This is a genomic window from Paenibacillus baekrokdamisoli (genome assembly GCF_003945345.1).
In the GTDB taxonomy this organism is placed as follows: domain Bacteria; phylum Bacillota; class Bacilli; order Paenibacillales; family Paenibacillaceae; genus Paenibacillus_Z; species Paenibacillus_Z baekrokdamisoli.
The window spans coordinates 2,133,843-2,249,185 of sequence record NZ_AP019308.1; the positions used below are offsets into that span (position 1 = coordinate 2,133,843).

Genomic DNA, 115,343 nt, shown 5'->3' on the forward strand with positions numbered 1-115,343 from the left:
TAATATTCAGGACTATCAGTCTTCATAAGAGCAGGATAACCAAAAATAATTAAAAGCGGCATTCCACTTGCTAAAAGTAATCTTTCGTACATAAGGTTGCCCCCTCACCAATATACTAATCTGCCCTTTAACGTAATGAAGCTGCCCTTCGTTTTTCGCCGTAGCGCAAGCATCTATGGAACTTTTACGGTTTCTCTTTCGTTTTGCAGCAACATATATCCCAAAAAGTATCGCTAAGGCGCACATTACGCCTATCTCTAGCCCATTTAAAAAATCCATAAAATCACCCATCAGAAGTCCCCTATTTATATCAATAATAGTACCACATATTGGAACTATCCTGCCCGTTAGCAATCGCTTCTTCTTTGGTCAAACCCCATTTTCTCCGATTGCCATCTGGGGCAAAGACTTCGAAGCGCTTTTCTGGACGGACGACAGGGATAGCTGCTGATTCTCTTATGATCCAACAATGATGGGTTTCGTTGTACAAGAATACTAATCGATGATGTTCTGAACTCAGTACAAAATCAGAAACGAATTCCTTTTCTTCATCCGTTAACTTAAAATTGCATGTTACAAGCCATTACTACTATTGAAGCTGAAACGGATAAAGACGCAGTTAACTTTTATCTTTCATGTGGGTTCATAGTGAAAGCTTTAGGTGAGCTATATCCAGGAACTGAGCTATTTTTATGCGTGAAGATTACTGATCATTATAAAACAGGGATTTAATCCAGTTGATATATTGGTAAGAGTCAAGCCTTGTCCACCTTCAAGCTTGTCTAAGTCCGTGAGAAGATGAGAGCAACCGAAACTTAGAGGAGGTTGCCTTATGTCATCCAAAGAACAACGCAGCCGATCGTTTGCCGCGTCTTTAAACAACAATAACTACAGTTAAACAGCCCTCATCATGACCGCATGGTGGGGCTGTTTGATGCATACACTGTAACCGAGAAATTACACTCAGGATTATGGTCAATGGCCGTATTCAGAATTGAACACGGCCATTCTCAAGAAGCTCGTCTGTCACCTAAAAGCGACGATCAACGCGCCCTTGGCAAGTACCTTTGAAAGATTGACAGTAGTCCAAAAATTCCACTAAAAAAAGAGTAGTAATTAATAAAAACAGTATTTGTATATTGGTTAATTACTCCAAAACGGTCGATTAAATTATTCAGTGTCTTATAAATATCAATAGCGTGAATATATTGGAGATAGAGACTTAACCCAAATAATAAAAGAAAAACGAATGGAAAAACAGCTTTTCCTTTAGCAAAATATTGTTCTTTTCTGATTAAAATGAATATCCCTGCAAGAAGCAACAAATAACAGGGAATTTCGAGAAACCACAGTATTATTGCTGGATTGCCATTACCTGATATTGCTCTTCCTGGTGTCATTTTAGTAGTAATTAGATCCACCAAAAATACTATGATAAGATTAAATAACAGGGTCGTAGTTATCGATATCAGTAAAGTTTTCTTTTTCACCTATTATCCTTTCATTATCGCAGTATTAGCAGGACCAAGTTAGGTGGATAGCAAAGTTGGGAGCTTGGGTCATCCAGTTCAACCAAACTGTAGAGGTATTTGTTGCACCGTTATCAGGGTCTTTGATTCCAAAATATTTTGAATCATCCGCCTTGACTTCGTAGCCAATTGCAGCAACAAAGTGATAATTTACATATGAGTCATCTGAAACATAGTAATCGTAACAAATAGCAGAAGGGGCCTATTATAATTAATATAGCTCTTGAACTAATGTTGTTCCTAATATTCCAGAATTCATCTCACCATAAATGTGGTTAACCAACCCGGCATTACTACCATAATATGTATTATTTCTTACATTATAACCTTGCGACTTATAATAGTTTACAATCATTGCACCAGTTGTTGGCCCACATGCGGATTTGGAATTGGTTATCCCTGTTGATTGTTGGTAATTACGTGTAACTGCCAATTCTTTTTTAGAAGTGGCTGTTGCTGCTAACGTCTGATTAGAGTTAACAGAAGATAAATAATAATTCCAGTTGCTTGTGTTGTCTCCGGTGCTTTTTGGAAGAGTTCTAGGAATAACGGTATTTGCATTTTTACTGGATACAGACGCATTTGCTTGCCTTATTGACTTTGTATCTGAGGTATCCAGCCAACAACTTTTCCCTGAATCTTATCCCGAGAAAATGGTTTCTCATAAAAGTCACTTCTCCACTTCCTGCCGAAAATTCTCGGCAACCTGAAGCTCTCCAGCGGTTCCAATACACCCGGCTTCCTCATCTCAAGCGGTGTTGCACTACTCTATATCGTGATCATGCTCGCCGTCCAAGACGCTTGGAAAAAAGCCTGGATCGGCAATGGCGGCAAAGCGATGATCGATCAGACCTCAATCAAGAGCACTGGCGCGTCCTAATGTGACTGAGTGAGGAATCATTATGGCAGCCGCATCGCTTATCGCTGCGGAACCCGATAAGAGACAAATTAAGTCCCACCCGGGTAATGCCGAGTAATGACGTTCATATGCGTTTCTTTGCAAATCACGGGCGCGGTCCGTTCGGCAAAGAAGCGAAGGCCACTCCCCTCCCTGTTCGCGCCGCCTGCGCCCGCAAATCAGCAAGATGCGGATACCCGCTTGGATTGGATCGACAGGGTGATTGAGCACACTCTGCAGCTGTTTGTCATCCTCTCTAGGAGCAGTCCACTACTACTGATGACCGGCCTCCTGAGGGTGTCGGTTTTTTATGCCTCTATCTTACTCTCTCTTGCCTTTGTCCTTGTCTTTCGGTTTTCCGTGCTTGCGGCCTTCCGAACGATCCTCGTCTTTCTTACTGTGGTCTTTATTGGACTTATTGTGGTCTTTATTGGACTTACCGTGGTCTTCATTGAACTTTTCGCGCCCTTTATCGGGCTTTGACTTTTTCTCCTCGTTCTTGCCGTCTTCTTCAGGTTTATTCTGTTTCTTCTCCGAAATGCCTGGAGCTTTAGGGAAAGCGATGACCGGCTCGCCTTTAAGCGCCTCACTCATTAGCTCCTGAAAGACGGCTGCCGCAGCCTTCGATGTCGTCGTTAAATAATGGTTCTCATCCGTATGGTCGTAACCAAGCCAAACAGCTCCGACAAGCTGAGGGGTGTATCCGACAAACCAGTTGTCTTTGGCCCCTTCTCCTCCGGTACCCGGCATTTCCGTTGTTCCCGTCTTACCGGCGACCGGGCGATCCTCAATCGCGGCTGCCTCTCCCGTCCCTTCCCGCACAACACCTTCGAGCATAGCCGTCATCGTATGCGCCACCGACGATTCCGTCGTTTTTTCCCCTGTATTCTCAGCAGCTTCTGCCAATATTTCGCCATCGGCGGATTCTATACGGATAATCGAATGCGCTGGCATCCGAGTCCCGTCATTGGCAAACACACCGAAAGCTTCGGCCATATCCAAAGGTGAAACACCTTCCTGCAGGCCGCCTAGTGCAAGGCCAAGTGTACGGTCTGCATCCGTGAGCTCGATCCCGAATCGATTAGCTGCATCCATGCCGGCATCGATGCCGATTTCGTCCAGTAATCGAACAGCCGGCACATTGTAGGAATGAACGATCGCATCGTAGATCGATACCTCTCCATGGTATGCCCCTCCGGCATTCTTCGGTTGATAGCCTCCGAAATCTACCGGCTCGTCCAAAAGCCTATCATCGGGGCTGTAGCCTTGCTCAAAGGCCGGCGTGTATACCGAGATCGGCTTCATCGTGGAACCGGGCTGACGCTTCAGCTGCACGGCGCGGTTAAACCCGCGAAACGGCTGATTGCCCCGCCCGCCAATCAGCGCTTTAATTCCGCCGTCGCGCGGATCGACCAGAACGGCGCCGCTTTGGATGAGTTGATCCGCTTTGCTTTCAGGAAACAATAGTTCCTGCGCATAAACACGTTCGGCAGCCTGCTGCATTTTCGTATCCAGCGTCGTATAGATTCGCAATCCACCATGCAGAACTTCATTCTCTGTCAAACCGTATAGGTTAGATGCTTCACGTATGATCTGATCCACATAATAAGGGTATTTGATGGCTTTACCGCGGATCGGCTTGAAGCTGCGCAGCTTAATCGGTTCAAGGATTGACGAATCGTACACATTCGCGCTTATTTTACCTTGTTCCTTCATGAGCTGAAGCACGACGTTGCGGCGATCCTTAGCCTGCTCCGGGTGTTTGAAAGGAGATAGTGCAGAAGGCGCCCTGATGATACCTGCTAGCATAGCCGACTCCGAGAGCGTTAGCTGATTGACCCTTTTGCCGAAGTAAGTCTCTGCCGCCGGCTTGATTCCCCAAGCCCCTTCTCCGAAGTAAATTTGATTGAGATACTTTTCCATAATTTGCTGCTTATCGTAATTTCCCTCGATTTTTTTGGCAAGCAGAACTTCGTTCCATTTCCGTGTCCACGTTCGCTCTTGGGATAAAAAGACGTTTTTAGCCAGCTGCTGCGTAATCGTACTCGCGCCCTGTACGGTTTTCCCATTCGTCAGGTTTGTAAAAAGAGCACGTCCTATTCCCCATATATCCATCCCGTCATGCTCGAAGAATCGTTTATCCTCCACAGCTACCACCGCATCAACCAGGTGCTTCGGCAATCTGTCATAGCTCACGGCCTCGAACGTGTTCAGCGAAATCCGGCTCGCTTCCTTCTCATTCTGATCATATATAATCGTTGCGGCAGGCAGCGGCTTCCCGAGCAGTGTAATATCTTGCCTTGCAACCATCACGCCAAATACAGCCCAACCTGCGGCGGCGAATAGGCCTCCCGCCAGAAGTGCGGCAATAATAGCTTTTTTCCACGAAAATCGTTTCTTTGGTTTCTCTTTGATGATCGGTTCCATACAGATGCCCCCAAGCTCTTCCTATTAACCTACTCTCGTCATAGTTAATATTTCGCAGAGAAAACCGATTTTCAGTGCGTTCGACCTAAATTACTCGTACTTTTTAACCAGGATTCCTACTAAAAGCATTAAGCCCGTCCCAATTCCCGTTAACGTTTTCTGTTAGCTCAACAATCGTTCAAATATGCAAAACCCTCTCATCCATTCCGTTAAAACCGATTGATTGATATAAATGATGTGCATTATGACAGGCAAGTAACCTTACCGTTCGAATTTCTTGTTCACCGACAAAGCCATATTTACAATCCTTATAGAAACAATAAGGCATGTCTTCTTTAATAAACGCACCTGCGCAAGCAACTATCTGCTTATTTTCTTCTACAATGAAAATGTCGCCGTCAAGAACATATTGACTTTTTGGAACTTTTATCTCTTTCGTGGTATTAAATCCATCCTTTGTGCCATCAATATAACCTGTTGGAATTTCAGGTCTTACACCATGAAACTGTTTGCCATAATTAAGCTAACTCCATTCAAAACTGCACGTTACTTCAATAGAAAAGAGGAGCTGCTGCATAGGCATCTCCTCTACAATATGTTCGTCAGCGTATGGAAGAGGGATGCCTGAACGCAGTGGTCATCTTCGATGAGATCAAAGACAAGGATACAACGGTAGTGTAACTACCCTTCGCTACTTCATCAGACCGCTGAAACCCATCGTCACTTCGAACGCCACGGAACGGTTTGCGACCGTACCTGGTGAGCAAGCACAAGTCGACTGGGGGCATTTACGAGTAGCTTGGAATCAATCCTAAAAGCGCTTGTATGCATTCATTATGGAGCTTGGTTATTCACGGACGTTGTATGTGGAATATACAGAAGATGAGAAAGTAGAGACGCTTATCGGGCTGTCATGAACAAGCCATGGCGTACTTTGGAGGAATTACCCGAACCTGCTTGTATGACAATATGAAGACGGTAGTCATCGGGCAATGAGCAACCCGTAGCACTTCATCGGCGCCAACTCACGTGAAGGACTAATGTCAAGTTTTCTTTCCTCGTTGACTGCTAAGTAATAGGAGCCTCTCTGCGTTCTCCAGGGACGCACTATTAACCGCATCCGAGTCGACGATGAATTGGTTTTCAAGGAAACAGGATATTTTCAACTGCTTGACCTTCATCTTGTTGGACGTAAATTTGATCTCTACATCCAGGACGAACATATCCTTCCCGAGCGCTTCCTGCACGCCGGTGTAAGACAGTGGGTCGACGATTTCCCATCGAAGTCCGATTCGAAGTGGCAGCTTCGAATCGAACTCATAAATAATATCCTCGTTCATCCCCAGTTCCACCAAAGCTTCCGCGCTGCCGAGGTGAAGTGGTTGCGCGTGGTCGTAGCTTACGACGGTTTCCCAAGACTAAGGGGTTTCCAAAGTAATTGAAAACACATGCATGTTTGGATTAAATGGAAGTTTCATATGACAAACCTCCATGCCGTTTGGAAAAGGAACAGAACAGCAGAAAATCGCCCTCGGCCCTTCACTTGTTGTCGTAACAAGTCCGGCCACTTTGCAAATCTTTGAGGGTCTGTCATATTCCCAGCTCTCGATTCCCTTCCAGAAGTTATAGAAAAAAACTTCCACCTGTTCCTCTAAGCCATTCGCATCTATCACACAAATCGTCTCGCTGAAGTCTGCACTTTCACAGAAACCAATCAAGTGCATCTTACTGTACCTTTTAACCGCTGTTTCCAAACTCTGGCCTTCACAGCATACATGATCATAACCTTCCTTCGAAATATCCGGAAAGATAAAAGGTATCCCATAACGTTCATATGTCTCATTTATGCCAGGCAAGCATTCAGGCTTAAAAAGTTCATCGAAATGTGCTACTCTATAGGTCTCCGGCGCTGTTTCCCCCACCTCAAAGTTTACATACTTATGATTAAGAAATAAATTAAGATCTTGCTTATGGAAATCAGTCACAAGTTTTCACCCTCCATTCCTCGAGAACTTGGAACAAACTTGTAAAATACCTTTCTTCTAATTCTGGCAAATTCTTTACCTTCTTGGTAATAGAATCAGAATAGGCTTTATTTAACTTTTCGGAATTGCCGCACTTCCCGAAAACTCCGGCGATATATCCCCAATGCTCCAACAGCTCATCTGCAAGCGCTGCTGCAGGATTGCCCTCTCCAAAGACTTTCAGAAGCCTGTATCTTTCCACTGACTTTGATACCCGGAAATGATTCAACTGCTGATTAATTTTCTCTACCATATTTTTGTCAGAGAATAAATTATTGTTTAATACCCTGTCCTCAAAATTATCAGCAAACGTCCTTAATGTTGCTATACCTTCAAAGATGTCTGTTTTCCTGGATGTTATTGTATCGATAAATGAAGCTATGTTGTTCTTTTCATCATCGGGAGTATATTCCCTGTCTTTAAACTCAGGATCAAGGCTGTATTCTATATATCCCGTGAAGTCCGTTCGGCTCAGATTCCGCAAATACCCCTCATAACAATTCTGGGCATCTTCGTAGCTGAATTTGAATTCATCGTAGGTAAACCCTGTCGCATACTTGTGTTCCAGAATGTCAAATGCCTGAATTTCATCATCATAGCCATAGACAAGTACAATATGTACCCAGTGGTGCTTGTTGTATGCATCAAAACGTATTTTTTCATAAAAGCAATCTATGAACAGCAGGACAGGACGATTCGCATCTATAGAGTTCTTTAATTCCTGAATGACGTTCGTCGTGCTTTTTACCTGGCTGTTTATCCCCATATCCTTTAAAATGTCATCCATTTCCTTTATCGATTGGTGTTCCATCGAAATAAACCCCTGTGTAGAGTCATCCCCTTCTTTGTAGGTATAAATATCATTTAGCAAGACAGGCGTTATACTTTTTTTAAATTGCAATATGACGGGAAAAAGAGCGCTGTAGTAGCAGTTTTTGAAATATAAGTCATTCCACGCCTTGATGTTTCGAATTATTCCTTTAGTAGTCATATGTAACCTCCCTCATTCAGATATTTTACGGGCATAAAGAACTTTTATGACATTAGATTTGTTTTAGCCACATAACACACACGGCAAGTCCTTAAAGTCCACCCATCCGCTTGAGCGATCCTATCTAATTGCATCGACATTTACTTCGCCCAAAACTGTAAAACTACACGAAATATCTATCACCCCATTTTGCTTCTCCTTCGCTTTTTTGGACGTTATTTCACAACCGTTTCGAATTCATCCTACTCCCTTGATCCGTCTTGTTCTTGGAGATAAATTCCTCAAGCCGTTCAACGAGGCGCTGATTGATTGTATCTTCTATTTATTAAACCACGCTGCCCCTTTACCTACTCCATTCCGTATTTTTTGTGCACTTTATAATAAATGCAGGAGGAATTAATGATGCCTTTTTATATGTATACCACACTGTAGGATCTCCCGAATTAATTTCCTCTTGGATGACAACATCTTCAACTACCTTTTCAATTTGAAATCCCGCTTGAATTAGCTCATTAATATATGTGCTGAGTTTCAGTTGATTCATTATTGCCGGCTTATCCCATGGCTCACACTGTTGAAGACCTTCCTCATGGTAAGACTTATCAACTACAAGCTGTTCACCTTTCTGTCTAATTCGATTATGAAGCGGATGCTCCCAGCTAAAGATAAATGTTCCACCTGGTTTCAGGTAGCTGTACAGATGTTGTAGTGTCCTTCGCAAGTCAACGGTCCAACCAATCGCATAGATCGAATAAACAATATCAAAATACTTAATTGGGATACCGGGGTTATTTTCCATCGCCCCTTGAAAAAGGTTCAATTTTGTTTTGAAGTCCGTAAGGAGATCCCGCGCGGTCTCGATTTGAGTATTGGATAAATCGATTCCCCAAAGCTCAGAGGCTCCGTGCGAGGCCATGTATTTTAGGGAGTGCCCACTACCACAACCAATTTCTAAAACCTTCTTATCCGATAAATCACCAAATAGGTTTAGTTCGTTTTCTGTGGGCAGAAATGGGCCGTATATAGGAAGTGCAGTCCTGCCAAAAAACCGTGGAGCTACTTCATCCCAACTTTTTTTATTGGATAATATATAATCTTCTTTTATGGATTCCAACATGTAATTCTACCTCCCATGCTAATCGTAATATCCAATCTATTCCACGTGCGTGTTGTGTTCTCCTGCCCGTCAGGTGAGCAAAAGGCTGCCATTCATGCCGGCAGCCTTGTTCTGGATGTTTATTCAGCTATCGTGTCCCGTAAATTATATGTTTTTAATAACCGCGATCAATTTAACTACAGGAAAATGCAGGAAATTAAGCAAGGACCATCGAATAAATGTGTAGAAAGTTTTCGGTATATGCACGCTGAGTAAACAATTTGTCCGGATGGTAATCGATCAGGGGTCATTATGTTATATTAGACTGAGCAGCAAAGCGATATTAAGAAGTTAAAGCGGCAAGTGGCATGCTAGCATAAGGGGGATTATTAACCTTGCAGTTCAATTACTTCGTTGTGTTTGGGCTAACGATCTTTGGGTTCGCAATTATGTATTTCGGCGGTGCATGGATCGGTATGCGGCTAGCTATAGTCGGTGAACCCATTGTCCGGCGACCGATCAAGCCGAGACAGATGAGGTCGGAGATTAAGCTTTCACTCATCTCCATCTTGATTTTTGGACTCCTCACTGTAGCTACGGCTTATCTGGTTAACCATGGGCTGCTGCATGTCTCTTGGACCGTTTCATGGCCGAAGTTGCTATTAGAAATTCTAGCGTTGTTTCTATGGAATGAGATTCACTTCTATATTAGCCACAGACTGCTGCACACGAGATGGTTATTCAAGCATGTCCATTATAAGCATCACCTATCAACAATACCGACAGCCTACTCAACGTTTAGTTTTCATTATGTGGAGGCGCTGCTTCTCGGAAGCGTGCTTACAACCGCACTGCTGTTCTATTCGTTCTCCGTTTTATCACTTCTGACTCTGCCGCTAATGAGCCTGATTCTAAACGTACTGGGTCATTGTAATCTCGATTTCTTCCCAGGCCGATCTGCGCAAAGCCTGCTAAGCTTTACACCAAGGCATAGTGATCACCATGTTAGAAACAATGGTAACTACGGTTTTTTCCTTCCTTACTTTGACCAGATGTTCGCAACAAGCATCAAAGAACAGAAATCCCATAAGCATTCTCGCCATCATCAAGGATAACAAAAAGGATAACGAACAAAAACAGGCTCCTATGTTCAGGAAGCCTGTTTTTGTTTCAATTCCACAAGCAGCGCATGCATTTGCTCCGTAGCGAGTCCATGAAGGACCAGGCGGAATCCAGCGCGAAGTGTTGTGAGAGGGACCATGGGATGTTTATTGTTAATGAGTGCCAGCCGATCGTTATTACCAATGATTTTGGATGCGAGAATACCGATGGTTTCATCCAGCTGAAGGGAGTTCGTCGCTCTCCAGAAGTCATTATCGGTTAGAAATAGCTGATAGACCGGTGTGAAGCATTCAATCGCCGTAGTAAGATCAACAAAATTTGTCCATCGGTTCGGCATTTGTTCAATAGGAATGGGAGTAGAAGTAATGGCACCGAAGTTAAGCGGGAATTGCTTGCTTACCTCAATGTTCTTGGCCCGGATCTCTCGGTTCAGATTAATGACGAAGTTGTACAGATTAAGGTCATGGATGAGGAATAGATCATCTTTGACGGGTTCGAGATTGGTTGGCTTCAAGGGATTCATCTCGACGTGAACACCAGGCACATTGTCGCGAATGAACTGCAGCACTTCGGAGCCTAGGAAGAAATGCCGCAGAATCATATAATTGGCGTCCGGACTAACGAACGTCCGCATGCCCCAGTATAAGATCCGATGCAGCAGTCTGGAGGAAGTGAGCCTCTTTGGGACAACGATTTTAAAAACCTGTAGAAGGATAATGAACATTCGAGCTATCGGCCTTAGCACAGGAAGTAGAAATTGTCTGGATTTGCTGGAACAATCCTTTAGATAAGCGGCCTTCGCCTCCTCATTAAAGGGGATGCTCTGGTCAAGGTAGATGGCTAGGAATGGATTGGGATCGTTCTTATCATGCGGCATTTGATTATAATAATCAGCGTGACTCATGTGTTGCCCAGCTCCTCTAATTGAAGTAAGTATAAGCGGGCCGTTGTTTTGGCTGTCTTCACGATGCGTTTCGCAATATCCATTGTGAGCAAAGGATGCTGGACGACGGCTTCAAGCCGCTCAAAATGCTTCTCGTCGGAATCACTGTGATACAGCAGGAAGGACACCTGTTCATCCGTTAGATGCAGCTGATCTCGGATCATCTCTCCCCAGTATCTGGCCATTCGGCAGCCAAGCCCTTCAATAATCCACATGGCACCGATGAGATCGATCGGGTTCTCACGGCTTGCGCGTTGGAAGAGATAGGCGGATAGAGCTTCGCTGCCAATATTCTTCTCGCCACCCTGAATATCCGATAGGCTGCCGCCAACATCGATGTAATTCTTCTCAAGGATTTGAAAATCACGATGCTCGTCGCGGGCATGAGAGATAAAGAGAGAGCGAAGATCAATATGCTCAATTGCGATATAAGAGGCTGCACGTGCAATCCATTGTGAGCCGTCGATAACCTGCTGCCGTATGTTCTCCATGAGACTCATATAATCTTCCATAGTAAAATTGCCGCGATACAGCTTATGAATAACCGGAACCTGAGCGAGCTTTTCTTCAAAATCGATCCAAATCTGAACGAGCTGGCGGACGAGCAGCTGCTGAATCTCATTGGATTCATCGTATTCAACATGAGGAGCTTCAGGCTCCCGCTCGGCTAAGATCAGAGCTTCACATGCATCCTCCTCATCCGATCCTACTACCGTTAGCATCATATAGGAGGTTTGGAATCTTCCGCTCTCTGGGACCATGCACAGCACCTGCTCGCCTGGCTTTAGATGACCTTCGTTCAATAGTTCTTCTAACATAATGTAGATGGAAGCCGCGCCTGTATTCCCTTTTGTGTAGAGATTAGTGAACCACTTCTGCTCAGGAATGCTTAGCCCCCCAAGCTGCAGGAGACGAAAAATCTCTTCACGGAAGAAGTGGGAGGAATAGTGGCATACCATCCAGTCAATCGCGCCTGGAATCACTTTGCCCTCGTCGACAAGCTCAAAGAAACGTTTTACACCGATCTTAGGCATGTCATTCACAAGCCTAATATCCTGCTTCAGATTAATAGCCCCGTTATCGGCAGCTTCATGAATAGAAGGATAGTCGAGCCAGCTGGCTGGCTCCTTATCGGTAGCCGCCTCCTTGTTCGTACCCGCGTACATACAGACATCATACATATTGGCGTAGGACTTGTTATCAATCCATTCGATCCGAAGGGATAAACCTTTGTGGCTTTGTTTGTTCTGCAGCACCGCTGCGCCGGCCCCATCAGAGAGCATGAAGCGGAGAAAGTCGGTTTCGAATGATATCGGGCGGTCTGCGAATCTTGCCTGTGCCTCAAAGCGAGTATGCTTAAAGACGCGGCTTGGAAACTCGCTAGCACAGGAGATAGCGGCTTTCTTCTCGCCGGATTGTACCTGCAGGTAGGCATTCTTGATTGCCTGCATCCCGCTGCCGCAAACACCATGATGTGTAGCGATTTCCATGACAGGAAGACCTGATTCTGCATGAACCATGCTGGCGAAGCCTGGAACTAACAGATCCCCTTGTGTCGTACCTACGGCAAGAAAGTCGACTTCCTGATATAAATCATCTTGGTTACGATCAAGTGCGTCCCGTATGGCAAGGTTGGCCATCTCAGCATTCGTGAATAGACTTTGTTGATTCGTATCAATCGCATAATGACGAGTGCAAATTTTATTTTGTTCAAGAATGCGGCGCATAGTCTTGGAGCTCTTGCCGCCAATTTTGCCAAGGAAGTTCTCGATCTCATCGTTAGGTACAGGTGATCCTGGAAGAAACTTGCCTATGCTCGTGATATAAACTGGATTCATGAGTAACCTCCGTAAGAAGAACTAGATTATGATTGCTGTATGTAATTATTAACCAAGATGGAAACAATTCAAAGTACTATATTTATTTGGTACTTCCCAAAGAAGAAGCAGTAGGATATGAGGCTGCCATGGATACTGACGCAAATTTATTCTTACCCCTCCAATAAAGAAGACAAGATACTTTAGTTTATTTTTTACTCTGTTTAAACGCTCTAATTGTTATGACAACAGAAGCTAAAATAATAATTCCACCAAATACCATCCCTTTTAAATTTTCAGGGATGTCTGGAAGTTTTATATATGAAAATAAATATTTCAATAAGGTAAGAGATATTAACACGATAATGAATTCCTTAAGGGAAGAAACAAGTGTTCTATTTTTAATCCAATTAGGTAATGCAAACAAAACACTCAACAGTACAATTTCTAACCAATTCATTAATTTTCTCCTTTTCATTGTTAATCCTAGGTAATTATATCATTTCATTTCTCAATTATCCTGCCCGTTCGTATTATAAGGTCACCAGATCTTTCTGGTCGACCTTATTTTTATGAGGTAGTAAGCTAGCGGTAGCTGGGGATCGAACGTTTCTGCCCGTGGGACTTGGATCCCGAGAGCTATTCCGTTTATTCCCCCTACTTGTTAAACCATGATTAGGCTGGTTGGGACAGAGATCCCGGATAACAAGCGATACTGTGGACGATCCGTTCCTTTCACACCAAGCAAAAAAGAGCCAATTACGCAAGGTGAAAACGGATGTTGCTGATGCGTACCAACTGGGGGAAATGTTCTACAAAGAAGAGCTGGAGCCTTACAAAAAGCGGGGTCAGTATCTGATGAATCTCCGTTACCTGACTCGGCAATATGAGTCTCTGACGGGTATGTATGTCCAAGCAAAGCTGCATGATACATTTTTGACATGATTTTATGGAAGCGTTTATCAAAAAAGGAGTATGGTGACGATTTGGGCAAATCATCTTAAAAAGTTATGGAGGAAATCAAATGAGCGAAACGACCAGTGTGACGGAACAAGTAAAAGAGAAAACCCTGACACCCCTTTTGAAAGCAGTTAATTGCATTTACATCCCGGTTGCCGATCCCCAAAAGGCAGCGGCTTGGTTTGAAAAATACTTGGGTTTAAACAGGGTAAGTCCTGGCGGCGATGTTATGTTGCTTGGCAACGGGATATGGTTATTCCTTTGCAAATGTGAGGGACAAACTTCACACTTCGTAGGACTGGATGGAAGCGAGGTATGCTCCTTTACTTTTGAAACGGAGGACATTTTTACCCTGCATCAATCTTTAACCAACAGCGGAGCATACGTTGAACCGATAGAGGATTATGGCGGCTGCGGGTTGAAGTTTTGGTTTAAAGATCCTGACGGCAACAGGTTTCATATTTGGCAAGATCCAAATACGGGCGCTCATCCTGCCCATTAGCGAAATGACATGGCAAGCTTTGGAGCATTTAAATAAAAACCGACCTCGCATTACGAAAGGTCGATTTTCAAATTGAGTTCAATTATTTTGTTTGAGAAATTCCGTTAACGATTTGAGTCAGTGCATCACTGATTGGCGTAACTTGACGACCGAGCAGCTTTTCGAAATCGTTGCTTTCGATCTCCAGTGTGCCTTCCCGAATACCTTGCTGGATACCTACGAGAATAGGGAGGACGAATTCGGGAACACCCGCGCCTTTCATGATGTTGGCATAAGTAGCGTCATCGACCTGTTGCACGTGTACTTCCTTGCTTAATACCGTGCCAAGAGCTGACGCTAGTTCTTCTTGAGTCATCGGTTTACCCGATAGCTCATAAATCGTATTCTCGTGTCCGTCCCCCGCTAATACTGTTGCAGCTGCCTCCGCGTAATCTTGTTGCAATGCCCAACCCACCTTGCCAGATCCAGCAGACGTCACCCACGGAGCTCCTGCCATCACGCCTTGAATGCTCCCAATCTCGTTCTCCAAGTACCAGTTATTTCGCAAGAAAGAATAAGGAATGCCCGTTTTGACGATCGCTTCTTCCGTGGCACGGTGTACTGGGGCAAGGATAATCATGCTTTCACTTGCATTGGCTAAGCTGGTATATGCAATAAATTTAACTCCAGCACGCTCTGCAGCAGCTACAGCATTTGTATGCTGCTGAATTCTTGTTTCGTTGTCTCCATCCGCAGAAATAATTAATAAGCGATCGATACCTGCAAAAGCAGAGTCCAATGTTTCTGGACGGTCAAAATCACCTTTGCGAACTTCTACTCCACGAGCTCGTAAGCCTTCCGCTTTCTCTGGATTGCGCACACTTACAGCCAGATGACTTGCTGGTACAGATTTCAATAGAGCCTCAACAACTTTCGTTCCCAATTTCCCTGTCGCGCCTGTGACTAACATTTTCATTTTCTTTTCCTCCAAATATGTTTTGTTGTAATTCCTTCTGTTATAACTATATTAGTTACAACAAGTTTATAAAATAAAAGCTCTCTTAAAGGAGCTCTCATTTATATGAACCTTGATGTGAGTTGGCTCAAAGTCGTTTGTGCCAATCTTTGTTCCATAGCAGATTGTGCCTCGCTCAACTCGGATTGGAGAACCGTCTCAATGTTCCGTCCGACTGGGCATCGCTCATTCGGATCTTCGTGAAAACGGAATAATTGATTTTCTTCAATTACATTTACAGCCCGATAAACATCAAAGAGTGTAATTTCCTCAGGTGCTTTAAGTAGAGAAGCGCCTCCCACCCCAGGACGTACTTCCACTAACCCTGCCTTTTTTAGCATTCCTATAATTCTTCTGATTACAACAGGATTTGTATTTACGCTACCCGCAATGAAGTCCCCAGTACATTCGTTCGGACTACATGCAATCAGGGAAAGAGTATGAACAGCGATAGAAAAGCGCGTGCTTATTTGTTTCAATTGCATCACCACCGTTGTAACCATTGTAGTTACTACTTGGCGTTATGTCAATATCAGTATCATGAGATGAGTTAAGTCCTTAGTTATTATACTGCCCGTTCGTAACGAAAGGCTCCCTAGCGACAACCCCTCAGTGTTGAACATTACAAAACCAAATGCATTAACATTGAGAGATATTATCGCAATGACTTTCTTGTATTTTCTCTATAATTTCTATAACACAATGTTCTATATCCTTATTTGAGCAATCAAGAGTTATATCACTATACTTAATGTATAGAGGGACTCTTTCCTCGTAAACGTCCTTAAGACTATTTCCTTTCTTTATTACAATGCCTCTGGTTGTTATGTTTATTAGTCTCCTTTTAATTTCTTCATATGGGGCATGTAAATAAATAATCTGTCCACCCTGTTTAAGGATATTCATAGCTTTTTCTGAATATATAACACTTCCGCCTGTAGATATAATGCAATTTTTTAGTTGCAATTCAGACACAATTTTTTCTTCGACTTCCATAAATTTTTCGATACCATCATCATCAATTATATCTTGTAACAACATACCTTCATGTTGTTGTATAACAATATCTGTATCCACGTAATCCATTCCTAAAGCTTTTGCAAGCAACACACCTAAAGTGCTTTTACCAGCTCCAGACATACCTATAAGAACTATATTCATATTCTTCCTCACTTTTGTTAATTGGTATTGGTTTCGTTAAACTATTCGGCATTTTCCATAAATATCCTTCACGGGATAACGTTTTACTGCCCGTTCTGAGGCTGCCGATATTATCGGCAGCCTGTTGTCATTGCACTATCGTGCCCGTTAGCGGAACGAATTGGAGCTTTTTTATGTAAGGTTCTCCGCGCTGTCTGTAAGGGTAGGTTTTTCAAAAAAATACCTACCCTCTCCAACATCTTGCTAAAACACATTTAATTGGGTATAATTTCCACAAGAAACTTGTGGGAGGAAATCCAATGCATCCAAAAAAGATCCCCCGTTAAGCCCGAGGCCCTCCATTCATGTGTTAGTGTCCACTCACCTAATTAAAACAAAGGGAGATGCACGTTGATGAACATGAATGGACCTGTAAAAGTATCTCGAAGTGAGAGACTTGAAACCTGCCACGAAATTGCTGAAAAGTTGCATGAGGTGTACGGAGATAAAATTCTAGCCATTGGGGTCTATGGTTCCGTTTCTAGAGGCACAGATGGGCCTTTCTCGGACATTGAGATGTTTTGTGTACTGCGTGAGTCGACTGAACCCGTAGAGTTTTGTTATGAATGGTCGGCTGGGTCCTGGAAAGCGGAGGTGGACGTTCGCAGTTCGAACGTGCTGCTTAAAAACGCCTCTTCTGTTGAAGGGAGATGGCCGCTGACGCATGGTCCTTACTTCACCCAACTTAGTTTATATGATCCTGAAGGCTTCTTTCAAAGCCTAAGAAATGCGGCCGGATCTGTAAAAAAGGAAGATTTCAGACAAGCAATCAACGAGGTTCTTGTAGGTGAAATGTATGAGTTTGTTGGCAAGCTCAGAAATGTTAATGTAAATGGTCCTCTCACCTACTTGCCATACCTAGCAGTTCAGTTTGCCCAATACGGTGCCATGTTGGTCGGATTGCACAATCAACGGCTTTTCTCAACCGGCGCAATGGTTCTACCTGAAGCATTGGAAATGCCGAGTCGTCCAAAAGGATTCGACAATATTGCGAGGCTGGTTATGTCTGGAGATTTAGCAGAACCCTCGAAGATAGTTTCTACCTGTGAGGAATTCTGGAAAGGCCTGGTGGATTGGGCAGCCGAACATGACTACGTAATTAGTTCAAAACGAATTCCATTTTGATCAAAAGAAACCGCATTGGCGAGACTTCAATAATATATCTTGTAGGCCAAAGACCCCTTCCAAGAGGGGTCTTTAATTTTCTTCAGCAAAGTATTATCTTATCTATGTACCCCATTACGTTATCGTGCCCGTCAGTGGAGTCCTACAACTTTTTCTTCAACAAGAGCTCATCATCCTGATGATAGTTGCATTGTTCATAGGTTTTAATCGCAGCATTGTTTCTTCTTCCTGTTAGTACTTTAACACTTTTCACTCCGCGTTTTTTTAGGTTTTTTTCCAAATAAAATATTAATGAAGTGGCAATGCCCTTTCTTCGAGCAGCTTCCGCAACATACAATTCGGTAATCTCTCCTTGAAGTCCGTTATAACAGAATGATCGAAAACTCTGAGCGCAACCAAAACCAACGACTTTGCCACCTATTTCAGCTACAGCAATCAATTCAGTGCTGTCATTAAGGCTCTCAATTATGTCCGCAGAAGGCCTTTTGTCACCTCCGTTAAACTCTTGATTAAGCCTTGAAAGTTCATTTGCATCACTTGGACTCGCCAGTCTTATCCTTGCATTCAATATCATTCACCCCACCTGACTAAATCATAGATTACTGGTGTGAAACTCATCAAAAATCAAATTGGTACCCCTACGTTTTATTAAATGCTTTATGCATCACATCTAGGTACGCCAACGGGATTCAATAAAAGGCAGTCCATTCATTGTTTACCTTCTACGAAGTAAATCAGATTCTAAATACTTTGCAAGGTAAATAGTATTTGCAGGATTTAAACTCGGAAGATCGTCCACATCAAAAAAACTTACCTCATGTGATTCGGTTGAATCGCTCACCAATTCTCCTTTGTAATCATTGCAAAAATACAGTGCTGTTACTGAATAAAGTTCATCTCCATTTTTTAGTTTTAGATAAAGTTCTGGACCAGAAAATAGCTCCAACAAGGTTAAACGCTTTAAGGTTAATCCAGTTTCCTCGTATACTTCCCTAGTTGCTGTTTCCTCCAACGACTCCCCTAGCTCCATAAGACCACCTGGTAATCCCCAATTACCATCTTTGCGGTGTTGTAAAAGAATTTGGTGGTTATCATTTTGAATGATAACCACTGCACCAACTAGAATTAAAGGTCTTGTTCCAACTAATGAACGTAATTCTAGAATATATTCGCTCATTCTGTCACCCCAATTGATTTCACATAAACATATAATAGTTTTTTAGCGTTTTGTTGAATTAATCTGCCCGTTAACGCACGATACAGGTAAATTTATTCACTACAATAACTTAAGAATATCATTTGCCATTATTTCTGTTGTTAACTCACGATTTTCTTCATTCAGATGATAAATTTTTACCCCAGATAGTTTCCTTATCTTGTCAACGTTCGGATGGCTATCTACACAAATTGTCCCTAAAATAATAGGTTCAGAACTCGAAATAACTTCATGGATCATTTTTTCAAAGGGAGCGGATAACATTTGCATGAAACCGATCTCGTCAACAACTGTAATCTTCTTTGTATCTAACGATAGCCTCACTGCCTTTAAGGCGATATTCTCAAAAGCATCGATATCAACCCCATATCTCCCTACTCTTACCGAACTTTCGCTATCAACACTTGCAATACGTATAGTCTCACCGTTAAGCGTCACGCAATTAAATCCAGTGCGATTTGTAAAGTTACGTATTTCTTCAGTGTAAAAACCACCAAAATATTCAGGACCAATTTGTTGAATAATTCGCTTTATTGCCGTTGATTTTCCTACACGAGGTTTCCCCGGTTAACAAAAAGCAAGTTTCCAAATCTTCACTCTCCGATATACAAATAAGATAAGGAAGTTATAAAATATAAACCACCAGTACAGCATTTATAGTTTTTCTAATGCCGTTACAAATGGCTTATTTAACAGTGTATTATCTTTGGATTTACTCCAGTAAACGATGAGAACATTTGCTTTCTCATATAGTAAAGGGAAAGTTGTAAATTTAGCATTATCCATAAGCTCATGGAACTCTTTAACACCCTTTATACGAGCCTTTTCCGTATTAAAGACGTAAAAATTTAGTAAATCATTTTCTACTGCTACTGGTTTTTCAATCGAATATATTTCAGGAATGATTTCATTTAATTTCATTGGATCTCCACCTACCAGGCCAGAAGATACTAACTTCACATCCTGAGATTCAATTGCTGCTACAATATCCTCCGACTTGATACCTTTATCTTTTGAGCATCCGCTTAAAGCAATTGCACATATCATGATGAATAAAATAGGGTTTATTTTCGACTTAACCATAATAAATCCCCCTAAGATAATAATTTGTTATTAGTTTCTTGGGCTGCCATGCGGCTAGTCGTGATTTAATCGTTATAAATAATCTTTCTTAGTTCATTCGTCTGATCTTTCGGTATTTCGTATCCTTGTCCACTATCTGCTGTATCTACGAGTAAAGCAGTTCGCCCTGCTTCGTCATCCACATTTAACACAAATTTCTTTTGAGTGCTATCTTCGAATGAAACGTACATCATAAACATAACATCATAGTCCAGTTCACCTTTCATTTTTACCGCTTTACTTATTGATCGCTCGAATATCTTTATCTCATCAATATCCGTAAGAATCTTTTGGTTAAATGGAGCATTAGGTGTTTTCTTACATAAGTCAGAACATTCAAGTTTAATGGCAACGATCTCTTTTCCATTCAGAACCTCAGATTTACAGCCAACGATTCCAATAACTAAAAATATTATTACCATGAGAATCCAGTTTCTTCGGATAGTACCCAACCCACCTCTATTTTTGGAATAATCTCCAGATAACATCTGGACGTAATAATCTCTGGTAAAGTTACATTACATTGCCCGTGAGCGTAAAGAAAGGCTGCCTAGCGACAGCCCCTCTCAGTGTTGAACTATAGTTTTCCGTTAGTTGAACGGAAAGTGTTTAATCAGTTAGAAATATACTTTTGCTCATCTTCACTTGTTCAATCATATGCCCTATATTTCCTTCACCTGCGAAAAGGGTCATGTCAAAAAAATCTTGATTCAAATCACTCCAGTATAGTTCATTTTCATCTCCTGAGATCATGACATCACGCTTCAATTTGCCGACATACACTTCAACATAGCAATGCTGCAAGTAGTATTTAAAATCCATTACATGATGCAAAGTAACTTCCTCTATTGAAATGCTGGTTTCTTCAATTAGTTCTCTGTATGCAGCGCCACCGCGGCAGCCTGTTGTTTATTGTTGAGCTATAGTTCCTGTTAGCTTAACAAACCGGCAAATTGCAACTGTGACTTACGTATTGGAATCTATTATACTTTCGCCCCCATAAGACTGTGAGAGCATGACATTAGCCTCAGCTACAGCATTACGAAACAATTCATCTGCCAAAATGATTCGTTCAGCTATATCTTGTACGGTTTTTACACCATATAGATTCTCCAGGGTTAACACTACTTTGGCAGGAAAATCCCGAGATGCATGAACCAGAAAGCAATCAGCTTGGAATGGAGTATAAATTATCCGAAGAACATCTACAAGCGGGTTCAAAACATACTTCTGATAGTAAATCAACGACTCTAAAAAAAGCCCGCGTTTTGTATATTTGACCGCCCGGCTCCTTTGACTGTATATACCTTGAGCTTGTACCAATTGTGTATGCAGTTGTGAACGCTGAGACACGTGATCAACGTTTTGATATTTTACAATTCCCGCCTTATCCACCAATATAACTGGTATGACGGTTTTGTCTTCGTTAATGAATGAAACAGGAAGACTTTCACTTTGAATAGTCACGTCAACTAAGAGATTATCTGATGTCCCCTGTAGGTGGTATACCTTATAGCGGTTATTGGTGGGTCGACCAGGTTGTTCATAGGCAATATCAACTTTTCCTAAACGACCAAAGCAATCATCCAGTCGCGTGAATGCATCATCTATGCGGCCTTCTTTGGTGTAGCATACCAGATCGATGTCAGAGTACTCGTCCAAACTTTTTGTGCCATCCGAGCCCTCCAGCCAGATGGCTAAGATATAATCCTCACTTCCAAGACCTGAAACAATTCCTTTTAGAATTCTCTCACGGGTAATCGTCATTGTTAAACCTCCCATATTCTTGATAATAATTTTGCCACCCATTCACTCCTGACATTATGGAAAGTTTCTGTATTATTGAAACTATCTTGTCCGTTAGCTCAATAGTCTGCCGAATTGCCGGCAGCCTGTTGATTGTCGTTGTGCTATAGTTTCCGTTCAATGAAGAAGTTAAAAATACTCCAATAATTTTTTATCAATCTCGTCAATATATCCGATATCTTTTTAGTATCCCAAAAAAATAAATTGTTCAGCTTCATCGTTTTCATTAAATGGTGATATTGTTTCAATCTGACCACTAAATAACGCCCCATATTCAACTCTATCATATTTTCTCTTCGAGGATATGTTCAGCCCTTGAAGATCGCCAAGGCTATCGTCATCTCACACCAACCACTAACGTAAAAGTCGAAGCATTTCCACAATCGGTCGGTTATCTCCAGGCAGCCATAATTCCTTGGCTTGCAGCTGTGATGAGCCATCTCCATCAAGGAAGATTCCATCGACGAGTTGACCTTCACCTACGGTCTCCAGGATAGCAGCACGAAAGTCGGATAAAGTACCCTTTGTACTGCTGACAATGAGGTAGATGTTACCTGCTTGATCATAAACCAAAGCAGAACGAAGCCGCTTATCATCAGCGAAAGGTGCATGCTCAATATTGGCTTGTGATTCCCAAAGATCATCATGACCGATGGACATGCTAATTCCGCCTTGCGCCCAATAATGCGCAGGATCCGTTACCTTTAGCTCTGACGCTTGAGAAACAATCTGAACACTTAATTGATTCGTCACCCCATCCCAAAGGAGTGTTCCTCGGGGATATTTCACATTCTCATGCCCTGCACCATATTGGCCCATGTCACCGCCCGCTGGTTTTCCATTAACCATTGCAATGCTAAGTAATCGATCCCCAAAGAAGAAGCCACCATTGATTCCATAGTAGTCGGATAAGGTCACATTCTTATTCACAACCTCTAACGTAATATTAGAGGGATCACTCTTTAATAGGTGCATTTCAAATCCGTTCGAAGCTTTCTCTTCGCTGTATGTATATGCTTTGGCAGGATGGGCGACAATTCGACGCTCCGGACTCGAATGAAGGCTTTTCACTATACCTAAAAATATTAAGGCAAAAAAGAAGATCAATACACTGATTACAATTATGCTCAGTCTCTTTCTTTCATTAGACGATTGCAGCAGCTCTATTTGTTTTTGATCTTTATTCAGGCTCACTTCAAGTCCATACTCCTTTGCAGTTTCTTCCACATTACTTAGAAATTCGCTAATGAAACCCATTTACCTCCTAGTTGAAAACTGACATTTGCTCAAAAAGTAACTAAACAGTTGTAAGAATAATGACCCTGGAATGAATGCGTTGTTTTCTCCTTCGTAATAAAAAAAAGCATCACCAGCTATCTGCTGGAAATGCTCTAACTTGCCACTGCTAATGATGTTTCAAATGTTCCAGTGTCTGAACAAATATTTGTTCCACATGGTCGTCATCCAGTGAGTAAAAAACGGTCTTCCCCACTTTGCGACGCTTCACAATTCTCATGTTGCGTAAGAAACGCAGCTGATGAGATATAGCTGATTGTCCCATATCCAATACCTGAGTTAAGTCATGGACACATAACTCACTTTGCGATAAAGCATGTATGATTCTCACACGCGTCGGATCCCCTAGTGTTTTGAATAAATCTGCAATCTCATTTGCCCCGGAATCATCGACAAGCTTCGATTTCACTTGATTGACATCCACTTCTGTTCCAAGGCATGTCTCATCACAAGCTTCCTGAATGATCTTATCCATCAAGTTTACCACCAACCACGTCTGTATTTTGTTACTCATTATAACATTGCATAAGAATGGGTGTACATCTTTTCAAAGGGCGTGTACCTGCATACGATATTTGAATGGCAGCGATACCAGGCGTTAAGTCCGGTTACTTGGCAATCAACAAAAAAAACTACCGCGCTCAAGCCATTAAATAGCTAGAACATGGTAATTTTTTGTAAAAGGAATGGGTGGATTGCGAGCTGTACACTCTCTGAGGCTAGACCCAGTATATCTGCCACTTTAATACTTTCCTTGATATTTCTTAATAAGCAGCAAGGAGACTTGCCATCACGAAGTACCTAGCGAAGCGGGCGGAATCGTTCTGTAGAAGCGATAGCGTTCGCCTTTGTCTCCGTATTTCTACCCCCAGGGATAGAATCAAGAAATAGGGAGACAACAGCGATCGTAAGAATGATCCGGCAGCAAAGCGGCCTTCTACGCACCATGTTTCGAATTTATTAAGCACTTATATTAATGTTGATCCATCATAGATATAGCATAATCTTCGCAATAGCTCCTGGCCCTGAAATTAATTTCTCGAAGCATGCGCTTCCCTGCTCCAGAGGTTGATGAACTGTCCATGGCAGCAAGTTCACTTTGCCTTCAGCAATGAAGCGCAGCGCGGTTTCGAAATCATTCTGCGCGTATGCAAACGCACCAAACAGCTTTAATTCCTCGCGAATGATCGTGTTGACTGGCAGCGTGCTGTCCGCTTCATGAAGACCGGTGAAGCCTACGCGGCCTCCTCTGCGAACCGATTCCACACATTGCTGGCGAGTAACTTGCATGCCGACCGCATCAATAGCCGCATGGAAACCGTCAGCGGGTTTCCATGCCGCAAGCTCCTCTTGGCTATGGGCCGGAATGCCCCCTAGTTCAGTAACGATTTTCAGCCGATCCGGGTTAAGATCCGAAACGATAATATGGCTCAAACCGAGTGTCCGAGCTGCGGTTAGCGCGAACAGACCAATCGGACCAGCTCCCATAATGAGCAGGCTATCATCCCGCTTCATGCTAATCAATCTGCAAAGATGAACAGCGCAAGCAAACGGCTCCGTTAGAGCCGCTTCCTCGAAGGATAGGGAATCCGGAATTGGGTACACATTGGGCTCAGCGACGACTACATATTCTGCGAACGCTCCCGGCAAATGCGCGCCGAGCAGCTTGCGCTGCTGGCACAGCTGATGATTGTCATGAAGGCAATCCGAACATTGTCCGCAGGTTTGAAGCGGATTCACGGTAACCCTGGCCCCTACTCCAAGCTTGTTCGCCCCAGTTCCCGTTTTTACAATGACTCCGGAAAACTCGTGACCCATGATCAACGGCGGTTTACGCAGTGAATTGTGACCTAAGTATCCACCCAATTCAGAACCGCATATTCCCACGCGCTCTACCCGAATGAGTACCTCCTGCTCACCTGGTTCAGGGATAGGGACGGTCCGCATATTCATCGTTCGCGGACCTTCGTATACTAAAGCTCTCATCATGTTTGTTTCCACATTTTCTGCCATGATACGCAGCACTCCCTTCTAATCAACCAACTCTGTAGCGTTTGAGTACCTCTTCGTCTATTTCGATGCCAAGTCCTGGACGATCAGTTGGAACAGTGACATAACCATCCTTGAACTCGATTTCCCGGCTGACCAAATCCCGCGATAGTGGAGAATTTGAAGTCGTGTATTCAATCATAAAACCATTCGGAATCGCTGCCGCGAAATGTGTGCTGGCCGCAACCAATACACCAGTCTTAAAGGCATGCGGGACGACCTTCTTATGCCTGTCGTAGGCTAGATAAGCGATTTTCTTCCCCTCCGTTAACCCGCCAACGCGAGCAAGATCCGGTTGGATAATATCCAGGTGTCCTTCATCCAGTAGTCGCTGGAACGCCATCCGGCCGCTCTCCTGCTCTCCACCGGCAATATTAATTCGGGTACGGTCCGAGAGCTCGCGGTAACCGGCAATATCATTGGAATGTACCGGCTCTTCCAACCAATAAACACCGTATTTTTCATAGACGTCCGCCATACGCAGCGCACCTTTCAAATCCCAAGCCAGTCCGGCATCTATCATCACGTCGATATCATTGCCTACCGCTTCGCGAATCGCCTTGATTTGGGCTTCGTCGAACTTGGCATCCTTACCGATCGGACCCCATCCGAACTTCATTGCCTTGTACCCGAGCTTCGCATTTTCTTCTGCCATTCGGGCTGCTTCCACAATCGTATCCGGCATTAATGCACTGGCATAGGCTTTCAGTTTCGGATTAAAGACGCCTCCCATCATTTCGCATACGGGACGGTTCATCGTTTTTCCTAAAATATCCCATAGTGCAATATCGACGCCGCTTATCGCATGCAGCGCTGGTCCGGTACGTCCAAAGTAAATCGTCCCCCGGTACATTTTGTCCCATAGCCTTTCGATTTCAATCGGGTTTTCACCGATTAGCAGATTGCGCAGACCGCTCGCAATGGAATGTGAAGCTGGTGCGTCCACTACAGCCTTCGCAACCAACGGCGACGAATCGACTTCGCCTACCCCAACGATTCCTTCATCTGTATGGATACGGATAATAAGTGTATCTTGAGTGCCGTCGCATTGCGTGGCGTCAATATTCGGTATGCTCAAATGGATGGCTTCAACTTCTGTGATTTTCATAATTTATTCACTCTCCATGTTCTTGATATAAGATGTTGTCGCTAACAAATCATCGCGCAATGGCGTAAACGTCTCCAGCAGAAGCGTATCTTCGAGCGCTAGCACGGAATGCGGCACATTGCCGGGAACCACTATCTGTTCCCCCGCTTCCACCACAATTTCCTCTCCGCCCACTATCATTTTAATTTTCCCCTCAATTACATAGCCAAGCTGCTCATGGGGATGAGCGTGCTCTGGTCCGAATCCATCCTTCTTAAATGCAATCAGCATGCTCATGATGTGTTGTCCTGGCGGAAATATTTTACGACGTACGAGGGGATTAATTTGTTGCCATTGATCTTGCGACATAAAACTGTCTCCTTAAAATGTAGTAGACAAACCCCCGTCAACGGGAAGGATAGTCCCTTGAATGTAAGAAGCCGCATCGGAAGCTAGAAAAGCGATGACGCTCGCAACCTCTTCAGGCAAACCGGGACGTGCCAATGGAATTTTGCGCATGCCTACGTAATAGTCCTTGAACCAATCGGTTTCCAGTTCATTGATGCCGCCAATAACGGATAGCCCTGTATCAATAAAGCCTGGAGCGACTCCATTAATACGAATTCCGTGAGGGGACAACTCCGCTGCCGTACAACGGGTCAACTGATCCAATGCGCCCTTGGCCGCATTATAGTGGCTGGATAAATTCAAAGCACGATATCCATTAATAGATGATACATTAATAATTGCTCCGCCAATCTGACGATCGAACATCGCAAGGGATGCATACTTCGTGCACCAATACGATCCATTTACAATCGTGTCGAAAACCTCGCGCCAACGCTCCGTCGTCTCCTGTAAAAAAACGCTTTCATAGAACATCGCCGCGTTATTAACCATTACATCGAGCCGTCCAGTGTGCACAACGGTTTGCTCAATCATCCTCTGGACAGCGGTTTCGTCTCCAACATCAGTAGGAATAAACAGAGGCTTTCCACCCAGTGGGATCAGCTCATTCAGAGCCTTCATTCCATTCGTCTCGCTGCGACCGGCAATGACCACATCCGCACCTTCTACTGCGAACAGCTTCGCGGTCGCAAAGCCAATCCCGGTTGCTCCCCCCGTAACAATGACTGTTTTGCCGGCAAATCGTTTCATATTGGTCCTCCGTTTCGCAAGAGTACCCGCGCACAAATTTCAACATCATCAGGACGCGCACATATGGCTAACACGTTCATAGGGTTTTATCCTCCTTCTATCATTTTAGCCCTATCATACGTTCAGTTTAGTTTATTGTCAACAATCAATCGTCCTCAATCATTTGTTGAATATTACCTTTAATTGTTCTATAATTACGATAATTATGAAGTAAAGGTTGATAGTCGCAATAGGAGGTGTAGAGTTGGCCCACCATGACTTAGACGATGCATTATCGTCACTTGCATTCTTTCGTAAGTATGCCGTCCACTTGGACGCGGCAAGCTTCCCAGTTCTGACGGCAAACCGACGTGGCAAAAAAACGACAGACCGTGAAATATTGCTGTTTGGTGACAGCCACAGTTGGGGTCAAGGCTCACCGGATTATGACGGAGAAAGTTGGTACTCCGTCCACCAGCCATTTCCGTACAACAAAGGCTATTTTTCCAGATTAAAGCAATATTTCGAACGGAAATTGTCACTTTATCCGTTGTCTGTTATCCCCTTCCTATCAAATGAAGTGGAACGCAAGAGTGGATTGTTCCGGCAAACCGATTTTGCAATTGCATCGACGCCTGCCGCCAAAGGATTTTATGCGCCTTTCGCTCATCGGGATCAGGCAACCGCTCATCTCGGATATTTGGCTGAAGAGCAAAAATTCGGCTCGGCGATGGCGGTCATTACACCCGAAAGCGGGTTGGACGGGACGCTTTCCGCTGAATGCAGCATTCGGATGTTAAGTGCGGCGCGAAAGATTTATATCGCCTTAGTGGTCGGTCGACATGGAGCGAAACTCATATGCGATCTGCAGATGCCGTATTACTACTCTAAACCGTCCGGATACCCGAAGGTGTATCGTATTTCCGATGGCCGGCATATCGAGCTTACCGCGCCAGAAGCCGAAATCATTGATACGTCTGCTGTCCAGATCGATACCTATACGCCCACCGATCCGCAGGAGCAGGTGTATTGCATCGACTATGGGCAGAAGCAGCAAGGGACGCTCGCGATAAAGTATGCAGGAGCAGATGAACGAACGATGCTGCTCTTTATCGGCAATGAATTGTTGGCGGATAAGCCAGCGTTGCTCTGCCGGGGTATTGTGTTCGACGCCAATTCAGTACGAAATTTTGCAATGGGCGGTCATACGACAGGCCAATGGCTCGGCGATGGTACGCTTAGCTTTCATGGCGAGTCATACCCGCATATTGACGAAATTTTATCGTATGTGCCCTTTACGCCGACACTTGCCGTCATACAAGCCCCTATCGTCAACGAATATTTGCAGCAAACGCCCCTCGATAAGTTTAGGCTCCATCTTGAGGCTGTCGTCGACAAGCTGAGCCGTCACCTCAACACAGACAACGTGAGGCAAACCGACGTACTCGTGTTCACGACACCGGGGGATCAAACAATTGACTTCCTAGGGGCGGCTTCTGCCGAAATCCGATACGCTGACTATTACGAGGCCGCAAAGAAATTTTGTCTCGATCGTCGCTACGGTTTTATCAATTTCCACCAGTTTTTCACAGATGCCGTGAATATGGGCTATATCGATCATGAACTTCTGTTCGATGATTCCATTCATCCGAGTCCGTATGTGAACGAATTCATTGCCAAAGGGCTGCAAAACGCGATCGATCTGCTGTGGTGATCAGTTGCTTAATGATTGTCAGCAGTCTATTATAAACATTCATTTGTTGAGTTGATGAGCTCCTTCCTCTATACTATTCCAATAAAACATCTCGCTTACTGTTGTGAGCTAAGGAGACAATCATGGCCACTTTCCATTTCAAGAATCAAGAAAACCTCTCCCTTCGACAACGTGTCATGTCCGATATCCGGAATGCCATTATTCAAGGACATCTTAAACCTGGGGATAAGCTCAGAGAGCTCGATATATCCCAGCAGATGGCTATTAGCCGCGGACCTATCCGCGAAGCGTTAAGAGATTTGGAAGCGCTGGGACTGGTCGTTAGTTCACCTTATCGAGAAACGACCGTTGCGGATGTTAGCAAAGGCGAGGTCGTGGATTTGTTGATTCCAATTCGTCTGCAATTGGAAATCTATGCATTAAAGCAAATACAATCCAATTGGAACGATGCGATGTACCAGTCATTGCGAGACATTGTGAATAGCATGAAAGAAGCGGCTGATAACGGAGATTTGGTATCGCTTGTCGAAGCGGATATTCGATTTCACGAGAGCATTGTTTCATCGGAAGACTCGCCTTATACGCAGCAAATCTGGTCCGGAATCGTAAATAGGCTTCGCCTGCATTTTATTAAGAATACAAAGCTTTTCGTAGATCTAGCCAGAGTACCGGCCGAGCATGAGGAGTTGTTGCAAGCCTTGCAGAATGAGCCTTTCGAGCGGGTTAAGGAGCTCTGGACGCAGCATATTCTTCAGGACGATTGTCTGCTTTGTTTTCATGATGGCCCATCAACTAACGATGACACCATAAAGTAGAAAAGTAATTTTTCACCGGAGGTCGGAGGCTCTCCTTTTTCACTTCACGATACGGGGAGCCCCGATTCACTACTGCCATGCACTTCTCCTCAAAGCCTTTCAGTTTCCACTTCGCAGTGGACACCCATAGTACATGAAAATGCAACATCCGCGTCGCTATTAAGCAACGCCTTCGATTATCTTTATTGACTTTCTTACATGTAGAGATTCAAAATTTAAAAAAAGGCTATTCAAGAATCGATTTCGACCCTTGAATAGCCTTTTTACATTTATTTTTAACTGCTTTTGGAAATTGTGAAGATCGAACACAATTCCTCCTTTGCCGACATAGGTAACACCATTTTATCGAACTTGCAAACGTAGAAATATGCCTAATAAATAACTGTTCCCATCAATTTCAACCAAAATCAAGTGGTTTACTGGTACTCAAACAGCGCGCATCGATTGAGTATCGGCACGCGCTGGCGGCATAGCTTTTTCTACTGTCTACTTGACGGGGGTATGACCATAGGACTTGAGTTTTTAAGACATGACGGAACGTCAGTAACGTACGATCAGCTCGAAGCGGCCGTCAATCGGCTCGATCCGGACTGCTTCCTTCTCTGGCACATAGACGCCGCCGGATACGCTTCTCGGCAGTGCTCCCTCGGGATGCGGCAGACGAAGCAGGACCGAATCAGGGGCACGGTCCGGGTCGCAACTGAAGGACGCGGAGACCGTTCCATCCGCTAAGCCCGATTCGACCTTGAGCGAACAAGGACCGAAGTACGTGTGTGCATTCTTCCACTCGATGACGGAACCATCGTTGAGCCATGCCCGCGGGATGCCCGGAAGAAGGTTGAGCGTCCGACCCTCCTCCATATAGAGCATCCAGCGCGTCTGCATGAGGAACCAGCCTTCCTCATGGGTTTTATGCGGGCTTGCATGAAAATAGTGCTCCCAGAACGTATACGTCTCGCGGTCGGCAAGTCCGGCGAATCCGTTGTAGTACGCTTTGAGAAACGGCTTCACTTCGCCGCGCTTGAGATGAACCCACGGATGGATACTGTAGTAAGGCTGACTTAAGGCAACGTTGCGCGTACACATAAGCTCGTGGTGAAAATGCAGCATGTACGACGCGGCATTTTCCTCCGGCGCGATAACCTCCTGGAGCACCAAATACAACGGTCCTAGCAGCGAATCCCGGGCGACAGCGGAGCCGTGCGTCAGCCAATTAGCGGTTTGCGTATAGAGCGATAGTGGTCCGCGATGCTCGACCCAAGGCGGCGACGTCGGCACCCAGCTGCCGTCTCCGAGCGGTACGACCGGCGAGAGCGCCATCGCCCGTTCGAAGGCGATGCGGATATCGGTACGGAACGCTTCCGCATTGCGTCTGATCGTCTCAGCCGTTGCCGGATCCGACGATAACAGCATTTCAGCCAGCCGCGACATGCCGATACAGGCGTACCCGTTCAGCATGAACGACCGGAACGGATCCTCCGGGTCGGCCGTCTTGCCCTCGAGCATCCCGTATCCTTTTCCGCGAAGCTCTTCCCGTTCATTCCTCTCCCGCCAAGCCATAAGAAACTCGTAAGCCTTGAGCAGCTGCGGTTTGACTTGCCTAACCCAATCTTCGTTGCGCGTATATCGGTAATGCTCGCCCATGCTCCATAATGCGGCACCCGTCTCCAGCATATAGCCGCCGAAATTTTGAATGAAGCCGTTGTCATGCTGTTTGTCCAGAAAGAATTGAAGCGACCGCTCCGCCGTCTTGCTCCATCCCATGGAGTCCATAAACTGAATAATCGGCGAGCTCTCCGAGCCGATCGCGGTGTAGACGCCAATGGCCGGTACGAGCGTTCCCGCAGGCTCTTCGCCGAAGGTGACCACATCCAAATGCAGCAGACCTGCGCGCAGCATCTCCTCTATACGTCGCTCCGGCAGCTTGAAGCTGGCCGCTTGCGACAGTTTGCCGCGCCAGAATCGCATGCTTTCCTCCAGCCGTTCTTCGAACGATTGCTGCCGCAGCTTATCGGCGCGTTCGGCCGAAATCGGCCGATGCGGCAAGAACATGTCGATGACGGCCGTCTCGCCCGGCTTCAACAGAATGGCGGTTTCCTCGCGACGCAGTGCGATTCCGTTTAACCGGGTCACGCAGCAGACACGGTCCTCGGAGAAGCGGACGAACCCCGTAGAGGCATCGAATTCGTATTGCTTGTCTTCACCCACAACGTGGGCATCCGGCACAGCGTTCTTGAACCAGGCGTAACGCGGCACTTGATCGGTATTCATCACGCGGGCCTGGAAGTACAGAACCGTCTCCACGCCTTGATCCAGCTCCTCCTGGCGAGCCAGCAGCACATCGCGGTGCTTCTTCTGCTCCTCGGTGAACATATGCCCGTGGCCGAATCCGTCTGCCACAAGATAATTCGTGCCTCGCAGAGTGCTCTCTTCCAGTGGGCCCGATTCATATGAAACGAATGAAGTCGTGTCGTAGACGATATGGTCTTCCTCGACGCGGCTGTGCAGAATCGGCAGACAGCCGTCCTCAAGCCGGCGTGTTACTGGATCGGTACAGCCGATGCCACGGCCTAGCATGAACCTATAGCGGACAGATTTGTCGCCGTTCTCGGGAACCGGTGTTTCCATGCCGAAATTTTTGGGCTGAATCCAATCCCACATCAATTCCTCGCCGCCGATGCCGCGGAACCCGACCGCGAAGATCCGCATGTCGCGCGACAAGCCTAGCCAAGTTTGACCGGGCAGGTCCTTCGTATGGGCCGCAGCGTTCTCGAAGCTCTCCTCCGGTTCCGACTCGATGGCCGCTAGCCCGGTTTTCATCCCTTTCGCGCGAATATCCAAGGCGATTTGAGAATAGGACCGCTCATCGTCGCTTCCCGTAACGGCAACGCCATAATCGGGCAAGTAGATTGGATAACGGGTATCCGCATCCAGCAGCCGGAACGTGAACGAATGAACCTGTGTCTCGACGAACACCAGCACAGGATCCGCCGGGTCGTCTTCGGCTGTCTCGATGTCCATTGCAAGACGACACCCGCTGTCCCCATACTCAGATGATGCGATCGTGAAGCGCCCTTCGACCGCAGCGGCTTCTTCGCGCCCGTCACTCGTCCGCAGTTGGACGACTTGCCCGTCCGTGACATCTACCCGTCCTTCGACGGGCCCATTCTCCCATAGCACAACAACAGTACGAATCACTTATATCGCCTCCATTATCTTTCATTATTAGGGCAGCAGCGTGCCTGCCACGCCTCGCGGCCACGCCTTTGCGCGAATAAAGCCTTCTGCGTGTCTAACGCCAGCCTGGAAGCCTCTATACTGCGCGCACACAGTCATCATATCGTCCATCGTTACGCCGTATTGATCGGAGAGCCAATCGGACACTTGGCTCTTGTGCTCAGCAAGCATGTCCCGTTTAACCTGCAGCGTATCGGTAATATCGACATATTCGTCAGGAACAAAGCCGACTCCAGCGACACTGTCGGCGAAATAGACAACCGGGATTTTCTCGCACGGCGGCGCCTCGGTCACAATGTTCGGCACCGTCGTCATTATCGCGACATCGTTCACGATTTGACCTGTTATCGTATGATCCGGGTTATACAGATCGCCCGGCCAATGCGTCAGTATAACATCCGGCCGACATTCGCGGATCGCGTTAATGATCGCCAGCCTCGTCTCTTCCCGGTCGAACAGAAATTCATCAGGGAAGCCCAGCCAGAGCAATCGCGCCCCGATCAGCTCCGCTGCTCGGATCGCTTCCTCCTTGCGGATTGCCGCAATCTCCCGTTTGGGCAAAGTCGGATGGCCGACCTCCCCGTTCGTTGTAATTGCAATGAATACTTCATCGCCCCTCTTCGCGTATTTGGCGAGCGTCCCACCCATTAATATCTCCGCATCGTCGGGATGCGCGCAGCAAGCCATCACTCTCAATCCAATCCTGCCCCCTTCATCGATCTGGCTCGATTATAGCACCCGGCTTATTCGCGCACATCCGAGAAAAGAAACCGCTTTCCATAGAATCTGAACTTAATCCTATGCAAGCGGAAATCATATGTTCGCAAGGATTGGAAAGACAATCGTGATTGCTGTGCCCATCCCGGTCTCGGAGCGAATACGCAGCTCGAAGTCGCCCTCGAAGTAGTAATCCAGCCGCTTGCGAATCATCGCGATCCCCGAATTCCGCTTCGTATATTCCCCGTCGCCGTCCTTCAGCTCACGCAGCGTATCGGCATCGACTCCGATGCCGTCGTCTTCGATCTCGATCACGCCAAGCCCATTCTGCTGATATAAGCCAATTCTCACACTGCATGGCCCTTCCTTCGGTTCTATTCCATGCTTGATCGCGTTCTCGATTAATATTTGCAGCGTCAAACTCGGCAGCAGCGCCGCCTTCAATGCCTCATCCTGCACGTCGACGGTGAAGCTCAACCGGTCCTCGAAGCGCAGAAGCTGCAGCTGCATATAGGCATCGAGCTGCGCCAGTTCCTCGTCGATGGTAACGAGGGGGCGGTACGATTTGACGATATACCGCAGCAGCTTGGATAAATGATTCACCGTCGTATAGGTGGTTGTTGCATTTTCCAGCAGCGCTTTTCCGGAAATTAGATTGAGGATGTTGAACAGAAAGTGAGGATGCAGCTTCGCCTGAATCACCTTCATCTCAGTTTCGCGCAGCAGTATGCGCCACTCCATTTCCTTCCGTTTGGAATCGGCTTCCTCCAGACTCTTTACAATATACTCCACCAGCAAGCTCATGAACTCGGTTGTCGCCTTCAGCTTCTCTTCTGTAATGATAGGCACATCTTGCAGCGCATCACGAAGCTTGTCCCGGTCCAGTCCGAGATCGGCTACCCGCTCCAGGATGTCGGCGATGCTTTCCTCGGTCGGAGATTCCAGCAGAACTTGTCCAGTAATAAACGCACCCATCCCGTGCTGGCGAAAATGAATCGGCACCGCGCTATCATAGAGACCGGCATGACAACGGCAAATGACCGATTTCTCTTTGGTGATCGAATAGGACGTAACACGGCCGTCCGAGCGAAGGCAGCGCCGTTCCCCCTCGGGCACCGACTGAACCAGCCGGCAGAAGGCGGGCGCCCTGTCTTCGATTTTATCCGTTATAGCCACGCCTGAAGGGTCCACGATATTGCCATTCATCCCAGTAGCCGTCATGAACGTCCGCTGCAGCTTGGCGAACAACCCTGTATCAAAATAAGCTCGAATATCGAACGGGTCTTCGTCGCCCTTATTCAATTCGAACCGCTCGTCCGTCCATTCCCGAATCCAATCCTCTTCCATGCGGTTGCCCCGTTTCGTATTTTTGGATTATCGTCGCCCTTATTCAATTCGAACCGCTCGTCCGTCCATTCCCGAATCCAATCCTCTTCCATGCGGTTGCCCCGTTTCGTATTTTTGGATTATGCTTGCGAATAATCAGGATGCATTCCACTTGACTTATCGATTATAGTTAATTTAATCAGAGAACTGTGCTTTTGGAAAGGAAGATTCGCATGCTGCTCCGAATACTTATCGCCGACGACGAACCGATCGAATTGAAAGTACTGAACAAGATCGTCAAAGACAGCGGCTTGCCGGCCGTCATTGTGGATGGGGCGCGCTCCGGGACGGAAGCGCTGGAGCGCGCCGAACGATACATGCCGGATCTGATCTTTATGGATATTCGCATGCCGGGGATGAACGGTCTGGACGTATCCGCCATTATTAAGCAAAAACAGCCGGATACCACGATTGCGATCGTGACGGCTTACGATGAATTCCATTATGCGAAGCGCGCCATCGATATCCATGTTGATTATTTGCTGGTTAAGCCGGTCGATCCGGCCGATGTCGAGCGGATCATTCGCGAGACGATCGAAGGGAAACTTGAAGCAACGGGTGAGAACGAAGCGGTATTGCCGGGCATCAGCCTGAACAGAGCTCAGCTCGCGCGTGATATCGTTGAATTGCTGCATGATCATTACTCGGAGCCTATTACACTCTTATGGCTCGAGGAGCGAATGAAAGTCAGCCAGCAATATTTAAGCCGGACGTTTAAGCATGCCTACAACATGACCATCATGGGTTATCTAACCCAATTCCGCATGAAGCTGGCGATCAAGCTGCTCGCCGATCCCGCGCTCAGTATCGCAACAATTGCGGAGCGTATCGGCATTCCGGATGCCAGCTACTTCGGCCAGTTGTTCAAGCAGGCTCATCGGGTTACACCGTCACAGTACCGAAATCAATGCTTGCCGAAGACCGCTCGCAACACTTAGCGGCGGCCCGGCCAAACCAAAAGAGGGAAGGCGCTACAACCGCACGCCGAGCAGCTCTGTAGCTACCTTCCCAATTTGTTCCTCGTCCCCGGAATAGCACCATACCTGGCTTATATCCGTCATCTTACGCTGCCCGGGTCCCATCAGGGGCGTATGGTATTCGATTTCACCGAAGCCTCCCAGCGTTCCGTCGTCGTTATAGCATTGCACGCAATGTCCCGACTCTTCCGGCCTGTCCAGCGGTACGTCCCCGTATGCTCCCGCCCGATCCATGTTGAAGCTCCTTACAAGCAAATAATAGGTACCGTCTTCCGCTACCCGTAAGTAGCCGATCCGATCCTTCGCTTCCGCGGCCCGAATGGAGATCTTGCGTTTGATCCTCCCGTCAATCCGAAAACGGACTGCCCCTTCCTCTGTTCGGGTCCCTTCCATCCCTTGACCCAGCAGGAAAGGTACGGCATCTGCCTCGCCATGCGTCGGCATGATAGCTTCACCCGTTGCCGGCACCTGGATTAAGTTCCATAATGAGAACGGAGGAAGTGCTCCTTCATCTTCGACAACTCCAGTCGCAGCGGCATTGTACGCGTAAGCAGAAGCGGTTTCAGTAGTGGATGCTGTGTCACTTGTTTCTCCAAGGTCGAACAGGCTCCCTCCCCCGATTTCTGCTGCGCATACGACTTCATAGCCGACAAACGAGTAGCCCAGCCCTTTTGCCGGTTTCAGCGGCAGAAGTGGATCGGGAACGAGCCGGATTTCTTTATACATGTTTATTGCCACGTCCTTGCCAGCCCGAAAGGCTCTCACCCTGATGGATTGCTTCGCCATGATGGTAAAGTGGGCGTCCATGTCCGCGCTATATTGTCCGGGGTCCAGTGCTGGCGGGAAGACGAAGCATCCGGCGCTCGGATCATAGAAGTACTCCATCTCCGGACTGATGAACGTCCTGTCGCCGCCTACATTCCAGTGCGCTTCCAAGTCATTGACGGCTTCACCGGAAGCTAGCCCCGCCAATTCGGGCCTGACCCAGACGGCGTTCTCCGACGATTCGTCTGCGAAGACGCCGATTACGCGGCAGCCGCGTTCCAAAACGAGCACCCTACCTCCGCCTTCAGCAGTAAGCTCCATCCACTTCCATCCTAATCGGTCAAACAGCGCTTTCAATTCCGTTTGTTTCATCTCATGATTACCGCCTCTTCTATCAAAATGCCAACCGCCTCTGCGGACGTCCCACATCGCAAGGACTCTTCTCCGTTTATGCCTGGGACATTTGCATTTTCCGATTATACAACGCCTTACCTCCGCTGCCATCCGAGAAAACGAACGGATTTCAAGACAATCTGAACTACATTTGTACTATTTCGCATGAGCCCATTATTTCAAAAAATCCCTGTCAGGCCGCTGAGCCCACCAGGGATTTCAATAAGATCTTTTATTAAAACTACTTCAGATAACGGACCACGTTGGTTGGCGGTATCCGCTTCTGCGCTGTTGCTGACTTCACGCTCGATCGTCAGTTACGGCTTTCTCCACTATGTGACGCTTCACAATTATTTCTGTATTTTGTTACTCCATATAACATTGCGTAACAATGGGCGTTCATCTTTTCCAAGGGGCGTGTACCTGCATACGATAGTAGAATGGGTGCTTAATTAGCCTCATTCTTGTTGATAATAGTTAGTAGGCACATGATTGATATCAAATTGGGTTTGACAAAATGTACCGACAAAACATATGATTATATATGAACAAGTATTCATATGTTGATGAAAGAAGGATTGCCAATGAAAGAAGAAAACGATAAAAGACAGAAGCAAGCAGTTCATAGCCACCAGGATGACCATACTAATCAAGGTAAAAAACAAGATTTCCATAATCATGACCATGACCATGACCATGACCATGACCATGACCATGACCATGACCATGACCATGATCATGATCATGATCACGACGATCACAATCATAACGATCACACTCATGACGACGAGAAGCATCAGCATGACCACAAGCATGATCATGACCACAAACATGATCATGACCACGACCATGATCACAACCATGAGCACGGCGGTTCAAACCTTGTGAAATTAATTATCGTATCAGCTATTATCTACCTATTTGCTTTTTTCGCTGGAAATTTCATTAATGAATCGGTACAGATCGGACTTTATCTCGTAGCGACAGTATTAAGTGGATACTCGACATTTATACGCGGTCTGAAAAATCTAATCGCTCTTCGTTTCAACATCGATACCTTAATGACAGTTGCTCTAATCGGCGCGATAGCCATTCAAGAATGGAAGGAAGCCTCGCTTGTCGCTATCCTATTCGGTGTTAATGAATGGTTGGAAGGGCTTGGAATGGAGCAAGCAAGGCGATCTATGGAAACGTTGTTAAAGGTCGCGCCGAAGGAAGCCATTAAGCTTGAGAACGGCATCGAAAGTGTCGTACCTATCGCCTCGCTGAAAGCTGGCGATCTCGCTATCGTCAAGCCCGGTGGGAAGATCCCTTCAGACGGCACGGTTGAGAGCGGGAAAAGCTCCGTCAATGAAGCAGCCATTACTGGCGAATCCTTACCCGTAGAGAAGGCAATTGGCGAATCTGTATATGGCGGCAGCTTGAATAACGAGGGAATCCTTCAAGTTCGCATTCACAAAGCTTATCAGGATTCTTCACTGGCAAAGATCCTGTATCTCGTTCAAGAAGCTCAGGGGACAAAGACCCCCATCGAACTGTTTATTAATCGGTTCGCTCGGTACTACACCCCCTTCATTATGATCGTAGCTGCATTAGTTATTTTGATTCCACCCCTGCTCCTTGGCGAGGCTTGGAGTAAATGGATCTATCAAGGCCTGGCCGTCCTCATTGTCGGCTGCCCATGCGCACTGATCTTATCTTCACCGATTGCAATCGTTGCAGGAATTACTCGTAATGCACGCAATGGCATACTTGTGAAGGGCGGCGTGTTTCTCGAGCAGCTTGGCAAAATCGACACACTTGCTTTTGACAAAACAGGTACATTAACGAAGGGCGAGCCCCATGTGGAGAAAACCGTTGTTTATGATGAAGAGCGATTCTTCAAGGTCGCAGGCTCTATCGAGACAGCTTCCTCTCACCCGCTCGCTAAAGCGATAATGAAAGAAATTGATCAGAAGCAGGTTGACCTACAAGAAGCAGACGAGATTCAGACCTTGTCGGGGAGCGGTATTGTTGCACAGATACACGGCCAATCCTATTGGCTCGGCAATGAAAAAAGCATGTCGCATATCGACATACCAGCTTCCATTCAGGAAACAATTAATGCCCTTAAAGAAGAGGGCTTAACGCTCGTCATTGTGGCAGATGATCAACAGATACTAGGCATATTCGGAATTGCAGACGAAATACGAGAAGAAAGCAAAGACGTAATTGAACAGCTGCATCAGGCGGGAATTAAGCATACGGTTATGTTGACCGGTGATCATCAGAAGACGGCGGAGAAAGTCGCAGCGCGTGTTGGCGTCACTGAATATTACGGGGGCTTGCTGCCCGAGGATAAAGTGAACAAAATCAAAGATTTAACCCGTCAAGGATATCGGGTTGCGATGATCGGAGACGGAATCAATGATGCACCTGCTCTAGCATCCGCCCAAATCGGGATTGCAATGGGAAAAGGAACCGACAGCGCTATTGAGACAGCCGACATTGTGCTTATGCAGGACCATTTGGGTAAGCTTCCAGAAGCGATTAAAGTGGCTAAGAAGGTCAATCGCACCATTCGTTTCAATCTAACATTCGCGTTGGCACTGAAGCTTATTGCCTTACTCTTAACGATTCCGGGCTGGCTAACGTTATGGATTGCTATATTATCCGATATGGGAGCTACGGTCTGGGTAACACTAATTAGTCTGACCGTACTAATTGGCTTTAAGAAAAAATGATAATACAGGCGTAATCAAAAGGGACATCCGATTCAGCAGCTTTTAAGTGCTGTTATCGGATGTCCCCTTTGTCGTTCAAACGGTCAAAAGCAGGTGCTAGTTCACTTCCGCTTTTACTGCTATCGCTAGCTCTCCCTTATTATTAATGCCATTAATTTTAAGGGTCGCCGATCCATGATATCCCTTCTCAATATAGCCGAATATCGTTTCCTTATGCTCCAGTCCACTCTTATCTTTGTAAACCAGATTGATTTCACCTTCTGCAAAATCATTCCGCGTTTGAATGTGCTTGGAAACATCTGATTGCTTGGGTATTGGTGCAAGCACTAAGGTTTGTGACGGGTAAGCAATTACCAAGCCGCTTATGGATTGCTCGGTATTGTTCTCTACCGTGATTGCGAATCCATCCCGTTCAACAACACGCAAACAAATGATGACTAACAAAACAACACTAACGCTTAAAAGAACCAGCCCTTTTTTCTTCAAATAAACCTCCTATGACCCATTACCTTTTATTTCTATGACGAGCTAACTTGCTATTTTGTTTTGTTGAAGTGATCCAATTACTCTTGTTGGCACCGATGTATACCGGTTTCTTCCTTTATTTCTCTTATTAGTGCCTCTTCTAATGATTCATCTGCTAATATATTTACACTATCCAATTATTATTCTTTGGAAATCCATTTCGTTATCCAACGCAAACCAAGCCAAAACCCACTTGAACCGCCCAACAGCAATCGTAATGGAATTCGACTTTTATAATGACGGTAAAGTACAAGGTTAACATTCGTTAGGGTTTCAATACTACGTTTAACCCGCACCATAAAAGGAAGGTCCCGCCAGCTCTCCAAGCCTACCTTATAGGTCTCGTTAAAAAATCTTCTCATCTTCTCTAATCGCTCAGCAGAAGAACCCACTAGTTGCAAGGACATGAAAGCTTGATACAGCTTCTCATCCACATAACGAAGCTCTTCCCTTGCTATCGACTCGAAACGATCTGCTCGTACCTCTTCAACGAGCTGCTCCCATTCTTCTAATTCCCGCCTCGACATCTCCGTGCTCTGACGATGAGATTTGTCCATGTAAGTGATAAGTATATCTGCCGTATCGAGTCGTCCCCACATCAAATCATTTGCCCGCCAAGTCTTATTAAGGAATCCTGCAAAAGCTGCCAAATCACTTCCCACAAGCTTCGCAGCTCCAGTTAAACCAAGGCTTTTGGCATCGGAAGAGCTAATACGCAGCAGCTCTAATTTGCTCGTATCCCCTCCATGACCAAGGGTAAGTGGATATAGAAATATATCAATGCCAATGAATTGTCGCATCGCAACAATGAGCTGATTATGGAAATCTCCCCATCCTTTCAACGAAAGCGCAGCGGCAAGGTTTTCTTTGCCTTGAAGCTTCTCTAATCTTTGCTTTAAGGTGCTGTTCATGTAACGGATAATATCTAATATAGACGACTGCGATAGCTCTTCTTTATGAAGGTTTTTAATGGCATTAACGAATGGCTGTCGCTTCAATCGATCCCATTCATCCTTGTCATTCCACCATTCCCATTGCTGCTGGCGAAGGCTCTCTATGGCTGCCCAAAGGTATTCTTTTTGATGTAGAAGTCTAGCCGTCTGAATAGTCTCCTTTGGCGACAGCTCTGCAAGCTTACGATTGATCTTCTGAATATGGAAATTAAAGAAGCGGCAATAAAATGCGATATCTGGCAATGTCATATCCGCCACTCTTTTGAGAAGCTCATCACTTTCCTTTAGAGAACGAATATAAGAGCAAACGTGATGAATAGCTGATAACTGCTGAGGATCCTTCATGCGATATTCGGTACTGACCGCAAACTGATCTTGAAGCGAGTGTATCAAAGACTGCTCCCATTCCGCCGCTCTCAAGCAGCAGTAGGGAACAAAAGAAGGCAGCTTAGTCGCTTCCTCATTCATGACTGATTTATCAATAGCATCCAGCACGATTGTCATCGTTTTGAACCGTTCACGCTGTTCTTCGATCAAGTGGATCTGTTCATATATCGATTGATAGCTCGGGGTGCTGAAATAGCTTTTGGCTGCTTCAATAACTGTAGGTTTGGATTTATACACTTGATCCGATTGCTGCAAATGCGTGTCATGTGGTGTCGGGTCCAGAAATAATAACCAACGATCCACCTTGCGATCAGCCGAACGATGGAAGATGGTATCGAGCACAGGTCCAAAAGGTTTGTTATCTGTCAACAAGCCATCATGCAAATAAACAGTATGTCGCTTGTCATACTTATTCGGTCCTCCATAGACCTCATGCATAGTGAATTTTTGTTCTGGAAAAGCAGCCGGCATGGCCGAGGTAGCTCTGGACATACGAGCAAGCAATTCGTCATTATCCGCCCCTGCAAAATCATTGTGCTCATAGCCACTGCTGCGATTCATTCCGTAGGCCGTTCTATATTTCTTATGAAACATAACACCATGCTTCAGTCCTTCGATCTCTTGTCCTTTGCTGTCTACAATTCGCCAACGGCGCCCCCTGATATCACTTGCAGATACGAATAAATCAAGGATGTTAATCTGGCTCTTACGATCATCGGCCAGCTTAGGATTCGCCTTAATCTGCTCAGACAGTTCATTAAAGCAATGCTGCAGCTCACGAAGCATGAAATCACCGTTCAATAACGTTTCTGTTGGTTGACCTTTATGGTCTAGCAAGTTCTTAAGATCAGCCGTATCTCTCCAAAGTTTCTTAATCGCACCAAGATCCGTTCCAGTCGCCAGCGCTTTGGCAAGCAGTACGCCATTAATCCCTCCGGCAGAGTTACCAGCAATAATATCAATGATAACCTCAGCGTTCATTTTCTCAAGCAGACGAGAATACACATTCCCTTCCGCGTCCACATCCGCCCCCCTTCTCGACCGAGTGAGCGTCATCAGCTCCTGAGAAACCCCATTCATATACACCGCAAGCGAAACACCGCCATACAACACAATAGCAATCCTAACTTCCTTAGTGAGTTCCATTTTATAAAACCTCCTAAAGAGTTTTACGACACGATCAAGGTTACTTCTTGCGAGTAAAACTCACTTCGGAAGCATATGCTGAGTTTTACGACACGATCAAGGTTACTTCTTGCGAGTAAAACTCACTTCGGAAGCATATGATCACTTACGCGATACCCCACATCGGAAGCATATGCGCCTTTAGAATTGAAAAGCCTAGCGAGGTCTCAAAAAACAACAAAAAAACGCCTCTCCCCTTCACCGAGGGCCGCGACGGAAGAAGCGCTTCTACTTGAGGGGGAAGCCCCCTCCTTTAACAAATGCATGTTTAGCTTTTAACTCACAATAACCTCCGAGATACAGGTATCCTTGTACTTAAAACCGGAATTCACCTCCAAGATGATAAAAGTAATGGCCGTCGTCTCCATACTATCGATCCCATGATCCTGAAGTGAAATGTTGCCGCTATGCATTAAATCAGCCAAAATCGACTTCCCATGAGAATCTATCCTTCCGTTCCAGACTAGTAAAGAGACGAACGCCGAAAAACAAATTTGCGAAAAAAAGTTTTAAAATTCTCAATATATCCTCGATTTCATATATATATATTATTATCCCAATATAGCATAGCGCGAGACAAAAGTATTAGGTCTTACATCCTACATTTTGTTAATTTATGTTTTTTTATAAAGTTCTATATTGAATTATCTTTTTTAAAATAGTAATATATACCTTACTACATACCTTACTAAATCTGTAAAATTACTATTTATTATGCATTGAACCATAAACTGAATATCAGCAAAGCTGCTGAAAAGCAGTGACGCAAAGCTATAGGGACTACTTCCATAAGGAAATGTCAGCCAGTTGCAGGTTATTTAACAAGCAAGCGGTATACTATGGCTTTTAAAGCCTGTATAGCGCCTTTTTTGTGCCTTCACAAATTTAATTAGGAGCCTTTCTTACCTGCTTGCGGGCTCCGTTAAAGATATAAATAGAGAGAGAAAGAAGGTTAGTAATGGAGATGGAGAGACTGAGCAACACGGATGTGAGAGGATTTTTTCCCAGCGACGATGGTAATAAACAGGACAGGAATCGGTTTTTGGAGTTAATCTCTCAAATTGTGAGTGGAGTCGATCAATTAAAAGATGCGGATTCCGTATATTTGAAAGGCGAGAAAGACAGAAGCGGTAATTTCTATGGTGAATTAATTCGAACAAGCGAGATCCCGCAAATCGGTTCCCCTCAAGAACAAGTAAATGAAGAGCTTCTTAAACTGCTGCATGGTCACCCCTATCATACCAAATATTTTCTAACCAATATTTTGCCCATGGCAAGTATCCCAGGGATTCTAGGCATGCTAACGGCTTTTATGGTGAATGGAAATAATTTATGGGATGTCTATGGTCCAGCAGGTGCAGAGGCAGAAGTTAAGGTCATTGGGATGATGTCCCGATTGGTCGACTATGATCATACGCGCAGCGGCGGTTATACCACCTGGGGCGGTCAAGGCGCAATATTCACGGGCTTACGATTGGCTATCGTCAAGCATGCAGGTATGGCATCTCGCGCTGGAGTTCCGCATAATTTGTATGCATTCTGTTCAGAAGCGGCTCATTACAGCTTGTACAAATCTATGGAAGCCACCGGTCTTGGCAGCAATAATCTAATTAAGGTTAAGACGCTGCAGGATAGTTCGATGGATGTGGCAGACCTTCGTCAGAAGATGGAGAATGTCATTCTCAGAGGCGGCATCCCTATCTATATCGTCGCGACAACAGGCACCACGGATGCAATGGGCATTGATAATGTGCGAGATGTTTATGAAGAGGCGGAGAAAGTCAATCGCAATGCCGGTCTCTCCCGTCCACATATTCATGCGGATTCTGCGTTAGGTGGCTTCTTCGCCTTTTTTAATGCTTATGACTTTGCGAATAACCCCTTACAATTTGAGCAAAGAACGCTTCAAGCGCTTCAAGCCATTCAGAGTAAAATGAAGCATCTGCACCTAGCAGACTCTTTGTGCTTTGATTTTCAAAAGCTGGGACAAACCCCCTACTCAACATCTTTATTTCTCGTAAAGAATGCTGCAGATCTTAAGCTGTTGGACCTTGATCCTGACGAAACGCCTTATGTCGGACATAGAGGTTACGGCCAGTATCACACGGGCTACACACTGGAATGTACTCGGATGGCAAGTTCAATTAGTATCTATAGTGCCCTGCTCGCCTTTGGCGTGGAAGGATATCAACGTTTGCTCGCTCAATTCGTAGAAATAAACGAAGAGTTTCGTCGAGTGCTGGCTCTTGAATTGCCAGAGGCCATCATAGTAAATCCTGACAATCCAGGTATAATCACACTCTTCCGAATTTATGATGAGGGAGGAATGAATTACGCTAACGAGTTAAACGGTAATTGTACGACCTATGAAGTTAATCATACCAATCGATTGAACGAAATCCTCTTCGAGCTTCTCGGTAAGCAGCGTGATCGTATATTTTTCGGAGATACGAAGAAACACCTCTATGTTCCAACTAGAGACGGTCAGAAGATCGCCTTATATGCCTCCAAGCTATTCGTCATTTCACCCCACACCCAGAAAGAACACATCCAAGAAATCGTCAGCTATTTGAAGGAACAAATTACACAAGCTTATGAACAAAATGATTTGGCAAAATTGGGAGGAACGGTCTAATGTCTTCGTTTGTGAATTGGTTTCGGGAGCATCTCTCTGTCAAAATAACAGCTAGCATCCTTGTTCTTCAACTATTAACCTGTTTGGCCTTTGCAGGCTCTGGTTACTTTGTCAATCAACAGCTAATTGGGAAATTGCTTGAACAATTCGATATGCGCCTTTCAACTGATATTCAACTTACATCTGAAGCGGTCGATGCGATTCCTGGATCTAACCAAGAACTGACCAGTATGAAAGATCCCAATTACAAACTCATCAAAGTTCAGCTCGAAGCATTAAAGAAAGAGCATAATCTAGAAAATGTATTCATTTTATCTCAGAGCAATAACAAGGAACGTATTCTCATCTTATCTGATGTACCCGATGACTTCGGAACTGACTATCCTTTCACTTCAGAGATGAAGGAAGCTATTGCTTCAGGTAAGCAGGTAATCAGCAGTATTTATAAGGATGAGTACGGTATTCATAAATCCATCTTTCAACCTATTCGGAATGCTGACGGTAAAGACTATGGCATTCTTGGTATCGACTTAGATGCATCCGTGGTAACCAAGACCTCTTCAACGATTTATTGGACAACTTTAATCATCAGTATAATCATGCTGGTAGTCGGTACGATTATCGCTATTCTGATCAGCAGACTTGTGACCAAGCCACTCCATAAGCTCATGGTGGCCACGAACAAAATCGCGGCTGGAGACCTGCAAGAAAAGCTTACCTCTTCCAGCAAAGATGAGATTGGCAAGTTATCTTCTTCCTTCGCCGAAATGAGTCTGAGCCTGCAAAGTGTAATTCGTCAAGTACGTTCTTCCTCGACCTATATCGCTGACACAAGTAATCACTTGTACCAATCTGCCGGGGAATCGAGCCAAAGCGCTCAACAGGTAGCTGAATCCTCGAATCGCATGAGTGATGGTATTAATGATATCGTCGGAAGCTTAAGCCACAGCAATGTGACGATAAATGAAATTGATCATGAGCTAACCGATGTGTCTCAAGAAGTGAATGAGATGCAGGGTATTGCCCTGCAAGTGAGGACACAATCAGAGGATGGACAGCATCTGGTAGAACAAACGCTTCATCAAATGAAGGTCATTCAAGAAGTTATGGCTCACTCGCAAGAAGCTGCCACAGCTCTAGGTGATCGGTCCAAGGAAATCGGGGAGATCATAGAGATCATCTCAGGAATTTCGGAACAAACGAATTTATTGGCTTTGAACGCATCTATTGAGGCGGCTCGAGTTGGTGAGATGGGACGTGGATTTGCAATTGTCGCTGGTGAGGTGAAGAAACTAGCCTTGCAGTCAGCGGAAGCAGCTCAATCGGTTGCTAGCCTTGTGTCCAGCACACAAGAGAATAGTCAGCTCGTCATTGATCGTATTACCGAAGGCAATGAAGCTGTTAAGCAAGGACATAGTTGGATTAGTGGTACTTATGAGAATTTCAAAGGCATCTATGTCGGTGTTTCACATTTCTCAACTCGTACAGATCATTTGATTGAGACATTACGCAAGGTGGAAGGTTCATTTGGCACGATCTCTGGATCCATGCAGCAGATCTCTGGTGTTACCCAAGAACAAGCAGCCGGTACAGAAGAGGTTGCTGCTGCTGCGCAGGAGCAAAGTGCAGCCATTCAGGAGATAACAGCTGCGATTAGCCAGTTAACCACCTTATCTGCCGAGCTTCAACTATCCGTTAAGCACTACAAATTATCCGCATAACAATGGGAATAAGTTAAGAACCCTTGAGTTCAACACGGAACTATGACCCTTATTCGGGCCAAGCTCCGCTTTGTATCTCAAGGGTTTTCTTCATTGTCCTCATTCGAATAAATTAGGATTGCGAGTCTTACGCTTGCACTTCTGTGAGCTCTTGTGCTCGGTTCTTGATTCGTGCGTTCTCTGAAGCTAGACCGAGTATATCTGCCACCTTAATACTTTCCTTGATATTTCTTAATAGATAGTTAGGTGAGGTTGTATCTGTGGAGATCACTGTGATATCACCGATCTTCCACATTCTTTCAAACAAGTTGCGTTTAAGCGAGATATCACGAATGCGATATAGCTGAATTTCTTCGCGTTTCTTAGTGAAGATCCCTTTCTCAATGATGATACGGCGTTCTGTAATTTGATATTTCGTAAAGCTAGGAATACCATAATTGAAAGGCTTGCCCTCCCATAGGACATTCTCGTTCAACATTTAAACATCTCCCCTGATATGACTATAATTATTTATATTGTATACCAGATTTGTAGTTTTGTACGATTGAAATTTAAATGCCTTGTCCCCATGTTTGCCCCATCACGATAACACCCTGTTAGCGTGTAACACTTTTCTCATATTTACTAAAATCACCTAATGGGTTCGAGGCAATCCCTTTCCATTCATATCCACAGCTAGTATAGAAAGCATTTAATTTCTCATGATACGCAAGACAATCCAATCGAACTCGATCTTTCCCTGCAAAATGAATCCCTGAGCCCGCCCAGTTTACGATTTGTCTGCCCAAATCTTTTCCCGCTTCATCCCGATTAATCGCGAGACGGTGCAAGTAAACCGAGGACTCGTGCCCTTCATCGCCCCATAGCTCGATGTCCCAGGCACTTGCTTTCTGCATCAGCATGACCATGCCAACCAGAACACTTTTCTTCTTGAAAATGTAGACTTCGCCTCGTTTGATTGCCTCTGGCGTGTTATGTGAATCTTGACCCTGCAGCAGGCCGCTCCACTGGGTTGAACCCATGCTCTTCAGCCATTCAGCTGTACGAACAAGGAGCTGTAGAACAGCCTCCGTATCTTCCGGTTTTGCTTGAAATACTTTAATTCCTGGACTTAAATATCCGATGTGGTCATTGCTACTTGATGATGACATATGAGTCCTCCTGATTGTTATAATGATCCTCTTATTATACGCTTCTCTCGATAAGAGTCACTCTTTATGCAGGAGGATAATCTTGCTAGCTTCGAAGCTAAGATGTTTCTGGTTGATATATTGCCGCTTCTTAAGGATGATATGAACCGTGTCGCCATGCTTATAATCTTGAATCTGCAGCGTCTTACCAGCTGCATCTTGCAGCTTCGTTGTATCCGTTAGCTGCACATTACAGCCGTATCCGATATCATTAATAGGACCCTTCATCCCTTTTACAACTTCGTGCGAACAATTAACAATGAAACGGTTTCCTTCGATACTCTCAATTGCGGCATCAAATTCCTTCGTTGGATTACACCCTCGTATATATAAGATGATCAAGGTAAGTAGAAATACCAAACTGATAATGACATAGATTCTCTTCTTGTTCATAATAGACAAACTCCCCCTCCAATGTCTCTCATCCCCCTAGACGTTAGCTAAGAGGAAAAGTTACGGTAACTTGGAGAGGGAGCTTCAATTATTTTAGACGCTGCATGATTACCTTTAACGTTTCCGCAATTCCTTTAATATCTCCTGTATCTTCACCTAGATCACCTTCGCCAAACAAAGCGGTCACCAGACTCGCTCCGGTTGCATTCCAGCCAGTCACAAGCATGCCAGGCATTCGTTCCTCTGCTTTACGATCCTCCGCCTGCTTCACCGACTGCTCGAAGAAATCGAGCGCTGCATCTGGCGTCTTCCAACAGGAAGGCCAAACCGTGAAGCCTTTATCTAACAGATGTCCGACAGACGGGTAAGCATCCAGCTTGTCATAATGCCAATCACAGAGCACAATATCCTTTGGAATAAGATCTACAGCTGGCCATATCCCATGAATATCGCCATCCCATTCGGTATAACCCATTCCCTTTGCATCAATCAATCGGTCTGCCCACATTAACATTTGTACATTTCGTTTGCGCACGAGGTGGTCATAATACGCATTGGCTGCTTTGGCGAACAGATCGGATTTTTGCTGACCACTGCATCGCGGACATCCTTCGTCCGCAATCGCGAACACCTCATCCATTCCAACATGAAGCGCATCCGCTTCGAAAGCATCAAGCAGCTCATCCATTAGATCAAATATTAGCGGATTAACCTCAGGATGCGAAGGACACCAGCTCGGACAATAGAAGTCCGGCCATTTGGCGTCTAGTGACACATGTGGTGTTTCATCAAATTCGGGATGTGCACGCAGAAGTGAATTTCTACCTCCTCCCCACCCTTGATGTCCCAAACATTCAAACAAAGGAATTAACCGAATTCCATTGCGCTTGCACAAAGCTGATAATTCCCGAGCATCAAGCCAGTTTAGTGTCCCGCCCGACACCTCGGGATGTGAGGTGAATTGATAACTCGTGTTGCATTCCAATATGAGCACATTAACACCCATAGGTACTAAGGCATCCGTAATCACTATTTTTAGATTCTCGACATCCTCATGTGAGCCAAACCTCATATGAAATCCACGAAGTGTCCATTCCTTTGTCATGCTGATTTCCTCCTGATAGATGAATGAATGCTATCCCACTAGACCTGTTCGTTCTACACTCTCTACAAAATAACGCTGAACGAACAAATACATAATAATCAGGGGGCCCATCAGTAAGAGAACACCTGTGTTAAGCAGCATCGACTGGTAGACCAAATCCGGTTCTTTCCCCAGAACAGATCCCATATCCATCAATTGGGTCGATAACACTTTAACCTTGCTAAAGAATAACGAGACATAGTAGCTGTCATTCCACTGCCACACGAATGAGAATAGAACAACGGTAACGATAGCAGGAACAGCATTAGGGAGCATAATACTGTAAAAGGTTTTGAATACGCCCGCTCCATCCACAACGCCCGCTTCTTCTATTTCCTTCGGGATACCTCTGAAAAACTGCCGGAAAATATAAATATATAGTCCGTTTTTGAGACCCATTCCGGTTGCGGACGAAATAAGAAACGGCCAGAAGGTATCAATTAGATTCAAGCTGTCTTTGCTGCTTACTAAACCCACTAAACCGAATAAATCAAAATAGCGATAGGTTAAATACAGCGGAATCATAATCGTTTGTACTGGGACAACTATCGTGAAGATTACCAGCCCGAAGAGCAGTCCACTCCCTTTGAATTTCAATCGCGCAAAAGCATAAGCAGCCAGCGCACAGGAAGCCAACTGGATGAGTGTCGTTCCTGCAGATATTAGAAAGGTATTAAGTAGAGTCGACAGATAATGCGTAGCTTCCATAGCGATCTTGATATTATCAAGCGTGAAATGCCTTGGAATCCATAGCACAGTCGGATCATAGATATCCGTTTTACTGCGGAAGGCCACCGATAATCGAAGAAACAAAGGGAACAAAATAACAAAACAAAAGCCGATAATCAGAATAGAACGTAAAGCGATCCATGCCCATATCTTCACCTTTTCAAGCGGGTTAAATTTATGGTTGAATTGCTCCGCATATGAACTCGGGTTCTTCATTGCCTTTCCCTCCTAGCGAGATTCTTTAGTCATAGTAAAAGACCTTCCTCGAAATCAGGCTTGTGGATACGACCAAAATGAATGCGACAACGATGAAGTACACCCATGACATAGCTGCACTTTGCCCGAACTCGAAAGATTTGAATGCGGTTTCCGAGATCAAGGCGTTGATTGTATTGTGATTGAATGAATCAATAATCGAATAGATCGTGTTGGTCAGAATCAATGGCGTCATCATCGGAAAGGTTACTTTCCAAAAAATCTCATATCCCGTTGCCCCTTCAATTCTTGAAGACTCATACAACGAAGGCGAGATAGACTGTAAGCCAGCTAGGAAGATCAGAATTTGTACACCAGAAGAGCTAATGATGTCATAGATGCGGTCTACCGCGCCTGTAATATAGGTAACAAAGACGGGAGCTAATCCGGATTCCAACATCATTTTTTTGAGCTCGAAGCTCTCCATTAAGCCGCCACCGCCTTCCCCTCCTCCCGCTGGGGTCGAACCGCCGACAAAGCTGCTAATATCCAGATTAGCAATTGCGGCAGAAGCTAGAATTACAGGCAGGAAGAAGATGGCTCTAGCCATTGCACGTCCTTTGAACTTCTGATTGAGCAGAACAGCCGCAAATAAGCTGAAAATAATAATGATGGGTACATTGACGATCATATTCGTAATTGACTCGGTTAATCTGCGCGGGTAATCCGGATTAGTCGTGAATAATTGACTAAAATTCGAGAACCCTTCATAGTCGACTGCAAATCCACCTTGAACAAGATGAATCGAGCTTAAACTAAAGCGCAGCGATTGGATGAGAGGCAGCACGAACAGCATCAGCAATCCTAGCATCAGTGGGGAAGCGAACAAAACCCCGTACCATGCCTTCTTCTGCGCCAAGGTCAATGGCTTCTTGAACAATTTACTCACCGCCTACCTGGTAGCTCTGGGCTCCAATCTCCAAGCCGTTCACAACTACCGCCGAATTGTTGTAATTAATAGTTAAAGTAATGCCATTATCAAAGGTTGTCTGTACGACACCTGGAGCTTCTTTACGATGCGAGACAATCATATGATTGCGAACCGTCTTTAACACCTTGTTAGCTTCGCTATATAACTGAACGGCTTGATCAAACCAATTCTCATAGCTTAAGGCATATAAGTTGTTGAAGGCTGTATCCTTTACCTTTATGGCATCGCTGTAATACCATTGGTAGTAAATATTTGACCCTGTTTCAAGCGCCTTCAGCATGGATAATTGAGGATTTTGATTCTCATCCATATTGAAGGGGGCACCCGCCAAATCAAAGTATCCATGAAGTACAATTTGATAGAACGGAATGTCTTCGTCTGTAATATTCAGCTGGCTGCTCTTAGTCGGTGCATTAATGATACTAGCAGCATACGGCAAGCTGTAGACGTTACCTCCATTTACCATCAGTGAACCTGCCTGTTTCTTGAGCTTCTCAAACTCCGTTGTGATTATCTTCATTGCATCCTGACGAACGATCGTGTGATCAGGATCAAAGTCCGAGTTCACTTCGTTACCAAGATCTCTCATCGACAAGCCCTGCCCGCCAAGGTTTCCATAATCCGCGAGAAAGCCCTGTACCTGTGCCGATAGCTTGGATGGAGACAGGATATAGTGTGAGAACTTATCCAGGTCCTTGACATACATGACTGGATTATAGTTATAAACCTTCGCTTTACTGCGATCAAGGAACGTTGCTGAGCCTGCTGCACCTTTATATTTCTCAAGAAAGGCGACATCCGGATAGAAACCAATTTTATTCTGCCGAGCATAGTCTGCCAATTTCTCAAACCCACTCTTGCCGCCAAGCGCACCCGCTATCTGAATATCAGCTGGCGATGAATGGCGAATCCCATCATTAAACCAACCTACATAACGCAGATCGATAGAATGAATATTAGCCTTTTTAAGCTTTTGCAGCAGCGATTGTGCTTCACTGAAGCTCGTTAACGATTCTGTCGATTCATAGGGAATGCCTAAGAATGATTTGCTTTTACGAAATGCTCCTTCCAGCTCGAGCATGAAAGGTGAATCATCAGAAGCAGTTAGCGGCTTCAGCTGATATTTGTTCACTAAATAGGTTCTATATTTCTGTGCCATTCCTACATAATCGGACGAGCCACCCGATAGAAAAGCATATCGAAGCTGTAGATTTCCCGCGTACGTTTGACTCTGAAACATCGGTACGGAGCTGGTCTTCGTTCCTGAGGATAAGGTATAGAAATCCATAGCTACAACCTGGAATTTACTGCTGATCGAATTATAGGAATCATTACGACCACTCACATCGGCCGAGATACTTGCCATAGCGTCTCCATCCTCAATCATCCCAAGAAACGCGTGATCATTCTGCTTGAGTCCGAATACTGGCAGCCGGGTGATCGCATTGGATTGAATCTGCTCCTTTACATCATATGTCCCGTCACGCCCGTATACGGGAACCTGATAAGGCTCGGCATTCTGTTTGCCATTGTTCAGATGGATTAAGGCTCCAGCTCCATCGGGTACAAACATATAGCCAGCTTGCTTCGTACCCGCAGCGCCAAAATACTTCAATATCTGAAGGGTAGCAATCGGGTAAGCGGGGTTGAATTTCACTTCTTTATTAGGCACAGAAACGACTAGATACTCACCATCAAGCGAATAATTTACGGGAATCGTAAATTCTGCGTTTGATCCTGTCGCGCCTTCTGCAGCCCCGTTCTCTTTGTTATCAAGTGCGGCATCCTCTGCGGTATATCCCGCCGCCTCTAGAGTTGCGGACAGCTCCTCTGCCACATAATCCTGAAGCTTACGGACCTCATAGATTTGTTTCTGTTCATCAAAGCGGAATTTATAAGCGATATCTTCACTCTTGTCTTTATCCGCAATCTGATCGATAATTTTCGTTTCAAATCTTTTCTTGCTAATGGCTTTAGGAATGTTGGCAAAGCTCTGCACATGATTACCGATTTGGTAAACGATCTTTACCCCGTTAGCTTGAGCCGTGATTTCAAATTGTTTCTTAGCCACGCTGTCATCGTAGCTGTTAAAGGCGTTGATCTGCCCCTTCTCGTTATAATAGGTAACTAGAACTTGAGCAGATAACTCTGATTTGTAGAGAGGTGAAGCTTTGGTGTCCTCATTTCGCCCGGGCGGATTCGAGAACCAGATGTATCCGTTTCGAATCTCTTTTACAGCAATTTCAGCTGTCTGACGGTTTACATACAGCTGGAGTGAATCATTCTTCGCCACCAGTTCCATGCCAGCAAAAGCTTGTATCTCTTCAGGCGTGTTGGATGAAACTTCCGAGTCTTCCTGCTTCGCTAAAGTCATCTGCTGAACACTGATAGGTGATGCATTAGCCGCCTTAGCTTCACTTTGTTGCTGCACTTGCCCGCTGCTCAACTTCCCTTGCTCTCGGGCTGTTTCCTTGTTGCTATATCCAATTTCATTTACACCGAAAAATCCGCTTACCACAATAACCAAGGATAAAAGTCCAACAACTATTTTCTTTCCCGTCAAGGTGATCACTCCTTTCTTGCAGACTACATTCGGAAAGAAATTTCTTTGTACACAGCAGCTATAAAGCTGCTCATCTGCTGAAGCATACTAAACAGTAAGACTCCCAAGAAAATAATAATTCCGCTCACAAGCAGCGTTAGCAGCATGGTAATGACCGTTTTGCTCGCTGAATATTGATGAACGGTCATCGTTCCAATAAACAATAACCAGACAAACCATAGAATAGCGAGGCCGTCGAGCAAATAATAGAAGGAGCTCTCATTAGCTGTAATGATATTGCTATACAGCGTTTGTGGAATATAAATAATAATTAATGGCATTAAAGCATAAGCAGTTGCCATTACAATCTCCTTGAATTTCCCCTCACCGTCCATTAAAGTCGTCAAAGACCAGTTCGCAACACACCATAACAAGAATGGCAGCACGATATAATTCAACTCATTCAAACTATTCAGCTCAGTAGGGTTATTCATATTGATTACAAATCCGCTGTATTGCCTCTTAACGATGGCTGTAATAATGAATACAACCACAATGCTCAAGGCGACTTTTAATCTTCCCTTTTGTTCGAACTTCATTTCCCAGAACCCGTTGAAGGGATGGATCATCGTATAAAAGGGGTTCTTCGCGATTCCGAATTCCCGGTAATACTGCCCCTTCTCGGTTCTCCCGCTCAGCTTCATGACTGTTATTATTACTCCCAAGAGCAGTGCAACAGCCAGAATAATAGAGCCGAAATGATCCATCACGACCATTTTCCGATAACGTTTGAACGCTTCCGAGTAATATTCACGATTGTTCCCGCTCTTGAAATAGCTCATCGCTTCACGGTTCTCGCCCTTCTTCAGCAAGGATTTCCCTATACCGATGTAAGCGACCTCGAAGTTTCCATTCAGCTTCAGAACCTTTTCCCAAGCGGTTGTTGATTGATCTGTCTTACCGGTATACAGCGATATAACAGCTTGTCGAATTAGACTTCCATAGCTAGTCGGTTCAAAGATGGTTAATCGATTATTATCTTTATCGAGGACAAGAGCTCGATCATCCAGCATGCCAATCGCCGAAGGTGTTCGGAAATTCCCCTGCTGGCTGCCTAGCCCCCCGAATTCATAGAGCAGGTTACCGTCCTTGTCGTAAGTGAAAATACGCCCTCTCTTGGCATCCAGCGCACTGAACATGCCGCCTTTGTCGGAAGTGACATCGATAAAAATGGAACTTCCCGGTGAGCTGCTAGTTTCAAGTGTATGGATATCTCCTTTGGGAGGGAAATATCCTTTACTACGCAAGATATCTACTCCAGATGGGTTAAGCCGCTTCAACGGCCGATCCGAATTCTCCTCCGATGTGGACGTATAAATGAAGCCATCTTTATCCAAAGCCAGATTATTGAATTCTAATGGAATGAATTGCTGCATCTGTTCACGCTGAACCTTGGTTGACATGCGTTTCCAGAACAGATCGATCGGATTAAACTTGACTCGGTTTGTTCCGATGAATCCGCTAAAGAGACCATCCGTGTCAAACTCCATAACCCCTTCATACGATCCGCGGCTAATGACATAAATCCGCTTGGCTTTATCCACGACCACTTTAGTCGGGATATACTGAAACCCTTTGCGCAAAAGCGTTGATTGGGGCTCGCCTATCGTTCGGACGAATTGACCTTTGTCATCAAACTCAACTAAACGGCGTTTCTGTGTATCGGCTACATAGATATGACCGACCTCATCAGCAAACACACCCTCAGGCTGGCTAAGCTCATCTTGCTTCCCGTCGTTTGTGAATTTATTAATGACATTAATTACTTGTAATTGCTTGCTTAATATAATAATTCGGTTATTTCCCGTATCTGCTATATACACCTTATCATCGGGACCTACGAACAAATCCTGTGGCAAATGGAGCGCGCCAATATTCCATTCCTTACCGTAATATACTTGATCCACGATATAAGGAGCAGGCGAAGGCACGGGATCACCCCAATAAGAATAGGTGTAGGTATCGCTTGCTGAGGCACTAACAGGAGCGGTTATACCGAGCAAGAGCGTAACGATAAATAATGCAGCGATAATTCTTGTCATCTATAGCTCCCCCTGTTATTCCTTCAAGCCCGATGTAGACATCGTCTGAATAATGTTGCTCTGTGTAATGATAAATACCGTAATAGGCACGAGCATCATTAACAGCGTAACCGCCGCTACCGGCCCTGTTCTAGCAAGTCCTCCACTAGCAATTTGCCCGAATACATAGTCAACTGTCTTCAGCTGCTCACTATAAATATACTTGTGACTCGTTACAGATCCATTGGTCCATAAGCTCTGCAAGGAGAAAATAATTAACGTCAACCAAGCAGGCTTTACAATTGGCATTACGATTCTCCAATAGATCTGATATTCATTGGCACCATCGATCTTTGCTGCTTCGAGCAAGGCATCCGGAATCTGCTCCATAAACTGCTTCATCAGATACAAGCCAAGCGTCATCCCAAAGGCCGGCAGCAGAATGGCCCAATAGGTATTGATTAAACCCAGCATCGATATAATCATGTAGTTCGGTACTTGGGTGACATAAGCCGTAAACATCAACGACATGACAACGAGAGTGAAAAGAACCCTTTTCCCCGGAAACTTAAGCTTAGCTAGCGGATAAGCCGCAGCCGATGCTAGAATGACATGTCCTACCGTACCCACAATAGCAATGAAGAACGTATTAAACACATATCTGGAGAATGGCACCCAGGAATCACTGAAGATACCGAGCAGATCCTTAAAGTTCTTCAAGCTTGGATTGCGTACGAGCAGCTTGGGAGGGAACGTGAAAATCTCGTCGATTGGTTTGAATGCGTTACTGATCGTAAAAACAAGGGGCAGCGCCATGAAGCAGGATACACCTGCAAGCAGCAGCATGAGCAGGATATCTACGGACCAAGACCGATTCAACCTTCGTGGTAATTTGATCGGAATTCTCATTTTCTCTATTCACCCACTTTATGAAGCAGCTTCTGTGTTAAAAGATTCGCTCCGAGCATAATCGCGAATAATACGGTTGCGATTGCCGACGCATATCCCATTTCAAATCGAATCGTTCCGTAATCTACCAAATGAGTGACGATCGTATGCGCCGCATAATCCACACTCGGGAACCCAATCATGTAAATTGAGATCTCAGCCACGGAGAAGGCCATCGAAATTTGAATGACAGCCCCGAACATTAATTGCGGCCTCATTGCCGGCAGCGTGATAAACCACAGCTCCTGCCAACGATTACGAATCCCATCAATGCTGCCCGCTTCGTATAAAGTACGATCTACGTTCTGCAGACCAGCAATAAAGGCAAGAAATGCCGTGCCCAAGCTAAGCCATAATTGAACAAGAATAAGAATGCCGAGCACATAGCGGGGATCCTGCAGCCATTGAATAGGCTCCATGATGAATCCCCATTTCATAAGGAAGGAATTCGCATAACCATAAGAATCACTTGCGAATAGCAGCTGCCATATCAAATAGGTATTACCCGCAATGGAAGGCGCGTACAGGATAAGTGTCAGGAAGGCTCTTAGCTTTGGCCTTAATTCATTGATCAGCCATGCAAATAAGAAGCAGGCCATATAGCTGACTGGACCTGTGATAGCTGCGAAAAGAAACGTGTTTTTTATCGCGATTAAGAAGATATCATCCTGCACGAATAATCTCGCATAGTTCTGCCAGCCAATCCAATCCGGCTTCTCAAGCATGTTGAAATTGGTGAAGCTAAGCAGAAGAGATAAGAGTACAGGAATGATCGTAAAGGTGCCGAAAATTAGAAAATAAGGCGCCAATAATACATAAGCGTGTTTATTCTTTCTTGCTTCAATAAAAGTTCGCGTCAATTTGAGCCAAAGTGACCGACGAGGAGCTCTGCCGTCCTTTACTTCTCCTCTCCTTATCACGGGGCGCTCTACTATTTGTTGATTCATTGTAAGCCCCTCATTTCTTGTCAGGAATGTGGAATTCCTTCCGTTTCAAAGTGATTTCCTCGTTCATGATTCGGACGTAATTATCGACTGTTTCTCGCGGATCATCCCCTTGAACAACAATCCTGCGGAAAGCATTGTCAATATTACGACCAGTCAGATATCCACCAGGCACTTCCGGAATACCCTGTACCCAGCGTAATTGCTCCTTCAGCTTCTGATAGTCCTTCGTCGGCCATGGCAAAGCCGCTAGCGCTTGCAAATTAGCAGTCGGATACCTCGCTGAAGCTCCCATACGAATTTCCATCTGACGACCATAAGCAATCTGCGTATCTGTACCTGTCCACCATTTCAAGAACGCCCATGCAGCTTCCTTATTCTTCGTATGCTCGAACATAACGGAAGCAGATCCCCCGCTGCCCACCTCTCGGTGAAGCGTTCCATCCTCTCCAACCGTTCCCGGAACAGGGGCGAAGCTCCATAACCCTTTGATCTCAGGAGCAAACACACTTAGCTTGTTATACATGGTGTAATCAGTAATTCCAATTGGCATTTCGCCCGTACGGAAACGGTTCGCAAAGTCTGCCGCAATCGGGATCTTATAATTCACATAAAAGTCCGTCCACTGCTTGAATTGTCCGATAGCCGTCTCCGAGTCCAAATCACTTGCTTTTCCGCCATCCTTGTAGAACTGTCCCCCATGCTGGAATAGGAACATTGCTAAAGCCGGATTTGGCGGTAGCGTAATGATATTAGTATTGACTAAGTCATTACCAAGTGAATCGAGTGGCTTCTGCGGTAGACCGAACTGGAGGTTATGCTTCTGCAATATAGGCAGCATCTCATACACGTCGTTCCATGTTTGTGGAACCTTCAAATGCAGCTCATTCTCCAGAATATCTTTTCGATAAAATAAAACAGGGAAAGTCTGCTGCTCAGGCAGGGCATAGTAGCCGCCTTTATACGCATATGGAACCATAGCGCTTGGGCTGAATTGCTTCTCTATCTCACTGAAACCTTCAAACGCCGATAAATCTACAAGTGCGCTGCGGCTTGCATAGTTGACCGGCAAATCGTTCCCGACCTGAAGGGCGATATCCGGGCCCTTCCCGGCTACTGTCGACGGAAGTAATACATCACCGCTAACCAGCTTTAGATTGACATGAATGCCTGTTTTTTCAGTAAAACTATCATCCACTAATCGCTTAATGACCTGTGCCTGATCGCGCGCTGAAGTCACCCATACGGAAACGCTTTGACCTCCTGCTTGCACCCCGGAGAAATCATCGTAATTCTCATAGAAGGATGCGGCGAATGACTTCGCACCAGTGACGAGCTTGGTCCAACTGCTCGCTTCCGGCTTTGGAAGCTTAGCTTTCGGTGAGCTTACCACTAGATAATCCAAGGCAAGCGGCTGCTCGTTGATGGACAACATCCACGATCCTAATGCGCCTACATTTGTTTTGAACGTATCGATTCGAGACGGCACCGATTCCGGGTTATCAGCCATATTATTTAATTGATAAATGATCGTCCGAATAATAGCCGTTCGCTCATCGCTAGTTCCAGAGGGTCCTTCCATTCGCTCAGCAATGAGCTCCAGCTGCTTGCTTTGCTCACGGAAAACTTCGGTCATAGTCGGAATTCGCTGCTCGAGGTTATAATCGCGGAACGTATCTGGAACCGTACCTGTATAGCTAATGATTTCGCGGTACATGGCATTCAAAGCAAGGATACTCGATTGAACGGATCTGAGAATCGGTGCCAGCTCGCCCAGCGTAACCTCCATACGAATCCGGTGTTTCCCTTTGGCAAGATGAAATAAATACGGTTCTCCTTCACTCTGCCCAATGACGTTCATTTGCCACGAGGTGCCGTAAGGGAATGGAACGTATTGAAGCTCCTTGAATGGCAGCTTGCCATCTATATACATCGTTCTGAGAACGGACATGCCGCTCATATAATTTTGCCGATTCTTAAAGGCCATTTGATACAAGCCCTCTTGTGGAACATCGATCTCCCACTCTATCCACTGACCTGGCAATCTCCAGCCCCAGCCACCCATCGCATTATTGCGCAGCTTGGATACATGAAAAGGCTCTACAGCTGGACTAGCATGATCATTATAAGGAAGAAGATTCGGTGAGGATTTGTATAAGGCTTGTTCTGCCTGCAGCTTTATTAATACCCCTTGGACCGGTTCATAGCCGTTCTTCGTATATGTACTCGCAACTTCTTTATAAGAAGGCGTTGTGTCCGGTGGTGACAGCTTCAGCTGATCGATAACAAGCGGTTCTTTAACCGAAGTTAACGATAAGGAGTGTTTTCCTTTCGACAAATAAAATAAAAAAGGCTCTTCATAAAAGCCCGTACTATCCTTCATTTGCGTTTGCTGCCACATAGGCACTTCAACTTGGTTGGGCACCAAATCATTGCCACGGTCATCGCGGTCAAAGGTTTGTTTCTCATTCTTCCATATCCGGTTGAAGGTCAAGCTGATCGCTTCATTGAATGGCAGGGCTCCGTCTATTCTCAATTCTCTTTCGATATCGGATTGTTTTCCTGGTTCACTGTAAAATTTCATGGATAGGTTGTAGAGTCCATCCTGCATGGCATCAAATGTCCAAGTGATTTCTCCCGTGTCTTGCGTTAAAATTGATTTTCCATGCTCTCCTTTGTAGTTCTCAAGCACGGAAACCTTCATCCCCTGCACCTTGCTGTAATTCTCACCTTCGATAATGATGGGCTGCCCATCCATAGGAGCATTCTTATGTTTGGATACGTATTCGTCATATCCGCCTTCCTTGAAGGAACCAGCAATAGGCACAAGCTCAGGAAGCTTCCCGGATTGATTATTTAATGCCTTTACTGTATGGGATGTCCAATTCGGTTCAAGTAAGTAAACGGATATAACGGTGGACACGATAAGCAGCACAGAAGTTACTTTAACAAGTCGTCGCCGCATTGGTTTCTCCCTCCTGTAAAACAATCCCCCTAGTCCGTTAGTTAACGATACGATTCGATTGATGACTAGGGGGATTTAATAAGAGTGACTTCGTATTATTTGCTATCTGCAAGAAGCTTGTTCATGTTGGCTTCGAATTGCGGTTTCACTTTATCAACGGCAGTTGCTGGTGATACCTTGCCTACGGTAATATCCTTCACAACCGATTCAAACATCTTCTCGCCATCTTGAATTCCATAATACGAGATATACTCAATACTGTTAGACATCTGCTTGCGCGTGTCCAGGGACTCTTTGCTCGGATAGGAGGTCTCCCAAGCTTGCTGGGACAGTTTCCGTCCTTCATCATGAAGACTAATTTCATCCAGAACCCGCGTGGCCACTTCTGCATTCTTCGAATACTTCGATACCATATACATATTGCCAAATGGCGTGTAAGACACATACTTGTCAGCTTTAGGTCCTTTCGGGAAGAACACATAACCAAGCTGTTGATCCTTCATATTGTCGACTAAGCCGCCAAGCTCCCAGCTGAATCCAGCATAAATGACGCCTTTGCCAGCAATAAACTCTTTGCTTGCATCATCAGGTACAGGCTGCATGATGGATTTATCCGTATTGTATAAATCGGAAACATATTGTAGAGCTTCAATGGAATTCTCGCTATTCATGGAGAAATTCATATCCCCGTTTGCATCCTTATCAAGCGATCCTTTGTTGGTGTAAACGAATTGCTCCGTTAGAGATTTAACCTTTCCGTATGCGCCAGCGACGCCGAATACATCGGTTTTTCCATCACTATTCGTATCCTTTGTGGCTGATTTGGCAAATTCACGGAATTTCTCCCATGTCCATTCACCTTTTTGCTGAAGCGTATAAGGATCTTCCAATCCCATCTTCTGCACTAGCGTTTTGTTGTAGAACATGCCATAAGGAGAAGGCGAAGAATCCGTCATTCCATACTGCTTGCCTTTATAGCTGCCTCCAACTTTCATCCAATTAATATACTTGGGATCTTTCAAATCCAAGTAATCGTCCACCGGTTGAATAAACTCTTTATTGACTAGCTGCGGGAATGCCCAGAACAATTCAAGAAGAACGATATCTGCAAAAGGAGTTCCGGAGAGAGAGGTAGTCGTGAAATTCTCAACGTATTTGCCATAATCGCCGAATTTAACGTATTCAATTTTACAGTTATACTTTTTCTCTGCCGCTTCAATAAGCTTGATCTGAGCCTCTTCAGCTGGGCCCTTTTCTTTCACAAGTCTAGGATCTGCATCGTCATACCACACACCGATTTTGATGCTCTGACCTTTCAGATCGTAGACCGGTTCCGCTGGTGCTGCTGTGTTATCTGGCTTGGTCGTATTCCCATCAGTCTTCGTGTTATTGCTGGTCGTTTTGTTACCCTGATTAACCTTATTGCTGTTATCTGTTGTGCTGCTGCAGCCTACGACAGTAGCTGTTAACGTTAAGGCGATCAATAAAGAAGAAACAGATTTAACTTTTCTCATTGAGAATCCCCCATCATCCATTTCGGATCCGAATTTTTTGTAAAAGGTCTGTTATGAAGACATTGCAGCATAATTGGTAAACACCAACCCGGTTAACCCTCCTTATCCTTGTAAAATTCCACAGAGAATGCGCTTACAAATGAGCTTAAGAATGAAGAAGCAATTCATACCTTGGCTAAAGAATCGCCCCACCTAATATTAGGTATACTCTAATCGCTTGCTCATAGAAGTTATTATAGTGGGCGATTGTTTTTTTGTAAATACTGAATATACTCTATTCAAAAATAAATTATTTTAATTATACTTAATAAAAGAAAAAAAAGAATGCTGACCGATGTAGTCAGCATTCTTTTTCAAAATATAAGATAGTATAAGTTTCCTCTATGCTTTGCTTATATTTCAGAGGGAAGAAACTTACTTCGCCGCCAAGGACGGCGGAAGCCGTTTCTTCTTGTTTACCCGATTAACTTTTTTCAGAAAGTAAACCCGTTTGAACCGCCATCGATTTTCTTTCCACCCAACGTACAGGCACTTTGATTTTGTGCTGTTCCATATCCAATCTTTCCACTTGTCTCACAATCAGCTCAGCTGCTTTACGAGCAATTTCTTTATAATCCTGCGCTACGGTCGTAAGCGGCACCTCAACATGCTGAGAGATGATATGATCATCAAAACCTACAATCGATAACTCACCCGGAACCTGTATACCCATCTCAAGCGCATTCTTAAGCAGTTCGACCCCAACGTGATCATGCTCCGTTTGTAAAGCTGTTGCACCGGAATCAAGCAGTTTAGCCAACATGGATTTGTAATAGGCTTTGCTCGTTAAGTTATTGATTTCGCGATAGAAATCCGTCACCACGAGATCTGGATCGATAGGAATTTTATGATCACGCAATGCTTTGCAATAGCCCTGATACCGATCCCGAACAGAGCTTCGGAATTCAATACTAATGCTGGAAATGAAGGCGATTCGCTCATGACCCAGCGCAATCAGCTTCTCCGCTGTCAAATATCCGCCCTCAAAATTGTCTGAAACAACACTAGTAATAGGCGATCCATCAAAATATTGATCAATCGTCACGATTGGGTAGTTGTTCCAATAGATCGCATGGATCAGCTCGACATTGCTCATCGTGCTGATTGGATATAAAATAATGCCGCTTGGGCCATTTTTAGGAATACGAAGTAGAAGCTCCTTCTCTTTTTCCTTGCTCCAATTGCTGTCGTGAATACTCAAGTAATAGCCTTTAGAGTCCAAATAATCCGATGCACCTTTAATAAAGCCTAACTCATTTGTGGCCATGTAGGGCACTATCATCGAAATAATGGGATTTGAATTGTTTATGTTTGTTTCATTACTGGTAGGGTCCTCTTGCTTCTTCACGTAGCTGCCGCTGCCGCGCTTGCGATAAATCAGACCTTCACGTTCCAATTCAATTAAAGCCCGTTTCGAAGTAATACGGCTTACTCCTGATTGTTCCGCTAATTCAACTTCCGTCGGAAGCTGCTGATCAGGCAAATATTCCCCAGCAATAATTTTCTGCTTCAGATCATCAAAGATGATCATATATAATGGCTTATTATCGGGCTGCACTACAACTCACTTCCCATTCGCTCCATATTAAATTCTTTTATTGATTATATCAAATTACAAGATTATAATGCAAATTAAATATAACAACTTGTTTGAAGGAGGATATATTCAATTATGAACGATTCCCATTTACTGGAATTATTACAGAAAGAGATGATTCAAGAAAAGTTTACTTATAAGAAGCAGCTTGCACATCTCAGGGATAAACAGCTATTCCAAGTGTTTCAACAGGACCTGACAGAAGAAGAAACCATGCTGCTTCAGTTTCTATTCGCCTATATGCCGCTAAACGATCTTGCCGATTATAACGGAGACATGTTCTTAAGTCACATTCGCAAAACGTTGAAAATCAGAGATGCTGTTCCCTGGGGAAAAGATATTCCTGATCATTTATTTTTGCATTTTGTACTTCCTTATCGCGTCAATAATGAGAACATTGAAGATAGTCGTGATTTTCTTTTCGATCAATTGTTTGATCGCGTGAAGACACTTACTTTAAACGATGCCATTCTTGAAACTAACTATTGGTGTCATGAGAAAGCCACGTATACCGGTAACGATGTCCGAACAGTCTCTCCTCTAACTCTTATACGCACCACTCTGGGGCGCTGCGGAGAGCAGTCAACCTTGGCGGTTGCTGCTCTGCGCAGCTTATGTATTCCAGCAAGACAGTGCTATACACCTCGCTGGGCGCACTGTGATTCCAATCATGCTTGGGTAGAAGCTTGGGCAGATGGGCAATGGCATTTTCTAGGTGCTTGCGAGCCTGAAGCTCGTCTTAATCATGGCTGGTTCCGTGCTCCCGCCAAGAGAGCCATGCTCGTAAATACCCGTGTTCCGGCCCAATACGCGGGACCTGAAGAAATAACTTTACAGCATTCCTGGTACACAGAGATTAATTTGTTACCTAACTATGCCAAGAACAAGACGATTACAGTCAAGATTCAGAACCAAGACGGATCCCCATCGGATGCACAGGTCTACTTTCAGCTATATAACTATTCTGAATTTACCACGATTCTCCACAAGCGAACAGACCCTAGAGGTGAAGTTTCCCTAACTACAGGCTTTGGCCATATTTATATTCACGCCACTTCGACTAATGGTTGGAATACGGCAATCATTCATCCTGCGGACAGCGATGAATTCACGATTGTCTTAGCAAGTACAGAACCTATACCAGGACAGATCATGGAATTCGATATGGATCCGCCTCCTGTCGTCTCCGATACGGAGCAGGAAACCATCACGGATGAGGAAATTCAGCGGAATAACGAACGAATTCAAGAGGGCGCACAAATTCGAGCAGCATACGAAGCGACTTTCGTAAATGAGAATCAGTCTGACCAGCTTGCTGCTGAGCTGATGCTTCCAGCAGATCGTGTGTGGGCTTTACTAAAGCAAGCACGAGGAAACAGTCATGAGATCGCGGCTTTTCTGCAGGAGCAGACCAAGCTTCATAGTGAATGGCCCCTTAAGCTGTTGGAGTCGCTGAACAAGAAAGACTTAACGGATACGAACCGTCCTACCTTGACCGATCATCTATTAGGCACGATGTCTTTGTTGAACCAACATAATGAGGCTTTGTTCAGCTCTTATATTCTTTGTCCGCGCATTCATTTTGAGATGCTCCTCCCTTTTCGGGAAAATTTCCAACAAGCTTTCACTCAGGAAGAACAAGAAGCATATCGCAAACAACCACAAGCACTATATGATCGGCTTATTAGTGAGTTTGAAGTCATTGAAGATTTGAATCATTACAAGGGTTCAGCTACACCAGTTGGAAGCTTTGAATTAAAGAAAGGAGACCGGCTAAGCCTGCATATAATGCTATCCGCTGCTGCAAGAAGTCTTGGCATCCCGGCAAGGCTTGAACCAAATGATCAGCGACCGCAGTTTTGGAGTAAAGGAAGCTGGACGGATGCCCTAGTCGAAACGATTGATGATTTGAGGGATTCACCTGTTCAACCGGATTACTCTCCAACTCCTAAATCAGCGGTCGGCTACTGCCAATTTATTAGAGATACTTCGGCAGATAATCAAGAAGCTGCGTACTATAATAATTTCACGATCGCACGCTGGGAAGAAGGTCTATTCAAGACGCTGACTCTGCCTTTTGGCAAAACGGACGTCTTCGATCAGCCGTTTGAGGTTCTTAGTGGACACTACCGACTAACGACAGGAACTAGACTTCCAAGCGGTACAGCTAGAGTAAGGATGGCTTTCTTCGATATCCAGCCGGGCGAAACAACGGAGGTTCAACTGATCTTTAGAAGCAAGGAGGTTGATATACCTATTCTTGGGGTACTTGATGAGGCGGTGCTCGAAGCTAACCTCTTCAGCCCTGAGATTCAGATCGGTCATGCTGTTCATTCACATGGTGCCGTCCTTGTGTGGATTGAACCGGATCGTGAACCATCCAAACATCTGCTACGCGAACTCAAAGAGCTAGCTAAGGAGTTTGACAACTGGGGAGGCCCTATTCTACTAACAGCAGGAGAAGATAAGCTGACCGCGTCATTTGCTCTGGACTCGGATTCTTCACTTCCGCAGCGCGCAACGTTTCGCAAGGATCTCGCCTATAAGGGATTGGATGCCCTACTCGCTCCGACCGGGGCAGCTTCTGTTCGAGAGTTTCCAATTGTCCTTGCTATCGATTCACAGGGTCGTATTCGATACACTTCGAGCGGATATAAGCTGGGTATTGGCCGAGAATTATTGGATGTCATTACTCGCTATTAAACGATATAAGAATACTAATCTGAGAGGCTGTCTCCAAGTGATTCCACTTTGGGACGGTCTTCTTCACATTTATTGGAATCTCTTAGATGAGAATCAATAATCCTTATATACGAATAGGACAAAGGCTTAAGGCAATAGAATAAACCGTATGCTTGTGCTCCGGTTTTGGTGCTTGTGCTCCGGTTTTGGTGCTTGTGCTCCCGTTGTGCTGCGCACAAAAGTCGCTCAAGCACTCAAAACCTACGCTGTAATAAGGGCAAACCTGGCAAGACATTAGAAGACAAACCTGGCAAGACATTAGAAGACAAACTTGTTAAAGACATAAGGAGGATTGTTAAAAATGGATAATAATCCGCCATTCGTAATGGTGGTCATACCTTTATCAACGATAAAGAAATTTATCATCATCGATCTCTTAGCAGGCACGGCGATCTTTCACATGCTGAAGATGCCCCTCCACTCTTTTCTCGCAGCATCTGCTGGAAGCATGGTGGGGACCATTTTGATCAAACAATCATTAAAGCTCCTTAGAAAGCGGTAATGATTGGTCAGCGAAGCAAGTTTCTTCCCTCTGAAATATAAGCAAAGTATTGAGAAAACTTATACTTTCTTATAGTTGAACAAAAAACCGGAATTGCCATAATGGCCATCCCGGTATCTGCATGTTACATCCCTATTCGGATTTCTTTACGAGAGTGATGATCATTACGATAAGCATGAGTAACTGAATGAGTAGCTCTGCGCTCATTGCATTACCTCCATGATATTCATAATGCTCCTTCGTTCTGGCTTCTCCTCTCAAGCACAAGCTGAACGTCTCCCACTACCATAGGTATGTTCAACTTGAATGATTTATGCTTTATTTCAATGGTTTCTCCTTCTCCTCTAATAGACCCTATCCCTCAAGTCTTTATCATTAAACCATATTTGAATGGTCTCAATGGTCTCTTTGCCCTGCAGTGAAATTACAAACTCTCCATTCATGTAGATTCCAGAAAAGTCCGGTTTGTAGCCGAACTTGGCAAGCTTCGCATAAGTAGCCTTTACTGAATCACCAACATGCACGCCATAAATAGCGTATTGCTTATTGGAAGTTTCTAGTAAGGTAACGCCTTTATAAAAGTCATTGTCCGAATCACCCGCAATTCCAATTGCTGTTTGCTTGCTTTTATATTTCTTAATATGTCCCCCGAAGCCTTCAATGTGTTCACCTTCACCCCATAATTGAATAAGTCTTTCCTCGGTCATACCCAATTGGATCCCATCAAATGCTAACTGGTTGTTAAAGTCTTTACTAGTCATTCGGTTGTCTGTACGGAAATAATAGATGCAGCCTGCAAGGATGCCTGCTAGTATGAAAGCAATCAATGTAACGATTAGCCAAAATATTCGTTTATTGCTTACTGATCCTTTCATCTGATCAACTCCAGAAGAGCCTTACACTTCACAATCGGCTCGAATATATCCTTTAGACGCATAATAATGGAAAAGGTTACCGAATATTCGCCATTCGAGTCATTCCCGCTTCTCCTCGCGAAGCGGTCTGGCATCCAAGGGGATACGGTGCGAATTGAGATCGATGAACTGAGCTTCAAAGGAGCCTTTATATCGGAAAACGGGGCCTAGTATTGGGTTGTTAATTTCTACCGAAATTTTGTATTGGTCTTCCCAATCGTCGTACCATTCGCAGACATCTGCTGTTCCCGTGAACGTTCGCGGGAAGCGAAACTGGAGCCAGCCTTCGTAGAAACGCTGATCACCTGAACGAATATGTATACCGCCATGCTGCCCTGCACGAATCGCGAGATCAACAGCTAAATGCTGCTTGTTACCCAAGTAATCGACGATCGACGATCGCTCTGGGCTGTACACCATAGTAGCGTCGAAGCGTCTAATCGCATTCGAGAACTTGAACTTGCGGTTCCATGTTACGGTCTCCCGTTCGAATTGGTCCTGATAGGCAAAGTTCTCAATCGTAAAAGGAATATGGTTACCCCCTTGCGGGAACATGATATTTCTAGTTGACCCTAGATAAAGCGGCAGTGCTGCCCATTTGTTATACCATATGGAATCCATGAAACCACGTCCGATTGAAGCTACCCGATCTCTACTGTTGAATCCAAAACGCTCCTGAATACGAGGATGGAGCTTCTTAAACGACGTGCCCAGCACTTGCTCATAGATTGATGCCATTATTTTGACCTCCTAGTCACTCCTGCGAATATCCGAGCTGTCACCTCCCGATTACTTCCACATCCAGAAGAGTGAATTTACATTTTTCGTTTACACCGACCTGCTTTTGGCAAATCACGGCTCGACCAGCCTGCTAATAAACAAAATCCAATCATCGGAACGCTGAGCGTCAGTGGGTTAAATGGGGCTAGAAGCAGTTCAGGATTTCTTATGAACGCAGCCATGGTAAGCGCGAATAAGAGAATGATTTGCAGCCCGTATAGTTCTTTCCTCCTGTGCAGCAGCGCAGCAGTAAGGCCAAATATAATTTCCCCATAACCGAGAAGCTGAAGCACCTGCCCCTCCCATCCAGCGAACCAACCTGTCTGCTGTACAATAGCAAGCTCGCCTGCTTGCGGATAGAGCAGCTTAGGTACGATCCCTTCAAACAACCAAAGAAGGGTGAGCATACCTACACTGAAGTAATGAATAACAGCTCGCTGCAAGCTGACAATGGGCGGAATGCTTTTCTCCAGCCAAATTCGCAGCATATCGAAGCTCCAAGCCGTGGCATATCCGAATAACGGACGGAATAAGAGTCGATCAAGCCACCTCCCAAGAAGACCAAACCGTGTCTGATAGTTGTATTGTGTGACGAACGTAACCATGTCTCCGTTGGTCCGATACTTCCAATAACCACCACCCTTGCTAATGAGCGATATCGCCTGCTCCGAGCCGAAGGATAAAGTGGATGTCCGCTCTTCCTTACTGGATGGATTCGTTGCCTTGGATACTCCTGTCCCTGCAATCGCAAGTCCAAACCCGATACGAGTACGGTAAAGGAAATGTTGATCATCATCTCCCTTTTCGCGGGGCAGGTAAGTGATCTCGGAGAAGCGTAAATCCCACTGTTCATGCAGCTTAGGCGTTTGTGTATAGGTCCAGAGCTTCTCAAGATCAGTCATCATATCGATTTCAACATATATAGGCTTACTTCTCATGGTCAGCCACATCCTCTATATTCACTTTAGCTTCCTCTACTCTATATCTATAAACCTGCTTCTGAGCTCTGGCGTTAGCAGTAAACAGACATCCTTTTTACCAAACCATCGATACCGATGATTGGCAATGAGATCATATACGAGATCTCGGAGGAATGTGGGAACAATTAGTCCACTATATAATAAAGGCCAAAGACCGCGCAGGCCGCGCAAGACCCGGAGTGCTGCATCCGATTTGGTAAAATACCCTTCCCCTTGAATCATGACAAAGGTGTTCCAATCATTGGCAGGCAATCCTCGTTCCTGCAGCAGCCGCTGTCCAATAGGTGATTGAAGAGATGCAAATTGAAAATGTCCACGTGGATCACGTTTCACAACAAATTGGGTAATCGCATGACATAAGCTGCATTCACCATCAATGAGCAGGATAACCGGCTTCGAATAGCCGATGTCATGATGCTTTTGCATACCTGCCACCCCTTCCCTCTCTATCTCTACCTCTATTGTAGACGCCTCTTGCCTCTTTGCTCAGTTCCAACTTTCTTAGAACCATAGCAAAAAGAGGCACTACATAACGTAGTACCCCCTGAACAACAATGGGATCAATTAAAATATCCCTTTGCGCTTAACCTTCTTCACAGCTTCTTTACTGCTCTTCACACCGAGCTTCTTGAGCATCTTATTCACTTGATTCTTCAAGGTACTCTCAGCCTTATACAGCTTCTTCTCGATCTCCGGCTGTGTATAGCCCTCTTCGATGAGCTCGAATACCTCCCGCTCGGCAGTGGTTAGCTCCTTCAATTGCTCTTCCCGCTTCAATCTGGAGAATTCCCTCAAGAGCGCATCCATGGCAGTCGGGTGATGATAGGCGCTTCGTATGGCATGAGGAAGCTCCTTGAAATTGCTTTTCTCAATATAATTAACGGCTCCTGCGGTAAAAGATTGCGTCATCACATGCTCGTCACTTAAAGAGGAGAGCATGATCACCTTGGCAGGATGGATCTCATGCATTTCCATTGCTGTATGTATGCCATCCAGATTGCTGCCGGTAAGCTGGATATCCATCAGAACGATATCGAATGTAAGTGTCCGTGCCAGTTGGATCGCTTCTGTAGAGCTTGTCGCGGCACCGACAAGAAGTAGATCCTCTTCCTTATTTAGGAACACGGTCATCGCTTTAATCCAATCCGGATCATCCTCAACAAGGACGACTTTGATATGACTCATTGCTGCTCCCCCTTGTTCAGTCGAATAATTTTCTTTCGTGCGAAGTAAAGAATGACCAGCGTGCCTTCACCCCGTATGCTCGACATCTCGACCGAACCGCCACTCTTCTGCATGACATTATAAACATAAGACAGACCTAGGCCGAAATTCCGAGATTGGTTCTTCGTGCTGTAAAAGGGTTCGAACACATGCGCAAGTTCCTCAGCTGGAATACCCTTTCCATGATCTCGAATGGACAAATGAACACCTTGTCTTTGGGCATTCACATGAATATGCACGATACCTCCACCTGGCATTGCCTCCAGAGCGTTCATTAACAGATTCCCTATCACTTCCTTGAGATGAACCGCATCACAAACAACGATTGGCTGACAACCATACTCGGCCTGGATAACTACGTTATGATCCTCAAGCACATTCCGATGCTGAGCGAGACACTCCTCTACCAATACATCCAGACGGTAAGGCATCTCTCGCAAAATAATATCTTTCATCTGGCCATGAATACGTGTCACCATCGCCATCATATGTTCCGACGCATTGGCGATAATTTGCAGCTGCTGCCTAGATTCATCATCGGCTTCCGAAATATTCGCGCGTAAATTCTCAGAGCTAATCGCGATTTTACCAATTTCGTTCTTAATGGTATGGTTGAGTATTGTAGTTCCGGAGCTGACCGCTTTCATGGCGCTCTCCAATGGATCTCGTTCAAAGCGAAGCTTAACACCAAGCACACCGTAAACAAAGGTACATAGTACCGCCAAAGTGAGTGAGTAGATAATGAACAAGGACACATATCGGAAGAAATGAAACTCGGGTGAAACCACATTTGCGACATTGATCAGCACCAGTACAGCAAGTAAAGTGGGAACGATGATGATAGTGGCGATGAACCGATTCCTTTTTTTCCTTCTATTCTCTTCATTCCAAAGCGAGACGACAAGCAGCAAACAGGAGGCCAGATAATACGGGGCTGTCCAAATGAGCAGCAAGCGATAATCAATGACCAGACTGGGAGAAAAGGGTGTGAGTACCAGCATCGTGACGACAGGGATTAGAAAGACTATTTTCAAGTACAATCTCACTTTAGCCGAGGGAAGCCGTTCGGAATAAACGATACTGAAGATGAGCACCCCATAGGGGGTTAAGGTATGGTTCATAAACTGAACGGCCTTCAACCAACCGTCTAAGGAAGCCCCGGTCAGCCAGTCGGATAATCCTCCAATAGAAGCGCTGCCTAAGAAAAAAACTGCCCAACGGTTCGTCTCACTCCGATGGTTATTAATCAACAGGATGAGGGCCGCCGTTAGCAGCGCGAAGAAGTAATAGAGCATAGTTACCGTCCTATCAATGAATGATAGTCTTATAGTATCACAATTACGTGGATGGATGCTTTTAATATGGATGAGGTTGAAAGTCTTGCAGGAAGGTTTCGGGTTTAGCTTCATCAGTCATCTGATCCCAAATGGTATTCAGTGTTAGCTTAAGGTTGGAGCCACGAACAGGATGGATAAAGGGATCTCTGTCGCGAAAATAATTTGCATGTCCGCCGATTACAGTAATCGTCTTCACAAAGCCTGGCGCGTATTTCGACCGATCCCAATATAGCAGGCCAAGTCGATTCCGATTCCATCCGCCCCAGCTGCCGATTCGGGTGATCGGATCATTGCTCTTGCCATGCTCATCTACGGAGTGAAAATAGCTAACTTGGTGAGAGAACTCGCTAGGAATCGGCAATTTCGGAGAGCCTACCTGAACAACGCGAAAGTCAGGTATATCACCATGCATGCTCAACATCACAGCTGCTTGATAGGCAGCAATACCACCTGCGCTATGTCCGATGAACAAGGCTGGGCGTCCTGTTGAGAGCTGACGAACCTGCTCGGCAACGACTTTTGCCCCAGACATGACGGCTTTGCTTAGACGTGATAGATCTTTGCGTACCACAAGCAGCTGTCTCCAGAGCGCTTGCGTATGATCCCCATAAGGAAATAACGAATAAATGACAGGGTCTCGGTCTATCTCATGGAACCTTTGTTGAAGCTCTCGCTTACAATCATTAAAAATGGCAGGGGTTGACCCCACGCCGGCTAATAAGAAAATATCCCAATCGAATGGTGATTCTACATTTATCATAAACATAACCGCCTTATTTATCCTTATGCTTACCACATGTGAGTGGTGCATTCGGTTAGTATGCGGTGATAAATTACCAAACATTCATCCATGATCGCGATTAATCCCTTGGGTAATCAACTTTCATTATATCCATGAATGGAACCTTCGAAGTTACCCCTAGATGCTCGATATGAACTTTACCGGTTCTTGAATCCATCACCACGATTTGACCGCGGACAGGCTCTTCCCAGCCCCAAACCGTCAATACAATCTCCGAATTTTCTTGTTTCGCTTCACTTAATTGATTACCGATTTCCTCGAGTACAAATTCATCTCGTGTCGGTCTTTTTGCCACTTTACTCTTTGCCAATTTAATTCCCCCTGCGTAACAGCTTGAACATACTAATATACGCGATTTTTCCTTGATAGGCAAATAATTCGGTCGTTTAATTCAATCGTTTATTTGGTTTCGTTCTTGTTCCCTTACTTGCTTATAGAAAGTTGATAACCTATACTTTCTGATAGATTGTATTAGCTGCTAAATCCTAAGATATATAAAGGAGGCCTAGTGCCATGAGTGATAATAATGCCGTTTATTCACGCAGCATTACAAAAGTACGTTCCGCCCACATCAATATTATCAATCCCAAGCATCAGAATAGTTTCATTTTGGAAAATGGTCAATTCGAAGAAAATGATCCGTTCCTTTTTCTAGCGGAGGATTGGTTCGAGAGGGGTTCCTTCGATGTGCATCCCCACAGAGGGATTGAGACCGTCACCTATGTGATAGAAGGTAAACTGGAGCATTACGATAGCACTTCGGAGGACAAGGACGAGCTGCTTCCAGGTGATGCGCAGTGGATGACGGCAGGACGCGGCGTTATTCATAAGGAAGATCCAGCGGAAGGTAATAGAGTACACTCGCTGCAGCTATGGATTAACCTGCCAAGTGGGGACAAAATGACAGCGCCCCGATATCAGAATCTACGAAGTACCAATATGCCAACTCGCACTGAGGAAGGGGCTGTCATTCGCGTATTCTCCGGTGCTTCAGGTGATGTTCAAGCCGCTACGCAGAACTATGTCCCAGTCACAATGGTTGAGTTTACTTTAGAGCCTGGTATAAGTGTGAAACAAGGTCTTCCTGGTTCTTATAACGGTTTTCTCTATGTTCTTGAGGGTGAAGGCCTTTTCGGAAGTGAACAGACGAAGGGTGCCAAGCGGCAGGTATTGCACCTAAGTCGTTCGGAGAACAAGCAGACAAGCGAAGTTGAAATCACCGCGGTAACCTATCTTCGTGTGCTTCTCTATGCAGGAGAGCCGCTTCTCGAACCGATCGTCGCATATGGCCCTTTTGTTATGAACACGCAAGAGCAAATTCGAGAAGCCTATCAGGATTATCAGAATGGTAAATTTGTTTAACCTCCATCCTGTCATAAGAATAACAAAGACTTCGCTTTCTTAGCGAAGTCTTTTGTTCTTATCAGGTGATTGCTTTATAGAGCCTTACCCTTAGCATGCCGGATTAAACTTCGCAGAAGCAAGCTCAGGCAAATGGACCGGACAGATGAAGATTAGCAAACGTGGGAGTGAAAACCTCCAGGGGCGGCGTGGAGAATGCGTGCAGTATATGGAAGAATGTAGAGTTAAACCTCCCCCTCTATTTCCTCACGCCTTCATGTTGTCCAGGTCTATTACGTGGTCCCCTGTACCACCTTCATGCATCCACCAAGTCCGCACTCATTAATAAGGCAAATATGACCATCCAAAGTATTATTATATGACCATTAACAGGTAAAACAGAGGTGAATCCCGATAGAAAGAAAACCCAACATAAAATTGAGAAAAAAAAATGGAATAGGTGTTAATTTTCTTTCTCATATTCATCTCCGTTTCAACTCCTAACGTCTTGGCTTATATAAAGTTGCGTTAATCTGCCCGTTACTTCAATAAAAAGAGGAGCTGCTGTATAACGAGCTCCTCCGCTATCGTGTCTAGAAACCACGACAGACGTTTGCCTACTGGGTTTTAATTAATGCCTTCTCAATGCAAAAGAACAACTTAATAAAAGGCCTAAAATAGAGATTACTACAGCAAAGTATGCCAACGCGCCATAATGATGTTCGTCAACATTGTGATTTAATACCAACCACAATAGTAACATAAATATACCTGTGATACTTAGCTGAATACCTAACAAAACAATATTGAGTGGTTTAAACCATAGTGCAAACCAATTCGCCAAAAATACGATCAGTAAAACAATAGGCAGAGTAAAAACAAGGCTGGGAATTATACTCACGGCTAGTTATTACACTCCTTTAAGGGATTCATTTGATGCACCTCTTTATATAGATGACTTTTGGAGTATTCGCGAAATCATTAAGCAATCCTGCCCGTCCCTCGGTGAGCGAAAGGCTGCCGATCGTGCCAACAGCCTCGTAATGAGTTTATTCAGCTATCGCGTTCCGTCCCTCGAAGTATAGTATGGATAATCCATCTTTTCTTGAACTTGTTGGACTACCTCTTCATTAGTAAGCGATTCTATGAAATACAGACCCAAGTCGATGGAAGCAGATACTCCTCCGCCCGTAAAAATGTTACCATCTCTTACGAAACGCTCCTTAATAACTTCTGTACAATAAGGTGTCAATAATTCGTATGCAGAAGGATTTGTTGTTGCTCTTTTTCCATTTAAAAATCCTGCAGCCCCCAGAATTAATGCTCCCGTACAAACTGACACCTTATACTCTACATCTCGTGCAGTATGAATCCATGTGATAAAGTCAGTATCATACCTAAGTTGCCTTGTAGATAACCCTCCAGGAATAAATATCAAATCATAGACCGAAAGGTCTGGGTAAACATGATTGATTTTTATAGTTAATCCTCTATCATCGGTGATTTGTTCTTTGTTCGAACAAAAATCCCACGACATATTTTCTTTGGCTTTTAGAATTCCCATCCATGTTACAGCTTCATAAAAACCAACAAAATCTAACGTAGTCATCTTGTCAAACAGAATGTAAGCCATCCTCATCCCTAAAGCACCTGACCTTTCATCATTGTGCCCATTCAACATCTACAACACTGTAAAAAATTGTATCCCGAATGTGTCCATTATACAGAATTTTGTTTTTTCGAAATACGCCATCTTTCTTGGCACCAATCGAGTACGCCAAACCTTTGAAGAATACCAGGTCCAGCCAATTTCTGCATTACGATCATTTGAAGAAATGTTTGTATTCACGTGTAATTTCATGTGCCCATCTCCATCAGTTGATATGATTATTGAATTTTCGTTCTACAATAGTTGAATGAATAATTGAGAATCTTAGCCAAGCCCTCTGTGTAGACTTATTCCTTGAATTCTTAAATCGTTTAAGAGCATTATCAGACCGTTTATAAAAGTCAATTTACCTTAGCAAATATGTACGTATCCCTTAATTCACTTCCATCAACTGAGAGATCTTCGTTCTTACTAATACCCTCGAGATTAAACTTCAACCGCTCAGGAATTGATTTACTTTTAGTATTTTTTGTATCACAACGTATTTCCAATCTTCGAGCATTTAACTGATTAAATGCAAAATTACAGATACCCTGAACTGCTTCAGTCATATACCCGTTTCCACTGTAACGAGTGTCAATCCAGTAGCCAATCTCAAATTTCCGTATATCCCAGTCGATGTTATGTAAGCTCGAAGAAGCTATAAACTGCCCGGAATCCTTCCAAAAATACAAGAAGTCTTAGGTTTTCTCGGCGTAAAAACCTAACGTGTGCTTCTCTAATTCCAACTTCTGAATCATATTCGGTGTGCATAGCCTGTGCCCACTTCATCCATGGCTTTAGATCTTCTATAGACGCATTAACAGCCTCACTTACAACCTTACCATCCCCTGGCTTGGGCATCCTAATCACTAGTCGTTCTGTATAAAACTCATCAGGAAAATCAATCATAATTGGGTTCATAGTATAACCTCTCTTTTTTACTTCCATCATACAAAATAATCCAGTCCTTTGAAACCAATAATAGTAAGTTACCACCATGCAAAACTGCCCGTTAAATTATGGCCACAACCAGCATTATCTACGATATCCGTCGGATAAATGAGGTCAGCCAGTTTTACTGCTTGACACTTCTGTTTAAGAGGTGAATTTATCAGTAGCTGGGGTTGAACGATCGTTTTTCTAAGTGCTCATCCCATCGCTAAATTGTAAGCCCGAAGGATCAGTTTGGATGAAGATACAGACAACAGGAACAACCTTCATAAAGCTCCCGTCAGAAATGAGATCAAGTTCTTGCCCAGTTTCGGAAAAGGGACCAAGTACTTGTCCAAACTCAAAGACAGGAACTTGATCCCTTAAAATAATAAAACCGCGCTGGGTGCGATTTCGGATTCACTTCGGATACTCAGGACTTAATTTGACCATTTGGATGATATTCTCAGCCAGCTTCGTCATGACTAGTCCATCTTCACTCGTGTCACATGCAGCCCATGAGAAATCCCGTTTACCACTATTGATTCGCACCTCTAGGGAATAGCTAACATACGGCGACTTTTTGCAGACGTTAGACAACTTTTTCTCCCCCAAATAATTCGCTAGAACCATTTGTTTATAAGCTTCCTGTTTCATTGCAGACGTAAGCCGGAAGTCCGAGACATTCATCATCTGATCATTCCCAAGATCGATTGTCAGGCTTTGTCCGTTGGTATCTATCTCGTTCTTCAGGTCAACTCCATATTTCAGTACAAATTCAAAGTAATCCTGTCTAGAGACATCATAATCCACATCCATGACAGTGAAACGATCGGAATAGCTGCCTGTACAGCCGCTGAGATCATACTTGATGTTAGTCTTCGTTTCCGTTCGGGATAATTGATCGCAAGTCGATGTTTGGATGTTCGGACTTCCGAATGCATCCTCTGAGTTGTCATTAATAAATGTAATATGATCCGTGTTAGAGGTGAGATCGTAATAGATTGGATCACCCTCAATGGTATAATGAACGATTCGAATCGTAGCTGGCTTGCGATCGACAGTTAAATTTTGAAAACGATCAAGTGTCTGTAGATTCTCAATTTGGTTGTGCCTGGCGATGACGTTACCTTGCTTGTTAAGCGTTAGCTCCTTATCAACTGCTTCATTAGTACCCGTTACATTAGTGCCCTTTTGTGATTCGCAGCTAATGATGAACAGAAACATAGGCAGTACCATCATCCATTTTAGAATCAATTGCTGTTTCATTGTCCGCCCCCTCAACACCTAGACGGAACTTTCACCAATTATATTCCAATTCCATCCAGAACTAGAACTAAACTACCCTCGGGTTCCTCGACGCGTTCGATTCACACAGTAGATGCTGACGAGAATCAAGACCAGCCCAACCAGAAGAGAAAGGGTAAAGGGCTCATTTAAGAATAAAGTCCCGATAAGGATGGCTAGGAGTGGAATTAGAAAGGTAAAGGAAGCCACTTTACTGGCCTCACCAGAGTCCATGAGTTTGTAGAATACTAGCCAACCAATGGCGATGACGAACACAGAGATAAATAGCAAACTGAGGATAAAAGTCCAGTTCCAGACTATATCTTTCCATCTCTCCACGCTGGAACCAGTAATCGTCATGAACAAGCCACCCATAATTAGCTGCAGCGTTACGAGCCAAATGGAATCCACAGCAGACCCTATTTTTTTCACATATACCGTCCCTAACGCCCAGCTAAGCGATGAACCTAAGGCCAGCAAAATGCCAATGAAAGAGATATGCTCAGATAAGCCGCCACTGCTGATGACACCTACTCCTAGGAATCCGAGAATAAGTCCTATGATCTTCAAACCATACATCGATTCTCCAAGCCACAGCCATGAGAAAATCCCGACTAAGACGGGTTGTAGGAATACGATAGCAGCGAACAGACCAGCCGGCATGTAGTTCAATCCGATCGTTTGCAGCCCATAATACAAGACCACGTTCAGCAAAGCAGAGATCAGATAAATGAACCACGTTTCTTTAAAACGTAATTGCTTATATCGCGTAACAGCGACAATGAACAAAAATAAGCCACCCAATAATGTTCTCATTCCTGAGAAAAGAACCGGTGGCGTGTATGTCAATGCGAGTTTGGATAAAGGCCAATTGACTCCCCATACGGTAACTAAAAATACGATTAACAGAATGGTTTGCGTGCGAGTAAGCTTGCTCATGGTGTATCTCTCCTTGTTTATCAATCCTCCTATGATATATCAGTTAGTCATAAAAAGAAAACCGGAAGTGAGTTGTGGTCAGAAAAAAATATTGAATGAGATGGAAATCGTCAGCATTTGGGTAAAATATAAAATGGCCCATCACACAAGTAAATTCACCAGAAAGTTCAGGGAGGTGTTATTATGTTATCCTTGCAATCGTTATCAGAGTGGCTGAACAGCAATACCCATAAGGATATTATTATTAAGAAGCAGGAAGAAGGGGATTTGGACGAAGTTCATCTCCGACTGAGCGGCATCGACTACCGCGGAGTACAAATGGACGCAATCGACGAGTACACGTCAGATCATGCGCTCTTGCTCCACGGGAATGGTATTGTGATCAACGATGGAAATGAGCTGGCGCTTCCTTTGCATATATTCGAGATTCCATTGCATGGTCTCTCTAGAGCGGAAGTAAATGAGGGCTCTTTCTTCCTTGAGACAGAAAGAGCTACATACTTGCTCCATCTACAATAATTCACATTTGCAAAAGAAAGATCGTCCAATCACTTTCGTGATCGAACGATCTTTTCTTTCCTTCTTCTATTCCTTAAAATATTGCCGAACCGTTCCTTTGCCGTCCTTTACTTCCACTTCCGCGAAGGCCCCATTAATGAGTGTGATCTGCGGTGGAACATGCCCACAATCAATATCATAGATAATCGGAACTCCAAGCTCCTCCGTGAGATCTTGGTACACATCTTCAATCGTATAACCATCGATAGGTTGATTAGCATTGCTTCGACCAAACAGGATGCCTGAACAATTCTCAAACCAGCCCGCAAGCTTCATTTGCACTAATGATCTGCGCACATCCACTGTATTTATCTCACAATTCTCTAAATACCAAAGGATGGGCTCTCCATTAATAAAATGATTGCTAAAATGGCGGACATCCCCATAAGGGGTGCCAATTAAGTGTCTGATTACGTCAATACAGCCGCCCAGCAAACGGCCTTGCAGGCTTACGTTCTGATGAGTGGAAGTCATTTTCCAATAGGTTGGCTCCGTCAATTGATACAAATAAGGTGATGGTCTATCCTGCTGCCAATCCTTTTGAAAGCTCTCTGAGGAATGCTGAAGAACGGATGCGCCCATCTCAGTCGATAAGACAGTCTCCAACATTGCTGTCGTGGGATCAGTTTGTTCACCTCTTAAATCAACAAAACTCGTACCATGAGCCGTCGCAAGACCTGTTCTTAACGTAATAGCTAATAACAATACACTGATATCTGAATAACCTACTATCCATTTATCCTTTATACTCTCAAAATCAATGAATTCCATGATCTCAACCAGCAGCTCGCCACCCCAAAGCGGAAAGATAAGATGAATGGAATCATCTCGCATCATGTCATTGAATTCCTGCGCTCTCTTCCTAGCAGGCGCTGACTTTGCTTTGGACTGTGTCCATACCGTATCTCCACAAATAATTCCATAGCCCTTCTCTTCAAAGCGACTGCATGCAAGTCTAATCATCTCATGCGAATCCACGCTGCCCCCAGATGAAGGCGCAGTCACTCCAATTGTTGCTTTTTTCTCAAAAGATGGATATTTGATCATGATTTCACTGCCCCTTTACTATGCTCAACAACCCTTCTGTAGATGTAATATACATCAAGAAAGGGGCTATTAACAATAAAAAACGTTCAGATTTTATTAGAATCTGAACGTTCTGTATTATGTCGCCTACTTGCTCCTATTTCCCGGATGTCGATTATGGGGCAGCTTTCCACCTGGATCGCCACCACCCTGACGCTTCCTATTCTGCTCGGCTTTCTTCTGTGTATCATGTAATTTTTCCACAAAACCATGTGTGTCCGTCATCGATTTACCCCCTTGATTTAAAGCCTTGTTGTTACTTTAACCATTTCTCCTTCAATCTAACACATGAATATGCTGGGTAAATTGCTGCCCTTGTATGCGTCATTTTAATGCATATACCCGTGCTTCATAAGGCTTCAGATTGAAACCATTGGACTGATCTTCATAATTTCCAATAATCAATTCTTTGATTCCCGAAGATACGGATTCAGGAAGCTCGCAAGCTGTAGATTGATCAGAAACGTTCAGTACAACTAGCCACTTTTTATCATCCAGCACACGCAAATAAGCATAGATTTGCTGGTGATCTTCTAGGATCGGCTCATAGCTTCCGTAAACCATGACTTCGTTTTGCTTTCTAAGCTGAATGAGCTTTTTGTAATAGTAGAAGACGGAATTCGGATCCCCCAAAGCCTCAGCGACGTTAATTCGATTATAGTTCGGATTGATCTTAATCCATGGCGATCCGCTCGAGAATCCTGCATTGTCCGAGCTATCCCACTGTACAGGTGTTCTGGAGTTATCTCGTGATAAATGAAGAAGACTTTCGAACACCTCTTGAGGGTCTCTTCCTTTCTCCATTTCTTCTTTATATTTATTCCGCATCGCAATATCGTTGTAATCATCAATGGAATCAAAACGGACCCCTGTCATCCCGATTTCTTCTCCTTGATAAATGTACGGCATTCCTGGCAGGGTATGAAGTAGCGTCGCAAATAACTTAGCAGACTCTATGCGGTATTCCTTGTCGTTTCCGAATCTCGTTACCAATCTTGTGTGATCATGGTTGTTTAAGAATTGCGAATTCCAACCTTTGCCCCACATGCCTTCATACCATCTCTTCTGAATATCTTTAAACTTCGCCATATCCCAGTGAGCCATATAGTCACATACCTCGAAATGGAACATCGTATGCAGCTCTCCACGATCTTCCCCTACGTACAGCAGACCGTCTTCAGGTGTGACAAAGGGAATTTCCCCTACTGTAAATACATCATAGTGTTTAAGCACTTTGTCATGCATTTCTTGGAGATATTCATGAATGCCCGGATTGTTGCCCAGATAGGAGATGACATCTGGATTTTCTGCATCTGGAAACCCTGCTTGTTTCGCTAGCAAATTGATAACATCCATACGGAATCCATCAATGCCTTTATCGAGCCAAAAGCGCATCATATCATATACTTCTTCACGAACCTTCGGATTTGCCCAGTTCAAATCTGGCTGCTCTGTTGCAAAGGAATGGAAGTAATACTCGCCTGTTATCGGATCTAATTCCCATGTAGAAGGAGTAAAGTACGATCTCCAGTTGTTAGCCTCTTGATGCCAAATATAATAATCTCTCTTCGGATTATCCTTCGACGAGCGCGATTCCACAAACCATGGATGCTGATCAGATGTATGGTTCACGACCAAATCCATAATAAGCCTCATGCCGCGTTCATGAACTTTCTTAAGCAGCCTATCGAACGTCTCCATCGTCCCGGCTTTAGCCATGACGGATCGGTAATCCGAAATATCATAACCGTTATCGACATCAGGCGATCCATAAATGGGATTGAGCCAAATCACATCAATGCCAAGTTCTTTTATATAATCCAATTTCTGGATAACACCATCTAGATCTCCATAGCCGTCGCCATCGGTATCATAAAAGCTTCTCCAATAAACTTGATAAACAACCGCTTCTTTCCACCATGTTTTCTTCATGCCTTCACTCCCCATCTCATTAGTGTTAGTAAGATCAGCCTTTCACACCAGAACTGGATATACCCTCGAGATATTGTTTCTGGAAGATGAAGAAAAAGATCAATATTGGCAGTGTTGCTAAGACTACCCCTGCCATGATGAGTGGCGTGTTTTCAAAGAACATATCTTTCACACTGTTAAGTCCGACGACAAGTACATACTTCTCTGGGTCATTCGCGAGCGTACTTGGAATGAGGTAACTGTTCCATGTACCTGCGAAAGCCAAAATCGACATCGTGATTAGTGAGGATTTTGCCAAAGGATATACGATGCGCCAGAATGCGCCTACTTTCGTTAATCCATCTATTCTTGCCGCTTCGATGAATTCGTTCGGTACACTGATGAAAAATTGTCTAAGCATAAAAATGTATAGACATTGATACAGGAACGGAACGGTCAATGCTGCAAATGAGTTCAACCAGCCTAGATGAGCCACGTTAACATACACAGGAATCAAGATCATATGATAGGGAACCATCATCGTTGCAACGACGATCCAATAGATTAATTTCTTACCTGCAAAGTCCAATTTCGCAAGCGCGAAAGCGGCCATTGGATTAATAATTAAGTTCCCGATGACGACAATACCCGTCATAATCACTGTATTCATAAGCCATTTAGGCACGTTGTATGCATCGTTAGTAAAGAACGTTTTATAATTATTAAAGGTCCAGTGAGAAACCCCTACAATTTTATTCACATCTTGCATCGTGATGAACGAGGTATATAACGTATACAAAAATGGAAGAGCAAACAGTAATCCAACTACAATAATGAGCGCATAATTACCAAACAAAGCGCTGCCTTTTTTTGTCTTCAATGCTGTCACTCCTTATCGTCCAACAATTTTTTTTGAAGGAATGTAATGATCATAATAATGAAGAAGAATAACACGACAGCTGCGCTTCCGTAGCCGATATTCATATAGCGGATACCATTTTGATAGAAATAAGTAACGACCGTATTGGTAGCCCCTGCAGGCGATCCGAGTGCTCCGTATCTAGAAATCGCAGCAATTTGGTCATAGATTTGAAAACCTAAGATCGTCGATACGGAAACCACAAAGAACGTGATCGGTTTTACATAAGGAATCGTAATGTATCGGAATTGTTCCCACTTCGATGCTCCGTCCATTTGACCGGCTTCGTATAAATCTCTCGGAACCTCCTGAAGTGCGGATAGGTACACAATCATACTGAAACCACATTGTTGGAAAATGAACAGTATAGCAACAAATAAAAGCGCGTAGTGCGTATCAGCAAACCAAGTTACATTGCCAAAACCGAATAATCCGAAAAAATTGGTAACAAACGTACCTTGTTTAAACAGCATCATAAAAACGGTTGTAATCGCGATCTGAGACGTAATATACGGAATAAAAAAGACTGTTCTGAAAATGCCCTTTCCTTTAATCTTCTGATTGACTAGAATCGCCATGAGTAATCCCAGAATCGTTTGGATCGGAACAGCGATCACAACAATCTCCAAGGAATGCAGAACAGCTCGATAAAACTCATGATCCTTTAATATGTTCACGTAGTTTTGAAAACCTATAAATTTCGCTTCATCTAATGCTGCAAAGTTGGCATCTTGAAAGCTTCTAATGAATGATTGTAAGAATGGATATAAAAACCACCATAGCCACAAAACTAAGAACGGCAAAGTGAACAACCATCCAACTGCGAAATCTGAATCAACAATTGTACGAAGCCATGATTGCTTTTTTCTATTTAGATGCAAGTCTGGATTTCCTTTGTCATAGGCAGCCATTGTGACCCTCCTAAAATCTATAATTTGTTATGAAGCGCTAAGAAGACAAGTGTTCCCGTCTCCCACGGGGGAAACGGGAACAAATGAATGATTTAAAGGGATGAATTATTTAAATTTTTGTTGAATACTGTCTAGAATATCTTTAGGAGAATTCTTCATTCCACCTAAAACCGACGCTTCAATTTGATTTACCAATTCATCTTTAAATTTCTTCGTTTCTGCAGGATATCCGAAGTCTGTGCTGTATTCGAGAGCGGGTTGAACCGCTTTGAACTCTGGATTGACTTCAAAGAATTTCGAAGTCAGACTTGCAACCGCTGAGTTATTACCAAGCTTGATGAAATCCGTTTGTGTTTTTTCATTTGTCATGTAAGAAGCTGCTTGAAGTGCTGCTTGTTGGTTCTTAGAATCTTTCATAACGACATAAGCATCTGTAATCATTGTGCTGCCATTAGTTGTACCTTTAGGTACGGGAAGAGCTACATATTTCAAATCCGGAGCAGCATCTTTCAAGAATCCTTTATACCAGTAGCCACCTGTAGTCATCGCTGCTTTTTTGTTAGAGAATACTTCTCCGTCCCAACCATAACCGAGTGATTTAGGAGTTACAGCAACACCTGCTTTGTACATATCAAAGATTTTTTGCAGGGCTTGTATGTTTTGTGCTGAGTTGATTGTTTTACCATTATCCCAACCGCCGCCAAAGCTCTTCGCATAGTTCGTTATGTGGTAGGGATCAATGTTAATCGTAATACCGAATTGATCTTTGTTAGTTAATTTCTTAGCTGCAGCTTCTACTTCATCCCAAGTTGTTGGGTAAGCGCCAAGCCCTGCTTTTTTCCACATGTCTTCGTTAATGAAGAACATCGCCGGTGTACTGCTGTTAGGAATACCATATTGTTTGCCATCTACTTTCCACACATCTGTAACAGATGGCGTGTAGATTTTCATATCTACACCAGCCGGGCCAATAAGGTCATCCAGTGGAGTAAACAAGCCTTTTTTGATATATTCGTACGCGCCTTCATTCGTAATTTTGATGAAATCCGGAGCTACACCCGCCGCAATTTCACCTGGAAGTGTGTTCCAGAATTGATCACTGCTCGGATATTGTTTAATTTTAAGTACGACATTCGGGTACTTTTGCGAAATGGAAGCTGCAGCATCTTGATATACTTTAAGATCTTGTGCAGTTCCCCAGAAGCCCATAGTCACTGTCGTTTTCTTATTGCCCGCCGCACCCGATTGATCACTGCTGCTATTGTTTTTGCTATTCCCGCAGGCTGCCAAGCTAACCAATAGAACAAATGCTAGCACCAGCATTCCTGTAAGTCTTGTCATCTTCTTCATGTTGTTCCCTCCAAATTAAATTTCATGTAAGCGAGATCATGTTAACGACTTCATGTATCTCTGAAATTCATGTTAACGGTTTCAAAGCCAAAAAAAAATTAATCAAATGATGATTAATTTAATAAGATAACCTTTATTTTTTTGTTTGGTTTAGCTTTCACCAATTTTTATAATAATATGTACTTTTCTTTAATAATCAACACTAAAATAAGTGCATGATAAATTCAAAGCATGGTGCGTAGAAGCCCGCTTCGCGGACGGATCATTCTTACGATCGCTGTTGTCTCCCTATTTCTTTGATTCCATCCCTTAGGGGTAGAAATAAGGAGACAAAGGCGAACGCTAGCGCTTCTTCAGAACGATTCCGTCCGCTTCGCTAGGTACTTCGTGATGGCAAGTGATGGCAAGCACTGATTATAGAGCCAAGAAAATTAAAACTTTTCTTTTCGATAATCTTTCGGTGACATCCCCACAAATTTATTAAAGACAATCGCAAAATGAACTTGGCTGTTAAATCCCACCATCTCGGCAACTTCGTATATTTTAAGCTGATAATCCTTTAACAATTCTTTGGCTTTCTGGATGCGTAATTCATTGATATAAGTAAATAATCCTCGACCCACTTCTTGCTTAAACAGCCTGCTTATATAATTGGGGCTTGCATGCAGCTGTTCTCCCAAACTATTCAGAGAAATATCTTCTTTATAATTCTTCTCAATATACTGCAGAATGTTTCTGATGAGCGGACTATAATCTTTATTTTTGGCTTCATATCGAGACTTCAATGTGTCTCCAAATACCTTGTGGTAAAAGTTCGAGCATTCATTGAAATCATCAATTTCCTCTAACTTATTTCTATACTCGAGATATTCCTCGCCGTCTTCCATCATAAACATTAAACCTTCATAGATTTTTTTGACATCCTTCTCATTCATATATTCATGCTTTCTAAGAAGCTGTTCCCACTCTGCGAGTGTGCGGGCAAATTCATCATACTTTTCATCTCTAAGCCCATTCTTCATGGCCACAATATAGGTACTCACCTGTTCTAATGTTTGCTCAGTCTCCAAATTCCGATGTTTAAAATAAAAGATGTGATCATCTGGATGGTAAAAATTTTGCTCTAATGCCTGCTTCGCTTGTACGACAGCTTGTTTCATTTCATGAAAAGATCCAAATGGTTCACTTACTCCGAACACCGTATCGATATTTACAAACCGTTTTAGAGACGCACTAATGAGGAACACAAGATCGTTAACATGTGAGAATGAAGCTTGTATACTCTTGGTCTCACTATGGCTAATGAGTAGCGCAAATAAATGATCTTCGATTCGAACAAATTCAACTTCTTTCTCTTTGGACAATAGCTCTGACAATATGTTTGTTATCGTATTGGGCAATATCGAAACATTTTCCTTCGTATACCTCTTTATGACCTGGGAATATTTACTAATTGTGAACAGCAGGGCATACATATTGCCTTCTTTCAACTTCGTTAGATGGATCCCGTCTAGATTCCCAGAAAGCATATTCCGAAGGATAACCTCTTGATTCTTAGCTCCATGACCTGTAGTTTGGTTCTCTGCCTCGCGATCCTTCTCAATTTCAGCTTTGATCTTGCTTAATACACTCGTTATTTCTTGCTCATTCATACTCGGCTTATGGAAATAATCCGCTGCACCGAGCTTCATCGCTTTTTTTACAAACGTGAAGTCATCAAAGCTGCTTAAAATAATGACTTTGGCTTGGATGCCTTTCTCTTTCATCTCTGACAATACTTCAAGACCATCTTTTTTCGGCATTTTTATATCCAAAATGACCACATCAGGCTTCAGCTCCACCACGAGCTTCATCGCCTCAATGCCATCAGCCGCTTCTCCAACAATGTGCATCCCATTCGCATCCCAATCGATTGCCGATTTAATGCCAATTCTAACTAAGGGTTCATCATCTACTATTAGCACTCTCATTAAGACTCACCTGCACCTGATTGTTCAGTTTTTGTTTCACTTTTCATAGTTGGAATGACGATTTTTGCAGTTGTACCATTCATCTCTTCGCTTGTAATCCAAAGGCCATAGCCTTCTCCAAAGTTAAGCTGAATTCGTTTGCGGATATTGTTGAGCCCGATCGAATTTAGTTTATCTATGGACGCTTGTTGGTTAAGCCCCTCTTGTTCAGTTCGAGACATTCCTCTTCCATTATCAGAGACAACCATGATGACAACATCTGATTCCTCATAAATTTCGATCTTCAGCTTTCCTTTATAATCAATGTCGTCGAATCCATGGAAAACGGCATTTTCCACTAAAGGCTGCAGTAGAAATTTCAATGTTTTATAGTGGAGCACACTCGGCTGGATATGATAAGAAACTTCAAATTTATTCAAATATCGGAAGTCCAATATCTTCGTATAGTTTTGGATAAAATCGATTTCTTCCTGAATGGTCACATAATCGCTCTCTGCTTTAGCCGTAAATTTAATAACGGACGAAAAAGCAGTCAACGCCTCTTCGATGCCGGTAGAACCTTGTATTTTCGCCATCCACTTAATGACGTTCAGCGTGTTGTACATAAAATGAGGTCTGATTTGTGATTGCAGCGCTAGTAACTCTAGCTGTTTCTTTTCTTGCTCATCCTTATATATTTTATCAATCATTCTTCTAATATCCGTTAACATATGATCAACGGTTAGATTGATTTTACCAATCTCCCCATGCCGAACGTCCATCTTTACATCTAAGTTACCTTGTGATACGAGCTTCATTTTTCTCTCCAATATAGAGAGCGGTTTCGTAATACTTGTTGCAATATAAATGGATGCAAGAATAGATAATCCAAGAAAAATCAGTAATGAAATCATTATTGTTCTTAACATCACATCGAGTAAACTAAATAGTTCATTCTTCGGAATAATGGTGACGGCAATCCAATTCGAAGTATTCGATTTGGAAGTCATGATGTAATTATCTTTATTCCCTCTCGTTTCTTCTTCATTTGAGCTGATGGGTTCAAAATCTTTTCCAAGCACATGAGCAGCTGCCTGGCCGATTTCACTGCGATTTTTGCTGTAAATAATATTTCGATTGTCATCAATCAAATAAAACTTCGTATGATCTGTAAAGTGAATATCACTCCAAAGCGTCTTGAGCTTATCAACGCCGATGTTGAGCATAATGAAGCCAAGATTTTCTTTTGTATAGGGGTCCACCACGGCCCGGCCGATCGACACTACAGGGTCGTTATGGAAGGACACAAGCTTATCCGGATGAACGCCTACAGGAACATAGAGCCCATTTTTCTGCAATATTTTTTGAACGTAAGGCTCGTTAATGAATTCATTCTGTAAGTAATGATGATCCATATAATCACCATTACTTCTGCCAACAACGATCTTATTTTTATTCTGATAAATGATAACAGAATCAATTAAGTCCGTATAGAGCAGCATACCGTTTCGAATAATTTGGTTTATGGTATCAAAATCCTTCTCACGTTCGTACAGTGGATACGGATATGTCGTGTAGTCTTTCTTCATCACTTGAAAGATGCTTCGATCTTGGACGGGAAACATCGAAATTCGCAATAATGGATTTAGAGAGGTATCAATATTTTTCACAATCTGCTTATTATTTTCTACTGCTGCATCCAAAATCATACTGCGATTGGAGTCGACATACAGCCAAGACAAAGCTCCGCCAATTATTAAAAAAGAGGCGATAATAAAACATGAGAAAGCAATGATTAATTTGTATTTCAAACTTAAATTTAATAATCTAGACTTAAACATTGTCATCTGTACGTTCCTGCTTTCCATTTGAATCATGCTTCTATCCATCCTCATACTAATACGTCATTCGACAAATATCACTTTAAAAAGGCTCAACAGTAGAAAAATTGTGCGCAGCAGCCCGCTGCGCGGACGGATCATTCTTACGATCGCTGTTGTCTCCTGATTTCTTGATTCTATCCCTTAGGGGTAGAAATACGGAGACAAAGGCGAACGCTATCGCTTCTTCAGAACGATTCCGTCCGCTTCGCTTTGGTTTCGTGATGGCAGGCACTGATTATCGTTTAGAGCCAAGAAAAAGGTGCTTTTCTAATACCTCTAGGCTAACATTCGTATTAAAGAATGCCCTTATGACCGGTTTATATGTCATTTAAGTATCTTAACGATGAGCCTATTGAGGATAGTTGGGATTTCAAATAAAAAGAGAAGCATGCTCTTTCAATGAATACATTCATTGATTGAACATGCTTCTTCTAATTTGTCCTACCGTTTCAAACAGCTCATTCCACGATAATTCGAACGCCCCAAGGCTCGATCAGCAATTGCTCACCGCTTTTGATCAGACGCTCCTCTAGCAGCTCTTGACCAGATACGTGTGGATAGGTCAATGACACAGGTTTATCCGAGTAATTAAAATAATAACGTACGGCCTGATCTTCTCTATTCATTCCCGATTTAACAATGACAGGGAAAGCAAGCTCTTGATCAATCCCCCATAATCCTGCCTCTTGAACGGCGGCTTTCAATATGGTGTTCATAACGGTTGAACTCGTCATACAGCCGATATAGGTAGCAGTGCCTTTTCCATAACGATTTTGTGTGACAGCTGCGTAATCTCCCCACTGTGGATGGTCATAGTGAGCAAGCACCTCTGCCGTAGTAGGTGTAATAAGCTCCATCCAGCTGTGAACGCTGTCTGCTGCTTCCCCTTCTCGGAAGAGATCGCCCTTTAATCCCACGTTCTTCGGTTCAACAAACATACGATAAGTAATGCCGCAAGCCTCATGAATAATACCTGGCTGATCGGTCGTTCGAACCTTAATCGCCTCGCTCGCAAATCCACTCTTAAAGGAGTAGATGACATGGCCGCCATTCAAGGCAAAAGCATTCAATCGAACCAGAGCTTCATCCGTAACTGCGTACAGCGCCGGGACGACGATCAGCTCATAGTCCTCTAGTCTCGCATAAGAGGGATGAATAAAATCGCATTCGATATTCATTTTGTACAGCTCGTCATACATCCACCGAACGACGTCATTGTACGTTTTGCCACCCGGAAGCTTGAACCATTCCAATGCCGTTAGCGCTTCGTTGCTCACCATGATTGCAACCCGGTTGTTTTTACGCAGATCAATCAGTTGATTGCTCAGTCTGTCAAAATCACGACCAATCGTCTTTGCTTCGTTATATACGGGATTGGGTTTGAAGTCATGACTCAGCAAGCCTTTCCAATACGTCTCGAATGAATTGTGTATGGAATGCCAATGCCAGTAGGCGACCATATTTGCGCCAGAAGCGAGATGGCTGAAGGCCTGCAATCGAAGCTGGCCTGGGTACGGCGTCCAGTTCGGAAACGCTTGTGCTTGCGTCTCAATGACAAGATAATTGCTTCGCTTCAGAGAACGGGTCATATCTCCGCCCAGAGAGATTTCTATGCCAGTTAACTCGTCCTGCGACGGATGATAAATATCCACTCCAGCGATATCAAATGCAGCCGAGGCCGCGAAATGGTCCACCGACGGTTGAACCCCATAAGAATAGCCACGCCACTCGAAATCGAAATTTTGCGTGACGAACTGCCCAGGTCGTTTATACTCATTCACGATCGCTGCTTGCCAGGCAAGGAATTCCGTTACTAGCTTTCGTTGGAATTTAGCGAACTCCGCCCCCAAACTACCGTTGATTGTTCCAACCACAGATGGGAAGTCCTCCCAGCTATTAATTCGATTACTCCAATAATCTAAACCTAGCTCCTTGTTCAGATTATCAAGCGTAGTGTAGGTTTCCCTCATATATTTGACGAACTGGAGCTGTACATTTGAACCCGCAGTATCGTAATGCTTCGTCTCGTTATCCGTCTGGTACCCGATTACAGCTGGGTGATTGCTCACGCGTCCGATCAGCTTACGAATGATCCTCTCGGCATAGAACAGATAGGTCGGATTCGTAATATCCATGATCTGGCGGGCGCCGTAACGCCCCTGTCCTTTTGCAGTTTCTGCCAAAACATTCGGGTGCTCTTTGACCATCCAAGTCGGAACGGCATAAGTCGGCGTCCCCACAATAACGTGAATTCCCGCTTGATGCATCGCATCCAGCACTCTATCGACGGAAGAGAAATCGAATACGCCGTTCTGAGGCTCATGCGTGCTCCATGTTGATTCCGCGATCCGAACCACATTAATACCTGCTTCTTTCATCATTCGGATATCTTCTTCAAGCCTCTCATGAGGCATATATTCGTCGTAATAAGCGACACCGTACAATAGCTTCTTCATAACAGGCTCCTTATGCTTGCAGGAATGTTTGGAATAAGAATGATTAGCCTTTTACCGCGCCTTCCGTAATCCCTTCCATGATGAACTTCTGGAAAAAGGCATAAATAAGGACAACAGGGATAGCCGTCAAGACGAGCGCTGCCAAGATGAGCGACCACTCTTTGTTATACTCGCCAAACAGCATGTTCGTGGATAGAATCAACGTATAACGGGTTGAATCCGTCAGCATGAGCAGCGGAAGCAGAAAGTCATTCCATATCCACAGGAAGTCAAGAATCGCTATTGTGACGGTAATTGGCAGAAGCAGCGGGAAGATAATACGAAAGAAGGTCTGATATTCATTACATCCATCGATCTGTGCCGCTTCTTCGAGCTCTCTGGGAATCGACTTAACAAAGCCGTGATACAGGAAGATCGCCATGTTGACACCCAGTCCAATATAGATGATCGCCAGCCCATAAGTCGTCCCTTGCACGGAAAGTGATTTGGCCATTCTAGTGAGTGGAATCATGATGGAATGAAAAGGAACAAGCATCGAAGCAATAAACAGGAAGAAGATTGCACCGCTCAATCGGCCGCCCGTCCGGGACAGCTTATAGCCAGCCATCGCCGCACAAAAGACGATTCCACCGATACCGATTACTGAGATGACAATGGAATTGATCGAGCTTTGAAATAGATGAATTTGCGTGTAAGCATGACTATAGTTCTCCCAGTGAAAACGAGTGGGAAGTGCCGTGAACGATTTGAACATTTCGCCCTGCGTTTTGACTGAATTGATAAGTGCCATATAGATCGGAAAGAAGGAAATAACCGCACCGATAGAGAGAATAATGTTGATGAATAAGGAAGATAATTTCGCCTTTCTCACGCTTCCACCTCTCTTCTCTTCATGACGGTTATCTGGATAAGTGTGAAGATCAAGATAATTGCAAACAGAATAACAGATTTGGCACTTGCATACCCATAACGGAAGTTATTGGAGAACGCTTCTTCATATATGTTCATCGTTATGACTTGGGTGCTGCGTCCCGGACCTCCGCCTGTCAGTCCATATACGACCTCGAACACTTTGAACGCACCGTTCAGTGTGAGGAAGAAGCAGATCGTAATGGCATGGGTAATCATCGGAAGGGTAACGTTCTTGAATGTTTGGAACGGATTAGCCCCATCAATGACTGCCGCTTCCTTCAGATGCTGAGGCACCCCCTGCAGTGCAGCCAAATAAATAATCATCATATAGCCGACACCGTTCCAAAGCGAAACGATAATAACGGAGTAGAAGGAGACTTTTGGATCACCGATCCATGATTGATCTAGGAAGGTAAGCATCGTTTTCTCAGCGAGCTGCGGCAGAACGGATGAGAATATGAATGTCCACATGAATGCGCTGATAATGGTGCTGATCATGTTAGGCATGAAGAAAATCGTGCGAAATAAGCCTTTGCTTCTTTTTCTCGATTCAATGAAAACGGCCAGCAGCAGTGCTATTCCGTTCTGAAGGATGATCATGAAGAGCACATATTTCAACGTGAACCATAGCGAATGAACAAAGTCTGGGTCCTCGCTAAGCGCTTCCACGAAATTGGCGACTCCGATAAAATGATAGGCTTTATTAAGCCCGTTCCAATCTGTAAAGCTGTAAAACATGCCCCCTAAAGTAGGGACCAGCAGAAAGATCGCATACAAAATAAAAGCAGGTGCTACGAAAACAAACAGAGACAAATATTTCTTATAGCTCTTTACCGGCATGTCCTCTCTCCTCTCCTATTTCTCTTTGCGGGAATCAATTGGGAAGGAAGATAGAATACGCTCTACTTCCTTCCCGCTGTTCCTTATCTTTACTTATTGACCTTGTTAAACGATTTCCATGCTTTATCGAGCGCCTTCAGAACATCATCCTGCGTCATCTGCCCAGCAAAGTAGGATTGCAGTCCTTTGCCCACTTCATCTTTCACAGCTTGCGGTATCGCTGGGTCCTGATACGATTTGCCTTCTTTGACATAAGCAGTAGCATCATCTACCCACGGATAGCTCTTATAAGTATGAATAGTAGCGATTGGATTGAATTTCAAGCTTTGGAAAAAGGCATTCGAAGCTTGATCGTCTAATACATAATTGATGAAATCAAGCGCTACTTCTTTGTTTTTACTTGTTGGCGAGACCGCGAGTGATGTGGATGCGCTCAGATTGATAAGCGTTGCTTTCGGATCGTCATTGATCGGCAGCGGCGCTACTCCGAAATCCAAGTTCGGGTTCGATTTGAGAATGGTCTCCGCATACCAAGGTCCCTGCAGCCACATAGCCGCTTTGCCATTCGCGAATGCCGCAGCTCCATCATCTCCGCCAACCTCCAGCGCTTTATCCGTACCATTCGCGTTAATAAGATCAAAGATATTGAACATCGCTTTCATTTCAGTGAAAGAACCCTCATCCTTGTTCATGCGAGCGACGAAATCTTTATCGACCGTATTGATTAGCGCTCCTGCTGCAAGCGGCAGAACCAGCTGAGGAATCCAAGATTCTTTGTACGAAAGCTCAAAAGGGGTGATTTTATTCGCTTTCAGCTTTTCGATAACCGCTTTCATTTCGATCAAAGTCATTGGCGGTTTAAGTCCAAGATCCGTGAATATTTTCTTGTTGTATAGGTATCCCCATGACAACGTTTCCAAAGGTACGGCAACGATCTTTCCGTCAGTCGTTGTCACGGATGGCTTCACACTTTCCAGCAGCTTGCCCACAAAGGGCTGGTTGGACAGATCTTCAAGGTAGCCCGCTTTATAATAAGACGGGATTTCGTTGATTGCATGGAGCGCGAATATATCAGGCGCATCATTGGATGCAAGCCGAGTCTTCAAAATCTGCGCGGCGTTTTCCGCTGTAGGCATTTCCAGCTGAACCGTAACATCAATATTCTTATCTTTCTTTTCCTTTGCAGTGAAGTCGGCGACGAACTTGTCATATTGCTCCTTCAGACGCGGTTGCGCGATTAGCATCTTCAGCGTGACACTCTTCGCTCCCCCATTCCCAGCAGTTCCATCCGTTCCCTGATTCGCACTTCCCGAGCTGCTTTCGTTTGAACCACATCCAGCCAGCAAAGCTGCTACCAAAGCCGTGCTCAATACGCCTGTCCATATTTTCTTCATTATCTGTCGACCTCCCAATTAATCTGTTTATTGTTTACGCTTTCATTATATTATCTTGATGAAAGCGTTTAATTGGACAGAATTAATCGCTTATATTGGATAATTTTAAACCTGTCCTCTGCGTCTCATCTCGCCGGGTGCAATACCGAAATGCTTTCGAAATACACGATAGAAATAGGAAACATCCTCATAGCCGACCATCTCTGCTACCATTTTTATTGAAAAATGATCTTCTGTTAGCCAATCGCGGGCTTTGTCCATCCGTATATGAAGAATATAGTCCGTTACGTTACGGCCATACTCCTGCTTGAACATCTTACTTAAATATTCTTTACTAACGAAGAACGCTTTGGCTAGCTGCTCAAGCGAAATCGGTTCAGCGAAATTCCGTTCCATATACTTCCTGACCTCTTCCAAATTCAATCGGTTCTTGTTCTTACGCTGTTGAATCAGCTGCTCCATAGCTTGTAAATAGGACTGTGATAGGAAAGCAACCGCGTCTGCAGATGTAACGATGGCAGCTTGAGCAATTGGAACAGCTTCACTGACAATCTCAATCGAATGATCTATAGCAAGCTCCTTCATGAACAACAGCATCTCTTGGATAACACGTTCCAGAAGCTTCGGCTTTGCAGCCTGATTCCGGCCTAATTCCCTATTCAATTGCTCAAACACACCAGCCAGGCCTTCCTCATTCAAATCATTGAAGGTATAGCGAAGCAATTGCTTCAGAGAAGACAGCTTCTGCGATAATTCAAGATCCATCGGCACCAGTCGCCGCTCATCATCCACTTGCGCTAATTCATCCTTGCATTTCTGTAGAGCAGCGTTCAATTCCTTGGGATCCACAGGCTTGAGCAAGTAATCTTCCGCTTTATACCGAATAGCATGTTTGGTATAGTTGAAGTCATCATAACCACTCACCACGATGATCTTAATTTCCGGAAAACGTTCATTAAGAATCTGCAGCAGCGCAATACCGTCTACCCCAGGCATACGCATATCTGTGATAACGATTTGGGGAGACATCTGTTCAATAACTTGTACAGCATCCAGACCATCATCCGCTTCCCCAACGATTTCCATCCCGAATTGCTCCCATGCTCCGAACATTCTCACAATGTCTCGGTTCCAGTGCTCATCATCAACAATCACGACTTTAATCATTGCGTTATCTCACCTCTTGCTTCAAAAGGAATACGTATCGTAACTTGCGTACCTTGATTCGGTTCGCTCTGGACTGTGATTCCATACTCCTGTCCAAAATGCATGCGAATACGCGAGGACACATTGCTTAGTCCGATCCGGTTTCCATGCGTCCATAATTGTCCGCTTTGGCTCTCCAGGCGGTTCTGCAGTTCTGCCAACCGGCTTGCTTCCATTCCAAGTCCGTTGTCACGAATCAGAATGAGGACATCTTCACCTTCACGGGCAATGGTTACATCAAGCTCCCAGTCGCCGGATTTTGCATCCAAACCATGAAAGAAGGCATTCTCCACAATCGGCTGAAGTGTCAGTTTAGGAATTGGACTTTCAAGTACTTCCTTCTGAGCCTCAAGGGTATAGTGCAGCCGCGTCGAATAACGCTGCTGTTGGATGAGCATGTAATTGTTCAAATGATCGATTTCCTTCTGTATGGATCCGAGATCATCAGGCTCCCTGATCACGTAGCGGAACATGTCGCTAAGCGACTTGATGATCGTGTAGATGTCTGCCGGACTTTTGGAGAAGAGCATACTGCCGATCATTTGCAATGTGTTTTGCAAGAAATGCGGATTAATTTGCGCTTGAAGCGCTTTTAGCTCCGCTGTCTTCTTCTCCAGGCTGATGCTATATTCCGTTTTAATATGCTCTCTTATCCGATGGGACATGTGATGAAATTTCGTCTCCAGAAGGCCGACTTCGTCAATACGTGTAATAATCGGCGCTTCCATTTCTTTAATCAGATTGAGGCCCTGCATCGATCTAGCTAGCTTTACGATAGGCTTCGCCGTTTTCCATGCAAAGAAAATGGCGATCAAGATTGATACCAGGACGGAAACTGCACCCACAATGAATCCATAACGCATTGTCGCTTGCGCACTTTTATTGATAAAGCTCTTTGGAACGACTTTCACAATCGTTAAACCGACGGAATCGATGGTATTGTAGAACAAATAATTGTTAGCTGTTCGGACTAATCCCTGGCCTCTTCCCAGCCGCTTAATCATTCGCTTCGTTTCGTCAGATAACTGCGGTCCATTCGGCTGATAAAGTACGTTACCGTCCGGCCCCGCGATTATTACCGCCTGCTGTTCTCCTCGATCCAGTACATTCAACGTCTGATCCAACAATCCCCAACGGATATCAAGTGAAATGCCGCCAAGCTTTTCGCGATTCTCGAAACGGTTGATGCTGCGGATGAGTTGAAACTTACTCTTATCACTGCCATTCGTACGTATGATGAAGTCCTTGCTCTCTTCGAACAACTGGTCAAAAGGCGATGGTATGGCGGTAGTCGTTTTAATATCGCTTTGTGAGGAGTTAATTGTGAAAAGTTTGTTATTCTCCTTGAGGTACAGCTCTACGCCCACGAGATGATTACCCCCTGAATAAAAGACGTTCGTCAGGGTATCAATAATATTCCTTTGTGCGGCAAACTCACTGGAAATACTGGATTCCTCCACCTTCTCCAAATAGCTGCTCAAATGAGGGCTGATGAGCACGGTATAGATTAGATTGTTCAATAGCGCAAATTGTTCATCGAGGTAAATACCCGTCCACTTCATGTTGGATACGTTGGTCTTAATGACTTCCTCTTCCATCGATCGGCGGCTGTTCTCCGCCGCGATGGCCGTGATGGTAATGATCGGTATAACCGACAGAATGATCATCGTTAGAATCAGCTTGTTGCGTATACTTCGACGGAATGGTCCAGTTAATGTCTCATATCCTTTGACGAACCTATTCAATGCGGCCCCCTCCTTCCTTCACTGCAATTCGCACTCAAATAACAACAAACGCCCCACTAAGCCGGAGGCGTTTGTCAGATTATATCATGATTTAAAATACGATTGTATGAAACGATTCGGGCTCAAGCTCGAACGTCCTTACGCCAGTTCCATCCAATAAACGTAATATCCTCTTATCCGCAAACGGATTCGTAAGCACGATTACCCGTTCTCCATCTGGATTCTCGAACGCGAGCGCGCTGCCAGCCCAAGGACCTTTCAAGCCAATCCTTTTCGAGCCTGGGGTGACAAAATGGGCAAAATGCTGCATGACGTAATATTCCGGATTACGTATGGCTTGCTTAGCAGTTGGATCGACAGTGATCATGGAGTTCTGCTCCCATCCCCATGTGCTTCGCCCCTTCGGCTCAAGCGCCATGTTCCAATAAATGTAGGCATTTACACCATTGATGAAATAATGATGATATAAGTTAAAGACATACCGCGCATAAAACCATGTATTCTCTCCGTCTCCGCACTCGTTCTCCGTTTGCATGTAGCGAAGCTCTGGATAGCTTAGAACAGTACGTTGTATCGCATTTTTCCCGGCCCACTGATAACCGACACCTGATACATATTTATAGGCTTCCGGATCGCTAAGCACAGTATTCGCATAAGCATCGAAATCCGTCGCTTTTTTCTTCAGCCACTCATCCCAGGGTTCTGGCGCATTAATCGTACCCAGCCAAATTTCCGTATCGAGTCCATGCTTTTCAAAGGCAGGTCCCAGATAATCACGAATAAACTCACGAAGCTGTTCACCGGTCCATACGCAGGAAGGGAATTTCTGATCGGCTACCACTTCATTCTGAATATGGACTTGATGAATCGTAATTCCCGCATCACGATAGGCTTGGACAAATTTGACGAAATAAAGGGCGTAGGCTTCCAGTATGTCTTTCTCCCAACGCAAGGTCCCGTAATTATAAGATTTGGGAAACTTCATCCAAGTCGGCGGGCTCCATGGGGAGGCGAATAGCTTCAATTCCGGATTCAGCTTCAAAGCTTCTTTGATATAGGGAATCAAATGTTTCTGATCACGTTCGATTGAGAAATGATCCATTGCCAAATCCCCATCCGTCTCGTTCAAACTATACCATTCGAGCGCGTAGTCGCTTGCCCCGATTGGAAGCCTGCATATGCTAAACTTGTGGTCGCCCTCAGGATGGAACAGCGAATGCAGGACATCGGCTCGATCTTCTTCCGGCAGATGTTGGAGCGCCACGAAACCAAGTTCATTGATACAGCCGCCGAAGCCGTCTACGGTTTGAAATGTCTCTGTGGTGATCACAAGATTAGCTTCCCCATCATGGGCAGCAGGTGCTTGCATCTGCTTCCAACTTGATGCTTCCGTACTGGAGATCCACTTTATGTTAGCTTGTTCCACGTGCAAAAACCTCCATCTATTGTTATCTGAGCTGCATAAGTAGGTGATGCAAAATTAATGATTACGCTTTCATTATATGATACAGAAGAAAGCGTTTAATTGGACAGAATTAAACGCTTGTATTGGACATTTTTAAACCTGGCCTCTCTTCTCTCTGGATTGATTTCACCCTGAAGTGCAGGGGCATATTTGCTATCCAGAGAGACGCTTCCATGCAAGAGGCCGACTACTATACTTTTTCTTTACTTATTGTTAAATTGCTTCAAATCTTCTGCTAGCATGGCTTCTGTGTATTTGCCTTGTCCAAACCCAACCATTGCTCGAAGCGGCATGTTTCTCATCATAGCTGCGAGCATCTCTGGATTATCGCCAAGCGCAGCGCCAAGACCAAATATACTCATATAGATCTTGGCTTTCTCGGCAGTCCGCGGGTTCTCAAGTAAATCGCCCAGCGTAGAATTCCGATGATAGATGACTGTTGGCTCGATGGTCGAACTGACTTCAACCACGGCGGTCAGTTCAATTTCCCGTGAAGATTTGCCAATTTGAATATCGAATAAGCCCGTTTCCACATACCAATCTTGAATAGCGACATTGTAGTAGGCAAAAGCACGCTTATCGAGCACGAAGGTAACGATTGTACGTTCCCCGGGTTGAAGTTCGATTTTCTGAAAGCCCTTCAGCTCCTTCTGCGGCCGAATTACAGTACTCTTTTGGTCCCTGACGTATAATTGAACAATTTCTTGACCGGACCTATTCCCTGTATTTTGCACGGTTACGCTCACTTGAACTGCCTCATTATCGGCCAAACTCTGTTTGTCTACTCTCAACTCGCTATACTCGAAATTTGTATAGCTAAGACCGAATCCGAATGGAAATAATGGCTCGATTTCCTTCGTATCGTAATAACGATAGCCGACGAAGATACCCTCCCTGTAATCCACTCGGTCGCCCTCACCCGGAAAATTCAAGAAAGATGGGTTATCACTCAGCTTCTTCGGGAATGTCTCTGCAAGCTTACCGCTTGGATTGCTAGTGCCGAACAGCAGATCTGCAACCGCACCTCCGAACGCCTGTCCCCCCAGATAGCCTTCCAATATTCCTTTGGTCTTATTGATCCATGGCATCTCTACTGGTGAGCCATTGCTTAGCACAATAACGAGGTTCTTCTGAATGTCGGCCACCGCCTCAATTAGCGCTTGATGGTTAGCCGGAATCTTCATATGCGACCTGTCATAGCCTTCCGATTCGTAGCGCTCGGGAAGACCGACAAATAATACTGCCACGTCTGCCTGTTCCGCCGCTTTCAGTGCTTCCTTCATTAGCTCTACGTCGAGCTCATCACTTGCCAGCTTATATCCTTGGGCGAACTTAAACTGTACAGCACTCCCGGCAGCTGACTTCATTTCTTCAAGGGCATCATCTAGTCGGGTTGGATTAACATGCGAGCTTCCGCCACCTTGATAGCGAGGTTTTGTGGCAAATTCGCCTATAATGGCGATTGTGCCTTCTTTGCGAAGCGGCAATATGTCATCTTCATTTCTGAGCAGCACCATGCTCTCCCGCGCAATTTCCCGTGCCAAACGGTGATGCTCAGCTGCATCATATCTGGCATCACTCTTCCGGTTATCTGCCGCTTTGAAGACAAAGCTCAGCATCCGTTCGACTGCGAGATTCAGCGTTTCCTCCAATAACTCTCCGTTTTGAACCGCGGCCACGATTTTGGCATCGCCGATCCCAGCGCTTGAAGGCATCTCCAATTCCAGCCCTGCTTGCAGCGCTTTCACTCGCTCGTTCACTGCGCCCCAATCGGATACGACGAAGCCTTCGAAGCCCCATTCATCTCTAAGCACTTTGGTAAGAAGAAACTCACTCTCCGAAGCATACTCGCCATTCACTTGGTTATAGGAGCACATGACACTCCAAGGCTGCGACTGCTTAACAGCACCTTCAAAGCTGGCCAGATAAATTTCACGAAGTGTGCGCTCATCAACAATCGCGTCCACAGACATTCTTCGATGCTCCTGATTATTCACGGCAAAATGCTTGAGCGATGTCCCCACACCTTGGCTTTGTACACCTTGGATATGGAATGCGGCCATCTCTGAGGATAAATAGGGATCTTCTGAGAAATATTCAAAATTCCGGCCATTCAAGGGTGAACGTTTAATATTGACGCCAGGACCGAGCAGTACGGCAACGTTCTCCGCCTGACTTTCCAAGCCCAATGCTTCACCCACACGTTTGATCAATTCCCGGTTCCATGAAGAAGCCATGCCAGCAGCAGAAGGAAAGCATGTCGCCGGCACACTGTTATGAAGACCCAGGTGGTCGGCGCCTTCGTTTTGTTTTCGCAGCCCATGCGGTCCATCCGTCACCATCACGGAAGGAATCCCTAATCGTTCTATACCCTTCGTGTTCCAGAAATCCAACCCCGAACATAGACCCGCTTTCTCTTCCAATGTCATTTGGTCGATAAGATTTCTAATGTTCTCTTTCATACCATAACCTCCTCTGAATTTGACTGGCTTATGCTCTCATCTTAATGCACTTCAGGGAGGAATTATGGTACTCTGATTATATTAATTGTATTTTAGTTAGGAGAATGATAATCATGAGCCAAATAACTGATGTCACTCGAATCGAATACATTTGCAAAATATTGTTTGAATCGTTTCAAATCCCCGTCTTCTATATGAACCAGCACCAGCAGATCGAGATCGAATGGCCTTCGTCCTTCATAGCGAACCCTTTGTTTACTGAGACTGCTGCACTCTTAACCGACATTACCGCTTATGCCGACGAGACCTCGCTGCCGGTTATTCGATCAACCAACTTTCTGGAGAACTTTCTGGTGCTCCGTATGCCGCGAGACTGCTCTGTTTCCGGTACGATTATTATTGGCCCATCCGTTTATGGAGAGTTGTCGGAAGAAACGAAGAAAAACCTCTTGAAAGATAACGATGTGCCACATAAACACTATGAGGAGTGGAAGGAATATTACGGGGAATTGCCGATCATGAACAAGATGCGGTTATTTCACGCAGGCATGCTGCTCCATTACCTCGTTTCAGGTGAGCCTCTTGAAATTAGCGAAGTTCTGGAACACGCACACGCGCTGAAACCGAAGTTCATCCCAATCGATAATGTGGATATGCAGGTATCGAATCAGCGTAAAAACACTAACCTTCACCATGATCACATGCTAGAGAAAAACATCATGAAACATATCACCAATGGAAATAAAAAAGGGCTGCTAGAGGCCCATACTTCATTCCCAAGTGACAAATATGGCGTTCTCTCTAAACGAAGCCACTTAAGAAGCCAAAAAAATCTAGCAATCTCAGCTATAACGCTGGCGACTCGCGCAGCTATTGACGGGGGTTTGTTTTGGGAGATTGCCTATACGCTCAGCGATTTTCATATCCAACATATGGAGGAACTGAAGGAGATTAAGCAAGTGGAACGCGCAGTTGCGGACGCGCTGGTGGATTTCGCAGATCGGGTTCGGATGAATAAAGATCAGAAGGTATCTAAGACCGTCGCCATTTGCCAAAATTACATTTTCAATCACTTGTATGAAGAAATTACATTATCCAGCCTTGCCTCACTAGCTGGATTAAACGCGAACTATTTGTCCCAGCTATTTAAGAAGGAAGTTGGCATTCCCATAAGTGACTATATCCAACGGGAGCGAATTGAAGAGGCGAAGAAACTGATCTCACTCTCGGATACCTCGCTATCAGACGTTTGCTCCAGTCTTGCTTTCAACGACCAGAGCTATTTCACCAAGGTGTTCAAGAAATTCACGGGCGTTACGCCAAAACAGTTCAGGAATAACAAACATACCTGATTCTGGCTCGCCTGAGTGCACATGATTAAGAGTTGAGAAAGCCCCGCACTATTCTCACAAATTCATCCGTTTCTTCCAAGTAGCTAACATGAGCACTATTCTCAAAGACATGGAACTCGGATTCCGGAACGAGCGATTGATAATATTGAGTGGATTCAGGTGTCGCTTCATCATACCTGCCGCAAACAAAGAGGGATGGAATTGAAATTTCATGCAGCTGCGGTGTGCAATCGAAGGTTTTTAAATTCCCTGTCGGACTAAATTCAGAAGGTCCCCACATTGTCATATAGATATCTTTATTCGCTTTTGCTCTACTCTCAGTCATGATAGCGGGTCTTGGATCAAGTCTGCATACATACCTGTCATAGTACACTTTCATCGCCTCTTGGTACGCTTCCGAATTTGTTGTTGCTTGCTGCTCGTTATGAGCAATGATCCTTTGAACATCATCCGGTAACCTTGCCAATAGCTCATCCGCATCTTGTTTCCATCGCTCAGCACTCAGACATGGACTTGAAAAAATAACGCTGCGCACCCCCGAATGCTTATGATGAATCAAATAGGAAGCCGCCAGCATCGTCCCCCAGGAATGCCCTAAGATATGAACCTCTTTTAGATTCAGCGCATCGCGAACGCATGCCAACTCTTCTACAAACCGTTCTGTACGCCACAATGAAGGGTCTGTAGGTCCATCTGAATTCCCAGATCCGAGCTGATCATAGAAAATGACAGGTCTCTCCTCTGCGATAGCTTCTAATGCAGACTTGAGCGGATCATGTGTGTTTCCTGGTCCACCATGAAGCACAAGCAGAGGCGTCTGATCACTTTCACCCAATCGGATGTACCAAACCCTGCCTCCAGGGACATCTATATAACCTTCAACGCTTTTCAAATTCATTGCTCCTTCCATACACCTTATTCAATCAATTGGTTGCGACTTCTCTTCCCATCTGAACAGCAGAAACAAAATAAAGCAGCAGCACGATCCCAAAGAGATTCCATAAGCTTGGCACCGACACAATTGCTAGATAAAGGCCGTAAGGAATGGACCAGATTAACGTAACATACATAAGGGATTGGATTCTAAACCATGCAGCTAAGATACCTAAGCAAGCGGGGAGAATCAACATAATCGATACGATAAGAATCGTACTACGATTTACAGGAAGCGATGAATAGGGATTCCAGAACAGGAAGATGACGCACAGAACAATGCAGCCCATAGAAGCGATCAAACCAATTTTAGAAGCATTCCATTTCATTACCTTACCTCCGTTTCACCGTATTCCTATCATTTTATGCCAAAAAGGCATGCGCTAAGCATGCCTTTCCGTTCATACTGTTCATACTGTTCATACTGCTCCTACTGTTCATACTGTTCATACTGTTCATACTGCTCATACTGCTCCTACTGCTCCTACCTGCAGTTACTTCTGCTCCGAGTTATTGCTTGGCTTTACTCGAACAGGTCGAGATACCCAATTCTCGCGATTCATTGGTTTAACTTGATTCTTCGGATCGGACATATCAATAATCGGAATCACCGGTTGTGCAGCTTCTGTCTCGCTCTTTGACTTATTTAACGCTTTGATTGCCTTACCTGTCGCTGATACGCCGCCGCCATTGTGTTTTCCTTTATTCCACACTCTTCCTTTACTCATCTCACAGCTCCATACTCTTCTTTTATTGTTTATTTGTTTTTACGCCAATCCATTTTGCTGTTGTTAAGCAGATGTTCAAAATCATTTTCGAGTCTTTTTTGCTCCGCTTGATGAGCTTCCTCCGCTTGCTTCCTAATATCTTCTTTGCGGGTCTCTTCAGCAGTCTTGAGCTCATTCGCCTTCGCCTTTAGCTTATCTAAAATTTCAGGTCTTAACAGATCCTGTAAAGTGGCAGGTTTATCATCTTTGGCTGCAGCCGGCGCAGGGTTCGTTCTTTTCTTCGCCATAACAATCACCTCTATTTCCTTCAACTATTATAACAAGATTGAGCTGCGCATTCTATACTTGTGTCGATTCGTCATTCTTATTCATGCACCTTAAAATTCACTTCTGGGTATTTGGCGCTCAACTTTTGGAGCGCAGAATCGTCCTTTCCTTTTAAATACCGATCGAAAAAGGCAACACTGAATTCGTTCACGATACGGTGGTCCCGCCGCGGGTCTGCGCCGCCCAACCCTAGCAATGGAGAGAATAACGCAAGATCGGAGTAGCTTGCATGCTTTGAACCCGGAATAAGTATAGATAAACCTCCGCCTGCTAAAGCATAGCCCGATTTTTGTATATATTGTTTCCTAGGCGCTTCAAACTCTTCGCGGCTTCCCCCGCCTATCTGCTTAGCGACATCATCGTAAGAGATCATAACCTTATTGTATGTCTCCTCTGAATACATCATAAAGAATGGTTTTCCAAATCCTTTTTCGGAAACTGGTGGACCATAAAACCCGCCGTCCATACTTAGGGCAGCCTTCACACGCGAATCTTTCTTCATCATTTGCGCCGTAACGGCTCCCCCGAACGAATGTCCAAGCATGCCGATTCGTTCAATATCGATTTTGCCAGTAAAACGGCCTGTAGAATCGTTCCGATTAAGCTGCTCTACTTGATTGAGCACAAAGGTAGCATCTTCGGTCCAAAGCGGTATATGCTCATCGTACTTGGCGTTAGAAGTTAGATTAGGGCCGATTTTGCTCATGGCTGCGCGTCCATCAGGATACACGGAGCCGGCAGCTTCATATGCATAATCGATGCCCACAACAATATAGCCATGGCTTGCAAGTTCCTCCACTTGGTACATATTTTGATTGCGATATCCATTCATCCCGTGAGAAAAAATCAATACGGGATAACGGCTTTCCGAGTCCAAAAGCTTGGCTTCCAACAAAGCATGCGTTTTGACCAGCCCTAGATGGCTGAACGTGAACGCTGGTAGGCCCAGCATTTTTGATGATATAGCTCCAGTCATTATCGATGCGTTTTGGAGATAAGGGCTCTGCTTTTTCCCGTCGCCTTCGGCTGCAGGGTACCAAATTTGCACCATCAACTCGCGCCGATCGTCCGGGTTCTCCGTATAAGATTCTCCCCTCTGTTCATCTATCCAGTGAAAAATTGTCGTTCCGACTGCATAAGGCCCCGTCGGTTTCTCAAACGAGAATACAGGCATGACCGTAGGCAGTGCGACCGAGACCAATAAATATACGGTCAATAGCACCGCTTGAACCGTAACCGCAACCCGGCTTCTGCCGCCCTCTCTCCGCTTACCTAAGAAGAAATAAGCCGTCAAAATGAGTGGCGTCAAGTAAGCCGGAATCATCTGCCAACGCCCGCCTTCCACAGCAAACTGCACAATAACCAATCCAAAAGCTATCGTCAATGGCATGATGGGACCCCGTCCGGACTTCCTATTCGCGATAAAGGCCCAATACAGCAGTCCAAAATTGATCACAATCAAACTTATTTCCAAAATCCTCATATCTGTCTTCCTCCCCCTAAAATGAACTATATAAGTTGAACTTAAGAAACGAACAATGGGCCGCTGCACAGATGGAATGTTCTTCCGATCGCTGTTGAGCCCGGATTTCTTGTTTTTTCCCCTGATAAGGGGGAAATCCGGTCTCAAAGGCGAACGCTGACGCTTCTCCAGAATCATCCATCTGCTCCGCTCACTTGTTATATCTCTAGTTCAACTTATATGGTTCAATCTTATAAAAAAATTAAAAAGACAAAGTAGGGGTTATTCTGAATTTATTCTGAAGAATTCCAGTAAATATCTCATGGCATAGATCTCGTAAACACTATCCATAAAAAAAAGAGAGCCCTAAGGGCTCCAGATTGTCGAGAAAGCCTATGTTTTTGAGGCTTTCTTTTTTTATGCTGCATTTGGGCAGTATTCATACACCAATATATGTAAGTTCTGAGCAGGGATATCGCCCTACACCGTCTTACTGAGGTGCATGGCGATCTTCTTCATGTTCTGAACGGCTGCTGTCATCAGCGCCTGTTCTGTCACATTTTTAATCCCCCGTAACCTGCAATAGCGAAGCCCGTGGAGCTCTTTAGCATCCGCGAAGCTTCGCTCAATGGTTTCTTTCCTTCTCTTGTACAGCTTTTTACCTGCTGGGGTCAATCGGTTTTCACGCACCCATTCCTTGCTTTCTTCCCACACATGTCGTGTAATCACTTTTCGGTGGTTTTTAGAACGGGTGCACTGTGCAAGCATCGGACAGCTTTTGCAAACCTCCGCATCTGAAGCATAGTGGCGGTAACCGTGACGGTCTGTTGTACGGTAGGTAAGAATTTGGGCATTGGGACAGCTATACACATCATTTTGAGCATCATATTTAAATTTCCACTTTGCAAATAATCCTTGCGTGGGATGGAAGCGACGGTGGGCAATAACGGCAAAGATCTTCTTTTCTTTAAGTTTCTTGCAAATCGGTGTGGTTAAATAGCCCGCATCCAGCGCGACAGCTTCTACCTTAAATTCGAATCGCTTTACTTGTCGTTCGAGTCGCTCCAAATAAGGCAAAGAATCATGAACATTTCCAGGTGTAACATACACGTCTGTAATCATATTGTACTTGAGGTCTACCGTCCGATGATCGAGATAAAAGAAGCCCTCTGGTTTACCATCTCGAACCATATAACCACTATCCGGGTCCGTCGTACTGCGTTTTATTTCTTTCTTTTCTTCAACCTCCTCTTTGGGTTTTAGTTCTTTTTTCCTCTTTCTTTCCGCTCCTGTTCAACCGCTGCATTGAGTTCTTCCAAGTAGCTTTTCGTGTTTTGCAAGACTTCTTCACGCGTAAATTTATGTTTATTGGCATTGGCTTTTAAGTGGGTAGAATCCGAAATCAGTACGCGCCCGCCAACCATTCGATGCGCAATGGCTTGAAGGACGATTTCATCAAAGATATCTTGAAATATCGTGGTGTCTTTGAAACGTTTGCGACGGTTCCAACTAATCGTGGAATGATCAGGAACACGATCTGTTAAGCCTAAACCAAGAAACCAACGGTAAGCGACATTCGTTTGAATCTCTTGCTCCAATCGGCGTTCGGAGCGAATACCATAAAAATAGCCAAGGAAAACCATCTTGAACAAAACGAGAGGATCTATTGCAGGACGCCCATTATCTTCGCAGTATAACGGACGAACCTTTTCTAGAATAAAGGAGAAATCGACATATTGATCAACCTTTCGAAGCATGTGATCTTGTGGCACAAGGCTTTCGAGGGATACTAATTCAAAGGCGGTTTGTTTATCTTTGTTGGTACGTAGCATACAATCACCATCCGTTATTATTATAGCTATATTATATCACGTTAAAGCGGTAATTGATTAAACAAAATGAGCAAAAAAATGACTGTCGAGGTTTCTCGACAGCCTGAGAGCCCTAAGGGCTCTCCTAGAAAAATTATACGACCGGGAACCAGCCCGGTGCGTTAACAATAGCCTGCCACAGTGGGGTCGGAACGACCAAACGTTCCTGATCCTCCTTGGTTAAGGTCGTTTGAATCTCCGATTCACGGCCTTCTGCAATCTTCTGTACCCAGTCTGGCTCTATTATTAGCTCGCGCCCTAATGCGATCAAAGGAACGCCCGTTTGAAATACTTTCAGAGCATCATCGGCAGTATGAATCGAGCCTACCCCAATAACAGGAACTCGTTCCCCAACTGTTTCTTGAATCCATTGGAACCGAGTTTTACTGTCATCCGCTCCACGTCTTGGAAGAGACCAGAAATCCATGAGTGAAACATGAAGATAATCAAGCTCCCGATCTGCCAAAGCATCAACTAAGTAGCGTGTATCCTCCATAGTGATGCCTTCTTCATATTCTTCCTCAGGGGAGAATCGGTAGCCAACAAGGAAAGGCTGCTTCGCATGCTCAGCGACAGTGCGTTTTACCTCATCCACGACAGCAAGTGGGAAGGTCAACCTTTTCTCTAAGCTTCCACCAAAGCGGTCCGTACGTCTATTCGAGTGTGCAGAGAAGAATTGCTGTACCAAGTATCCATTGGCTCCATGGATTTCAACACCATCATAGCCTGCCTCAATCGCCCGACGGGTTGCTTCTCCGAAGTCTCGGATGATGGATTCCACTTCAGCTTCTGACAAGGCTCGTGGGGTTACCGATGCATTCGATTGGGATGCTACTACACTTGCGCTAACTACATCTCCATTTGGGACCAAGCTAGGCGGACATTCACGACCACCGTGGAAAATCTGTAGAATGGCCTTTGCACCTTGCTCCTTAATTGCTGTGGCGAGCTGCTTTAGGCTTGGAACCATTTCATCGCGATCTGCCGCGAATTCACCGGGGAATCCTTTGCCATTCGGGGTCACATACGTACAAGCGGTTATGACCGTGCCCACACCAGCTGATCTGCGTGCATAATATTGGACCTCAGCGTCCGTAACCGTTCCATCCTCATTAGAAGCGAAATTAGTCATCGGTGCCATCACAATACGGTTCTTTACCTCAATCCCATTCTTAAATGCAAAGGAATCAAATAAAGGTTTATAGGTTGCGTTCATTTGCTCTGCTTCTCCATTTCATGCTGAAAGTATGGTTATTGCCGCTTCCCGCTTCACTAGTCCATCCAGTCAAAGGGTTGGTCGACAAGTAAGACTCGCTTATCAGGTCTTGGAACCATTCTTTATCCTTTGTCACTAGCGCCAAATCCATTAAACTTATTAACTCTTCTTGGGTGTATGAAGGGTTTTCGGGCAGCTTTTTTATTCTAGAGAGCTTGGTTTGGACGAATTCTCCGACAATATTATCGTTGTCGCTCTGAGATACCCAGATCTTTACGATATTATCTTCTGTCCTTGAATCGACATACCCGATAAACTTCTCATCCAGATGCGAAGTCCCGATTATCCAATCACCAACTTGGATTGCAGTATGGTTAGTAGTAGTCATGCCGTTCAACCTCCCTCTTCCGATTAGAATGTAACTTCCTGAACAAGTTAGTTATGCTGTGCCTCGTTCTTGTACTGTAAGTATATTTGTTACAGTTAAAAAAGTCAACAAAAACATATTAACTATATTATAGTTATTTGATAACCATTCATTCGTGAGCAGCTGCTTACAAAACAGAGTATCCCCTAAAAGATTTGCAACTCTGAAACAATTCGTTATTTTAATGAAACAATCTAGGAGTAATATACGTTTATAGAAACAACAAATATAACTTAGAGGAGATTACTTATGAAACAATTACCTAAACATGCCAAATCATTTACGCTTGCTGCTCTTGCAGCTCTGACCCTTTCCATACAAGCCGGAACTGCTGGAGCTGCTCCAACGACCGTTAAACTAGCTCCCTATGCAGTGCAAGCTGTTGCAGCTGACAGCTCAGTTTCGACTCAGATCTTCAACAAATATATGACCCTACTCAACGTGAAGGGCCAGTTGCCCAAAGCGATTACTTATCTCAATGCTCACATTGACGAAGTATCCGCTTATCAAGCAAGTCTCATGGTCCTGCGTTTGGAAAATGCGATCGTTAAGGTTCAATCTACTTTCGATCAGAGTATCGCGAATACGAGCATCCAAGAAGCCATTAACAAGGTATATAAGATCGATGACAGCTTCGCTAATATCATTAGCCGAACGAAGGATAAGAAGCTAAAGACACTGCTGCAAGCCGCTTCTGACAATGGACTGAAGCTGGAAACAGCTGAAGGATTCTATTTCCCAATCGTTGATTATAAAGGTTTCCAGAAGTACCGTGCTTATGTAGGCGCTGATGTGAAAGCTTATATCGATATCATGACCGTGGAATCTGAGCAAGCTAACGTTAAAGATGCTGGACTTATGATTGGCTACCAGCAGCTTGCGAATCGGGCCTTGTCTCAAGAACAATTCGTCAAACAATTCCCGAATTCGAATAGAACCGCCGCAATCAAAACCCTATACAACAACTACAAGACTCTAACATTCTATGGCGTAAACAACACACCGCTGTTCGATTATGAAACGAACGAAATGCAGCCGAATGCGATTAAAGGCTATACCATGATTTTAGATCGCAATAAAGATACAAAGAGTGATTACTTGAACCTACTTCAGAAATTCATGGATCTAGCTAAAGATCATGGATATAAACAAACAGCTGAAGTCACTGCATTCCGCAAGGCAAACGTACCGATTAATTAGGAATAGCTTAAGCACTAAGCTAAGCTCTCGTGCATAGATTTACAAAGAAAACCGCTTGCTATATAAGTTGAACTTAAGAACGAACAATGAGCCGCTGTGCAGATGGAATGTTCTTCCGATCGCTGTTGAGCCCGGATTTCTTATTTTGTCCCCTGATAAGGGGGAAATCCGGTCTCAAAGGCGAACGCTGACGCTTCTCCAGAATCATCCATCTGCTCCGCTCACTTGTTATATCTCTAGTTCAACTTATATAGTCATCCTAAGATGACAAGCAAGCGGTCTTTTTCAATGTGGTGGCTGCATCTTCATAGATTCTGCTTACTCTAGCTGTCAGTGAAGTGGAACCTTCTTGGGCAACGCTGCCTTACCTACCACTGGCATTCCATCCAGCTTCCCTTGTGAGCACCAGCGTCCTTCACGTGTTATGTAAATCGGATACACATCAAATTTGTTATAATCAATAGACTGAATTACTGTAAATGCCCTCTTCAATGAAACTTCGTTTGAACGGATTCCCACCGTATAGCACATATAATAAGGTTGTCATATAAAAAATAGCCTCCCAGCATGTCGATTATCTAAACTAAAGATAACCAACAAAACTAACGAGGCTTCTAATAAAGCTAAGAAATAATTACGAATTATTAATGCTTAGTAATAACTGATGCTCAAACGACTTCCATCCATATGTCATCTTGCTGCTCGTCAAACCGGATCCTCAGATCTTTGTTCTCCAAGTACCATAGATTATCTTCTTCCAGATAGAAAATAATGCCTTCAACAACCTGCTCGAATGCGGGTTTTCTTGGGGAATCCTTCATGATGCCGAGTGAATAGCCTGGTTGTACGCTGCCGGATCCACCAAGTCGAACGAATATTCGCAGGTAATCCCCTTCCACCAGTGACATTTCCCTCTTGTACCATCGTGCAGCTGACTGCTCCACATGTATACTCATCGTCTTCATCTCCCTTTCAGATGGCATCATTGAAAGCGCACTCATCTTATATCTATACTATCATGTTCGTTTCAAAATATTCAATTCATTTTAAGGGCTACCCTTTTCCCCCACCTTACGGAAATAACGAAGCAAACCAGCATTGCGAATGCGGCAAATATATAAGGGAAATCGATATTCACATCAAACAATACACCAGTAATTGATGGGCCAGCAATGTTGCCAAGGCTCGTATAGGAAGAATTCATCCCAGCTATGAAACCCTGTTCTTCACCAGCCAATTTAGACAAAAGTGTGCTTATCGTTGGACGTAATATATCGGATGCTAAGAAAATAACGAACGTCACGACCACGATAGCCCAGTAGCTATTCGCATATAAAGTCAAGAAGAGGAATACTCCCGCTACTACTATACAGATACTAATCACCATTTTTTCACCAAACCTTTTCAGCAGGGCACCAAATACAGTTATTTGAACAACAGCACCTAGAATCGTACCGAATGTTATGATCTTCGCGATATCCTGAGGGGTAAATCCATATTTAATATCGACATATAGTCCGAATACCGTTTCAAAACTTGATAATCCAAGAGCAAGAACAAACACAATAACAAGACCAATAAAATAAGGTGCTTTATAGGACTTAATCAATTGCCGTGCCAAGCTTTCGCTTTTATCTGCTTTTCTCCACTTCTTATTCCGTTCTTCTGCACTCATTGACTCTGGCAAAATAAACAATGTAAAGAGGCCAGCGATCCCAGCAGCTGCAGCAGCCGAATAAAAAGGAACGCGAATGCCATATTCAGCTACAAATCCACCTATCCCAGGGCCAATAATAAACCCCGTTGAGATTGCTGCTGAGATATAACCCATGCCTTTGGCTCTTTCGTTTGTTGTGGTGATGTCAGCAATATAGGCCATAATGGAAGGCGTAATAAGTGCAGCACCCAGGCCTCCGAGCAATCTGGATACGTAGAGCACAAGCATGGAGTTCGCTATCCCAAAAATAAACTCGGAGATTGCAAAAATAAACATACCTGCCACAATCATTTTCTTTCTTCCCCATCGATCAGATAATCTTCCCGAAAGCGGCGATAGTAATAGCTGCGTAAGTGAAAATGCGGCAACGAGAAATCCTACTGTTTGTCCACTAATCCCAAGCTCTCTCATATAAGTTGGCATAATAGGGATAACAAGCCCTACGCCAGCGAAAGCTAGGAAGATGTTAAACATAAGCAGAAACATGGTGCTTTTCTTTCTTGGTTGTACTTTCATAAGGTTTCTCCTGTTTTCTTATACTGAACGTTCGTTTTGTAATAATACCACAAAAAAGTGACTTTCACAATTTTGTTTTTGACTTCTTTGCAATCCCATGAAGGAAAACATCGATGGATTTCTTATATAGAACGAGTGCTTCATCTATATCGTATCTGCGCGTCGTCTCGCCAAGCCCAATAAATAAGCCATCCAGTATGATAGCAATTATCTTGGCATCATCCTCTTCAAACTCACCTTGGTCAATTCCTTGCTGCAGCACAATTTTATTAAAGCTAATTCGATTATCCATGATTTGAGTGATTTGATCTTGGACCGTGCTTTTATCCTTCTCATTCCCAAAGAATTCATTCGTCGCCTTGGATAACGGAT

At 44.4% G+C, this 115,343-nt stretch carries 102 protein-coding genes, 3 pseudogenes and 1 riboswitch (1 of these 106 only partly in view); of the genes and pseudogenes, 17 read left to right on the plus strand and 88 right to left on the minus strand.

What is annotated here, in order from left to right:
* Positions 1 to 15 precede the first annotated feature (15 nt).
* Positions 16 to 291, minus strand: a complete 276-nt coding sequence (locus tag EKN16_RS09445; protein ID WP_125655748.1) for a hypothetical protein — start codon at positions 289 to 291, stop codon at positions 16 to 18.
* A 279-nt stretch (positions 292 to 570) separates the two neighbouring features.
* Between EKN16_RS09445 and EKN16_RS32170 the strand changes: the two genes are divergently transcribed.
* Complete coding sequence (locus EKN16_RS32170; protein ID WP_164522747.1) at positions 571 to 732, plus strand: hypothetical protein; 162 nt, start codon at positions 571 to 573, stop codon at positions 730 to 732.
* Between the two features lie 311 nt (positions 733 to 1,043).
* Here the strand turns inward: EKN16_RS32170 and EKN16_RS09450 are convergent, their stop codons facing one another.
* The 6 genes from EKN16_RS09450 to EKN16_RS09480 all read right to left on the minus strand — a co-directional run bounded on the left by EKN16_RS09450 (position 1,044) and on the right by EKN16_RS09480 (position 8,986).
* Positions 1,044 to 1,490 carry a hypothetical protein gene (locus tag EKN16_RS09450; RefSeq protein ID WP_125655750.1) on the minus strand — a complete coding sequence of 149 codons (447 nt, stop codon included), beginning with the start codon at positions 1,488 to 1,490 and terminating at the stop codon, positions 1,044 to 1,046.
* 1,258 nt (positions 1,491 to 2,748) lie between these two features.
* Entirely contained in the window at positions 2,749 to 4,854 is a 2,106-nt protein-coding gene (locus tag EKN16_RS09460) for a transglycosylase domain-containing protein (protein WP_125655752.1), read from the minus strand.
* A gap of 1,043 nt (positions 4,855 to 5,897) precedes the next feature.
* Positions 5,898 to 6,194 carry a hypothetical protein gene (locus EKN16_RS09465; protein ID WP_125655754.1) on the minus strand — a complete coding sequence of 99 codons (297 nt, stop codon included), beginning with the start codon at positions 6,192 to 6,194 and terminating at the stop codon, positions 5,898 to 5,900.
* Between the two features lie 78 nt (positions 6,195 to 6,272).
* Complete coding sequence (locus tag EKN16_RS09470) at positions 6,273 to 6,839, minus strand: hypothetical protein (RefSeq protein WP_125655756.1); 567 nt, start codon at positions 6,837 to 6,839, stop codon at positions 6,273 to 6,275.
* Positions 6,832 to 7,869, minus strand: a complete 1,038-nt coding sequence (locus tag EKN16_RS09475; protein WP_125655758.1) for a BtrH N-terminal domain-containing protein — start codon at positions 7,867 to 7,869, stop codon at positions 6,832 to 6,834. Before EKN16_RS09475 ends, EKN16_RS09470 begins: the two co-directional genes overlap by 8 nt.
* Positions 7,870 to 8,212: 343 nt before the next feature.
* Positions 8,213 to 8,986 (minus strand): class I SAM-dependent methyltransferase, encoded by a 774-nt coding sequence (locus EKN16_RS09480; RefSeq protein ID WP_125655760.1) that lies wholly within the window; start codon positions 8,984 to 8,986, stop codon positions 8,213 to 8,215.
* A 374-nt stretch (positions 8,987 to 9,360) separates the two neighbouring features.
* Here EKN16_RS09480 and EKN16_RS09485 point away from each other — a divergent pair, with 374 nt between their 5' ends.
* Positions 9,361 to 10,080, plus strand: a complete 720-nt coding sequence (locus EKN16_RS09485) for a sterol desaturase family protein (protein WP_125655762.1) — start codon at positions 9,361 to 9,363, stop codon at positions 10,078 to 10,080.
* A gap of 35 nt (positions 10,081 to 10,115) precedes the next feature.
* On the opposite strand, the gene EKN16_RS09490 is transcribed toward EKN16_RS09485, so the two are convergent.
* The 3 genes from EKN16_RS09490 to EKN16_RS09500 form a co-directional block, all read right to left on the minus strand.
* Positions 10,116 to 10,991 (minus strand): DUF6999 family protein, encoded by an 876-nt coding sequence (locus tag EKN16_RS09490; protein WP_125655764.1) that lies wholly within the window; start codon positions 10,989 to 10,991, stop codon positions 10,116 to 10,118.
* Positions 10,988 to 12,868 (minus strand): beta-ketoacyl-ACP synthase III, encoded by a 1,881-nt coding sequence (locus tag EKN16_RS09495; protein ID WP_125655766.1) that lies wholly within the window; start codon positions 12,866 to 12,868, stop codon positions 10,988 to 10,990. The genes EKN16_RS09490 and EKN16_RS09495 overlap by 4 nt, the downstream gene beginning before the upstream one ends.
* A gap of 187 nt (positions 12,869 to 13,055) precedes the next feature.
* The gene (locus tag EKN16_RS09500) at positions 13,056 to 13,307 is read right to left on the minus strand and encodes a hypothetical protein (RefSeq protein ID WP_125655768.1); all 252 of its coding nucleotides are present in this window, start codon (positions 13,305 to 13,307) and stop codon (positions 13,056 to 13,058) included.
* 263 nt (positions 13,308 to 13,570) lie between these two features.
* Here EKN16_RS09500 and EKN16_RS09505 point away from each other — a divergent pair.
* Together EKN16_RS09505 and EKN16_RS09510 are read left to right on the plus strand one after the other, a co-directional pair.
* Positions 13,571 to 13,771, plus strand: a pseudogene (locus EKN16_RS09505) (IS110 family transposase); the annotation flags it as partial.
* A gap of 100 nt (positions 13,772 to 13,871) precedes the next feature.
* Positions 13,872 to 14,309, plus strand: coding sequence for a VOC family protein (locus EKN16_RS09510; RefSeq protein WP_125655770.1), 438 nt, complete (start codon positions 13,872 to 13,874; stop codon positions 14,307 to 14,309).
* A gap of 82 nt (positions 14,310 to 14,391) precedes the next feature.
* On the opposite strand, the gene EKN16_RS09515 is transcribed toward EKN16_RS09510, so the two are convergent.
* The 3 genes from EKN16_RS09515 to EKN16_RS09525 all read right to left on the minus strand — a co-directional run bounded on the left by EKN16_RS09515 (position 14,392) and on the right by EKN16_RS09525 (position 16,464).
* Complete coding sequence (locus tag EKN16_RS09515) at positions 14,392 to 15,264, minus strand: SDR family oxidoreductase (protein WP_125655772.1); 873 nt, start codon at positions 15,262 to 15,264, stop codon at positions 14,392 to 14,394.
* A 101-nt stretch (positions 15,265 to 15,365) separates the two neighbouring features.
* The gene (locus EKN16_RS09520; protein ID WP_125666057.1) at positions 15,366 to 15,782 is read right to left on the minus strand and encodes an Rrf2 family transcriptional regulator; all 417 of its coding nucleotides are present in this window, start codon (positions 15,780 to 15,782) and stop codon (positions 15,366 to 15,368) included.
* Between the two features lie 160 nt (positions 15,783 to 15,942).
* On the minus strand, positions 15,943 to 16,464 hold the full coding sequence (locus EKN16_RS09525; protein WP_125655774.1) for a shikimate kinase: 522 nt from the start codon (positions 16,462 to 16,464) through the stop codon (positions 15,943 to 15,945).
* A 393-nt stretch (positions 16,465 to 16,857) separates the two neighbouring features.
* Between EKN16_RS09525 and EKN16_RS09530 the strand changes: the two genes are divergently transcribed.
* Positions 16,858 to 17,628 (plus strand): ANT(4')-I family aminoglycoside nucleotidyltransferase, encoded by a 771-nt coding sequence (locus EKN16_RS09530; RefSeq protein ID WP_125655776.1) that lies wholly within the window; start codon positions 16,858 to 16,860, stop codon positions 17,626 to 17,628.
* A 142-nt stretch (positions 17,629 to 17,770) separates the two neighbouring features.
* Here EKN16_RS09530 and EKN16_RS09535 read toward each other — a convergent pair whose 3' ends face one another.
* The 13 genes and pseudogenes from EKN16_RS09535 to EKN16_RS09595 all read right to left on the minus strand — a co-directional run bounded on the left by EKN16_RS09535 (position 17,771) and on the right by EKN16_RS09595 (position 27,362).
* Entirely contained in the window at positions 17,771 to 18,202 is a 432-nt protein-coding gene (locus EKN16_RS09535; RefSeq protein ID WP_311546738.1) for a GNAT family N-acetyltransferase, read from the minus strand.
* A 141-nt stretch (positions 18,203 to 18,343) separates the two neighbouring features.
* Positions 18,344 to 18,805, minus strand: a complete 462-nt coding sequence (locus tag EKN16_RS09540; RefSeq protein WP_125655779.1) for an NUDIX hydrolase — start codon at positions 18,803 to 18,805, stop codon at positions 18,344 to 18,346.
* 99 nt (positions 18,806 to 18,904) lie between these two features.
* Positions 18,905 to 19,396: pseudogene (locus EKN16_RS09545) on the minus strand (nucleoside-triphosphatase); the annotation flags it as partial.
* Positions 19,397 to 19,498: 102 nt separating this feature from the next.
* Positions 19,499 to 19,927, minus strand: coding sequence for a hypothetical protein (locus tag EKN16_RS09550; protein ID WP_125655785.1), 429 nt, complete (start codon positions 19,925 to 19,927; stop codon positions 19,499 to 19,501).
* A gap of 65 nt (positions 19,928 to 19,992) precedes the next feature.
* Entirely contained in the window at positions 19,993 to 20,388 is a 396-nt protein-coding gene (locus EKN16_RS09555; protein ID WP_164522748.1) for a YhfM domain-containing protein, read from the minus strand.
* 187 nt (positions 20,389 to 20,575) lie between these two features.
* The gene (locus tag EKN16_RS09560; RefSeq protein WP_232016333.1) at positions 20,576 to 20,788 is read right to left on the minus strand and encodes a hypothetical protein; all 213 of its coding nucleotides are present in this window, start codon (positions 20,786 to 20,788) and stop codon (positions 20,576 to 20,578) included.
* Positions 20,789 to 20,932: 144 nt separating this feature from the next.
* Positions 20,933 to 21,733 carry an aminoglycoside 6-adenylyltransferase gene (locus EKN16_RS09565; RefSeq protein WP_125655791.1) on the minus strand — a complete coding sequence of 267 codons (801 nt, stop codon included), beginning with the start codon at positions 21,731 to 21,733 and terminating at the stop codon, positions 20,933 to 20,935.
* A 393-nt stretch (positions 21,734 to 22,126) separates the two neighbouring features.
* Entirely contained in the window at positions 22,127 to 23,029 is a 903-nt protein-coding gene (locus EKN16_RS09570) for a hypothetical protein (RefSeq protein WP_125655793.1), read from the minus strand.
* 148 nt (positions 23,030 to 23,177) lie between these two features.
* On the minus strand, positions 23,178 to 23,543 hold the full coding sequence (locus tag EKN16_RS09575) for an ArsR/SmtB family transcription factor (protein WP_125655795.1): 366 nt from the start codon (positions 23,541 to 23,543) through the stop codon (positions 23,178 to 23,180).
* 512 nt (positions 23,544 to 24,055) lie between these two features.
* Entirely contained in the window at positions 24,056 to 25,081 is a 1,026-nt protein-coding gene (locus tag EKN16_RS09580; protein ID WP_232016335.1) for a zinc-dependent alcohol dehydrogenase, read from the minus strand.
* 22 nt (positions 25,082 to 25,103) lie between these two features.
* On the minus strand, positions 25,104 to 26,225 hold the full coding sequence (locus EKN16_RS09585; protein ID WP_125655798.1) for a mandelate racemase/muconate lactonizing enzyme family protein: 1,122 nt from the start codon (positions 26,223 to 26,225) through the stop codon (positions 25,104 to 25,106).
* A gap of 3 nt (positions 26,226 to 26,228) precedes the next feature.
* Positions 26,229 to 26,573, minus strand: coding sequence for a cupin domain-containing protein (locus tag EKN16_RS09590; protein ID WP_125655801.1), 345 nt, complete (start codon positions 26,571 to 26,573; stop codon positions 26,229 to 26,231).
* A gap of 12 nt (positions 26,574 to 26,585) precedes the next feature.
* Complete coding sequence (locus EKN16_RS09595) at positions 26,586 to 27,362, minus strand: SDR family NAD(P)-dependent oxidoreductase (RefSeq protein WP_125655804.1); 777 nt, start codon at positions 27,360 to 27,362, stop codon at positions 26,586 to 26,588.
* A 244-nt stretch (positions 27,363 to 27,606) separates the two neighbouring features.
* Here EKN16_RS09595 and EKN16_RS09600 point away from each other — a divergent pair, with 244 nt between their 5' ends.
* Positions 27,607 to 29,055 carry an SGNH/GDSL hydrolase family protein gene (locus EKN16_RS09600; protein ID WP_125655806.1) on the plus strand — a complete coding sequence of 483 codons (1,449 nt, stop codon included), beginning with the start codon at positions 27,607 to 27,609 and terminating at the stop codon, positions 29,053 to 29,055.
* 122 nt (positions 29,056 to 29,177) lie between these two features.
* Positions 29,178 to 29,870, plus strand: a complete 693-nt coding sequence (locus EKN16_RS09605) for a GntR family transcriptional regulator (RefSeq protein WP_125655809.1) — start codon at positions 29,178 to 29,180, stop codon at positions 29,868 to 29,870.
* A 540-nt stretch (positions 29,871 to 30,410) separates the two neighbouring features.
* Here the strand turns inward: EKN16_RS09605 and EKN16_RS09610 are convergent.
* The 4 genes from EKN16_RS09610 to EKN16_RS32175 form a co-directional block, all read right to left on the minus strand.
* A complete protein-coding gene (locus tag EKN16_RS09610) occupies positions 30,411 to 33,068 on the minus strand; it encodes a hypothetical protein (RefSeq protein ID WP_125655812.1) in 2,658 nt (885 codons plus the stop codon).
* Positions 33,069 to 33,095: 27 nt separating this feature from the next.
* The gene (locus EKN16_RS09615; RefSeq protein WP_232016513.1) at positions 33,096 to 33,794 is read right to left on the minus strand and encodes a PIG-L deacetylase family protein; all 699 of its coding nucleotides are present in this window, start codon (positions 33,792 to 33,794) and stop codon (positions 33,096 to 33,098) included.
* Between the two features lie 126 nt (positions 33,795 to 33,920).
* The gene (locus EKN16_RS09620; protein WP_125655818.1) at positions 33,921 to 35,171 is read right to left on the minus strand and encodes a sensor histidine kinase; all 1,251 of its coding nucleotides are present in this window, start codon (positions 35,169 to 35,171) and stop codon (positions 33,921 to 33,923) included.
* Positions 35,123 to 35,263, minus strand: coding sequence for a hypothetical protein (locus EKN16_RS32175; protein WP_164522749.1), 141 nt, complete (start codon positions 35,261 to 35,263; stop codon positions 35,123 to 35,125). The genes EKN16_RS09620 and EKN16_RS32175 overlap by 49 nt, the downstream gene beginning before the upstream one ends.
* A gap of 120 nt (positions 35,264 to 35,383) precedes the next feature.
* Between EKN16_RS32175 and EKN16_RS09625 the strand changes: the two genes are divergently transcribed.
* Complete coding sequence (locus EKN16_RS09625) at positions 35,384 to 36,148, plus strand: response regulator transcription factor (protein WP_125655821.1); 765 nt, start codon at positions 35,384 to 35,386, stop codon at positions 36,146 to 36,148.
* Between the two features lie 33 nt (positions 36,149 to 36,181).
* Here the strand turns inward: EKN16_RS09625 and EKN16_RS09630 are convergent, their stop codons facing one another.
* Together EKN16_RS09630 and EKN16_RS32950 are read right to left on the minus strand one after the other, a co-directional pair.
* Positions 36,182 to 37,381: a hypothetical protein gene (locus tag EKN16_RS09630; RefSeq protein WP_125655824.1), complete on the minus strand. Its 1,200-nt coding sequence runs from the start codon at positions 37,379 to 37,381 to the stop codon at positions 36,182 to 36,184.
* 422 nt (positions 37,382 to 37,803) lie between these two features.
* On the minus strand, positions 37,804 to 38,214 hold the full coding sequence (locus tag EKN16_RS32950) for a hypothetical protein (RefSeq protein WP_232016337.1): 411 nt from the start codon (positions 38,212 to 38,214) through the stop codon (positions 37,804 to 37,806).
* Between the two features lie 15 nt (positions 38,215 to 38,229).
* On the opposite strand from EKN16_RS32950, the gene EKN16_RS09635 reads away from it, so the two are divergent.
* A complete protein-coding gene (locus EKN16_RS09635) occupies positions 38,230 to 40,068 on the plus strand; it encodes a heavy metal translocating P-type ATPase (RefSeq protein ID WP_232016338.1) in 1,839 nt (612 codons plus the stop codon).
* 96 nt (positions 40,069 to 40,164) lie between these two features.
* Here EKN16_RS09635 and EKN16_RS09640 read toward each other — a convergent pair whose 3' ends face one another.
* From EKN16_RS09640 to EKN16_RS32185, 4 genes are all read right to left on the minus strand, one after another.
* Positions 40,165 to 40,554, minus strand: a complete 390-nt coding sequence (locus tag EKN16_RS09640) for a hypothetical protein (protein WP_125655830.1) — start codon at positions 40,552 to 40,554, stop codon at positions 40,165 to 40,167.
* A gap of 77 nt (positions 40,555 to 40,631) precedes the next feature.
* Complete coding sequence (locus tag EKN16_RS33710) at positions 40,632 to 40,730, minus strand: NUDIX hydrolase (RefSeq protein WP_164522750.1); 99 nt, start codon at positions 40,728 to 40,730, stop codon at positions 40,632 to 40,634.
* 3 nt (positions 40,731 to 40,733) lie between these two features.
* Positions 40,734 to 43,079 carry a patatin-like protein gene (locus tag EKN16_RS09645; protein WP_125655833.1) on the minus strand — a complete coding sequence of 782 codons (2,346 nt, stop codon included), beginning with the start codon at positions 43,077 to 43,079 and terminating at the stop codon, positions 40,734 to 40,736.
* Positions 43,080 to 43,393: 314 nt separating this feature from the next.
* Positions 43,394 to 43,543, minus strand: coding sequence for a hypothetical protein (locus EKN16_RS32185; RefSeq protein ID WP_164522751.1), 150 nt, complete (start codon positions 43,541 to 43,543; stop codon positions 43,394 to 43,396).
* Between the two features lie 305 nt (positions 43,544 to 43,848).
* A riboswitch (cyclic di-GMP riboswitch) is annotated at positions 43,849 to 43,933 on the plus strand.
* Positions 43,934 to 44,082: 149 nt separating this feature from the next.
* Here EKN16_RS32185 and EKN16_RS09650 point away from each other — a divergent pair.
* A complete protein-coding gene (locus tag EKN16_RS09650; protein ID WP_125666063.1) occupies positions 44,083 to 45,753 on the plus strand; it encodes a pyridoxal phosphate-dependent decarboxylase family protein in 1,671 nt (556 codons plus the stop codon).
* A complete protein-coding gene (locus EKN16_RS09655) occupies positions 45,753 to 47,474 on the plus strand; it encodes a methyl-accepting chemotaxis protein (protein ID WP_125655836.1) in 1,722 nt (573 codons plus the stop codon). Before EKN16_RS09650 ends, EKN16_RS09655 begins: the two co-directional genes overlap by 1 nt.
* A 127-nt stretch (positions 47,475 to 47,601) precedes the next feature.
* Here the strand turns inward: EKN16_RS09655 and EKN16_RS09660 are convergent, their stop codons facing one another.
* The 13 genes from EKN16_RS09660 to EKN16_RS09720 form a co-directional block, all read right to left on the minus strand.
* Positions 47,602 to 47,952 carry a PH domain-containing protein gene (locus EKN16_RS09660; protein WP_125655839.1) on the minus strand — a complete coding sequence of 117 codons (351 nt, stop codon included), beginning with the start codon at positions 47,950 to 47,952 and terminating at the stop codon, positions 47,602 to 47,604.
* Between the two features lie 118 nt (positions 47,953 to 48,070).
* Positions 48,071 to 48,625: a GNAT family N-acetyltransferase gene (locus EKN16_RS09665; RefSeq protein WP_125655842.1), complete on the minus strand. Its 555-nt coding sequence runs from the start codon at positions 48,623 to 48,625 to the stop codon at positions 48,071 to 48,073.
* Positions 48,626 to 48,682: 57 nt separating this feature from the next.
* Entirely contained in the window at positions 48,683 to 49,057 is a 375-nt protein-coding gene (locus tag EKN16_RS09670) for a hypothetical protein (RefSeq protein WP_125655845.1), read from the minus strand.
* A gap of 88 nt (positions 49,058 to 49,145) precedes the next feature.
* Positions 49,146 to 50,162 (minus strand): family 20 glycosylhydrolase, encoded by a 1,017-nt coding sequence (locus tag EKN16_RS09675; protein ID WP_125655847.1) that lies wholly within the window; start codon positions 50,160 to 50,162, stop codon positions 49,146 to 49,148.
* Between the two features lie 30 nt (positions 50,163 to 50,192).
* On the minus strand, positions 50,193 to 51,146 hold the full coding sequence (locus EKN16_RS09680; RefSeq protein WP_125655850.1) for a carbohydrate ABC transporter permease: 954 nt from the start codon (positions 51,144 to 51,146) through the stop codon (positions 50,193 to 50,195).
* Positions 51,147 to 51,171: 25 nt separating this feature from the next.
* Entirely contained in the window at positions 51,172 to 52,074 is a 903-nt protein-coding gene (locus EKN16_RS09685; protein ID WP_311546726.1) for a carbohydrate ABC transporter permease, read from the minus strand.
* On the minus strand, positions 52,067 to 54,679 hold the full coding sequence (locus EKN16_RS09690) for a DUF5696 domain-containing protein (protein ID WP_125655856.1): 2,613 nt from the start codon (positions 54,677 to 54,679) through the stop codon (positions 52,067 to 52,069). The genes EKN16_RS09685 and EKN16_RS09690 overlap by 8 nt, the downstream gene beginning before the upstream one ends.
* Positions 54,680 to 54,702: 23 nt before the next feature.
* On the minus strand, positions 54,703 to 56,760 hold the full coding sequence (locus EKN16_RS09695; RefSeq protein WP_125655859.1) for a YIP1 family protein: 2,058 nt from the start codon (positions 56,758 to 56,760) through the stop codon (positions 54,703 to 54,705).
* A gap of 15 nt (positions 56,761 to 56,775) precedes the next feature.
* Positions 56,776 to 57,648 (minus strand): carbohydrate ABC transporter permease, encoded by an 873-nt coding sequence (locus EKN16_RS09700; protein ID WP_125655862.1) that lies wholly within the window; start codon positions 57,646 to 57,648, stop codon positions 56,776 to 56,778.
* A gap of 5 nt (positions 57,649 to 57,653) precedes the next feature.
* Entirely contained in the window at positions 57,654 to 58,634 is a 981-nt protein-coding gene (locus EKN16_RS09705; RefSeq protein ID WP_125655865.1) for a carbohydrate ABC transporter permease, read from the minus strand.
* A gap of 10 nt (positions 58,635 to 58,644) precedes the next feature.
* Complete coding sequence (locus EKN16_RS09710; RefSeq protein ID WP_125655867.1) at positions 58,645 to 61,596, minus strand: extracellular solute-binding protein; 2,952 nt, start codon at positions 61,594 to 61,596, stop codon at positions 58,645 to 58,647.
* A gap of 95 nt (positions 61,597 to 61,691) precedes the next feature.
* Entirely contained in the window at positions 61,692 to 63,110 is a 1,419-nt protein-coding gene (locus tag EKN16_RS09715; protein ID WP_164522752.1) for an ABC transporter substrate-binding protein, read from the minus strand.
* A gap of 463 nt (positions 63,111 to 63,573) precedes the next feature.
* Positions 63,574 to 64,680 carry a GntR family transcriptional regulator gene (locus tag EKN16_RS09720; RefSeq protein WP_125666066.1) on the minus strand — a complete coding sequence of 369 codons (1,107 nt, stop codon included), beginning with the start codon at positions 64,678 to 64,680 and terminating at the stop codon, positions 63,574 to 63,576.
* A gap of 141 nt (positions 64,681 to 64,821) precedes the next feature.
* Here EKN16_RS09720 and EKN16_RS09725 point away from each other — a divergent pair, with 141 nt between their 5' ends.
* Positions 64,822 to 67,449, plus strand: coding sequence for a transglutaminase domain-containing protein (locus EKN16_RS09725; RefSeq protein ID WP_125655873.1), 2,628 nt, complete (start codon positions 64,822 to 64,824; stop codon positions 67,447 to 67,449).
* Positions 67,450 to 67,789: 340 nt separating this feature from the next.
* Positions 67,790 to 67,990, plus strand: a complete 201-nt coding sequence (locus EKN16_RS09730) for a hypothetical protein (RefSeq protein ID WP_125655876.1) — start codon at positions 67,790 to 67,792, stop codon at positions 67,988 to 67,990.
* A 344-nt stretch (positions 67,991 to 68,334) separates the two neighbouring features.
* Here EKN16_RS09730 and EKN16_RS09735 read toward each other — a convergent pair whose 3' ends face one another.
* The 8 genes from EKN16_RS09735 to EKN16_RS09770 form a co-directional block, all read right to left on the minus strand.
* Positions 68,335 to 68,865 carry a hypothetical protein gene (locus EKN16_RS09735; RefSeq protein ID WP_125655879.1) on the minus strand — a complete coding sequence of 177 codons (531 nt, stop codon included), beginning with the start codon at positions 68,863 to 68,865 and terminating at the stop codon, positions 68,335 to 68,337.
* Positions 68,866 to 68,964: 99 nt separating this feature from the next.
* Positions 68,965 to 69,642, minus strand: coding sequence for a DUF4166 domain-containing protein (locus tag EKN16_RS09740; RefSeq protein ID WP_125655882.1), 678 nt, complete (start codon positions 69,640 to 69,642; stop codon positions 68,965 to 68,967).
* Positions 69,643 to 69,719: 77 nt separating this feature from the next.
* The gene (locus tag EKN16_RS09745) at positions 69,720 to 70,622 is read right to left on the minus strand and encodes a DoxX-like family protein (RefSeq protein WP_125655885.1); all 903 of its coding nucleotides are present in this window, start codon (positions 70,620 to 70,622) and stop codon (positions 69,720 to 69,722) included.
* A gap of 36 nt (positions 70,623 to 70,658) precedes the next feature.
* Positions 70,659 to 71,090, minus strand: a complete 432-nt coding sequence (locus EKN16_RS09750; protein ID WP_125655888.1) for a thiol-disulfide oxidoreductase DCC family protein — start codon at positions 71,088 to 71,090, stop codon at positions 70,659 to 70,661.
* A gap of 138 nt (positions 71,091 to 71,228) precedes the next feature.
* Positions 71,229 to 71,849 carry a response regulator transcription factor gene (locus EKN16_RS09755; RefSeq protein ID WP_125655891.1) on the minus strand — a complete coding sequence of 207 codons (621 nt, stop codon included), beginning with the start codon at positions 71,847 to 71,849 and terminating at the stop codon, positions 71,229 to 71,231.
* Positions 71,846 to 73,183: a sensor histidine kinase gene (locus EKN16_RS09760; protein ID WP_125655894.1), complete on the minus strand. Its 1,338-nt coding sequence runs from the start codon at positions 73,181 to 73,183 to the stop codon at positions 71,846 to 71,848. The genes EKN16_RS09755 and EKN16_RS09760 overlap by 4 nt, the downstream gene beginning before the upstream one ends.
* 61 nt (positions 73,184 to 73,244) lie before the next feature.
* Complete coding sequence (locus tag EKN16_RS09765; protein WP_125655897.1) at positions 73,245 to 73,985, minus strand: hypothetical protein; 741 nt, start codon at positions 73,983 to 73,985, stop codon at positions 73,245 to 73,247.
* 100 nt (positions 73,986 to 74,085) lie between these two features.
* Entirely contained in the window at positions 74,086 to 74,337 is a 252-nt protein-coding gene (locus EKN16_RS09770) for a YolD-like family protein (protein WP_125655900.1), read from the minus strand.
* 203 nt (positions 74,338 to 74,540) lie between these two features.
* Between EKN16_RS09770 and EKN16_RS09775 the strand changes: the two genes are divergently transcribed.
* Positions 74,541 to 75,389, plus strand: a complete 849-nt coding sequence (locus EKN16_RS09775; RefSeq protein ID WP_125655903.1) for a pirin family protein — start codon at positions 74,541 to 74,543, stop codon at positions 75,387 to 75,389.
* Between the two features lie 1,036 nt (positions 75,390 to 76,425).
* Here the strand turns inward: EKN16_RS09775 and EKN16_RS09780 are convergent.
* From EKN16_RS09780 to EKN16_RS09795, 4 genes and pseudogenes are all read right to left on the minus strand, one after another.
* Entirely contained in the window at positions 76,426 to 77,007 is a 582-nt protein-coding gene (locus EKN16_RS09780; protein ID WP_125666068.1) for a DJ-1/PfpI family protein, read from the minus strand.
* Positions 77,008 to 77,378: 371 nt separating this feature from the next.
* A pseudogene (locus tag EKN16_RS09785) lies at positions 77,379 to 77,940 on the minus strand (GNAT family N-acetyltransferase).
* Positions 77,941 to 78,369: 429 nt separating this feature from the next.
* The gene (locus EKN16_RS09790) at positions 78,370 to 79,218 is read right to left on the minus strand and encodes a DUF4362 domain-containing protein (RefSeq protein WP_125655906.1); all 849 of its coding nucleotides are present in this window, start codon (positions 79,216 to 79,218) and stop codon (positions 78,370 to 78,372) included.
* A gap of 72 nt (positions 79,219 to 79,290) precedes the next feature.
* Positions 79,291 to 80,175, minus strand: a complete 885-nt coding sequence (locus tag EKN16_RS09795) for a DMT family transporter (RefSeq protein WP_125655909.1) — start codon at positions 80,173 to 80,175, stop codon at positions 79,291 to 79,293.
* 183 nt (positions 80,176 to 80,358) lie between these two features.
* Here EKN16_RS09795 and EKN16_RS09800 point away from each other — a divergent pair, with 183 nt between their 5' ends.
* Positions 80,359 to 80,694 carry a protein YmzB gene (locus EKN16_RS09800; protein ID WP_221226691.1) on the plus strand — a complete coding sequence of 112 codons (336 nt, stop codon included), beginning with the start codon at positions 80,359 to 80,361 and terminating at the stop codon, positions 80,692 to 80,694.
* Between the two features lie 66 nt (positions 80,695 to 80,760).
* Here the strand turns inward: EKN16_RS09800 and EKN16_RS09805 are convergent, their stop codons facing one another.
* From EKN16_RS09805 to EKN16_RS09880, 16 genes are all read right to left on the minus strand, one after another.
* Positions 80,761 to 81,780, minus strand: a complete 1,020-nt coding sequence (locus EKN16_RS09805) for a S66 family peptidase (RefSeq protein ID WP_125655915.1) — start codon at positions 81,778 to 81,780, stop codon at positions 80,761 to 80,763.
* 126 nt (positions 81,781 to 81,906) lie between these two features.
* Entirely contained in the window at positions 81,907 to 82,044 is a 138-nt protein-coding gene (locus EKN16_RS09810; protein ID WP_125655918.1) for a DUF4023 domain-containing protein, read from the minus strand.
* A 99-nt stretch (positions 82,045 to 82,143) separates the two neighbouring features.
* Positions 82,144 to 83,751: a glycoside hydrolase family 13 protein gene (locus EKN16_RS09815; RefSeq protein WP_125655921.1), complete on the minus strand. Its 1,608-nt coding sequence runs from the start codon at positions 83,749 to 83,751 to the stop codon at positions 82,144 to 82,146.
* Between the two features lie 34 nt (positions 83,752 to 83,785).
* Positions 83,786 to 84,610, minus strand: coding sequence for a carbohydrate ABC transporter permease (locus EKN16_RS09820; RefSeq protein ID WP_125655924.1), 825 nt, complete (start codon positions 84,608 to 84,610; stop codon positions 83,786 to 83,788).
* Between the two features lie 5 nt (positions 84,611 to 84,615).
* Positions 84,616 to 85,560, minus strand: a complete 945-nt coding sequence (locus EKN16_RS09825; protein ID WP_125655927.1) for a carbohydrate ABC transporter permease — start codon at positions 85,558 to 85,560, stop codon at positions 84,616 to 84,618.
* Between the two features lie 105 nt (positions 85,561 to 85,665).
* A complete protein-coding gene (locus EKN16_RS09830; RefSeq protein WP_125655931.1) occupies positions 85,666 to 86,910 on the minus strand; it encodes an ABC transporter substrate-binding protein in 1,245 nt (414 codons plus the stop codon).
* A gap of 431 nt (positions 86,911 to 87,341) precedes the next feature.
* Positions 87,342 to 88,880 carry a response regulator transcription factor gene (locus EKN16_RS09835; RefSeq protein ID WP_125655934.1) on the minus strand — a complete coding sequence of 513 codons (1,539 nt, stop codon included), beginning with the start codon at positions 88,878 to 88,880 and terminating at the stop codon, positions 87,342 to 87,344.
* On the minus strand, positions 88,880 to 90,670 hold the full coding sequence (locus tag EKN16_RS09840; protein WP_232016340.1) for a cache domain-containing sensor histidine kinase: 1,791 nt from the start codon (positions 90,668 to 90,670) through the stop codon (positions 88,880 to 88,882). The genes EKN16_RS09835 and EKN16_RS09840 overlap by 1 nt, the downstream gene beginning before the upstream one ends.
* Positions 90,671 to 91,200: 530 nt before the next feature.
* The gene (locus tag EKN16_RS09845) at positions 91,201 to 93,198 is read right to left on the minus strand and encodes a beta-galactosidase (protein ID WP_125655937.1); all 1,998 of its coding nucleotides are present in this window, start codon (positions 93,196 to 93,198) and stop codon (positions 91,201 to 91,203) included.
* A gap of 43 nt (positions 93,199 to 93,241) precedes the next feature.
* The gene (locus EKN16_RS09850) at positions 93,242 to 94,069 is read right to left on the minus strand and encodes a carbohydrate ABC transporter permease (RefSeq protein WP_125655940.1); all 828 of its coding nucleotides are present in this window, start codon (positions 94,067 to 94,069) and stop codon (positions 93,242 to 93,244) included.
* Positions 94,066 to 94,950: a carbohydrate ABC transporter permease gene (locus tag EKN16_RS09855; RefSeq protein WP_125655943.1), complete on the minus strand. Its 885-nt coding sequence runs from the start codon at positions 94,948 to 94,950 to the stop codon at positions 94,066 to 94,068. The genes EKN16_RS09850 and EKN16_RS09855 overlap by 4 nt, the downstream gene beginning before the upstream one ends.
* An 89-nt stretch (positions 94,951 to 95,039) precedes the next feature.
* On the minus strand, positions 95,040 to 96,344 hold the full coding sequence (locus tag EKN16_RS09860; protein ID WP_125655946.1) for an ABC transporter substrate-binding protein: 1,305 nt from the start codon (positions 96,342 to 96,344) through the stop codon (positions 95,040 to 95,042).
* A 105-nt stretch (positions 96,345 to 96,449) separates the two neighbouring features.
* Entirely contained in the window at positions 96,450 to 97,511 is a 1,062-nt protein-coding gene (locus EKN16_RS09865) for a response regulator (RefSeq protein WP_125655949.1), read from the minus strand.
* Complete coding sequence (locus tag EKN16_RS09870; protein ID WP_232016341.1) at positions 97,508 to 99,295, minus strand: sensor histidine kinase; 1,788 nt, start codon at positions 99,293 to 99,295, stop codon at positions 97,508 to 97,510. The genes EKN16_RS09865 and EKN16_RS09870 overlap by 4 nt, the downstream gene beginning before the upstream one ends.
* A gap of 91 nt (positions 99,296 to 99,386) precedes the next feature.
* Entirely contained in the window at positions 99,387 to 100,664 is a 1,278-nt protein-coding gene (locus tag EKN16_RS09875; protein WP_125666074.1) for a glycoside hydrolase family 30 protein, read from the minus strand.
* Between the two features lie 299 nt (positions 100,665 to 100,963).
* Positions 100,964 to 103,222, minus strand: coding sequence for a glycoside hydrolase family 3 C-terminal domain-containing protein (locus EKN16_RS09880; protein ID WP_125655951.1), 2,259 nt, complete (start codon positions 103,220 to 103,222; stop codon positions 100,964 to 100,966).
* Positions 103,223 to 103,335: 113 nt separating this feature from the next.
* Between EKN16_RS09880 and EKN16_RS09885 the strand changes: the two genes are divergently transcribed.
* Positions 103,336 to 104,574, plus strand: a complete 1,239-nt coding sequence (locus tag EKN16_RS09885) for a helix-turn-helix domain-containing protein (protein ID WP_164522753.1) — start codon at positions 103,336 to 103,338, stop codon at positions 104,572 to 104,574.
* A 25-nt stretch (positions 104,575 to 104,599) separates the two neighbouring features.
* On the opposite strand, the gene EKN16_RS09890 is transcribed toward EKN16_RS09885, so the two are convergent.
* The 8 genes from EKN16_RS09890 to EKN16_RS09925 form a co-directional block, all read right to left on the minus strand.
* Entirely contained in the window at positions 104,600 to 105,466 is an 867-nt protein-coding gene (locus tag EKN16_RS09890) for a proline iminopeptidase-family hydrolase (RefSeq protein ID WP_125655957.1), read from the minus strand.
* Positions 105,467 to 105,497: 31 nt separating this feature from the next.
* The gene (locus tag EKN16_RS09895; RefSeq protein WP_125655960.1) at positions 105,498 to 105,836 is read right to left on the minus strand and encodes a hypothetical protein; all 339 of its coding nucleotides are present in this window, start codon (positions 105,834 to 105,836) and stop codon (positions 105,498 to 105,500) included.
* 165 nt (positions 105,837 to 106,001) lie between these two features.
* Positions 106,002 to 106,235, minus strand: coding sequence for a hypothetical protein (locus tag EKN16_RS09900; RefSeq protein ID WP_125655963.1), 234 nt, complete (start codon positions 106,233 to 106,235; stop codon positions 106,002 to 106,004).
* A 29-nt stretch (positions 106,236 to 106,264) separates the two neighbouring features.
* Positions 106,265 to 106,522 (minus strand): YqkE family protein, encoded by a 258-nt coding sequence (locus EKN16_RS09905; protein ID WP_125655966.1) that lies wholly within the window; start codon positions 106,520 to 106,522, stop codon positions 106,265 to 106,267.
* 77 nt (positions 106,523 to 106,599) lie between these two features.
* Entirely contained in the window at positions 106,600 to 108,045 is a 1,446-nt protein-coding gene (locus tag EKN16_RS09910) for an alpha/beta hydrolase family protein (RefSeq protein ID WP_125655970.1), read from the minus strand.
* A 459-nt stretch (positions 108,046 to 108,504) separates the two neighbouring features.
* Positions 108,505 to 109,856 (minus strand): IS1182 family transposase gene (locus EKN16_RS09915; RefSeq protein WP_125655973.1). Its coding sequence is split into 2 segments (ribosomal slippage): positions 108,505 to 109,289 and positions 109,289 to 109,856, totalling 1,353 coding nucleotides; the frame shifts between segments, so codons are not numbered across the junction.
* A gap of 133 nt (positions 109,857 to 109,989) precedes the next feature.
* A complete protein-coding gene (locus tag EKN16_RS09920; protein WP_125655976.1) occupies positions 109,990 to 111,111 on the minus strand; it encodes an NADH-dependent flavin oxidoreductase in 1,122 nt (373 codons plus the stop codon).
* Positions 111,095 to 111,499, minus strand: coding sequence for a hypothetical protein (locus EKN16_RS09925; protein ID WP_125655979.1), 405 nt, complete (start codon positions 111,497 to 111,499; stop codon positions 111,095 to 111,097). The genes EKN16_RS09920 and EKN16_RS09925 overlap by 17 nt, the downstream gene beginning before the upstream one ends.
* A gap of 288 nt (positions 111,500 to 111,787) precedes the next feature.
* Between EKN16_RS09925 and EKN16_RS09930 the strand changes: the two genes are divergently transcribed.
* A complete protein-coding gene (locus EKN16_RS09930) occupies positions 111,788 to 112,738 on the plus strand; it encodes a hypothetical protein (protein ID WP_125655982.1) in 951 nt (316 codons plus the stop codon).
* A gap of 668 nt (positions 112,739 to 113,406) precedes the next feature.
* On the opposite strand, the gene EKN16_RS09940 is transcribed toward EKN16_RS09930, so the two are convergent.
* From EKN16_RS09940 to EKN16_RS09950, 3 genes are all read right to left on the minus strand, one after another.
* Complete coding sequence (locus EKN16_RS09940; RefSeq protein ID WP_125655988.1) at positions 113,407 to 113,694, minus strand: HesB/YadR/YfhF family protein; 288 nt, start codon at positions 113,692 to 113,694, stop codon at positions 113,407 to 113,409.
* 80 nt (positions 113,695 to 113,774) lie between these two features.
* Complete coding sequence (locus EKN16_RS09945; protein ID WP_125655991.1) at positions 113,775 to 114,971, minus strand: MFS transporter; 1,197 nt, start codon at positions 114,969 to 114,971, stop codon at positions 113,775 to 113,777.
* A 64-nt stretch (positions 114,972 to 115,035) separates the two neighbouring features.
* Positions 115,036 to 115,343 carry the 3' portion of a TetR/AcrR family transcriptional regulator gene (locus EKN16_RS09950; protein ID WP_125655993.1) on the minus strand. Its footprint extends 301 nt past the window's final position, so the window shows 308 of its 609 coding nt (coding positions 302–609); the start codon falls outside the window, past its right edge; the stop codon is at positions 115,036 to 115,038.

What these genes read in the sequence shown, in the direction of transcription:
- EKN16_RS09750 (WP_125655888.1), bottom strand. Translation starts at nt 71,090, where the DNA reads ATGCAAAAGCATCATGACATCGGCTATTCGAAGCCGGTTATCCTGCTC.
- EKN16_RS09900 (WP_125655963.1), bottom strand. Translation starts at nt 106,235, where the DNA reads ATGAGTAAAGGAAGAGTGTGGAATAAAGGAAAACACAATGGCGGCGGC.
- EKN16_RS09805 (WP_125655915.1), bottom strand. Translation starts at nt 81,780, where the DNA reads ATGATCAAATATCCATCTTTTGAGAAAAAAGCAACAATTGGAGTGACT.
- EKN16_RS09630 (WP_125655824.1), bottom strand. Translation starts at nt 37,381, where the DNA reads ATGTGGGACGTCCGCAGAGGCGGTTGGCATTTTGATAGAAGAGGCGGT.
- EKN16_RS09700 (WP_125655862.1), bottom strand. Translation starts at nt 57,648, where the DNA reads ATGAGAATTCCGATCAAATTACCACGAAGGTTGAATCGGTCTTGGTCC.
- EKN16_RS09790 (WP_125655906.1), bottom strand. Translation starts at nt 79,218, where the DNA reads ATGAAACAGCAATTGATTCTAAAATGGATGATGGTACTGCCTATGTTT.
- EKN16_RS09845 (WP_125655937.1), bottom strand. Translation starts at nt 93,198, where the DNA reads ATGAAGAAGCTATTGTACGGTGTCGCTTATTACGACGAATATATGCCT.
- EKN16_RS09555 (WP_164522748.1), bottom strand. Translation starts at nt 20,388, where the DNA reads ATGGTAATAATATTTTTAGTTATTGGAATCGTTGGCTGTAAATCTGAG.
- EKN16_RS09765 (WP_125655897.1), bottom strand. Translation starts at nt 73,985, where the DNA reads ATGATAAATGTAGAATCACCATTCGATTGGGATATTTTCTTATTAGCC.
- EKN16_RS09895 (WP_125655960.1), bottom strand. Translation starts at nt 105,836, where the DNA reads ATGAAATGGAATGCTTCTAAAATTGGTTTGATCGCTTCTATGGGCTGC.
- EKN16_RS09590 (WP_125655801.1), bottom strand. Translation starts at nt 26,573, where the DNA reads ATGTCGCAAGATCAATGGCAACAAATTAATCCCCTCGTACGTCGTAAA.
- EKN16_RS09535 (WP_311546738.1), bottom strand. Translation starts at nt 18,202, where the DNA reads ATGATATTGAATGCAAGGATAAGACTGGCGAGTCCAAGTGATGCAAAT.
- EKN16_RS09490 (WP_125655764.1), bottom strand. Translation starts at nt 10,991, where the DNA reads ATGAGTCACGCTGATTATTATAATCAAATGCCGCATGATAAGAACGAT.
- EKN16_RS09710 (WP_125655867.1), bottom strand. Translation starts at nt 61,596, where the DNA reads ATGCGGCGACGACTTGTTAAAGTAACTTCTGTGCTGCTTATCGTGTCC.
- EKN16_RS09755 (WP_125655891.1), bottom strand. Translation starts at nt 71,849, where the DNA reads ATGAGTCATATCAAAGTCGTCCTTGTTGAGGATGATCCGGATTGGATT.
- EKN16_RS09625 (WP_125655821.1), top strand. Translation starts at nt 35,384, where the DNA reads ATGCTGCTCCGAATACTTATCGCCGACGACGAACCGATCGAATTGAAA.
- EKN16_RS09475 (WP_125655758.1), bottom strand. Translation starts at nt 7,869, where the DNA reads ATGACTACTAAAGGAATAATTCGAAACATCAAGGCGTGGAATGACTTA.
- EKN16_RS09835 (WP_125655934.1), bottom strand. Translation starts at nt 88,880, where the DNA reads ATGAGAGTGCTAATAGTAGATGATGAACCCTTAGTTAGAATTGGCATT.
- EKN16_RS09540 (WP_125655779.1), bottom strand. Translation starts at nt 18,805, where the DNA reads ATGAGCGAATATATTCTAGAATTACGTTCATTAGTTGGAACAAGACCT.
- EKN16_RS09665 (WP_125655842.1), bottom strand. Translation starts at nt 48,625, where the DNA reads ATGTCATCATCAAGTAGCAATGACCACATCGGATATTTAAGTCCAGGA.
- EKN16_RS09810 (WP_125655918.1), bottom strand. Translation starts at nt 82,044, where the DNA reads ATGACGGACACACATGGTTTTGTGGAAAAATTACATGATACACAGAAG.
- EKN16_RS09715 (WP_164522752.1), bottom strand. Translation starts at nt 63,110, where the DNA reads ATGAGAAAAGTTAAATCTGTTTCTTCTTTATTGATCGCCTTAACGTTA.
- EKN16_RS09495 (WP_125655766.1), bottom strand. Translation starts at nt 12,868, where the DNA reads ATGAATCCAGTTTATATCACGAGCATAGGCAAGTTTCTTCCAGGATCA.
- EKN16_RS09730 (WP_125655876.1), top strand. Translation starts at nt 67,790, where the DNA reads ATGGATAATAATCCGCCATTCGTAATGGTGGTCATACCTTTATCAACG.
- EKN16_RS09580 (WP_232016335.1), bottom strand. Translation starts at nt 25,081, where the DNA reads ATGGCAGAAAATGTGGAAACAAACATGATGAGAGCTTTAGTATACGAA.
- EKN16_RS09800 (WP_221226691.1), top strand. Translation starts at nt 80,359, where the DNA reads ATGTTATCCTTGCAATCGTTATCAGAGTGGCTGAACAGCAATACCCAT.
- EKN16_RS09830 (WP_125655931.1), bottom strand. Translation starts at nt 86,910, where the DNA reads ATGAAGAAGATGACAAGACTTACAGGAATGCTGGTGCTAGCATTTGTT.
- EKN16_RS09930 (WP_125655982.1), top strand. Translation starts at nt 111,788, where the DNA reads ATGAAACAATTACCTAAACATGCCAAATCATTTACGCTTGCTGCTCTT.
- EKN16_RS09910 (WP_125655970.1), bottom strand. Translation starts at nt 108,045, where the DNA reads ATGAGGATTTTGGAAATAAGTTTGATTGTGATCAATTTTGGACTGCTG.
- EKN16_RS09880 (WP_125655951.1), bottom strand. Translation starts at nt 103,222, where the DNA reads ATGAAAGAGAACATTAGAAATCTTATCGACCAAATGACATTGGAAGAG.
- EKN16_RS09510 (WP_125655770.1), top strand. Translation starts at nt 13,872, where the DNA reads ATGAGCGAAACGACCAGTGTGACGGAACAAGTAAAAGAGAAAACCCTG.
- EKN16_RS09465 (WP_125655754.1), bottom strand. Translation starts at nt 6,194, where the DNA reads ATGAACGAGGATATTATTTATGAGTTCGATTCGAAGCTGCCACTTCGA.
- EKN16_RS09525 (WP_125655774.1), bottom strand. Translation starts at nt 16,464, where the DNA reads ATGAATATAGTTCTTATAGGTATGTCTGGAGCTGGTAAAAGCACTTTA.
- EKN16_RS09445 (WP_125655748.1), bottom strand. Translation starts at nt 291, where the DNA reads ATGGGTGATTTTATGGATTTTTTAAATGGGCTAGAGATAGGCGTAATG.
- EKN16_RS09645 (WP_125655833.1), bottom strand. Translation starts at nt 43,079, where the DNA reads ATGGAACTCACTAAGGAAGTTAGGATTGCTATTGTGTTGTATGGCGGT.
- EKN16_RS09825 (WP_125655927.1), bottom strand. Translation starts at nt 85,560, where the DNA reads ATGGCTGCCTATGACAAAGGAAATCCAGACTTGCATCTAAATAGAAAA.
- EKN16_RS09735 (WP_125655879.1), bottom strand. Translation starts at nt 68,865, where the DNA reads ATGAAAGGATCAGTAAGCAATAAACGAATATTTTGGCTAATCGTTACA.
- EKN16_RS09650 (WP_125666063.1), top strand. Translation starts at nt 44,083, where the DNA reads ATGGAGAGACTGAGCAACACGGATGTGAGAGGATTTTTTCCCAGCGAC.
- EKN16_RS09860 (WP_125655946.1), bottom strand. Translation starts at nt 96,344, where the DNA reads ATGAAGAAAATATGGACAGGCGTATTGAGCACGGCTTTGGTAGCAGCT.
- EKN16_RS09875 (WP_125666074.1), bottom strand. Translation starts at nt 100,664, where the DNA reads ATGCAAGCACCTGCTGCCCATGATGGGGAAGCTAATCTTGTGATCACC.
- EKN16_RS09595 (WP_125655804.1), bottom strand. Translation starts at nt 27,362, where the DNA reads ATGAAACGATTTGCCGGCAAAACAGTCATTGTTACGGGGGGAGCAACC.
- EKN16_RS09585 (WP_125655798.1), bottom strand. Translation starts at nt 26,225, where the DNA reads ATGAAAATCACAGAAGTTGAAGCCATCCATTTGAGCATACCGAATATT.
- EKN16_RS09615 (WP_232016513.1), bottom strand. Translation starts at nt 33,794, where the DNA reads ATGGCTTGCTGCGCGCATCCCGACGATGCGGAGATATTAATGGGTGGG.
- EKN16_RS32170 (WP_164522747.1), top strand. Translation starts at nt 571, where the DNA reads ATGTTACAAGCCATTACTACTATTGAAGCTGAAACGGATAAAGACGCA.
- EKN16_RS09675 (WP_125655847.1), bottom strand. Translation starts at nt 50,162, where the DNA reads ATGACAAAGGAATGGACACTTCGTGGATTTCATATGAGGTTTGGCTCA.
- EKN16_RS09775 (WP_125655903.1), top strand. Translation starts at nt 74,541, where the DNA reads ATGAGTGATAATAATGCCGTTTATTCACGCAGCATTACAAAAGTACGT.
- EKN16_RS09655 (WP_125655836.1), top strand. Translation starts at nt 45,753, where the DNA reads ATGTCTTCGTTTGTGAATTGGTTTCGGGAGCATCTCTCTGTCAAAATA.
- EKN16_RS09550 (WP_125655785.1), bottom strand. Translation starts at nt 19,927, where the DNA reads ATGGTTAAGTCGAAAATAAACCCTATTTTATTCATCATGATATGTGCA.
- EKN16_RS09855 (WP_125655943.1), bottom strand. Translation starts at nt 94,950, where the DNA reads ATGCCGGTAAAGAGCTATAAGAAATATTTGTCTCTGTTTGTTTTCGTA.
- EKN16_RS09920 (WP_125655976.1), bottom strand. Translation starts at nt 111,111, where the DNA reads ATGAACGCAACCTATAAACCTTTATTTGATTCCTTTGCATTTAAGAAT.
- EKN16_RS09660 (WP_125655839.1), bottom strand. Translation starts at nt 47,952, where the DNA reads ATGTTGAACGAGAATGTCCTATGGGAGGGCAAGCCTTTCAATTATGGT.
- EKN16_RS09940 (WP_125655988.1), bottom strand. Translation starts at nt 113,694, where the DNA reads ATGAGTATACATGTGGAGCAGTCAGCTGCACGATGGTACAAGAGGGAA.
- EKN16_RS09680 (WP_125655850.1), bottom strand. Translation starts at nt 51,146, where the DNA reads ATGAAGAACCCGAGTTCATATGCGGAGCAATTCAACCATAAATTTAAC.
- EKN16_RS09530 (WP_125655776.1), top strand. Translation starts at nt 16,858, where the DNA reads ATGAACATGAATGGACCTGTAAAAGTATCTCGAAGTGAGAGACTTGAA.
- EKN16_RS09885 (WP_164522753.1), top strand. Translation starts at nt 103,336, where the DNA reads ATGAGCCAAATAACTGATGTCACTCGAATCGAATACATTTGCAAAATA.
- EKN16_RS09720 (WP_125666066.1), bottom strand. Translation starts at nt 64,680, where the DNA reads ATGATCATCTTTGATGATCTGAAGCAGAAAATTATTGCTGGGGAATAT.
- EKN16_RS32175 (WP_164522749.1), bottom strand. Translation starts at nt 35,263, where the DNA reads ATGGAAGAGGATTGGATTCGGGAATGGACGGACGAGCGGTTCGAATTG.
- EKN16_RS09740 (WP_125655882.1), bottom strand. Translation starts at nt 69,642, where the DNA reads ATGGCATCAATCTATGAGCAAGTGCTGGGCACGTCGTTTAAGAAGCTC.
- EKN16_RS09575 (WP_125655795.1), bottom strand. Translation starts at nt 23,543, where the DNA reads ATGGATAAGATCATTCAGGAAGCTTGTGATGAGACATGCCTTGGAACA.
- EKN16_RS09560 (WP_232016333.1), bottom strand. Translation starts at nt 20,788, where the DNA reads ATGGATTTTAAATACTACTTGCAGCATTGCTATGTTGAAGTGTATGTC.
- EKN16_RS09705 (WP_125655865.1), bottom strand. Translation starts at nt 58,634, where the DNA reads ATGAATCAACAAATAGTAGAGCGCCCCGTGATAAGGAGAGGAGAAGTA.
- EKN16_RS09945 (WP_125655991.1), bottom strand. Translation starts at nt 114,971, where the DNA reads ATGAAAGTACAACCAAGAAAGAAAAGCACCATGTTTCTGCTTATGTTT.
- EKN16_RS09725 (WP_125655873.1), top strand. Translation starts at nt 64,822, where the DNA reads ATGAACGATTCCCATTTACTGGAATTATTACAGAAAGAGATGATTCAA.
- EKN16_RS09500 (WP_125655768.1), bottom strand. Translation starts at nt 13,307, where the DNA reads ATGAATTGGTTAGAAATTGTACTGTTGAGTGTTTTGTTTGCATTACCT.
- EKN16_RS09570 (WP_125655793.1), bottom strand. Translation starts at nt 23,029, where the DNA reads ATGGGTTTCATTAGCGAATTTCTAAGTAATGTGGAAGAAACTGCAAAG.
- EKN16_RS09515 (WP_125655772.1), bottom strand. Translation starts at nt 15,264, where the DNA reads ATGAAAATGTTAGTCACAGGCGCGACAGGGAAATTGGGAACGAAAGTT.
- EKN16_RS09780 (WP_125666068.1), bottom strand. Translation starts at nt 77,007, where the DNA reads ATGAGGATGGCTTACATTCTGTTTGACAAGATGACTACGTTAGATTTT.
- EKN16_RS09670 (WP_125655845.1), bottom strand. Translation starts at nt 49,057, where the DNA reads ATGAACAAGAAGAGAATCTATGTCATTATCAGTTTGGTATTTCTACTT.
- EKN16_RS09925 (WP_125655979.1), bottom strand. Translation starts at nt 111,499, where the DNA reads ATGACTACTACTAACCATACTGCAATCCAAGTTGGTGATTGGATAATC.
- EKN16_RS09565 (WP_125655791.1), bottom strand. Translation starts at nt 21,733, where the DNA reads ATGACGATTACCCGTGAGAGAATTCTAAAAGGAATTGTTTCAGGTCTT.
- EKN16_RS09760 (WP_125655894.1), bottom strand. Translation starts at nt 73,183, where the DNA reads ATGCTCTATTACTTCTTCGCGCTGCTAACGGCGGCCCTCATCCTGTTG.
- EKN16_RS09480 (WP_125655760.1), bottom strand. Translation starts at nt 8,986, where the DNA reads ATGTTGGAATCCATAAAAGAAGATTATATATTATCCAATAAAAAAAGT.
- EKN16_RS09905 (WP_125655966.1), bottom strand. Translation starts at nt 106,522, where the DNA reads ATGGCGAAGAAAAGAACGAACCCTGCGCCGGCTGCAGCCAAAGATGAT.
- EKN16_RS09605 (WP_125655809.1), top strand. Translation starts at nt 29,178, where the DNA reads ATGGCCACTTTCCATTTCAAGAATCAAGAAAACCTCTCCCTTCGACAA.
- EKN16_RS09795 (WP_125655909.1), bottom strand. Translation starts at nt 80,175, where the DNA reads ATGAGCAAGCTTACTCGCACGCAAACCATTCTGTTAATCGTATTTTTA.
- EKN16_RS09695 (WP_125655859.1), bottom strand. Translation starts at nt 56,760, where the DNA reads ATGACAAGAATTATCGCTGCATTATTTATCGTTACGCTCTTGCTCGGT.
- EKN16_RS09865 (WP_125655949.1), bottom strand. Translation starts at nt 97,511, where the DNA reads ATGATTAAAGTCGTGATTGTTGATGATGAGCACTGGAACCGAGACATT.
- EKN16_RS09745 (WP_125655885.1), bottom strand. Translation starts at nt 70,622, where the DNA reads ATGAGAAGTAAGCCTATATATGTTGAAATCGATATGATGACTGATCTT.
- EKN16_RS09460 (WP_125655752.1), bottom strand. Translation starts at nt 4,854, where the DNA reads ATGGAACCGATCATCAAAGAGAAACCAAAGAAACGATTTTCGTGGAAA.
- EKN16_RS09620 (WP_125655818.1), bottom strand. Translation starts at nt 35,171, where the DNA reads ATGGAAGAGGATTGGATTCGGGAATGGACGGACGAGCGGTTCGAATTG.
- EKN16_RS09815 (WP_125655921.1), bottom strand. Translation starts at nt 83,751, where the DNA reads ATGAAGAAAACATGGTGGAAAGAAGCGGTTGTTTATCAAGTTTATTGG.